General features: G+C 65.9%; 101 protein-coding genes, 2 tRNA genes and 2 pseudogenes (1 of these 105 running past the window's edge). 51 read left to right on the forward strand and 54 right to left on the reverse strand.

Annotated features, from left to right (window positions below; translation table 11 throughout):
* On the reverse strand, nt 1–2 hold a 2-nt sliver of the coding sequence (locus IFT63_RS07255; protein WP_197974234.1) for an MFS transporter. 1,192 nt of this gene lie to the left of the window's left edge; a 2-nt sliver of its 1,194-nt coding sequence is all that appears in the window; its start codon straddles the left edge of the window (only 2 of its three bases are visible, at nt 1–2); its stop codon lies beyond the left edge, outside the window.
* 162 nt (nt 3–164) lie between these two features.
* On the opposite strand from IFT63_RS07255, the gene IFT63_RS07260 reads away from it, so the two are divergent.
* Complete coding sequence (locus IFT63_RS07260) at nt 165–1,094, forward strand: LysR family transcriptional regulator (protein ID WP_042612567.1); 930 nt, start codon at nt 165–167, stop codon at nt 1,092–1,094.
* Nucleotides 1,095–1,125: 31 nt separating this feature from the next.
* Here the strand turns inward: IFT63_RS07260 and IFT63_RS07265 are convergent, their stop codons facing one another.
* Together IFT63_RS07265 and IFT63_RS07270 are read right to left on the reverse strand one after the other, a co-directional pair.
* Nucleotides 1,126–1,686, reverse strand: coding sequence for a DUF488 domain-containing protein (locus IFT63_RS07265; RefSeq protein ID WP_042612566.1), 561 nt, complete (start codon nt 1,684–1,686; stop codon nt 1,126–1,128).
* 123 nt (nt 1,687–1,809) lie between these two features.
* Nucleotides 1,810–2,238, reverse strand: a complete 429-nt coding sequence (locus IFT63_RS07270; protein ID WP_152620542.1) for a hypothetical protein — start codon at nt 2,236–2,238, stop codon at nt 1,810–1,812.
* A 395-nt stretch (nt 2,239–2,633) separates the two neighbouring features.
* Here IFT63_RS07270 and IFT63_RS07275 point away from each other — a divergent pair, with 395 nt between their 5' ends.
* Complete coding sequence (locus IFT63_RS07275; RefSeq protein ID WP_192083670.1) at nt 2,634–3,125, forward strand: hypothetical protein; 492 nt, start codon at nt 2,634–2,636, stop codon at nt 3,123–3,125.
* Between the two features lie 653 nt (nt 3,126–3,778).
* Here the strand turns inward: IFT63_RS07275 and IFT63_RS07285 are convergent.
* The 6 genes from IFT63_RS07285 to IFT63_RS07310 form a co-directional block, all read right to left on the reverse strand.
* Nucleotides 3,779–4,666: a hypothetical protein gene (locus IFT63_RS07285; protein ID WP_192084211.1), complete on the reverse strand. Its 888-nt coding sequence runs from the start codon at nt 4,664–4,666 to the stop codon at nt 3,779–3,781.
* Between the two features lie 12 nt (nt 4,667–4,678).
* On the reverse strand, nt 4,679–5,155 hold the full coding sequence (locus IFT63_RS07290; protein ID WP_192083672.1) for a hypothetical protein: 477 nt from the start codon (nt 5,153–5,155) through the stop codon (nt 4,679–4,681).
* Between the two features lie 85 nt (nt 5,156–5,240).
* Nucleotides 5,241–5,654, reverse strand: coding sequence for a hypothetical protein (locus IFT63_RS07295; RefSeq protein ID WP_192083673.1), 414 nt, complete (start codon nt 5,652–5,654; stop codon nt 5,241–5,243).
* Between the two features lie 398 nt (nt 5,655–6,052).
* Nucleotides 6,053–7,732 (reverse strand): ABC transporter ATP-binding protein/permease, encoded by a 1,680-nt coding sequence (locus IFT63_RS07300; RefSeq protein ID WP_192083674.1) that lies wholly within the window; start codon nt 7,730–7,732, stop codon nt 6,053–6,055.
* Between the two features lie 22 nt (nt 7,733–7,754).
* The gene (locus tag IFT63_RS07305) at nt 7,755–9,938 is read right to left on the reverse strand and encodes a TonB-dependent siderophore receptor (RefSeq protein ID WP_192083675.1); all 2,184 of its coding nucleotides are present in this window, start codon (nt 9,936–9,938) and stop codon (nt 7,755–7,757) included.
* A gap of 149 nt (nt 9,939–10,087) precedes the next feature.
* A complete protein-coding gene (locus tag IFT63_RS07310) occupies nt 10,088–10,453 on the reverse strand; it encodes a hypothetical protein (RefSeq protein ID WP_192083676.1) in 366 nt (121 codons plus the stop codon).
* Nucleotides 10,454–10,486: 33 nt separating this feature from the next.
* Between IFT63_RS07310 and IFT63_RS07315 the strand changes: the two genes are divergently transcribed.
* Complete coding sequence (locus IFT63_RS07315) at nt 10,487–10,984, forward strand: hypothetical protein (RefSeq protein ID WP_192083677.1); 498 nt, start codon at nt 10,487–10,489, stop codon at nt 10,982–10,984.
* Here IFT63_RS07315 and IFT63_RS07320 read toward each other — a convergent pair.
* Nucleotides 10,981–12,225, reverse strand: a complete 1,245-nt coding sequence (locus IFT63_RS07320) for an MFS transporter (RefSeq protein ID WP_192083678.1) — start codon at nt 12,223–12,225, stop codon at nt 10,981–10,983. The genes IFT63_RS07315 and IFT63_RS07320 overlap by 4 nt on opposite strands.
* A 104-nt stretch (nt 12,226–12,329) precedes the next feature.
* On the opposite strand from IFT63_RS07320, the gene IFT63_RS07325 reads away from it, so the two are divergent.
* Entirely contained in the window at nt 12,330–13,295 is a 966-nt protein-coding gene (locus tag IFT63_RS07325) for an AraC family transcriptional regulator (protein WP_042612558.1), read from the forward strand.
* A gap of 40 nt (nt 13,296–13,335) precedes the next feature.
* Here the strand turns inward: IFT63_RS07325 and cho are convergent, their stop codons facing one another.
* A complete protein-coding gene (gene cho / locus IFT63_RS07330) occupies nt 13,336–14,196 on the reverse strand; it encodes an excinuclease Cho (protein WP_192083679.1) in 861 nt (286 codons plus the stop codon).
* Nucleotides 14,197–14,314: 118 nt separating this feature from the next.
* On the reverse strand, nt 14,315–14,632 hold the full coding sequence (locus IFT63_RS07335; protein ID WP_192083680.1) for a hypothetical protein: 318 nt from the start codon (nt 14,630–14,632) through the stop codon (nt 14,315–14,317).
* 399 nt (nt 14,633–15,031) lie between these two features.
* Here IFT63_RS07335 and IFT63_RS07340 point away from each other — a divergent pair, with 399 nt between their 5' ends.
* Nucleotides 15,032–23,551, forward strand: a complete 8,520-nt coding sequence (locus IFT63_RS07340) for a glucoamylase family protein (RefSeq protein WP_342450471.1) — start codon at nt 15,032–15,034, stop codon at nt 23,549–23,551.
* A gap of 20 nt (nt 23,552–23,571) precedes the next feature.
* Entirely contained in the window at nt 23,572–23,787 is a 216-nt protein-coding gene (locus tag IFT63_RS07345) for a hypothetical protein (protein WP_192083682.1), read from the forward strand.
* A gap of 580 nt (nt 23,788–24,367) precedes the next feature.
* Here IFT63_RS07345 and IFT63_RS07350 read toward each other — a convergent pair.
* Nucleotides 24,368–24,457, reverse strand: a tRNA-Ser gene (locus IFT63_RS07350).
* A gap of 152 nt (nt 24,458–24,609) precedes the next feature.
* On the reverse strand, nt 24,610–25,617 hold the full coding sequence (locus tag IFT63_RS07355; protein ID WP_101099119.1) for a LysR substrate-binding domain-containing protein: 1,008 nt from the start codon (nt 25,615–25,617) through the stop codon (nt 24,610–24,612).
* 109 nt (nt 25,618–25,726) lie between these two features.
* On the opposite strand from IFT63_RS07355, the gene IFT63_RS07360 reads away from it, so the two are divergent.
* A complete protein-coding gene (locus IFT63_RS07360; protein WP_042612552.1) occupies nt 25,727–26,305 on the forward strand; it encodes an NAD(P)H-dependent oxidoreductase in 579 nt (192 codons plus the stop codon).
* A 309-nt stretch (nt 26,306–26,614) separates the two neighbouring features.
* On the opposite strand, the gene serS is transcribed toward IFT63_RS07360, so the two are convergent.
* The gene (gene serS / locus IFT63_RS07365; RefSeq protein WP_192083683.1) at nt 26,615–27,895 is read right to left on the reverse strand and encodes a serine--tRNA ligase; all 1,281 of its coding nucleotides are present in this window, start codon (nt 27,893–27,895) and stop codon (nt 26,615–26,617) included.
* A 115-nt stretch (nt 27,896–28,010) separates the two neighbouring features.
* On the opposite strand from serS, the gene IFT63_RS07370 reads away from it, so the two are divergent.
* Nucleotides 28,011–28,655 (forward strand): energy transducer TonB, encoded by a 645-nt coding sequence (locus IFT63_RS07370; protein ID WP_192083684.1) that lies wholly within the window; start codon nt 28,011–28,013, stop codon nt 28,653–28,655.
* A gap of 143 nt (nt 28,656–28,798) precedes the next feature.
* Nucleotides 28,799–29,368 (forward strand): energy transducer TonB, encoded by a 570-nt coding sequence (locus IFT63_RS07375; RefSeq protein WP_192083685.1) that lies wholly within the window; start codon nt 28,799–28,801, stop codon nt 29,366–29,368.
* 193 nt (nt 29,369–29,561) lie between these two features.
* On the opposite strand, the gene aroA is transcribed toward IFT63_RS07375, so the two are convergent.
* The 4 genes from aroA to IFT63_RS07395 all read right to left on the reverse strand — a co-directional run bounded on the left by aroA (nt 29,562) and on the right by IFT63_RS07395 (nt 34,322).
* The gene (aroA, locus tag IFT63_RS07380) at nt 29,562–30,875 is read right to left on the reverse strand and encodes a 3-phosphoshikimate 1-carboxyvinyltransferase (protein WP_192083686.1); all 1,314 of its coding nucleotides are present in this window, start codon (nt 30,873–30,875) and stop codon (nt 29,562–29,564) included.
* A 79-nt stretch (nt 30,876–30,954) separates the two neighbouring features.
* The gene (gene pheA, locus IFT63_RS07385) at nt 30,955–32,151 is read right to left on the reverse strand and encodes a prephenate dehydratase (protein ID WP_042612546.1); all 1,197 of its coding nucleotides are present in this window, start codon (nt 32,149–32,151) and stop codon (nt 30,955–30,957) included.
* Nucleotides 32,152–32,213: 62 nt separating this feature from the next.
* Entirely contained in the window at nt 32,214–33,299 is a 1,086-nt protein-coding gene (gene serC / locus IFT63_RS07390; protein WP_192083687.1) for a 3-phosphoserine/phosphohydroxythreonine transaminase, read from the reverse strand.
* 222 nt (nt 33,300–33,521) lie between these two features.
* A complete protein-coding gene (locus tag IFT63_RS07395; protein ID WP_192083688.1) occupies nt 33,522–34,322 on the reverse strand; it encodes an FHA domain-containing protein in 801 nt (266 codons plus the stop codon).
* A gap of 114 nt (nt 34,323–34,436) precedes the next feature.
* Here IFT63_RS07395 and IFT63_RS07400 point away from each other — a divergent pair, with 114 nt between their 5' ends.
* The 3 genes from IFT63_RS07400 (at nt 34,437) to IFT63_RS07410 (ending at nt 36,551) form a co-directional block, all read left to right on the forward strand.
* On the forward strand, nt 34,437–34,712 hold the full coding sequence (locus tag IFT63_RS07400) for a polyhydroxyalkanoic acid system family protein (RefSeq protein ID WP_042612543.1): 276 nt from the start codon (nt 34,437–34,439) through the stop codon (nt 34,710–34,712).
* Nucleotides 34,713–34,818: 106 nt separating this feature from the next.
* The gene (locus IFT63_RS07405; RefSeq protein WP_192083689.1) at nt 34,819–35,319 is read left to right on the forward strand and encodes a phasin family protein; all 501 of its coding nucleotides are present in this window, start codon (nt 34,819–34,821) and stop codon (nt 35,317–35,319) included.
* 236 nt (nt 35,320–35,555) lie between these two features.
* A complete protein-coding gene (locus tag IFT63_RS07410) occupies nt 35,556–36,551 on the forward strand; it encodes a restriction endonuclease (RefSeq protein ID WP_192083690.1) in 996 nt (331 codons plus the stop codon).
* 91 nt (nt 36,552–36,642) lie between these two features.
* Here the strand turns inward: IFT63_RS07410 and hutC are convergent, their stop codons facing one another.
* Together hutC and IFT63_RS07420 are read right to left on the reverse strand one after the other, a co-directional pair.
* Nucleotides 36,643–37,374 carry a histidine utilization repressor gene (gene hutC / locus IFT63_RS07415; RefSeq protein WP_042612540.1) on the reverse strand — a complete coding sequence of 244 codons (732 nt, stop codon included), beginning with the start codon at nt 37,372–37,374 and terminating at the stop codon, nt 36,643–36,645.
* 24 nt (nt 37,375–37,398) lie between these two features.
* Nucleotides 37,399–38,769, reverse strand: coding sequence for a formimidoylglutamate deiminase (locus IFT63_RS07420; protein WP_192083691.1), 1,371 nt, complete (start codon nt 38,767–38,769; stop codon nt 37,399–37,401).
* 67 nt (nt 38,770–38,836) lie between these two features.
* Here IFT63_RS07420 and hutI point away from each other — a divergent pair, with 67 nt between their 5' ends.
* The 6 genes from hutI to IFT63_RS07450 all read left to right on the forward strand — a co-directional run bounded on the left by hutI (nt 38,837) and on the right by IFT63_RS07450 (nt 48,528).
* Entirely contained in the window at nt 38,837–40,042 is a 1,206-nt protein-coding gene (hutI, locus tag IFT63_RS07425; RefSeq protein ID WP_192083692.1) for an imidazolonepropionase, read from the forward strand.
* A gap of 14 nt (nt 40,043–40,056) precedes the next feature.
* Nucleotides 40,057–41,610, forward strand: coding sequence for a histidine ammonia-lyase (gene hutH / locus IFT63_RS07430; protein WP_192083693.1), 1,554 nt, complete (start codon nt 40,057–40,059; stop codon nt 41,608–41,610).
* Nucleotides 41,607–42,461: an N-formylglutamate deformylase gene (gene hutG / locus IFT63_RS07435; protein WP_192083694.1), complete on the forward strand. Its 855-nt coding sequence runs from the start codon at nt 41,607–41,609 to the stop codon at nt 42,459–42,461. The genes hutH and hutG overlap by 4 nt, the downstream gene beginning before the upstream one ends.
* The gene (gene hutU, locus IFT63_RS07440; RefSeq protein WP_192083695.1) at nt 42,458–44,125 is read left to right on the forward strand and encodes a urocanate hydratase; all 1,668 of its coding nucleotides are present in this window, start codon (nt 42,458–42,460) and stop codon (nt 44,123–44,125) included. Before hutG ends, hutU begins: the two co-directional genes overlap by 4 nt.
* 306 nt (nt 44,126–44,431) lie before the next feature.
* A complete protein-coding gene (locus tag IFT63_RS07445; protein ID WP_192083696.1) occupies nt 44,432–46,546 on the forward strand; it encodes a TonB-dependent receptor in 2,115 nt (704 codons plus the stop codon).
* Between the two features lie 83 nt (nt 46,547–46,629).
* A complete protein-coding gene (locus IFT63_RS07450; protein WP_192083697.1) occupies nt 46,630–48,528 on the forward strand; it encodes an HWE histidine kinase domain-containing protein in 1,899 nt (632 codons plus the stop codon).
* 21 nt (nt 48,529–48,549) lie between these two features.
* On the opposite strand, the gene IFT63_RS07455 is transcribed toward IFT63_RS07450, so the two are convergent.
* The 3 genes from IFT63_RS07455 to IFT63_RS07465 form a co-directional block, all read right to left on the reverse strand.
* Nucleotides 48,550–48,963, reverse strand: coding sequence for a hypothetical protein (locus IFT63_RS07455; RefSeq protein WP_192083698.1), 414 nt, complete (start codon nt 48,961–48,963; stop codon nt 48,550–48,552).
* Between the two features lie 130 nt (nt 48,964–49,093).
* Nucleotides 49,094–49,534: a hypothetical protein gene (locus IFT63_RS07460; RefSeq protein ID WP_192083699.1), complete on the reverse strand. Its 441-nt coding sequence runs from the start codon at nt 49,532–49,534 to the stop codon at nt 49,094–49,096.
* Between the two features lie 23 nt (nt 49,535–49,557).
* Nucleotides 49,558–50,334 carry an SGNH/GDSL hydrolase family protein gene (locus IFT63_RS07465; protein ID WP_192083700.1) on the reverse strand — a complete coding sequence of 259 codons (777 nt, stop codon included), beginning with the start codon at nt 50,332–50,334 and terminating at the stop codon, nt 49,558–49,560.
* Nucleotides 50,335–50,541: 207 nt separating this feature from the next.
* Between IFT63_RS07465 and IFT63_RS07470 the strand changes: the two genes are divergently transcribed.
* Complete coding sequence (locus IFT63_RS07470) at nt 50,542–52,713, forward strand: hypothetical protein (RefSeq protein ID WP_192083701.1); 2,172 nt, start codon at nt 50,542–50,544, stop codon at nt 52,711–52,713.
* An 18-nt stretch (nt 52,714–52,731) separates the two neighbouring features.
* Here the strand turns inward: IFT63_RS07470 and hisIE are convergent, their stop codons facing one another.
* From hisIE to hisS, 11 genes are all read right to left on the reverse strand, one after another.
* A complete protein-coding gene (hisIE, locus tag IFT63_RS07475) occupies nt 52,732–53,352 on the reverse strand; it encodes a bifunctional phosphoribosyl-AMP cyclohydrolase/phosphoribosyl-ATP diphosphatase HisIE (RefSeq protein ID WP_042612616.1) in 621 nt (206 codons plus the stop codon).
* Complete coding sequence (gene hisF / locus IFT63_RS07480) at nt 53,342–54,118, reverse strand: imidazole glycerol phosphate synthase subunit HisF (RefSeq protein ID WP_192083702.1); 777 nt, start codon at nt 54,116–54,118, stop codon at nt 53,342–53,344. The genes hisIE and hisF overlap by 11 nt, the downstream gene beginning before the upstream one ends.
* Nucleotides 54,112–54,846, reverse strand: a complete 735-nt coding sequence (hisA, locus tag IFT63_RS07485) for a 1-(5-phosphoribosyl)-5-[(5-phosphoribosylamino)methylideneamino]imidazole-4-carboxamide isomerase (protein ID WP_192083703.1) — start codon at nt 54,844–54,846, stop codon at nt 54,112–54,114. Before hisA ends, hisF begins: the two co-directional genes overlap by 7 nt.
* Entirely contained in the window at nt 54,843–55,448 is a 606-nt protein-coding gene (gene hisH, locus IFT63_RS07490) for an imidazole glycerol phosphate synthase subunit HisH (protein WP_192083704.1), read from the reverse strand. Before hisH ends, hisA begins: the two co-directional genes overlap by 4 nt.
* Nucleotides 55,445–56,518: a bifunctional histidinol-phosphatase/imidazoleglycerol-phosphate dehydratase HisB gene (gene hisB / locus IFT63_RS07495; protein ID WP_192083705.1), complete on the reverse strand. Its 1,074-nt coding sequence runs from the start codon at nt 56,516–56,518 to the stop codon at nt 55,445–55,447. Before hisB ends, hisH begins: the two co-directional genes overlap by 4 nt.
* Nucleotides 56,515–57,609, reverse strand: coding sequence for a histidinol-phosphate transaminase (gene hisC / locus IFT63_RS07500; RefSeq protein ID WP_042612526.1), 1,095 nt, complete (start codon nt 57,607–57,609; stop codon nt 56,515–56,517). Before hisC ends, hisB begins: the two co-directional genes overlap by 4 nt.
* On the reverse strand, nt 57,606–58,901 hold the full coding sequence (gene hisD, locus IFT63_RS07505; protein WP_192083706.1) for a histidinol dehydrogenase: 1,296 nt from the start codon (nt 58,899–58,901) through the stop codon (nt 57,606–57,608). The genes hisC and hisD overlap by 4 nt, the downstream gene beginning before the upstream one ends.
* Nucleotides 58,898–59,809 (reverse strand): ATP phosphoribosyltransferase, encoded by a 912-nt coding sequence (gene hisG / locus IFT63_RS07510; protein WP_192083707.1) that lies wholly within the window; start codon nt 59,807–59,809, stop codon nt 58,898–58,900. Before hisG ends, hisD begins: the two co-directional genes overlap by 4 nt.
* A 14-nt stretch (nt 59,810–59,823) precedes the next feature.
* Nucleotides 59,824–60,150, reverse strand: coding sequence for a YerC/YecD family TrpR-related protein (locus IFT63_RS07515; RefSeq protein ID WP_192083708.1), 327 nt, complete (start codon nt 60,148–60,150; stop codon nt 59,824–59,826).
* Between the two features lie 172 nt (nt 60,151–60,322).
* Entirely contained in the window at nt 60,323–60,592 is a 270-nt protein-coding gene (locus IFT63_RS07520) for a hypothetical protein (protein WP_192083709.1), read from the reverse strand.
* A gap of 20 nt (nt 60,593–60,612) precedes the next feature.
* Entirely contained in the window at nt 60,613–62,010 is a 1,398-nt protein-coding gene (gene hisS / locus IFT63_RS07525) for a histidine--tRNA ligase (protein ID WP_192083710.1), read from the reverse strand.
* Nucleotides 62,011–62,153: 143 nt separating this feature from the next.
* Between hisS and IFT63_RS07530 the strand changes: the two genes are divergently transcribed.
* On the forward strand, nt 62,154–62,873 hold the full coding sequence (locus IFT63_RS07530; RefSeq protein WP_042612520.1) for a helix-turn-helix domain-containing protein: 720 nt from the start codon (nt 62,154–62,156) through the stop codon (nt 62,871–62,873).
* A 213-nt stretch (nt 62,874–63,086) separates the two neighbouring features.
* Here the strand turns inward: IFT63_RS07530 and thrC are convergent.
* The 9 genes and pseudogenes from thrC to IFT63_RS07575 form a co-directional block, all read right to left on the reverse strand.
* Nucleotides 63,087–64,367: pseudogene (gene thrC, locus IFT63_RS07535) on the reverse strand (threonine synthase); the annotation flags it as partial.
* A gap of 26 nt (nt 64,368–64,393) precedes the next feature.
* The gene (locus tag IFT63_RS07540; protein ID WP_192083712.1) at nt 64,394–65,308 is read right to left on the reverse strand and encodes a homoserine kinase; all 915 of its coding nucleotides are present in this window, start codon (nt 65,306–65,308) and stop codon (nt 64,394–64,396) included.
* Entirely contained in the window at nt 65,305–67,812 is a 2,508-nt protein-coding gene (thrA, locus tag IFT63_RS07545; protein ID WP_342450489.1) for a bifunctional aspartate kinase/homoserine dehydrogenase I, read from the reverse strand. Before thrA ends, IFT63_RS07540 begins: the two co-directional genes overlap by 4 nt.
* Before the next feature lie 355 nt (nt 67,813–68,167).
* The gene (locus IFT63_RS07550; protein ID WP_192083714.1) at nt 68,168–69,115 is read right to left on the reverse strand and encodes a DMT family transporter; all 948 of its coding nucleotides are present in this window, start codon (nt 69,113–69,115) and stop codon (nt 68,168–68,170) included.
* A 66-nt stretch (nt 69,116–69,181) separates the two neighbouring features.
* Nucleotides 69,182–69,880 carry an AraC family transcriptional regulator gene (locus IFT63_RS07555; RefSeq protein ID WP_192083715.1) on the reverse strand — a complete coding sequence of 233 codons (699 nt, stop codon included), beginning with the start codon at nt 69,878–69,880 and terminating at the stop codon, nt 69,182–69,184.
* A gap of 46 nt (nt 69,881–69,926) precedes the next feature.
* Nucleotides 69,927–71,039 carry a hybrid sensor histidine kinase/response regulator gene (locus IFT63_RS07560; protein ID WP_042612516.1) on the reverse strand — a complete coding sequence of 371 codons (1,113 nt, stop codon included), beginning with the start codon at nt 71,037–71,039 and terminating at the stop codon, nt 69,927–69,929.
* Entirely contained in the window at nt 71,036–71,605 is a 570-nt protein-coding gene (locus IFT63_RS07565; protein ID WP_042612515.1) for a chemotaxis protein CheB, read from the reverse strand. The genes IFT63_RS07560 and IFT63_RS07565 overlap by 4 nt, the downstream gene beginning before the upstream one ends.
* The gene (locus IFT63_RS07570; RefSeq protein WP_192083716.1) at nt 71,605–72,429 is read right to left on the reverse strand and encodes a protein-glutamate O-methyltransferase CheR; all 825 of its coding nucleotides are present in this window, start codon (nt 72,427–72,429) and stop codon (nt 71,605–71,607) included. Before IFT63_RS07570 ends, IFT63_RS07565 begins: the two co-directional genes overlap by 1 nt.
* Nucleotides 72,426–75,569 (reverse strand): response regulator, encoded by a 3,144-nt coding sequence (locus IFT63_RS07575; protein ID WP_192083717.1) that lies wholly within the window; start codon nt 75,567–75,569, stop codon nt 72,426–72,428. The genes IFT63_RS07570 and IFT63_RS07575 overlap by 4 nt, the downstream gene beginning before the upstream one ends.
* Before the next feature lie 195 nt (nt 75,570–75,764).
* Between IFT63_RS07575 and IFT63_RS07580 the strand changes: the two genes are divergently transcribed.
* Complete coding sequence (locus IFT63_RS07580; RefSeq protein WP_197974235.1) at nt 75,765–76,871, forward strand: ATP-binding protein; 1,107 nt, start codon at nt 75,765–75,767, stop codon at nt 76,869–76,871.
* Complete coding sequence (locus tag IFT63_RS07585; protein WP_042612511.1) at nt 76,864–77,220, forward strand: response regulator; 357 nt, start codon at nt 76,864–76,866, stop codon at nt 77,218–77,220. Before IFT63_RS07580 ends, IFT63_RS07585 begins: the two co-directional genes overlap by 8 nt.
* A gap of 14 nt (nt 77,221–77,234) precedes the next feature.
* Here IFT63_RS07585 and IFT63_RS07590 read toward each other — a convergent pair whose 3' ends face one another.
* Nucleotides 77,235–77,900: a MarC family protein gene (locus IFT63_RS07590; protein ID WP_192083719.1), complete on the reverse strand. Its 666-nt coding sequence runs from the start codon at nt 77,898–77,900 to the stop codon at nt 77,235–77,237.
* Nucleotides 77,901–78,191: 291 nt separating this feature from the next.
* On the opposite strand from IFT63_RS07590, the gene IFT63_RS07595 reads away from it, so the two are divergent.
* Nucleotides 78,192–79,427 carry a GAF domain-containing sensor histidine kinase gene (locus IFT63_RS07595; RefSeq protein ID WP_192083720.1) on the forward strand — a complete coding sequence of 412 codons (1,236 nt, stop codon included), beginning with the start codon at nt 78,192–78,194 and terminating at the stop codon, nt 79,425–79,427.
* Nucleotides 79,428–79,459: 32 nt separating this feature from the next.
* Here the strand turns inward: IFT63_RS07595 and IFT63_RS07600 are convergent, their stop codons facing one another.
* From IFT63_RS07600 to IFT63_RS07610, 3 genes are all read right to left on the reverse strand, one after another.
* Nucleotides 79,460–80,488 carry a TraB/GumN family protein gene (locus IFT63_RS07600; protein WP_192083721.1) on the reverse strand — a complete coding sequence of 343 codons (1,029 nt, stop codon included), beginning with the start codon at nt 80,486–80,488 and terminating at the stop codon, nt 79,460–79,462.
* Between the two features lie 187 nt (nt 80,489–80,675).
* Entirely contained in the window at nt 80,676–80,990 is a 315-nt protein-coding gene (locus tag IFT63_RS07605; protein WP_192083722.1) for a hypothetical protein, read from the reverse strand.
* Between the two features lie 414 nt (nt 80,991–81,404).
* Nucleotides 81,405–81,481, reverse strand: a tRNA-Arg gene (locus IFT63_RS07610).
* A 119-nt stretch (nt 81,482–81,600) separates the two neighbouring features.
* Between IFT63_RS07610 and IFT63_RS07615 the strand changes: the two genes are divergently transcribed.
* The 6 genes from IFT63_RS07615 to IFT63_RS07640 all read left to right on the forward strand — a co-directional run bounded on the left by IFT63_RS07615 (nt 81,601) and on the right by IFT63_RS07640 (nt 87,518).
* Nucleotides 81,601–82,233, forward strand: a complete 633-nt coding sequence (locus IFT63_RS07615) for a phosphatase PAP2 family protein (RefSeq protein ID WP_192083723.1) — start codon at nt 81,601–81,603, stop codon at nt 82,231–82,233.
* Between the two features lie 94 nt (nt 82,234–82,327).
* Nucleotides 82,328–82,654 carry a hypothetical protein gene (locus IFT63_RS07620; protein WP_192083724.1) on the forward strand — a complete coding sequence of 109 codons (327 nt, stop codon included), beginning with the start codon at nt 82,328–82,330 and terminating at the stop codon, nt 82,652–82,654.
* 82 nt (nt 82,655–82,736) lie between these two features.
* On the forward strand, nt 82,737–83,846 hold the full coding sequence (locus tag IFT63_RS07625; RefSeq protein ID WP_192083725.1) for a polysaccharide biosynthesis/export family protein: 1,110 nt from the start codon (nt 82,737–82,739) through the stop codon (nt 83,844–83,846).
* Nucleotide 83,847: 1 nt separating this feature from the next.
* A complete protein-coding gene (locus IFT63_RS07630) occupies nt 83,848–84,537 on the forward strand; it encodes a YjbF family lipoprotein (protein WP_249404357.1) in 690 nt (229 codons plus the stop codon).
* A 3-nt stretch (nt 84,538–84,540) separates the two neighbouring features.
* Nucleotides 84,541–85,308: a capsule biosynthesis GfcC family protein gene (locus IFT63_RS07635; protein WP_192083726.1), complete on the forward strand. Its 768-nt coding sequence runs from the start codon at nt 84,541–84,543 to the stop codon at nt 85,306–85,308.
* A complete protein-coding gene (locus tag IFT63_RS07640; protein WP_192083727.1) occupies nt 85,308–87,518 on the forward strand; it encodes a YjbH domain-containing protein in 2,211 nt (736 codons plus the stop codon). The genes IFT63_RS07635 and IFT63_RS07640 overlap by 1 nt, the downstream gene beginning before the upstream one ends.
* A gap of 48 nt (nt 87,519–87,566) precedes the next feature.
* Here the strand turns inward: IFT63_RS07640 and IFT63_RS07645 are convergent, their stop codons facing one another.
* Both IFT63_RS07645 and IFT63_RS07650 read right to left on the reverse strand, forming a co-directional pair.
* Nucleotides 87,567–88,001, reverse strand: coding sequence for a low molecular weight phosphotyrosine protein phosphatase (locus tag IFT63_RS07645; protein ID WP_192083728.1), 435 nt, complete (start codon nt 87,999–88,001; stop codon nt 87,567–87,569).
* 69 nt (nt 88,002–88,070) lie between these two features.
* Nucleotides 88,071–89,498: an undecaprenyl-phosphate glucose phosphotransferase gene (locus IFT63_RS07650; protein ID WP_197974236.1), complete on the reverse strand. Its 1,428-nt coding sequence runs from the start codon at nt 89,496–89,498 to the stop codon at nt 88,071–88,073.
* Between the two features lie 363 nt (nt 89,499–89,861).
* Here IFT63_RS07650 and galE point away from each other — a divergent pair, with 363 nt between their 5' ends.
* The 8 genes from galE (at nt 89,862) to IFT63_RS07690 (ending at nt 97,605) form a co-directional block, all read left to right on the forward strand.
* Nucleotides 89,862–90,863 carry a UDP-glucose 4-epimerase GalE gene (gene galE, locus IFT63_RS07655; RefSeq protein WP_192083729.1) on the forward strand — a complete coding sequence of 334 codons (1,002 nt, stop codon included), beginning with the start codon at nt 89,862–89,864 and terminating at the stop codon, nt 90,861–90,863.
* A gap of 286 nt (nt 90,864–91,149) precedes the next feature.
* Nucleotides 91,150–92,682, forward strand: a complete 1,533-nt coding sequence (locus IFT63_RS07660) for an aldehyde dehydrogenase family protein (protein ID WP_192083730.1) — start codon at nt 91,150–91,152, stop codon at nt 92,680–92,682.
* Nucleotides 92,682–93,470, forward strand: a complete 789-nt coding sequence (locus IFT63_RS07665) for an SDR family NAD(P)-dependent oxidoreductase (RefSeq protein ID WP_192083731.1) — start codon at nt 92,682–92,684, stop codon at nt 93,468–93,470. The genes IFT63_RS07660 and IFT63_RS07665 overlap by 1 nt, the downstream gene beginning before the upstream one ends.
* Before the next feature lie 46 nt (nt 93,471–93,516).
* Nucleotides 93,517–93,801 (forward strand): DUF4190 domain-containing protein, encoded by a 285-nt coding sequence (locus IFT63_RS07670; protein ID WP_042612490.1) that lies wholly within the window; start codon nt 93,517–93,519, stop codon nt 93,799–93,801.
* 7 nt (nt 93,802–93,808) lie between these two features.
* Nucleotides 93,809–94,579, forward strand: a complete 771-nt coding sequence (locus IFT63_RS07675; RefSeq protein WP_192083732.1) for a class I SAM-dependent methyltransferase — start codon at nt 93,809–93,811, stop codon at nt 94,577–94,579.
* Nucleotides 94,580–94,586: 7 nt separating this feature from the next.
* Nucleotides 94,587–95,642: a quinone-dependent dihydroorotate dehydrogenase gene (locus IFT63_RS07680; protein WP_192083733.1), complete on the forward strand. Its 1,056-nt coding sequence runs from the start codon at nt 94,587–94,589 to the stop codon at nt 95,640–95,642.
* The gene (gene murB / locus IFT63_RS07685; protein WP_192083734.1) at nt 95,642–96,685 is read left to right on the forward strand and encodes a UDP-N-acetylmuramate dehydrogenase; all 1,044 of its coding nucleotides are present in this window, start codon (nt 95,642–95,644) and stop codon (nt 96,683–96,685) included. The genes IFT63_RS07680 and murB overlap by 1 nt, the downstream gene beginning before the upstream one ends.
* Nucleotides 96,686–96,717: 32 nt before the next feature.
* A complete protein-coding gene (locus tag IFT63_RS07690) occupies nt 96,718–97,605 on the forward strand; it encodes a DMT family transporter (protein ID WP_192084186.1) in 888 nt (295 codons plus the stop codon).
* A 22-nt stretch (nt 97,606–97,627) separates the two neighbouring features.
* Here IFT63_RS07690 and IFT63_RS07695 read toward each other — a convergent pair whose 3' ends face one another.
* The gene (locus tag IFT63_RS07695) at nt 97,628–98,458 is read right to left on the reverse strand and encodes a hypothetical protein (protein ID WP_192083735.1); all 831 of its coding nucleotides are present in this window, start codon (nt 98,456–98,458) and stop codon (nt 97,628–97,630) included.
* 408 nt (nt 98,459–98,866) lie between these two features.
* Between IFT63_RS07695 and IFT63_RS07700 the strand changes: the two genes are divergently transcribed.
* From IFT63_RS07700 to IFT63_RS07730, 7 genes are all read left to right on the forward strand, one after another.
* Entirely contained in the window at nt 98,867–101,989 is a 3,123-nt protein-coding gene (locus IFT63_RS07700) for a discoidin domain-containing protein (protein WP_192084187.1), read from the forward strand.
* A 205-nt stretch (nt 101,990–102,194) separates the two neighbouring features.
* Nucleotides 102,195–103,637 (forward strand): tyrosinase family protein, encoded by a 1,443-nt coding sequence (locus IFT63_RS07705; RefSeq protein ID WP_192083736.1) that lies wholly within the window; start codon nt 102,195–102,197, stop codon nt 103,635–103,637.
* A gap of 501 nt (nt 103,638–104,138) precedes the next feature.
* Complete coding sequence (locus tag IFT63_RS07710; protein ID WP_192083737.1) at nt 104,139–104,555, forward strand: hypothetical protein; 417 nt, start codon at nt 104,139–104,141, stop codon at nt 104,553–104,555.
* Nucleotides 104,552–104,854, forward strand: coding sequence for a transcriptional regulator (locus IFT63_RS07715; RefSeq protein ID WP_192083738.1), 303 nt, complete (start codon nt 104,552–104,554; stop codon nt 104,852–104,854). Before IFT63_RS07710 ends, IFT63_RS07715 begins: the two co-directional genes overlap by 4 nt.
* A 121-nt stretch (nt 104,855–104,975) precedes the next feature.
* The gene (locus tag IFT63_RS07720) at nt 104,976–105,431 is read left to right on the forward strand and encodes an SRPBCC domain-containing protein (protein WP_192083739.1); all 456 of its coding nucleotides are present in this window, start codon (nt 104,976–104,978) and stop codon (nt 105,429–105,431) included.
* 9 nt (nt 105,432–105,440) lie between these two features.
* Nucleotides 105,441–105,755, forward strand: coding sequence for a metalloregulator ArsR/SmtB family transcription factor (locus IFT63_RS07725; protein ID WP_192083740.1), 315 nt, complete (start codon nt 105,441–105,443; stop codon nt 105,753–105,755).
* Nucleotides 105,756–105,757: 2 nt separating this feature from the next.
* The gene (locus tag IFT63_RS07730; protein WP_192083741.1) at nt 105,758–106,216 is read left to right on the forward strand and encodes an SRPBCC family protein; all 459 of its coding nucleotides are present in this window, start codon (nt 105,758–105,760) and stop codon (nt 106,214–106,216) included.
* 23 nt (nt 106,217–106,239) lie between these two features.
* Here IFT63_RS07730 and IFT63_RS07735 read toward each other — a convergent pair.
* A pseudogene (locus tag IFT63_RS07735) lies at nt 106,240–106,647 on the reverse strand (DUF932 domain-containing protein); the annotation flags it as partial.
* 711 nt (nt 106,648–107,358) lie between these two features.
* Between IFT63_RS07735 and IFT63_RS07740 the strand changes: the two are divergent.
* Entirely contained in the window at nt 107,359–108,114 is a 756-nt protein-coding gene (locus tag IFT63_RS07740; RefSeq protein ID WP_192083742.1) for a hypothetical protein, read from the forward strand.
* A gap of 85 nt (nt 108,115–108,199) precedes the next feature.
* On the opposite strand, the gene radC is transcribed toward IFT63_RS07740, so the two are convergent.
* Nucleotides 108,200–108,706: a DNA repair protein RadC gene (gene radC, locus IFT63_RS07745; protein ID WP_192083743.1), complete on the reverse strand. Its 507-nt coding sequence runs from the start codon at nt 108,704–108,706 to the stop codon at nt 108,200–108,202.
* A 383-nt stretch (nt 108,707–109,089) separates the two neighbouring features.
* On the opposite strand from radC, the gene IFT63_RS07750 reads away from it, so the two are divergent.
* The 6 genes from IFT63_RS07750 to IFT63_RS07775 all read left to right on the forward strand — a co-directional run bounded on the left by IFT63_RS07750 (nt 109,090) and on the right by IFT63_RS07775 (nt 114,173).
* Nucleotides 109,090–109,284: a type II toxin-antitoxin system RelB/DinJ family antitoxin gene (locus IFT63_RS07750; RefSeq protein WP_192083744.1), complete on the forward strand. Its 195-nt coding sequence runs from the start codon at nt 109,090–109,092 to the stop codon at nt 109,282–109,284.
* Between the two features lie 48 nt (nt 109,285–109,332).
* On the forward strand, nt 109,333–110,253 hold the full coding sequence (locus tag IFT63_RS07755; protein ID WP_192083745.1) for an ABC-three component system protein: 921 nt from the start codon (nt 109,333–109,335) through the stop codon (nt 110,251–110,253).
* Nucleotides 110,250–110,498 carry an ABC-three component system middle component 6 gene (locus IFT63_RS07760; RefSeq protein ID WP_192083746.1) on the forward strand — a complete coding sequence of 83 codons (249 nt, stop codon included), beginning with the start codon at nt 110,250–110,252 and terminating at the stop codon, nt 110,496–110,498. The genes IFT63_RS07755 and IFT63_RS07760 overlap by 4 nt, the downstream gene beginning before the upstream one ends.
* Complete coding sequence (locus IFT63_RS07765; RefSeq protein ID WP_192083747.1) at nt 110,495–112,216, forward strand: ABC-three component system protein; 1,722 nt, start codon at nt 110,495–110,497, stop codon at nt 112,214–112,216. Before IFT63_RS07760 ends, IFT63_RS07765 begins: the two co-directional genes overlap by 4 nt.
* 115 nt (nt 112,217–112,331) lie before the next feature.
* Nucleotides 112,332–113,114, forward strand: coding sequence for a hypothetical protein (locus IFT63_RS07770; RefSeq protein ID WP_197974237.1), 783 nt, complete (start codon nt 112,332–112,334; stop codon nt 113,112–113,114).
* A 33-nt stretch (nt 113,115–113,147) separates the two neighbouring features.
* Nucleotides 113,148–114,173 carry a DUF4917 family protein gene (locus IFT63_RS07775; RefSeq protein WP_192083748.1) on the forward strand — a complete coding sequence of 342 codons (1,026 nt, stop codon included), beginning with the start codon at nt 113,148–113,150 and terminating at the stop codon, nt 114,171–114,173.
* Between the two features lie 182 nt (nt 114,174–114,355).
* Here the strand turns inward: IFT63_RS07775 and IFT63_RS07780 are convergent, their stop codons facing one another.
* A complete protein-coding gene (locus tag IFT63_RS07780; RefSeq protein WP_192083749.1) occupies nt 114,356–115,312 on the reverse strand; it encodes a hypothetical protein in 957 nt (318 codons plus the stop codon).
* Nucleotides 115,313–115,343: the final 31 nt, after the last annotated feature.

Consider the following 115,343-nt stretch of genomic DNA (forward strand, 5'->3'; position numbering starts at 1 on the left):
ATCGGTGAACCCCGCCGATGTGCGGGAAAACTGGGAGACGCGTCATGCGGTTCAACTCGCTGTTATTGGCAGGCCACAACGATAGGAACCCGGCGATTAAAGAAAAAGTGGGCTACAGTTCCTCGATGTGCGGAACATCCTGTCCGCAATGAAGGGACTGGACCATGGACAGCCTGGGTGGCTTCGTCGTGTTCGTGCAGGTAGCCGAAACCCGGAGTTTCGTCTCCGCCGGGCGGCTGCTCGGCGTATCGGCCTCCGCCGTCGGCAAGAGCGTGGCGCGGCTGGAAGAAAAGCTGGGCGTGCGCCTGTTCCACCGCAGCACGCGCAGCGTCACGTTGACGTCCGAGGGCGCCCTGTTCCTGGAGCGCAGCCGCCGCATCCTGGCAGAGATCGAAGCGGCTGAAATGGAACTATCGCAGGCCACCGCCGCACCGCGGGGACGCCTGCGGGTCAGCCTGCCGCTGGTCAGCTCGCTGGTGCTGGCGGTGCTCGGCGAGTTCATGCGGGCGTATCCGGAGATCGAACTGGACCTGGATTTCACCGACCGCATGGTTGATGTGATCGAAGAAGGTTTCGACGCCGTGGTCCGCACGGGCGAACCTGCCGATTCACGGCTGTCCGCCCGTCGCTTGGGCGCCTTCCAGATGCGACTGGTCGCCTCGCCGGCGTACCTGGCGCGGCGCGGGACGCCCGCGCTGCCGGTCGATCTGCAGCAACACGCCTGCCTGCACTTCCGCTTTCCGAACAGCGGCAAGCTGGAGGCTTGGGCGCTGCGCCAGAAGCCCGGCGAACCCGAGCTGCAACTGCCAACCTCGATGATCTGCAACAACATCGAGACGCGCGTCTGTTTCGCGCTCCAGGGCCTGGGCATCGCCTACCTTCCCGACTTCGCCATCCGCGAGCCGCTGGATGATGGCCGGCTGCTGCCGGTCCTCGCTGACTACGTACAGCGCAGCGGGGTTTTCCACGTGCTGTGGCCGGCAAGCAAGCATCCCTCGCCCAAGATCCGGGCGCTGGTCGATTTCCTGTCCGCGCGGGTATTTCCTACATCGGAGGGCAAGGCTCCCGGATCCGAACGGAGGCGACGGCGGTAAGGTCGGTCATGACCCCGGGACGCGGGCGAACTCAGAACAGCGAGGCCTGCGCGGGCGGATAAATCAGGTCCTGCCCCACCGCCCGCGCCATCGGATTGAGCGGATGCGGCTTCGGTTCCGCGCCGGACACGATGTGCAGCACCTGATTGCCGCGGTGCGTCAGCAGGTCCGAGATCAGGCGCCGATGGCAACGCCACCAGGGCGCCTCCGCGCACATCAGCGCCGCCCGGTGCGTACCCGCCAGCGCGAGGACTTTCTCCAGCCCGCTGGCAAATTCGGCAGACGTCATATGGTCGGCATAGCCCTGAAACGCCGCGTTATCCCACGCGCCGTTGGGCGATGCCGGCTGCACCCTGCGACGCCCGCCCAATTCGGGAATCCATTGATAGGTCACGCCGAGGTTTGGCAGCGTGTCTGCCATCTGCTCCGAAGCAAACCAAGGGTGGCGACGTGAACCCGGGAAGCGGCGCACGTCCGCGATGCCCGATATTCCGTGCGCGGATAGTAGCTGCAGGAACGTGTCCCAAGGCCAGGTGGAATGGCCGATGGTCCAGAGCGTCAGCGAATGCGGGGCAGGCAGATTGGACGGCATGGAATCATTAGACAGGGGTGGGCATAAAAGGCGCGTGGTCAGGGCATCGGGATGTTGCGCGAACATGGAACGATGCGATTGCCAGGACACCCAGTGCGGCGGCGGTAAGTAGATTGGATTTCGTCATTCCAGATCCTCCAGCCCGACCACGGCAGGCGTCGCTTGTCTGGCCTCGCCAATGGCCATGACGATGATCGGCAAGTCCAGTTCTGCTTCGGCCTCAGCGGCCCGATCCTGATAGGCCTTCATGGTCGAAGGCGCGTTCACGAGGACAACCACACGGCCATAGGTTGTGTCGGTGTAAATCCCTCTGGCATCAGGGAACCATTTGGCCATGAACTCGCCATCCGCCAACTCCTGCATATCGCGGACGGAATAACGGTATCCAGCGTCATAGGTGACTTCGGCAGGGCCTCGCGCTGTCTGGATCACTCGGCCCTGAAGGGGCGCCTCCCCCTTCAACAGCACCACTACCTTCAGCGGTTCGCAGACAATCCGCCGGCCTGCATATCGTTCCTGGGCCGCGAGGCGAAGTGGAATCACAGCGGTCACCAGATCCCGCTCGATAGAGGACCCTGCGCATGCAGGATCATCGTGCAGCCGTCCATCCGCCCGGTCTCCAGCGGACCCGGGATACGGCCGATCCTGCGAACAGCCCACTGACAGTGCAGTGCAGAAAATCAGCAGAAGGCGCGCCGAGCAGCATGCTTGCATGGGTTGAATGCTCCTGGGTCGTCCGGGTTGACCATTCTGATGATGAGCTTAACTGCTAGCCTACCTACTTCAGGGCGGTGAAGAGCCCCCCCCCCCATTTCACCCACCTGGACGCGTACACCTATATGGAATGGAAAAGTCTCGCTTGGTCGCTCCTCCTGAGCCTGTCCACGACGGCTTGGGCACAAGTGCCTGAGGCAGACTCTGAGTTGGGCCAGGAGATGCAGACGCTGGTGAAGAACTACGTCGCAGAGCATCCTGGGATATCCATCGACGAAGCCATCAACAGGCTCGCAGTTCAGACGGAAATCCTGCAATCAATGCAGGACCTGCGCCGGGAGTTCGCGGGCAGATTGACGGAGATATCCATCCAACCAGCGCCGGATCAACACATCCTTGTTGAACTGAAAGGCTCAGCGCCTGTCGCCAATAGGCTTCTCATTACCCCCAGTGGTGGCACGCGGGTGGTCTTCGAAGAGGGCCACAAGCACACCGCGGAAGAGTTCCACGCACGCATTGATAAGCACAAGGATCTTCTTTACAGCGCCATACCGGGCATGACCGGCTTGCTCGGTCGTCCAGGTGAAGATCGCTTGATCATCTACATCGAAGGCAATGAGCGGCAAGCGGAGGAGCTACAGGCTGCGGTCGAAAGACTCGAGCGCGTGTTGGGCCTTTCGATATCCCTGCGCCCAAACATGGCCAGATCCCGGATCAGCTCATAGACGTCGCTCGCGGCCCCAAACCCAAGAAGATCCCAGCGTAGACCACTCTCGATATTCCGCTGACGGCCTGCCTCCGCTCACTCGTGACCACGAAGCATGAAGCGCGTAAGCCAGCTTTAACCCCGTCTCAGTCAGCTCCCTTGACGCCTGACCGGCCGAGAACCATTCGACCGCTCTACTCATGACATTCATCACGCAAACACGCTTCCAACCACACGCCAGCTGCAACGATTGATGCTTCAGGACCTATGCCCTGAACGACCTGATCCGGGGCAAGTTTGCCGCCATAGCGATTGCCGTTCCGGTCCTCAAATACAGCCGTGGTGAGATAGAGTCTGGATCCATCTGCAAGCTTGTATGTTGTGTTGGACGTAGAGTAGCCAGACGTGGCACCGCCGAAAGAGCGTGTAAGAGGCCGGCCACGGAAAGCCACCGCAACGGCTTCCCCGGAGCTGGCAGTTCGCCCAGAAGTCACCACCGCGACCGGCACACTTCTGAGGTCCCGCACGTCGACAATCCCTTCGAGGCTTTTGAAAGTCCAGGCACTGGAAGAGCCATCTCTATAGCGGAACCTACCCACCCCCTCCGTACCCAGCAGGGGCGATAGGCCGTCCAGCATCGGCCACATGTTTCCGCCCCTGTTCCCGCTGAGGTCAACAATCCACGCCCTGGCCCCCGCCTCCAGTCCTTTCTCGAGAGCTTCCCGGATGCTGTTCGCAAATACGCGTTCGAGCGCATCGTCCGTTCCCACGAAACATCGGCACGTGGACAACCGCGATCCCTGGTCGAAGCATGCGCCAGGTTGCGTGCTCCGCTTCCGCTTTGGATATCCTCTCCGCCTCCTGCACGCCATCTGGCGAGCTCAGGAAGCTATGGCCGTCCCCCAAATCCCGGAGAAGGGCTTTGATGGCCGAGCGCGCTTGCCAAAGCGTGGCATCCGAGGCTGGCCGGCCCGCCTCAATGCGCTCTGGGCCAAGCGCCTCGTACGCCAGAGCATGGGTCTTGATGAGGCCTACCGCCTCGGCATAGATCGCCTGAGCCTGCGCTTGCCCGGCGCTATTGGATTCAGCGGATTCCACCCTCAGCCCCTTCACCTCGAGCCGGGTTTCATTCTCGGCTACAAAGGAAACCACGACTAGATCATAAGACCTCGGCAGATCTATCTGGATCAGCGCTTCAGAGCTGGGCGCCCCACTCTCGAATCGTCGCGTTGCACGCCCGACCGTTTTCTTCCCGTCGAAAGCGCGCAACTGAACCGAGGAGGCTCCCTCTGCGGTCAGGTGCCGCGCCGACAGCTTGAGTGTCTTGGAGCCGTAGTCTTGACTCTTCAGCGCGTACATCACTCGGCACGTTGAACCGCGCTTGGCTTCGATGAGAACCGAGGCATTCTGTCCAACCAAAGGGTCGGCCTGATAGTCGAAGCGACAGTGCTGCGTTCCTTCCTCTCTGGTGCTCCAACCCAAAGGCGGAAGCCCGGCAAGATTGCAGCCTGCAACAATGCAGCAAATCAAAAATGCCAGCGCCGTGGAGACACGCCTCATGAAGACCTCCGCTCACTCGTGGCCACGCGAAACACGAAGCGGCGTCAGCCAGCGCTTCTCTGCGGAAACACGTTTCACGTGGGCCATGTACAACAACTGGTCCAGCGCATCCTCCTCCACCTCCTGGTCATGGAATGCCTTGAACCACGCCGCCACCGATTCGGTGGGCCGGCGCATCCATACCTGCTTGACGCCGGCACGGAACAGCAGCGTCCTGCAACCGGGGCCGACTTCCACGCCATCCAGATCGCGCCACATGATGCGGACCTCGCCGAACGGCGAGCGACGGGTCAGCGAATCGCCGGTGACGATGATCGTTGCACCCAGGGAGCGGAGCGCTGCAAGCGCGGAGCCCACCGCGATCGCAGCGCCAAACCAGAGCATGGCGCCCTTGGCGAAGGTGACCGCGAAAATAACTGCCACGAGGGCGGTGCCGAGGCCGACGATGACGTGCGGGGTTTCGGTGAAGGTGTAGACGGATCTGCGCATGTGCATCCTGCTCATGGGGGGTGTAGATCGGGCGTGCCTGCTTGCTGGGGGCTGGGCGCGATTGTAGCGGTACTTGGCGCGTGGCCTAAAGCACGCCGCGCAGGGCGTCACGCGCGGTCCTGACCCTGTCGCGGCCGTCGCCCAGCAAGGCATCGATCAGGCTCTCGCGGGATATCCCCTCCTCCACCGAGGTGTGTATGTCGCGGTGCGCGATATGGACGATCTCCAGCACTTCGGCAAGGGCGCGCAGCTGGCGGTCCACCAATCTGAGATCGCAGCGCCAGGCATCGGCGGCGGCCCGTGGATCCGGGTTGAAACCGTCGCTGGGCGAGCGCGGGCGCGGCGGCGTGACGGCCACCACGGGGCGGTAGGCGTGCCGCGAACCTTCGTGGGCCTGCAGGATCCCTTCCAGCTTCTGGACGAAGCGCGGGGGCAGCGTGTGGACGGATTCGCCGATGAGCGCGTACAGGCGCACGCTGGCTCTGAATTCTGCGGACAAGGGGTGACCTCGCATGGCATGGCCACCGGCGCCGTGGCGCGGGGTGGCGGACGGTGCGGGTTGGCATACCGGCGTCGTACAAAGCAGTTAACCGGCGGATCATGCGATCCCCCGCACCGTCCGCCAAAAGGATGGCACGAGGGCGCATGCTCCGCCGTACCCGAAGGCGACAACGGAGATGCTTTGCTAACGACGTTCGGGATGCCAATCCCGGCTGGCCCCACGGGTCTGCACGGACATCGTGTGCTGGTGTGGCGGGCGTGTACATGAGGAAAGTTGCGGATTTGGCGCTGCGGCTGAGGTGTTATCGGACGTTGCCGAGGCCCGGCATGCAGAGTACGAACGCTGCTGCGTAGGCAAGCAGGAGCACTGCGCCGGTGGTTGTCTGTTGGCATTATCTACGGGCACGGGACGGTCTTACCGGGCCAGCGGACGTTCCGGCCATGCCACGCGTGCAGGCTGGGCCGGTGTGCGATGCTGATGACGATACAACGCGGCAAGCGTTCGGCAAGCAAAGCGTACAGCGTCGCTTCGGCTTCCGTGTCGAGCGCAGAGGTCACCTCATCGAGGAACACCAGGTCCGGCTTTTGAACAAGCAGTCTTGCGAATGCAAGGCGCTGGCGTTCGCCCGGGGATAGGCGCGTCGACCATTCCGCAGCATTCTCGAGTTCACCAAGAAGATCCCCCAGCCCGACGGCAACAAGCGCCGCCGCAACTTCTGTTGGACCGGCTTCCTCGATACTGCCAGGATATGCGACGCACGCATGCAAGGTTCCGACGGGCAAGTAGGAGACTTGCCCAACGAAGACCACCCTGCCCTGCGGCATCCGCACCGCACCCGTGGCAACCGGCCAGAGCCCCGCCAGAGAGGAAAACAACAACGACTTCCCCGTACCCGATGCGCCATGGATCAGCAGCCGGTCACCGGGGCTCAAGTGCAGGTGGTCTACAGAGCCCAGCGCGCGACCATCGGGCAGGCTTACCTGCACCACGTCCAGTATCAGGTCGCTGCCAGCGAAGGTTCGCTGAAGACCATGGTGCACCGTCTCGCCAACGGCCCGTTCGAACTGATGCAGCCGATGGAATACCGAACGGAGGAGGGCCAGGTCCTTGTAGCGGTAGACGAACCACGACAGGGCTCCCCGGACGCGATTGAACAGGCTGTTGAGCTGCATCAGCGTCCCTATGGAGATGTCTCCTGCGAAGTAGCGCGGCCCGGTTATCAGATACGGCAACAGCATCGACGACTGGACGTACAGAGCATTCATCGCCGTGATGCGTTTGGTGTAGCGCATCACCTCGCCCCAGTTGCGCCGAATGCCGTCGAAGGAGCCTGCAAGCCCGTTGGACTCCGTCCGTTCACCGCGCCACAGCGCGACCGCCGCGGCGTTCTCACGCACCCGGACAAGCAGGTAACGAAAGTCCGCCTCGCGGCGCTGCTGCTGATAATCCACGGGCACCAAACCACGCCCTATCCATTCGATCATCATTGAGCCGATCAGTGCATACAGCACGGCAGCCCACATCATGTAGCCGGGTATCTGCACCTGCGCACCGGCCACGGCAAACGACAACGCACCGGCCAACCCCCACAGCATGGTGGCGAAAGTAAAGAAGTCGACGACGTAGTTCAGCGCTCCCACGGACAGCCGAAGCGTATCGCTGGCCATGATGCGGAGGTCTTCGGCGATGCGTTGGTCCGGGTTGTCCACGCAGCCGCTGTGCTGCATGTGCCAGTAGGCGCGGCCGCCCAGCCAGCGTGCCAGGTACGTGTTGGTCACCCAACCGCGCCAGCGCATCTGCAGTGCCTGCTCGAACCATACCCTTGCCGTGCCAGCCACGACGATGCCGGCGATGATGAAGCCCAACTCCAGCATCTGGCGCCAGAATCCGTTGAGATCGCGTTCGACCAGGGCGTCGAAAAAGTTCTTCTGCCAGTAAGTCTGGCGCACCCCGATGTAGGTCAGGAACACGTCCAGGCCCACGATCGTGCCAAGCAGCGCATAGGCGCGCCACCGATCCTCGGACACCCAATAGGGGCTGACCAGGCGCCACACGTCCCGCGGGGAAAGCTTCATGGCGCCTGGTCGTCCTTCCCGATCAGAACCGGGAACGCAGTGTCACCATCACGTTCCGGGGTTCGCCGGGCGTGTTGTAGGTGTTCAGTGCGCCAACGCGCTCGTAGTAGCGGCGATCAAACAGATTGTTCACCGCAACGGTCATCCGCAGCTCTTCCGTGAAGCGGTAACCGGCCTGCAGGCTCGCCACCGCGTAGCCCTTCTGCTCGCGCACGCCTGCGACGCCGGATCCAAGGATGCCGCTGGAAGCATGCGCCCCGCCGCCGAATGACACACCGCGCAGCAGCCCGGACTCGATGCGGTAGTTGGCGAACAGTTTCACCGTGTGGTCGGGCTCGAACAATGCAAATGGTGAGCCTTCCTGGAGTGACTGATGGCGGACATACCGAGTCATCAGACGGGTATAGCCCGCCGTCAGGTCCAGGTTGGGCAGCGGACTGCCGCTGGCCTCCACTTCCCAGCCCTTGACCTCCACCTCTCCGGCCTGCAGGAAGAAGCCGGGGTTGGCGGTGTCGGGGTAGGAACGGTTCACGTCGCGGGTACGGAACGCGGATGCTGCCACGTTCAGCGCCCCACCGCGCAGACTCGCTTTGGTGCCGATCTCCATCTGCTTGCCTACGCGTGGATCAATGGCTTCACCCGACACCTTTCGCTGTGTCTGGGGTATGAAGGTATCTGCGTAACTCGCATAGGCAGTCAGATCGTTGGTGAAATGAAGGACCAGACCCGCATAGGGCGTGAACTCACCGTCCGCATCGGCACCCGCCGCCCACGCACTCAGCGGTTGCGGAGCAACACTCCTGCTTTTGACGTCGAAGTTGCTCCAACGGCCACCGGCCACGCCTGTCAGCCGATCGGTCAACGACAAGCGAAGTTGTGCATAAAGGCCGCTTTGGCGCGTGATTGAGTTGTACCCGGAGGTCGGCGCGATCGGCAGGTTTTCTACGACGTCTGGCGTGGCTACCGGCACGTTCCTGACCGGAGTGCCTTGACCATATCGACTGGTACTCTCGTACTCTTCCACGTTCGCCCCCACCGTCGCGTGGTGTTCGCGCCCCAGCAACAGGAAGGGACCGGATGCGAACACATCCACGCCCTGCCTGACTTCATCATTGTCGCTCTGGCGGCGCGCGTAGCTGGCCACCGTACCGGTACCGGGAGCGACTCCGCTGGTGGGATAGCTGTCCTTGTAGAACCAATCCAGGCGCTGCCGGCTCGCGCGCGCCTTCAGGGCCCAGTCGTTCTGGAACGCGTGCTCCAGGTCAAGCGCGAACGACTGCTTGTCCCAGCGCTGGATCACCCAACTCGGGTAGGCATAGAACGAGCGCGGAACATCCAGAAAACGTTGATCGGTGGACGCCGGCTGTCCCATGTACGGCATGACGTCATCGGACTGTTGCGTGGCCGACAGCGATACGGTCGTGTCCGGGGTGAGGTCGAAATCCAGCGTTCCGTAGAAAAGCTGCTTGCTGGAGTCGGCCTTTCTGTAAAAGTACTCGCGGTCCTGGCTGGAAATGACCGCCCGGCTGCGCAACGTGCCGGCAGCATTCAAGGGTCCGCCAACATCGATCTCGCCTCGATGATTCGACCAGGAACCTGCAGACAGCGCCACAGCACCACCGAACACGTCCCTGCCTCGTTTCCGAACGAAGTTCGCCACCCCGCCCGGCTGGCTCGAACCCTGGAAGATACCGCCGGGGCCGCGCAGTACTTCCACCCTGTCATAGACGGCCAGATCGAACTGCTGGAACGCCGACAACGCGCCGTAGGCGGGGATGCCATCGTAAGAAGCTTCCAGGTTATAGCCACGGGAGCGGATCTGGCTGGTGGCGCCATCCCACGGTGTAACCGTGATGCCGGTGACTTCGCGCAGCGCGCTTTCCACGGTGACCAGATTCTGGTCTTCAATACGCTGGCGCGTGATGACGCTGACCGAGTTGGGCACATCCAGAATCCGCACCGGCGCCTTGCCGCCCCACGTCACCAGAGGCGATGTATACGAGCCGCTTCCTTCCGTCGTCCCCTCCCGCTTGGCTTTCACCCGGACCGTATCGAACTCGGAAACGCTGACATCGGATGGGCTGTCCGCAGCCTGTGCCTGGCAGGCGAGCGAAACGGTAAAGGCAAGCAGGGTCGTGACGAGGCAATCGGTCCGGCGGCCACCTGCGTGGCGTTCCGGGAGCAAAGGTAGGGTGCTTGGTGGCATGGGCGTTTCGCAAAGAGTGGCGTGCGGTCGACCTGTCGGAGGGGCGCCGCATGTGCCCCGTCACCCCAGCGGGCCGACGCTCGATTGTAACGTTATGACATTACACTTGGCTACGGACGGATCGCTGCTTGAAACGGAGCCGACGTCGATCAATGAGAAGAAGCCACATCCTGAGGGTCCAACGGCCCGCCCCTGCCTCTCAGCACCACGTTGTCCTGGATCCATTGAAGCTTTATCGCCACTTTGCGGCGCAGCGCACGTTCGTGGCGCAGGGCCCATAGTTCGCAGCCTTTGCGGCCGGCATCGAAGGAGGTGCAGCGGCGCATTACCAGCGGGGTATCCAGGCCATCGTCCGCATGGAGACGAGCCAACCATGCGCCGTCGATTCGCTGGTGCATGCTGGCTACGATCTCGCCGTGGAGGAAGAGCCCGGTGGGGAGCGTGTCGAGGTGGCAGCGCGGCTTCCAGCGGAAGTCGTCTGGCATTGGGGTAAGGGTCTGGTGGGCGGCGTCCATGGGGCTGGAGGATAGGTTGGGCTGGTCTCAGGGATGGAGACGGAAATCGATGCGTCGACACGTGGTTGCGGAGCGGGTGCGCCCGGCATCCTGATGGCGTCACTGGTCATACGCCGTCAACGGCGACAGTGGCATGCTGCGCATTCGTGCGGGGGACCAACGATGCGGATGACGGGTAGTTTGCTTGCAGCAAGTGCGGTAACGCTGAAAGTCGGCGTGGTGTTCTGGGTGCTGGTGGCCTGGCGAACTCCGGGCGCCGAGCCTTGGGACGCGCCCGCGTTCTGGACTGTGGTCTATCCCATCGCACTGGGCATTGCCGCAGTCCTGGGCGCCTGCTTTCCCAGGCACGCGTGGCTGTGGGGGCTGTTGCTCATGGCGCTGCAGGTGCCGGTGGTGGCCGTGGTGTCGGGCTTTGGCCCGTTGTTGCTGGCCGGACTGATATACGCGCTGGTGCTGGCGGTGCCTTCCATGGCTATCGCGGCCGCGGCCGGCGCCCTGCGGCACCGCCTGGCTCCCCTGCGAAACGGCTAGATATGAAACGTCGGACCCGCTGAGAGCGTCCGCGAACGTACCTTGACTCGCAACGCAATGAGCAGGCTGGCGAGCAGCATCACGGCCGCGGCGACGATGAGCACGGCCACGATGCCGCCCAACCCGAACACCAGGCCGCCCAGCGCCGCCCCCGCCGCGATGGAGGACTGCACAGCGGCGACGACCATCCCACCGGCACTCTCGGCCTGGTCGGGCACCGCGCGCGCGACCCAGCTCGACCAGGCAACGGGCACGCCACCGAAGGCCAAGCCCCAAAGGGCGACAAGGATCGACAGCCCGCCAACGCCCACCGGCAACAGCAGCATGCCGAGAGCGGCCACGCCAACCAAGGCAGGCATGATCACCAACGTGACTTTCAGACTGCGCTCCATGAGCCAGCCGGCCAGTAGCGTGCCGATAAAGTTCGCCACACCGAATCCGAGCAGGATCAGCGCCAGGCTGTCAGCGCTCATCTGCCCCAGGCTCTCCAACGTGGGGCGGATATAGGTAAAAAGCGAGTATTGACCGGTGTGCGCCAGGACACAGCCCAGCATCCCGACCGCGATGCCCGGCCGGCGCAGTAGCCCCACCACCGACTCCGGGACTGCCGACTTGCGCGGGGCCATTCGGGGCAACGTGAACCACTGGAATGCAAAGGTGAGGCCACCTACCGCCGTCGCCGCCCAGAAGGCGCTGCGCCAGCCCAACAACCCTCCCAGATAGCTGCCCAAAGGAACCGAGACCACCGTGCCGACCGCGATGCCGCTGAAGATGATTGAAAGCGCGCGCGGCACGCGCTGTGGCGGCACCAAGCGCATGGCGACGGCCGCTGCCATGCTCCAGAAACCGCCCAACGCGATGCCTAGCAGGACACGCATCACCAGCAGGACGCCCATGCTGGAAGACAGCGCCACCAAGGCGTTGGAGAGGATCATCAAGCCCGTGAAACCCAGCAGCACCACGCGCCTGTCGATGGAACGAGTCAACCGAGGCACCAGCAGGCCGGCGAACAGGGCGACCACGGCAGTGACCGTCACGGCCTGACCGGCCAGTGCCTCGGACACACCCAGATCCGCCGCCATCGGCGTCAACAGGCTGGCAGGCAGATATTCGGCCGAGAGCAGTCCAAAGACCCCCATAGCCAGCGAAAACACGGCCACCCAGGCCGACTGAGCCGGCTCACTATTACCCCATTCCACAGCGTCAGGCGCGCCTGCGGTATCCACTACGTCGTTACTCATCAAATATCCCAGTGCAATCGTGCAGCCGAGAGTCTAGGAAGCCCAGTCAGGATGATCTATGATTGTGCGACCTGTATTTTTGATCGAAACCCCTGACCCTCTCGGTGAGCCACGCCCTACCCCAGCCCACCGACCTGATCAGCGAGCTGCTGACCGGCATGCGGATACAGGGTGTCCACTACCGACGCATCCAGACCGGGCCAACCTTCGGGCTTGGATTTCCCCCGAAGCCAGGGCATGCCTACTTCCACTACCTGGCGGTAGGCAATGCGATTCTTCGCGGCGCGGATGGCAGCCAACACCTTCTATCCGCCGGGGATGTGGTGCTCATTCCCTGCGGCGAAGGCCACTCGCTGTTGTCTGGCGAGGACCTTCCGGTCCAGTGTCTGGAAACGATAGATGCGGCCCCACTGGGTGACGCGGTGAGCGGCATCGACACATGCCCGAGCACGCATGCCGTGCCGAGCGCTGTGCTCTTCCATGGGTGCATGGTGTTCGATCTCGGCGGCATGCAAGGGTTGAGCAAGTTGATGCCAGCTGTGATGCGGGCCGATGGCAACGCCGCTCAGTTTCCTGGGCTGTTGCCGATGGTCGATGCGATGAAGCGCGAGGTGTGCTCAGGACGTATTGGATATGCTGGAATACTCGCACGGCTGGCGGATGCAGTAGCCGCCATGATCGTGCGTGACTGGGTGGAACGTGGTTGCGAAGGCGCATCCGGATTGGTCATGGCCATGCGCGACCCTCGGCTATCGCTGTCGTTGCTTGCCCTGCACCGAAACCCTGGGCGCGCTTGGACCGTCGAAGCGCTGGCTGCAGAATCAAACATCTCACGTTCTGTATTTGCAGACCGTTTCCAGGCCGTCATTGGAACGGCGCCGCTGCGGTATGTGACTGAGCTGCGAATGCAGTTGGCGAGTCAATGGTTGAGCGACCAAAGGCTGTCGATAGAGGTGGTGGCAGAGCGTCTTGGGTACGCGTCGCAGGCGGCCTTCAGTCGCGCTTACAAGCGGGTTATGGGGCGCTCGCCTGGGGTGGCTCGGCGAGGGGAAGGTTTGGCGTCCTTGTAGATGGCGCCGCCAGCCATGATGCGTGCGCGACCTGAGAGCTTCAGGAAAGCAGATGGACAACCGCTGTGCCACGGTCCAGCGCATGCCGGAGAATCTTGTAGGAGTCACGGTCGAAGTGCTCGGCAGCTGGTTTGATACGCCGCGCTTTGGCAAGCGTCGGCGCACTGCCGTGGTAGGCCCAGTTGTCTACAACATGAAACTGGGTCATATCTTCGCCGGCTTCCTCGATCGCGATGCGGCCGCCGTAAGGCCACGCGGTGACCTCCAGATGCGCAAGCGCAGCACGCAGGCGCAGCTCATGCTCTGCGGGTGTCTCCTTTCCGCAGCAGGCGCCAAGGCATTGGCGCAGCATGGAACGGAAACACGGGCGCCCCTTGGGCAAGCGCTCCAGACCCAGCAGCGAGTAGCACAATGCCTGATCGTCGGCGACGCGCCTGAGCGATTCCAACGCTGATCGTTCGCTGGAAAACAGTCCATAGAGCATCGGAGCGCTGGCGAGCTCATACTCGGCCGAGTTGACCACTGAAACCTCGCCGCGATAAAGCCGCAGGCTGAACTGCCGAGGAAGTTTCCGCAGCAGCCGGTTGTAGAGCGGCATCTGGCGCTTGACCAGTTGCGCCTCCAGCAGCCGGGCGCCCAGGTCGCCCGCCGTTCGTACGCAGCTGATGCTTCGGCTTTGCCGCAGCAGCGCAGCTTCTTCGCGCGTGCGCAGATGATCCATCACACGGGTTCGAACATTAATGCTCTTGCCGATATAGAGAGGCAAGCCACCTTCGACACCGTGAAACGTATAAACCCCTGGCAGGCGGGGCAGCGCTGCGGCTACCTCCCGCAGGTGGTCGGGATACAGATACTCAGATGCGTGGCTTGATCGACGGGCTTGAGCGGCAGATGAAGGCATGACTTCAAGGTTACCAGCGAGATTCAGACTGCGAGCTGTATCGACGGGTGCGGAATAATGCCGTTCCTGTCCTGTGACAGCGAACGCACTGGCACCATGCGAGCCGCATCGTAGTCGGTCACACGCTCACGCTGTTGAACCAGTCGGCGTACGGTGTGTTGCTGATCATCCGCCGGTTGAGGTCGGGGGAACCGTCGGTCCACCACACGGGGCCTCGTTCGCCCAGACCGACCTTGGCGGTGTTTACTGCCTGCCGCGCAGCGGCAAGTGCCTTCTCATCTGCCGAGGCCTTGGCCGCCTTGACGGCCCGCCGTGCATCCATCAGCGCATGGACCAACTCGTCTCTGCGTTGCTCATCCAGGTCAGGATTGCTGGCTCGCCATAGTCGCCCTCGGACGATGAGGTAACGGCCGTCCGGGGTCATCAAGGTTTCCATGTGAGGGCGCCTGTGGGGTTGCTGAGCCTGCGGGTTCGAGGTTGCCACATCCGAAGCCGACGTGGTCGTCCGCTATTGATGCACCCCGCTGGAGCGGACAGAGGGTGCCTGCCGGGTAAGCCATGCACGCGTTCCGGCTACCGGCCTTCACAGCCACCACGGCACCCTCAATGCAACTATGCATATCGCGACCTGCCTCATGGGTAATCTATGCCCCACTTTCGCCGTCTTCTAGGTCGTTGGCTCCGTCTGCGTCGTCTGGTCCGTTGGCGCTGGCGTGAGCGCCAAGCCTCAGTCCCGGCCATCGAAGCCGCCGAGGTCCCACTGCGTGCCGCGCTGTACAGCGTTGAACAGATGGAGGTGTATGGCCGCGCGCTTGCGCGCCAGCATCGCGTGCGGATGCGACCCGGTGCAGAGCGCCTTCTCGGCCGCCTGCAGGCCAATGAACGTGTATTGGAAGACGCCAACACGCTGCTCAGCAACGTGGTGCGCGAACAGCGGCCGGTGACCCCGGCCGGGGAATGGCTGCTCGACAACTACTACCTGATCGAAGAACAGATCCAGACCGCGCGACGCCACCTGCCGCGTGGTTACAGCCGGCAGTTGCCTTCGCTTGCCGCTGGCCCTTCGGCCGGACTGCCGCGCGTGTATGACCTGTCGATGCAGGCCATCGCGCATGGCGATGGCCGCATCGACGCCGACACCCTGGGCCGCTTCATCACCGCCTACCAGTCGCTCGCGCCGCTAAGCCTGGGCGAACTGTGGGCCGTTCCCATCATGCTGCGGCTGGCCCTGCTGGAGAATCTGCGGCGCATGGCGGCGCGGGTGATGCGCGACGGAACCGACCGCGGCCTGGCTGCGCAGTGGGCGGACAACCTCAATCGCGCGGCCTCCGACACCCCTACCGATGTGGTCCTGGTGGTGGCCGACATGGCGCGATCCGAGCCACCTCTGACCGGCGCCTTCATCGCCGAGCTGACCCGCTCGCTGCAAGGGCGCGGCGGCGCATGGGCCACGCCCGTCGCCTGGCTGGAACAGTGGGCAGCCGCAGCGGGCCAGCGCATCGAGGAACTGGTCGCCGCCGAGGGGCAGCAGCAGGCGGCCGACCAGGTCTCCATCGGCAACAGCATCGGCAGCCTGCGCTTTCTCTCCACGATGGATTGGCGCACCTTTGTCGAAGATATGAGCGTGGTCGAACAGCGGCTGCGCGACGACCCCATGGGCGTCTATGCGCAGATGGATTTCGGCACCCGCGACGCCTATCGCCATGTCGTGGAAAAGATCGCCCGCGGTAGTCGCGTGGCGGAGGAACGCGTGGCGACCATCGCGCTGGACCTGGCGCGGGCTGCGCCGCTCGACGGGGCACGCACGCACGTGGGCTACTGGCTGGTCGGCGATGGCGTGAACGCTACCATCGACGCGGTGGCCGAGGTTGCACCGCGCCACCGCAAGGCACCGCGACTGGCGCATCGCGTACCGCTGTCGCTGTACCTGCTGCCGATCACCCTGCTCGCGGTGCTGGCCACCGGTGGCCTGCTGGCCAGCGGCAGTGGTGCGGCGCCGGCCTGGCTGGCCGCGCTGCTCGGGCTGCTGGTGTTCAGCGAGCTGGGCATCGTGCTGGTGAACTGGACCGCAACGGTGCTGGTGACGCCCAGGCCGCTCCCCAAGCTCGATTTCAGTGAAGGTATTCCGGCCGCCTGTTCTACCGTGGTCGCAGTCCCCTCGATGCTGTCCAGCATCGACGGCATCGATGTCCTCACCGAAGCGCTGGAAGTGCGCTTCCTGGCCAACCGCGATCCCCAGCTGCGCTTCGTGCTGCTGACGGACTTTCTCGATGCCGCCGATGCTACGGCGCCGCTGGACGACACCCTGCTTGCGCACGCCGTGGAGCGGATCGAGGAACTGAACACACGCTACGCTCCAGAGCGCGGTGATCGTTTTTACCTGCTGCACCGCCCCAGGCAATGGAACCCCGGCGAAGGGGTATGGATGGGACACGAGCGCAAGCGCGGCAAGCTGGCAGCGCTCAATGCCCTGCTCCGCCTGGGCAATGCGACCGCGTTCATGCAGACCGTCGGTGATGTGGCGGCCCTGATCGGCGTCCGCTACGTCATCACCCTGGATTCGGACACGCAACTTCCGCGGGATGCTGCACGCGCCTTCGTCGCCACCCTGGCGCACCCGCTCAACCGCCCGCGCTTCGATCCGGCCCTGCAACGCGTGGTGGAGGGCTACGGCATCCTGCAGCCCAGCGTCGGCACCAGTCTGGGCACGCGACGCACCTCGCGGTTTGCCAGGATGTTCGGCAGCGAGCCCGGCATCGATCCGTACTCGCGCATGGTCTCGGATGTCTACCAGGACCTGTTCGACGAAGGCTCATTCGTGGGCAAAGGCATCTATGACGTAGAGGCGTTTGAGCATGCGCTCGAGGGCCGCCTGCCCGAGAACCGCATCCTCAGCCATGATCTGCTGGAAGGCTGCTATGCGCGCGCCGGCCTGGTCAGCGATGTGCGCCTGTACGAGGACTATCCAGAGCGCTACGCCGCCGATGCCAAGCGCCGTGCGCGCTGGATACGCGGCGACTGGCAACTGTTGCCCTGGTTGATGCCGTGGACACCGCGCCCGGGGTCGGGATGGGAACGCAACCGGCTCAGCCTGCTCTCGCGCGGCAAGTTGCTGGACAACCTGCGCCGGAGCCTGGTGCCGATCGCTGCCTTGGCCTTGCTGGTGGCGGGTTGGCTGTATGCCGAACGCCCGGCTGCGTGGACGGCGTGGGTGCTGGCGCTGTGGTTCGCGCCGCCGCTGATCGGCATGCTGCGCGATGCGCTGAGCGTTCCGGACGACACCCCGCTGGAAGCGCACTACATGATGGTCGGGCGTGGCACGCTGCAGTCGTTGCTGCGCGCGGCCACCCAGGTTGCGTGTCTGCCTTACGAAGCGTTGCTGGCCGGTGGCGCGGTGCTGCGCACGCTCTGGCGCATGACCGTCACCCGCCGCCACCTGCTGCAATGGAACCCCTCCAGCGAAGTCGAGCGCCGCCTCGGCGGTGACCGCAGCGCGGAATGGCGGGTGATGGCGCCGGCATCGTTGCTGGCGGTTGCGCTGGCGGCGGTCGTGGCAAGCGTGCATCTGCAGGCACTGCCTGTCGCCCTGCCGCTGCTGTTGGCGTGGACTTTCGCCCCCGCGTTGATGGCGTGGCTCGGCCGGCCACCGGCTGCAAGCGTGGCCGAACTTTCGGTGACACAGCGTGCGTTCCTGGGCCGGCTGGGGCGGCGCACCTGGTCGTTCTTCCAGGCGTGGGTGCGCGAGCAGGATCACTGGCTGCCACCGGACAACATCCAGGAACATCCAACCCTGGTGGTGGCGCGGCGCACCTCGCCGACCAACATCGGCCTGTCCCTGCTGGCCAATCTGTCTGCGTGGGATTTCGGCTGGCTGCAGCTGGGCGCGGTCGCCGAACGTACCGCGCTCACCTTCGATACGCTGGACCAGCTGCCGCGTCACCGCGGCCACTTTCTGAACTGGTACGACACCGAAACCCTGGCACCGCTGCAGCCGCGCTACGTGTCCACTGTGGACAGCGGCAACCTGGCCGGCCACCTGCTTACCCTGCGGCAGGGTCTGCTCGCGCTGGTGGACGCGCCGGTACTGGCGCCACACACGTTCGACGGCCTGGCCGATACGCTCGGTGTGCTGGAAGAGGAACGGCAACGCCATCGCCCCGCTGACGCACTACTGGGCGAGGCGCTCAACCACCTTCGCCAGCGTCTGGCGGCAACGCGTACGGACCACCCGAGTGGGGCGGCACAGCTGCTCGCCCGGTTGCAGGAGCTGGCCGCACTGGCCGACGCCGTGCTGGCGCAGTGGCCGGCACCGCCAGCGCCTGAGGAAGGTGAGCTGCACTGGCCGGCCCTGTTCGCTGCCGAATGCCATGCCGCCCACGCGACACTCGCCGACCTGCCTGCCGATGCCGCCGTGGACGGCGAGGCACCGGTGCCCAGCCTGCGCCAGTTGGCCGCCCTGCCCGGTTCCGCCGGTGCGGACGCGCGCGCGCGCATCGAGCGGCTGCAGGCGCTGGCGCACCGCGCCGGGCAGTTCTCGCTGATGGAATACGGGTTCCTGTTCTACCGTACACGCAACCTGCTCTCGATCGGTTACAACGTCGACGACCACCGCCTCGACAACAGCTTCTACGACCTGCTGGCCTCCGAAGCGCGGCTGTGCGCCTTCGTCGCCATTGCCCAGGGGCAGCTGTCGCAGGAGAGCTGGTTCGCGCTCGGCCGGATGCTCACCGAGGTCAACGGCACGCCGACGCTGTTGTCATGGAGTGGCTCCATGTTCGAGTACCTCATGCCGCAGCTGGTGATGCCCAGCTATCCCGACACGCTGCTCGACCAGACCGCGCGGCATGCGGTGGAGGCGCAGATCGTCTACGGCCGCACCTTGAACCTGCCGTGGGGCGTGTCCGAGTCCGGCTATAACGCGGTGGATGCCCGCCTGAACTACCAGTACCGCGCGTTCGGCGTGCCCGGATTGGGTCTCAAGCGCGGCTTGGGCCAGGATCGGGTGATCGCGCCCTATGCCAGCATGATGGCGTTGATGGTGGCGCCGGAGGCGGCGTGCCAGAACCTCCAGGCACTCGAAGAGCTTGGGTTCTCCGGGCGCTTTGGCATGTACGAAGCGATCGACTACACCCCCGCCCGGGTGCCGCCGGGGCAGGATCACGTTCTGTTGCGTTCGTTCATGGCCCACCACCAGGGCATGGGCCTGCTGTCGCTGGATTACCTGCTGCGTGACCAGCCGATGCAGCGCCGTTTCGTTGCCGATACCGAGTTCCAGGCCACCTTGCTGCTGCTGCAGGAACGCATCCCGCGCATCGGCCTGTTCCATCCGCATGAAGTCGAAGCCCTGGGCGAGCACTCCGCCATGGCCGAGCACGAGACCTCCCTGCGCGTCCTGCGCGACCCGGGTGGCCCGCGCCCGGAAGTGCAGCTGCTCTCCAACGGGCGCTACCACGGCATGCTGACCCATGCCGGCGGCGGTTACAGCCGCCACGGCGACCTGTCGCTCACCCGCTGGCGCGAAGACGGCACCACCGATGCCTGGGGGTCGTTCTGTTACCTGCGCGACGTGGACAGCGGCGAGTTCTGGTCGGCCGCCTACCAGCCCACCTGCGTGCCGGTGGACAATTATGAAGCGATCTTCTCAGACGCCAAGGCAGAGTTCCGCGGTGCGCGCCGTGGCTGCGAGAGCCATCTGCAGGTCGCCATCTCCGCCGAGGACGACATCGAGCTGCGGCGCCTGCGCCTGACCAACCGCGGGCGCCGCCAGCGCACGGTGGAGATCACCACCTATGCCGAAGTGGTGTTGGCGCCCGCCGCATCCGACGACGCGCACCCGGCCTTCAGCAATCTCTTCGTGCAGAGCGAGATCCTGGCCGCCAAGCAGGCCGTACTGTGCACGCGCCGGCCCCGTTCGCACGACGAGGTGCCACCGTGGATGTTCCATCTGGTCGCGGTGCATGACGCTGCGGTGGTGGCGATCTCCTATGAAACCGACCGTGCGCGCTTCCTCGGGCGTGGCAACACGCCGCGGACGCCGCAGGCGCTGACCACCGATGCCGAGCTCTCCGGAACGGACGGTTCGGTGCTCGACCCGATCGTGGCGATCCGCGTCCGCGTGGTACTTCAGCCCGAGCAGACCGTGCAGCTGGACATGGTGTTCGGCATCGGCGCCGACCGCCCCGGTTGCGAGGCCTTGGTAGACAAATACCGTGATCGCCGGCTGGCCGACCGTGTCTTCGACCTGGCCTGGACGCACAGCCAGGTGGTGCGCCGCCAGATCAACGCCAGCCAGGCCGAGGCCTCGCTGTACGAGCGCCTGGCCAGCCACGTGCTGTATGCCAATCCGCTGCTGCGCGTAGGCGACGCCGTCCTGCAGCAGAACCAGCGAGGGCAATCCGGGCTGTGGGGCCATGCCATCTCGGGCGATTTGCCGATCGTCCTGCTCAAGGTCACCGATGCGGAGAACGTGGAACTGGTAAGGCAACTGGTGCAGGCGCACGCGTATTGGCGCCAGAAGGGACTCAACACCGATCTGGTGATCTGGAACGACAGCAAGGCCGGCTATCGGCAGGAACTGCAGGACCAGATCCTGGGGATGGTGGCCGCCAGTTCAGAGACGGGCCTGCTCGATCGCCCCGGCGGCATTTTCGTGCGGCCGGTGCAGAACATGAGTCATGAGGACCGCATTCTGCTGCAGGCGGTGGCACGGGCGGTGATCAGCGACGAGGACGGCACGCTGGCCGCGCAGGTGGGGCGCCAGCCGCTGCCTGTCCGCCGCATTCCAGCCTTGGTGCCGCAGGCGGAGCAGCAGGAGCTGGCACTGGCGATGGACGCGACGCCCAGGCTCCCCGTCGTCGCCGATGCGGGCCCCGAACCCGGGCTGCCCCCGGGCGTCGAGCACGACGAAGAGGTGGACGACCCGTGGCCTTTCCTTCCGTACCGCGGCGTCGGCCGGTTCGACAACGGCACCGGCAGTTTCACCGAGGACGGCCGCGAATACGTCGTGGTGCTGCGCGAAGGTGCCCCGACCCCGGCACCGTGGGCGAACGTGATCGCGAACGCCCGCCTGGGCACGGTCGTCAGCGAGAGCGCACCGGGCTACACATGGTTCGAAAATGCACACGAATTCCGCTTGACGCCCTGGCTCAACGATCCGGTGTCCGACACGGGCGGCGAAGCCTTCTACGTGCGCGACGAGGACAGCGGCCGAGTCTGGTCGCCGATGCCGCTGCCATGCCGGGGCACCGGTGCGTACCGTGCCCGCCACGGCTTCGGCTACACGGTGTACGAGCATATCGAAGACGGCATCGCCAGCGAGTTGTGGATCTTCGTCGATGTCACCGCGCCGCTGAAGTTCTCGGTCCTGCGGTTGCACAACCTCTCGGGCCGGCCACGGCGGCTGTCGGCCATCGGCTATGTTGAGTGGGTCATGGGTGACCTGCGCCCGAAGTCGCGCATGCACGTGGTTACCGAACGCGACCCGCAGACCGGGGCGCTGCTGGCGCGCAACAGTTACAGCACCGAGTTCGGCGGCCGGATGGCCTTCTTCGACACCGATGCCGAGGGCCGTGGCTGGACCTGTGACCGCCTGGAGTTCATCGGCCGCAACGGTGGACTGCACGCACCTGCGGCGTTGCGTCGCGAGCGTCTGGATGCACGGGCCGGCGCCGGCCTGGATCCCTGTGCGGCGATCCAGGTGCCGCTGGAGCTGGCGCCGGGCGAGCGCAGTGAAACCACGTTCCGCCTTGGCGCGGGGCGCGACCGCGAGGAAACGCTGGCGTTGGCACGCAGCCGCCAGGGCAATCAGGAAGCCATCGATGCGCTGGACGCCGTGCGCATCCACTGGCGCAACGTACTGGCCACGGTGCAGGTACGCACGCCGGATCCCGCGTTCGACGCACTGGCCAATGGCTGGCTGGTCTACCAGACCCTGGGTTGCCGCTACCTGGCACGCAGTGGCTACTACCAGTCCGGCGGCGCGTTCGGCTTCCGTGACCAGCTGCAGGACGCGCTCGCTTTGGTACACGCGCGCCCGGACCTGACCCGCGAACACCTGCTGCTCTGCGCGGCACACCAGTTCACCGAAGGCGATGTGATGCACTGGTGGCACCCGCCGCAGGGTCGCGGCGTGCGCACCCGCTGCTCGGACGATTACCTGTGGCTGCCCCAGGGCGCATGCCGCTACCTGGAGGTCACCGGCGACGCCAGCGTGCTGGATGAGGTGGTCGGCTTCATCGAGGGGCGCGCGGTGACAGCCGAAGAGGAAGGCTATTACGACATGCCTACCCTTTCGGCACAGCGCGACACACTGTATGCGCACTGCGTCGTCGCGCTGGAGCGCGGGTGCCGGTTGCTCGGCGAACGTGGGCTTCCGTTGATGGGCAGCGGCGACTGGAACGATGGCATGAACCGCGTCGGCGACCAGCAGCGCGGTGAAAGCGTGTGGCTCGGCTTCTTCCTGCATGACACGCTTCGCCGCTTCATCGGGCTGGCCAACGCCCGTGGCGATGCCTCCCGTGCGCAATGGTGCGAAGAACAGGCCGAACGCCTGCGCCACAACCTGGAACAGCATGCCTGGGACGGCGCGTGGTATCGCCGCGCCTGGTTCGACAACGGCGCCCCGTTGGGCTCGTCACAGAACCAGGAATGCCGCATCGATTCGATCTCCCAGAGCTGGTCGGTGCTGTCGGGCGTGGCCGCGCCCGAGCGTGCCCGCCAGGCCCTGGATTCGCTGTACACGCATCTGGTGCGAAAGGACGCCAAGCTGATCCAGCTGCTCGACCCGCCCTTCGACCAGACTACCGAGGACCCCGGCTACATTCGGGGTTACGTACCGGGCGTTCGCGAGAATGGCGGCCAGTACACCCACGCGGCAGTGTGGGCGGCGATGGCATTCGCACAGCAGGGCGATGCGGTGCGCGCGTGGGAGCTGGCCGGCATGATCAACCCCCTGAACCACGCGCTGGACGCCGCGGCGGTCCAGACCTACCGCGTTGAACCCTATGTGCTGGCGGCCGATGTGTACGCCGTGTCGCCGCATGTCGGACGAGGCGGTTGGACGTGGTACACCGGGTCGGCCGGGTGGATGTATCGCCTGCTGATAGAGTCCCTGCTCGGCATCCGTCGCGACGGCGATCGTCTTTCGCTTGAACCTTGCCTGCCCGATCACTGGCCGTCATTCGAATTGAGTTACCGCTTCGGGCGCAGCCTGTATGAGTTCGTGGTGACCCGTACTGCGCAGGGTGCGCCTACGCTGCATGTGGATGGCGTTTTGCAGCCGGACCTCACCGTCCGGCTCCGCGGCGACGGACATTGCTACCACGTCACGCTCGACCTGGGTTCATCCTCGGGATGAGCCTGCGGCCAGAAGTGCAGGTGCAGCTTGATGCGCTGGCGAAAATGCTGCCTCACTGGGTGGCGCGGGTGCGCCATCCGGCGCAGTTCTGGCCCCAGTTTGAGGTGCTGGCGGAAGAGATCCTGGAGCAGTGCGGGCAGGCGGAGAAGGAGCAGGTGCGGGCGTTGATCCAGACCATGCTCAAGGGGCATGGGCTGGAGCTGGGGCCGGGGTTCAAGGGTGATTACAGCGTATGAAGAAAGCCCCTTTCGGGGCTTCATGAACTTTGGATTTCCTGGGTGGGAGTGTCGAGTGTATCCATGCACCCAACCCTTCCGAGCTGCGCTTTAGGGCCGGCCATTCGGCTATCCGGATTCGCTCTAAGCGAATTTGTCCAACCCACGCAGCTTCTGCCACCTCACTCTCTCCGCCAGATACGCAAAACGCCCCTTTCGGGGCGTCTGATCTTCGGATTTCCCGAGTGGGATTGTGAGGTGCATCCATGCACCTCACCCTCGTCCGCAAGCGGCCGAGGGCCAGCCATTCGGCTGTCCGGATTCGCTCCAGGCGAATCCGTCGAACCCGCGTGGCTTCTGCCAGCCCACTCCCTCCGCCAGATACGTAAAACGCCCCTTTCGGGGCGTCTGATCTTCGGATTTCCCGAGTGGGATTGTGAGGTGCATCCATGCACCTCACCCTCGTCCGCAAGCGGCCGAGGGCCAGCCAGTCGGCTGTCCGGATTCGCTCCAGGCGAATCCGTCGAACCCGCGCGGCTTCTGCCAGCCCACTCTCTCCGCCAGATACGCAAAAAGCCCCTTTCGGGGCGTCTTGTGTATCTGGCGGAGAGAGTGGGATTCGAACCCACGGAAGGTTTGACCCTTCGCCGGTTTTCAAGACCGGTGCCTTAAACCGCTCGGCCATCTCTCCGATGTGCTGCAGTCCCGGAGGCTGTCCGGGGAGGCGTATTCTCGCATGCGTCGGGGGCGTTTGCCCATGGTTGGGCGCGTCCCAGTAGCGCGGGCGGTGAGGGTTTACGCCGAGCATGGCTCGGCGCTACCAGAGCTTGCCGGCGTGTTGCGTCAGCCGGCGTCTACGGCCAGCGCGCCCAGGGCCGTGGCCTTGATCTTCTCCTTGGCCCGTTCGCAGGCGCCACCGCAATCCAGGCGCGAGGCCTCCAGCTGCGGCGGCAGGTGCTCGGCCAGGAAGTCGATGAACACGCGCACGGCCGGCAGCAGGCCGCGGCGCGAGGCGAACACGGCATGGCAGATGCCCTGCGGCAGCGACCAGTCCGGCAGCACCACTTCCAGTTCGCCCTTGCGTACGGCATCGGCGCAGACGGTTTCCGGCAGCATGGTGATGCCGAAACCGTCCTTGACCATGCTCTGCAGCAGCGGGAAATCAAAGCCGGCCACGCGCGGCTGCAGGTCCACGCGGCGTACCGCGCCTTCCGGGCCGTGCAGCTCCCAGCGCTGGCGGGCTTCGTCTTCGCTGATGCTCAGGGTGACATGGTTGGTCAGTTCGTCCGGGTCCTTGGGGCGGCCGGCGCGGTCCAGGTATTTCGGGCTGGCCACCAGCAGTTCCTGCACCTGGCCGAAGCTGCGCATCACCAGGCTGCCATCATCATCCAGCCGCGAACGCACGCGCAGGGCGACGTCGTAGCCTTCGTTGATGATGTCCACACGGCGGTTGCTGATGTTCAACTGCAGCCGCACCTTGGGGTACTGCTCCAGGAACTTCGGCAGCAGTTTGGGCAGCTGCATCTGCGCCAGCGATACCGGCACGCTGGCACGCACCAGGCCGCGTGGCTCGGCGCTCAGGCGGTCTACCACTTCGCGCGCGGCCTGGGCTTCGGCCAGCATGGTCTGCGCGTGTCGGTGTACGCTGGTTCCCACGTCGGTAACTGCGAAACGGCGCGTGGAGCGCTGCAGCAGGCGGACGCCCAGATCCGTCTCCAGCTGGCTGATGCGGCGGCTCAGGCGGGACTTGGGGATGCCCAGCGCGCGTTCGGCTGCGGCAAAACCACCATGGTCCACGACCATGGCGAAGTAGTAGAGATCGTTGAGGTCTTGCATGCTGCAGTTCCATATCTAGAACAATACGTGGCATTCAACCATCTTTATCCCAGATTGGCAACAACCTATCGTTTGCTCCGTCGGCAGCACGGCTGCCCACCCCCACAAACATCAGGTGACTGCCATGAAGCTTCTTCACATCGACGCCAGCGCGCTCGGCGACAACTCGGTCTCCCGCCAGCTGTCGGCGGCCGTGGTCGCCCGTTTCAAGGATTCGGTCGAATCCCTCGACGTGTCCTACCGTGATCTGGATGCCAATCCGATCCCCCACCTGCGCGGCAGTTCGCTGGCCGGCGCGGACGCGGCCGAGGTGGCGGACGCTGAAAACGTCATGGCGCAGTTCCTGGCGGCGGATGTCGTGGTCATCGGTGCGCCGATGTACAACTTCAGCATTCCGTCCACGCTGAAGGCTTGGATCGACCGCGTGGCCGTGGCTGGCAAGACCTTCAAGTACACCGAAGCGGGCCCGGTGGGCTTGGCCGGTGGCAAGCGGGTGATCATCGCCAGCAGCCGCGGCGGCATCTATGTCGATTCGCCGGCGGACTTCCAGGAGCCCTACCTGCGCCAGATGTTCGCTTTCATGGGCATCACCGAGGTGGAATTCGTGCGTGCCGAGGGCATCGCGTATTCGCCGAAGCACCGCGAAGAAGCGATTGCGGCCGCGCTGGCGAGCCTGCCGGAAGCGGAATTCGCCGAGGCCTGAGGAAAGCGTTCAAGACGGTTGCTGGCGGGCTCGTCGTCGGCCGGTAGCCGTGGGCTGGAAGATCCCCTCCCCCGTTCCAGCCCGACCCGGCGGCCCTGCTTTTGCGGGGCCGTTCTTTTTTGTGCACGCGATGGGGTCGTGGCGATGGGGTCAGACTCCTTTTCGCAGAAAAGGACTCTGACCCCGTACAAAGCAGCAGGAGCGCAAGCGTGACGACTGACAGTCGTCACCCACCAGAGCAGCTGCTGACGGCCGGCGGCCGTCACTACCAAGGCGGGAGCTGACGGCCGGCCGCCGTCACTACCGCTCTCAGCCGATGGTTTCCATGCCACCCATGTACGGGCGCAGGACGTCCGGGACGGTAATGCTGCCGTCTTCGTTCTGGTAGTTCTCCATCACCGCGATCATCGCGCGGCCCACCGCTACGCCGGAGCCGTTGAGGGTGTGCAGCAGCTCGGGCTTACCCGTGGTGGGGTTGCGCCAGCGGGCCTGCATGCGGCGGGCCTGGAAGTCACCGGTGTTGGAGCACGAGCTGATCTCGCGATAGGTCTCCTGCGAGGGCAGCCACACTTCCAGGTCGTAGGTCTTCACTGCGGAGAACCCCATGTCGCCGGTGCACAGCAGCACCTTGCGGTACGGCAGGCCCAGCTTTTCCAGCACCACTTCGGCGCAGCGGGTCATGCGCTGGTGCTCGGCATCGCTGTCTTCCGGGCGGCAGGCGGTGACCAGCTCCACTTTCTCGAACTGGTGCTGGCGGATCATGCCGCGCACGTCGCGGCCGCCGCTGCCCGCTTCGGAACGGAAGCACAGCGAGTGGGCGGTCATGCGCAGCGGCAGGCGCTCGGCGTCAACGATTTCATCGCGCACGATATTGGTCAGCGAGATTTCCGAGGTCGAAATCAGGTAACGCTTCTGATCACCCAGGTGGGTGATGAACATGTCCTCTTCGAACTTCGGCAGCTGGCCGGTGCCATACAGGCTGTCGGCGTTGACGATCACCGGCACGTTGGTTTCCTGGTATTCGTGCTCGCCGCTGTGCAGGTCGAGCATGAACTGGGCCAGGGCGCGGTGCAGGCGCGCGATCGGGCCGCGCAGCACGGTGAAGCGCGAACCGGACAGCTTGGCCGCGGTTTCGCCGTCCAGCCATTTGTTGCGGGCGCCCAGCTCCACGTGGTCCAGCACCTTGAAATCGAACTGGCGCGGGGTGCCCCAGCGCGACTGTTCCACGTTTTCACTTTCGTCAGCGCCGGCCGGCACGTCGTCGGCCGGCAGGTTCGGGATTATCATCGCGACCGCGTCGATCTTCTCGCGCAGTTCGTCCAGGGTGACTTCCGATGCCTTCAGTTCGTCGGCGAACGCAGCCACTTCGGCCATGATTGCAGCCACGTCTTCGCCCTTGGCCTTGGCCTGGCCGATGGCCTTGGAGCGGCTGTTGCGCAGGCTCTGCAGTTCCTGGGTGCGCACCTGGATGCGCTTGCGGTCTGCTTCCAGCGACTCCAGCGCGGACACGTCCAGCTCGAAGCCGCGACTGGTGCGCAGGCGTTCGGCGAGGTCGGCGGGCTGGTTGCGGAGCAGGGCTGGATCGAGCATGGCGGCGGTCGGTGGTTGTGGTTCAGGAACCGGATTATCGCCTGTTATGCGGATTTCTGCCGGACGGTTCATCGCGGCTGTGCCAGAATCGCCCGGTCCCGTATTGGTTTGCGTCATGCCTGCTACCCGCACCTCATCCGGCAAGTCCATCACCCTGCAGATTCCCCGCAACGCCTTGAAGATCGCCGGCATCGCGTTCGCGGTCGGGCTGCTGCTTTTCGTGGTGGTGTGGTTGAGCAGCCGCGACAAGGGCTTCTTCCAGGCCGAACCGGCCGCTAAGACACCGCAGGAAGTGGCCGAGGTCGAGCCGCTACCCGAGCCGCTGGCCGCCGCGGCCGGTTCCAGCGACATGCCCGACGCGCGCCCTGCCCCGCCGCCGGAAGAAACCCCGACCTTGGTGGAAACCGCGCCGGCACCCGCGCCGATGGCCGAAGGTATGCCGGCCCCAGGTACCGCAACGACCACCGCCGGTCCGGTGGCCAACGACCGCCCAATGCCGATCGCCGGTCAGTCGCCGCCGCCGAGCTACCCGCCTGCCGCACTGCGCCGTGGCGAGTCCGGTTCGGTGGTGCTGCGCGTGGAAGTGGATGCCACCGGCCGCCCGTATGGGGTGGCGCTGGTGCAGCGCAGCGGGTCGCGCGACCTGGACCGTGCGGCCACCGAAGCCGTGCGCCGCTGGAAGTTCACCCCGGCGATGAGCAATGGCCAGGCCGTGCCGGGCACCATCGAGGTTCCGTTCGATTTCACGCCTGGCCGTTGATCACGCACGCGCTGCGTCGCTGAACGGTCCCCGCACCCGAACCTGAACTCCGTGCTTTGCATTGACGTGACGCTTACACCCGCGCCTGCGTTAGAGGCAAGACTTTGGGCGTCGTCGGAAACGACAAGTGCAGGAGATCAAACATGAGTGCGACCCATGCTCCGGAAATGCCGGCCTCGCCGCGCCACCAGGCCGATGCCGACCTTGCCCACGAACGCCGCCGCCCGTCTCCGTTGTTGTGGATGGCGCTGATCGTGGCGATGTTCGCCGCCGCGCTGGTGTGGCTGCGTACGTCCAACACCGAAGTCGCCCCGGCGCCGATTGGCGAGCGGATGCTGCCGGCCACCGGCACACCGGTTGCCAATGCGCCGGCCACCACGCCACGCGCTACCCCGGCCCCGACCCAGCAGCGTGCAGCCCCGGCCGTGCGTAACCGTGAGGCGCGTCCGCTGACCAGCAATGCCAAGCCGTCGTATCCGCCGAGCGCACTGCGCAATGGCGTGCAGGGCAGCGTGGTGGCCAGCCTGAAGGTGGCCCCGAGTGGCAGCGTGACCGAGGCGAGCATCGTCTCGCGTACCGGCCAGCGCGACCGCGAGCTGGATCGTGCGGTGCTGACCACCGTGCGTGACTGGAAGTTCGAGCCGGCGATGCAGAATGGCCGTGCGATTGCCAGCGTGGTCAACGTGCCGGTGGATTTCCGTACCGGGCGTTGAGTGCAGTGAGGGTGTGAAATAAAGATGCCGGCCTGATTGGGCCGGCATTTTTTGTGCGCGTCCGGAGAACCGACACCTGGTAGCGCCGAGCCATGCTCGGCGAGCGCAGCGGTGATGGAGCGACAGCGTGACGACCAACAGTCGTCACCCACCAGAGCAAGGGCATGACGGCCAGCGGCCGTCACTACCTGGTCTACGCGGCGCTCAGGCCGAAGCCTGCGCCACCAGCGAGGCTGTCAAAGCCGGGGAACGAGGTCGCTACGTTCGCCACGTCATTGATCCGTACTTCGCCATCGGTCAGCTGGCCAGCAATGGCAAAGGCCATCGCGATGCGGTGGTCGCCGTGGCTTTCAATCGTGCCGCTGCCCAGTACGGCGCCGCCGTGGATGGTGGCGCCGTCTTCGGTTTCGTCCACCTGCACGCCCAGCGTGCGCAGGCCGGTGGCCATCGCGGCCAGGCGGTCGGATTCCTTGACCCGCAGTTCGGCCGCACCGGTCACTACGGTCTGGCCTTCGGCCGCAGCGGCCGCCACGAACAACGCCGGGAACTCGTCGATCATGTCCGGCACCAGCGCCTCGGGAATCCGTGCGCCCTTCAACGGGGCATGACGCACCAGCAGGTCGGCCACCGGTTCACCGCCCTGCTCGGCCGGGTTCTCTTCGGTGATGTCCGCGCCCATCAGCCGCAGTGCGTGCAGCAGGCCGGTGCGTCGCGGATTCAGGCCGACCTGCTGCAGGCGCAGTTCGGAACCGGGAATGATGCTGGCCGCCACCAGGAAGAACGCGGCCGAGGAGAAGTCCGCCGGCACCACGATATCGGTGGCACGCAGGCGCTGGCCGCCGCGCAGGCGGGCCTTGCCGGGTGAGTAGTCGATCTCCACGCCGAACGCGGCGAGCATGCGTTCGGTGTAGTCGCGGGTGGGATGTGGTTCGACCACGGAGGTCTCGCCATCGGCGTACAGCCCGGCAAGCAGCACCGCGGACTTGACCTGCGCGCTGGCCACCGGCGAGGCGAACGCGATGCCCTTCAGTGGCTGGCCACCGTGCACGTGCAGCGGCGGGGTGCCGTCGGCCTGGGTATCGATGCGTGCGCCCATCTGGGCCAACGGGCCAGTGACCCGGCGCATCGGGCGGCGTGACAGCGACTCATCACCGATCAGCACGCTGTCGAACGCCTGCCCGGCCAGCACACCGGCAATCAGGCGCATGCCGGTACCGGCGTTGCCGCAGTCCAGTTCGCCCTTCGGGGCCTGCAGGCCATCGATGCCCACGCCGTGCACCACGCGCCGCGACGGCGACGGGGTTTCCATGCGCGCGCCCATCTGGCTGAAGATGCGCGCGGTGGCACGGGTGTCCTCGCCTTCCAGGAAGCCATCGATGGTGGAGGTGCCATCGGCCAGCGCGGCGAACATCACCGCGCGATGGGAAACCGATTTGTCGCCCGGGATGACCAGGCTGCCCTGCAGGGGCCGGCCCTTGCGGGCGATCCAGTGTTGCGCGTTGCTCATCGTCTGTTGCTTCCGTCAGCGCCGCAGTGCGGCGAGGAATCTGGGCGCGGGGACGCGTAGGCGCCCCCGCGGAACTCACTCAGGGCACGGCTACCGGATAGGAGCCGAGCACCTTGATCTGTGCCGCATGCCCTTCCAGTTCGGCCAGCGCGGCCTGCATCGGCGCGTCGTCGATGTGGCCGGACAGGTCGATGAAGAAGCCGTATTCCCACTTGCCGTGGTGCGAGGGCCGCGATTCGATGCGGTTCATGCTGATGCCATGGCGGGCGAACGGGCTGAGCACATCAAACAGCGCGCCGGGCTTGTCATGGATCAGCACCAGCACCGAGGTGCGGTCGTGCCCGGAACTGGGGAACAGGCTACGGCCGATCACCAGGAAGCGCGTGGTGTTGTCGGCATCGTTCTGGATGGGTTTGGTGACCACCTTTTTCAGGTTGTACACGTGGCCGGCGTTCTCACCGCCGATCGCCGCCGCGTCGTCGGCGTTGCGGGCACGCCGCGCGCCTTCGGCATTGCTGGACACCGGGATCTTCTCGGCATTGGGCAGGTTGGCACGCAGCCAGGCGGAGGTCTGCATGAACGACTGCGGATGCGCGTAGATGCGCTCGATGTCTTCCAGGTGGCCGCTGCGCGACATGATGTACTGCTGCACGCGCAGTTCGGCTTCGCCGCAGATCTTCAGGTTGGAGGTCAGGAACATGTCCAGGGTGATCTGGATGGTGCCCTGCCCCGAGTTTTCCACCGGCACCACGCCGAAATCGGCGTTGCCCGCTTCCACTTCCTGGAACACTTCTTCGATGCTGGCCATCGGCAGGCCCAGTGCGGAACGGCCGAAATGCTTGAGCACTGCCTGCTGGCTGAAGGTGCCTTCCGGGCCGAGGTAACCGATCTTCAGCGGCTCCTGCTGGGCCAGGCAGGCGGACATGATTTCGCGGTAGACATGTACCAACAGCTCATCGCTGAGCGGGCCTTCGTTGCGATCCACCACCATCCGCAGCACCTGCGCTTCGCGTTCGGGACGGTAGTAGTCCACGGCCGCGGCCAGCTTGCCCTTGGCCTTGCCGACCTGATGGGCGAAGCGCGCGCGCTCGGCGATCAGCGACTGGATGTCACGGTCGATCTGGTCGATCTTGCCGCGCACATCGGCCAGTACCGGCGGTGCGCTGGTAGCGGTTTCCAGCTTGGCCGGCTTGCTGGCCTTGGCCTTCGGCTTGGCGGTCTTCGGCGTTGCAGCCAGGGCCTTGGGGCTGGCCGGCTTGGCAGGTTTGCGTGCCATCGGTGTTCCTTGGTGCAGGGCGCGCGGTCAACGCGCGCCGGGGGTAGACACAGTGAAGCGACTCAACCGTGACGCTGCTGGAAATCAGCCATGAAGGCAACGAGCGCTTCGGCGCCCGCTACCGGAATGGCGTTGTACAGCGAGGCACGGATGCCGCCTACCGCCTTGTGGCCCTTCAGCGCGAGCAGTCCGGCGGCCTTGGCATCGGCGACGAATCGCGCGTCCAGCTCGGTGCTGGGCAGGAAGAACGGGATGTTCATCCGCGAGCGCGCCGAGACGGCCACTTCGTTGCGGTAGAAGCCACCGGAGGCGTCGATGGCGGCATACACCAGCGCGGCCTTGGCGGCATTGCGGCGGGCGAATTCCACCACCCCGCCTTCGGCCAGCATCCACTTGAACACCAGCCCGGCCAGGTACCAGTTCCAGGTGGGCGGGGTGTTGAGCATGGAATCGCGGGCAGCGTGCGAGGCATAGTTGAAGATGTCCGCACGCGGCTGGCCGGTGCGTTCGAGCAGGTCGCGGCGGATGATCACCACGGCGATGCCGACCGGGCCGAGGTTCTTCTGTGCACCGGCGTAGATGACGCCGAAGCGGCTGATATCCAGCGGCTCGCTGGCGATGGACGAACTGAAATCGGCCACCAGCGGGACATCGCCGGTATCGGGAATGTCACGGAACTCCACGCCATGGATGGTTTCATTGGCGGTGATGTGCACGTAGGCGGCATCCGGCGACAGCTGCCACTCGGCGCGCGCGGGGATGTCACGGAAGGCGTTGGCTTCGCTGCTGGCGGCGATGTGTGCGCTGACATACGGCGAGGCCTGCTTGACCGCGGTCTTTCCCCAGTGGCCGGTGAGCACGTAGTCCGCGCGCTGGCCGGGGCGGGCGAAGTTCATCGGAATCAGCGCCTGCTGGGTGGTGGCACCACCAGGCAGGAACAGCACCGCATAGTCGTCGGGCACGCTGAGCAGCTGGCGCAGGTCGGCCTCGGCTGCGGCCGCGACGGCCATGAATTCCGGACCGCGATGGCTCATTTCCACGATGGAGGCCCCGGCGCCATGCCAGTCCAGCATCTCTTCCTGCGCCTGGCGCAGGACCACTTCCGGCAACGCTGCAGGGCCGGCACTGAAGTTGTACGCGCGGGTCATGTCACACCTGTGGGGCAAGACCCCTAGTATGCCGCAGCGCATCAGGCTTTAGGCCGCGCCGTTCAAGGGAAATTTGGTTGCATTGGTATCCATCGGGGCACGATCTGGCAGCGCCGAGCGATGCTCGGCGAGCGCAGCGGTGAGGGAGCAACGCCGTGACGACCAACGGTCGTCACCCACCAAGGCAGGATCTGACAGCCAGCGGCCGTCACTACCAGCAGGTCAGCGGGCGCCGAACCACAGCAGCAGGCTCAATACGCCGGCCAGCAGCAAGGCGCTGACCAGCAGCCAGGGCCAGCGACGCACGCGCCGCGGGGCCTGCGGCTCGGCCGCTTCTTCCAGGTCGTTGAAGACGAATTCTTCGGTCGGCAGCGGGCGCTGGCGTGGGTCGTCGGGCAGTTCCAGCACGAAGCGGTGCTGGCCGTCGAATACCACCTGGTCGCCGCCCTGCAGCCAGCAGTGACGCACGGCCACGCCGTTGACCCGGCTGCCTTCGCCGGTCCCGAGGTCGCGCAGCAGGATCCGCTCGCCATGGCTTTCAATGCGTGCGTGCTGTTCAGCGAAGGCCGGCTCGTTGATTTCGATGTCCGCTTCACTGCTTCGGCCCACCAGCAACGGTCCGTGCAACGGATAGCCGCGGCCGTGGTGTGGCCCGCCCACGCCGCGCAGCAGGCGCGGTTCGTCGGACTGCACCGCCGCCTGTGGCGAGGGCGGCAGCATCGGCGTATCCACTTCGCCCTGGATCAGCAGTTCCACGCCTTCCACGTACACCGCATCACCGGCGCGCAGCAGCGCCATGCGCTTCACCGGGCGTCCGTTGACATGCACGCCGCGCACGCCGGCGGCCACCTGCAGCCACAGGCCGCGCTGGTCCAGGCTGAGCTGGGCCAGCAGCAGGCTGCCCTGGCTGGCTTCGACCAGGCGGATGCTGCCGTTGGCCTGGCGCACGATCTTCTGCACGCCCGGCACCAGCGGCTGGTCGGGTTGCGAGGGTTGGCTGTAGTGCACGAGCAGTTTAGGCATGCGGCGCAGACTAGCAGTTGGCTGGCAATCGCAGAAGAACCCTCGCTTGGCGTTTGCGCGCCTGATGCGCACAATGCTCGCCCTGTCATCGCTCCACCCCGCAAAGGAACCCGCATGTCCAGCATCGATATCGTCCACGCCCATGCCCTGGCCGCACCGGCCGCGCGCCAGGCGATCGAGGAAGTGGCCGCAAAGCTGGCCGATCGTTTCGGCCTGCAGTCCACCTGGCGCGGCGACGTGCTGGATTTCTCCGGCAGTGGCGTGGACGGGGCCATCGAACTGCAGCCCACTGCGGTTCGCGTAACCGCCAAACTCGGCTTCCTGTTGTCGGCGATGAAGGGCATGGTGGAAAGCGAAATCCAGCGCGTGCTGAAGGAAAAGCTCGGCTGATCCCACCGCCGGCTGAACTGCTGGCCGGCGCTCCCGGCGGCCATCACACCGCCCCCGCATTTGCAGCGCTAGTCTGGTCCCTGCATCCGCCCATGCAGGAGACCCCATGAACCAGTATGACGAGCACGACCCCCGCAACGACGGTCAGGACAAGGCGTCCTTCCAGGACCAGGCCGAGCGCGTTTCGCGCAAGCTCAGCGACTCGGCGCAGCAGGTGTGGCTGGCCGGCCTGGGTGCGCTGGGCCGCGCGCAGGCCGAAGGCAGCCGCTTCTTCGATAGCCTGGTGAAGGAAGGCGAGGCCTTTGAGAGCCGCCGCCGCGAGAAGAGCACCGAAGACGGCCCGGGCTGGCGGGACAATGTGGAAGAACAGCTGGGGCAAGCGCGTGAAAAGGCCGCCGGCACGTGGGACAAGGTGGAAAAAGCCTTTGAAGACCGCGTGCACGGGGTGCTGAAGCGCCTGCACGTGCCCAATGCCGAGGACGTGTCCACGCTCAATGCGCGCATTGATGCGCTGACCACGCGGTTGAATCGGCTGGAAAGCCGGCAAGCCAGCGCGGCAAGCGGGGAACCGACCCCGGGCAGCCACCAGTCGCCCACCGGTAGCTGATCCTGCCGGAACACTGTGTTACCCGCCGCTTTGTTGCAATGCAACAGGCGGTGGGTGACACTGCATCCAACCCGTCATTGCCCCGTTTGTCCCTCCCCTCACGGATTCGGTAATGGCGGGTTTTTCGTGCCTGCGATTTGAGATGCAGCACCCAGTTGTAGGGGGCGCCCTGACGCGATCAGCACTGCGCCCCAGTACACTGTCCGCCCCTTCCTGCGTTGTGCGTTGCTGCCTGCATGTTCTCCTGGATACTGGCCCTGCTGTTGGCCGTCACCTGTTTCGTCCTCGCCACCGGCTACTTGTGGCTGGTCAAACGGCGTCGCAAGGAAATGCAGCTGGGGCTGCAGGCCCTTGCCGGCATGCACTGGCGCAACTTCTCCGAACTGGTCAAGCGCGCCCTGCACGAACGGCGCGGGCTGACCGAGATGAGCCGGCACGAGGATGACACCCGTGAGCCGCGCAGCGACTTCCTGATGGCCGATGCCAGCGGCCACTTCCTGGTGACCTGCAAGCATGGACTGGCCTACCGCATCGGCACCGCGGCGATCAACGAACTGGGCGCGGCGGCGCGGCTGGCAGGTGCCCGCGGCGGCATCCTGATCACCGAAGGCCTGGTGGATGGCGATGGCCAGGCCATTGCGGAGAAGCAGGCCGTGGAAGTGCTGGATGGCCGCCGGCTTTGGCCGCTGCTGTCACCCTACCTGCCCGGTGACATCGAATCCGGCGTCAAGAATGCCGCCCGCCATGAGGCGATCCGGCGCATCGTGATCGCGGCATTTGCCTCCAGCACGCTGGGCCTGCTGGTGGGCATGGGCTACCAGACCGTCCACGTGGCCACGCCAGACCCGGCGCCCGCCCCGGCCGTGACCAGGGCCGCGCCTGCAGCGCCTGCCGTTGCCGAAACCACGCCTGCAGTTGCCGCCGCCGATCCGGCGCCGCGCGCCACGCAGGCAACCGTGGCCGGTCCGGACCTCAACCCGGATACCCAAACACTGGATCGCTACCAGCAGGAGATCTCCCGCGCGCTGAGCAAGCTGCCCGGCGTGCACAGCGGCATCTGGCAGACCCGGCAGACGCTGGCGGTGAACCGCACCGGCGAACTGGAGCAGGTGTGGCCGATGATCTGCGACCAGGTGACCCGCTACCCCGCGCTGAGCAACGTGCGCATCCAGCTCAATGCCCGCCCCGGCGTGGACGAACCCGTCCGCTGGCGCCAGTGCAGCACCCTCTAACCCGGTAGTGACGGCCGCTGGCCGTCAACCAGGCTGACGGATGGGTGGGTGACGACCAACGGTCGTCATCCACCGAAGCCTGGCCAACCCATCAGCGATTATTCCCAGGCGCGAACCGCGCCACCAGATCCCACGCATCGCCCAGGAATATCTGCCGTACCCGGGTGATCGCCTGATCCCCGCGCCACGTATGCCGCTCGATCACCAGGCACGCCGTGCCTGCTTTGACATCCAGCAGCCTGGCACTCGCTGCATCGGCTCCCCACGCACTGATGCGGTGCTGGGCACGCGTCCACGACACGTTCTGCAACAGCCAGCTGCCGGGCGCGGTGACTTCGAAATCCACCTCCAGCACCTCCGGCACGCCGGCCGGGCTGATCAGCCGGTGTTCCAGCGCCAGGGGTCGATCATCGGCCAGGTGCAGGCAGTCCATCGCCAGCAGCCTCGCCTCACCGGCCAGTTCCTGCTCGCCGGCATCGCCGTCGCGCGCGGTGCGCAGTTCGCGGCGCAGCAGCCGGTACGCGTACTGGTGGCCCATCGCGGTGACCTGCATGGCGATGTCCGGGATCGCCAGCGCCACCTGTTCCAGGTGCGGTGACTGCCGCGCCACGAACGAGCCGGCACGCCGCCGGCGTTCGATCATCCCGCTTTCAGCCAGTGCGGTCAGCACTTTGTTCACCGTCATCCGCGAGCAGTCGTACTGCTCCATCAGCTCGTGTTCGTAAGGGATGCGGAATCCCGGCGCCCATTCGCCACTGAGGATGCGGCCTTCCAGTTCGCTGCGGATGCGCTGGTTGAGCGTGGCGGACTTGCTGGCCTTCACTGTGGTCTCGATCTGGAAAGAGGATCAGCCCAGCACGCCGCGCAGGGCCTGGGCAAAACGGGCGGTGATGGCGTCGCGCTGCAGGTGGCGGCCGTTGGCCACGCACTGGCGACCGCGGCGCCATACCGAACGCAGCGCGCCATTACGTGCGGCGAACACCCAGCTGTCAAGCAAGGCATCCCCCTCGCGGGCGATCATCGCCGGGTGGTCGGCGTCCAGTTCCAGCAGGTCGGCACTGGCGCCGGGCCGCAATCCGGCCATCACGCCCAGGGCCTGCGCACCACCTTCCTGCGCACCGTCGAACAGGTAACGGCCGCTGCTGCGCTGCGCATCCGGGGCGATGACATTGCGCCCGCGCAGGCTCAGGCGCTGGCCGTATTCCAGCAGGCGCAGCTCTTCGGCCGCATCGATCAGCACGTTGGAATCCGAACCGACGCCGAAGCGGCCACCCTCGCGGGCGAAGGCCTGCATCGGGAACAGGCCATCGCCCAGGTTCGCTTCGGTGATCGGGCACAGGCCGGCCACGGCCCGGCTGGCGATGATGCGCGCGCGTTCGTCATCGTCGATATGAGTGGCGTGCACCAGGCACCAGCGCGCGTCCACTGCCACGTTTTCATACAGCCAGCGCACCGGGCGCAGGCCGCTCCAGGCCACGCAGGCGTCTACCTCGCGCAGCTGTTCGGCGATGTGGATGTGCACGGGTCCATCGTTCAGCGGCAGCAGCGCGGACAACTCCTCACCCGTCACCGCGCGCAGGCTGTGCGGGGCGATGCCGAGCACCGCATCGGGCAGCGGCCGCAGGGCCGTGCGTGCACCGTCCAGCAGCTGCGCGAAGCCGTCCACGTCGTGGATCAGCCGGCGCTGGGCCGGATTGGGCGCGGCGCCACCAAAATCGGCATGCGCGTAGAACACCGGCAACAGGGTCAGGCCGATACCGGTCTGCGCGGCGGCGGCGGCGATGCGCGCGGACATCTCGGCGCGATCAGCATACGGCCGGCCGTCGGCATCGTGGTGCAGGTAATGGAACTCACCGACCCGGGTGAAGCCGGATTCGAGCATTTCCATATAGGCCTGGGCGGCGATCGCTTCGACCGCATCGGGCACCAGCTTGGCCAGGAAGCGGTACATCAGCTCGCGCCAGCTCCAGAAACTATCGCCGTCCCCCCCGCCGATTTCGGTCAGCCCGGCCATGCCGCGCTGGAAGGCGTGACTGTGCAGGTTGGGCACGCCCGGCACCAGGACCGGCACGCGCTGGTCGCCTGCCTGGGCCGCAACACCGGTGTGCACCTCCACGATGCAGCCATCCACCACGGTCAGCCGGACATCGCGCTCCCAGCCGTGTGGCAGCAGTGCGCGGGCAGCGTGGAAGGCAGGGGGAGACAACGGATCCGTCATGGCTGGACAACCGGAAAGGGACGCCTATATTGTATAGACATATAAGCTCATCCGTGTAGCCCCGCCCATGCACTGCGACATCCTCTGGACCAACGTACACCTGATGACCCTGCAGGGCGACGGCTTGGCCGTGATCGCCGATGCCGAACTGGCCTGCCTGGATGGGCGCATCGTGCATGTCGGCGCGGCCGGCAGTGGCGCTCACCTGCAGCCGGCCACGCGCGTCGACGGCGAAGGCCGCTGGATCTCGCCCGGCCTGATCGACTGCCATACCCACCTGGTCTACGCCGGCAATCGTGCCAACGAATTCGAGCAGCGCCTGCAGGGTGTCAGCTATGCCGACATCGCCCGCGCCGGCGGCGGCATCGTCTCCACGGTGCGCGCCACCCGCGCGGCCAGCCACGAAGAACTGGCACGCCAGAGCCGCCCTCGCCTGCTGGCAATGCGCGCCGAAGGCATCACCACGCTGGAGATCAAATCCGGTTACGGGCTGACCCTGGACGATGAGCGCAAGCAGCTGCAGGTCGCACGCCAGCTGGGCGTGGAGGGCAATGTGCACGTGGTGCCGACCTTCCTGGGCGCGCATGCGGTGCCGCCGGGACGGCAGGCGCAGGAGTACATCGATGAAGTCTGCAACCTGATGATTCCCGCCATCGCCGCCGAAGGGCTGGCCGAGGCGGTCGATATCTTCTGCGAGAACATCGCGTTTTCCACCGCGCAGGCGGCGCAGGTCTTCGACGCGGCACGCGCGCACGGGCTGGCGGTGAAGATCCATGCAGAGCAGCTGAGCAACCAGCACGGTGCTGAACTGGCCGCGCGCCACGGGGCGCTGTCGGCCGACCATATCGAGCACCTGGACGCGGCCGGCATCGCGGCGATGGCCGCGGCCGGCACAGTCGCCGTGCTGCTGCCCGGCGCGTTCTACTTCACCCGCGACACCACCCTGCCGCCGATCGCGGCGCTGCGTGCGGCCGGCGTGCCGCTGGCGCTGGCCACCGACAGCAACCCCGGTACCTCGCCGCTGACCAGTCCGCTGCTGGCGATGAACATGGGCGCCACGCTGTTCCGGCTGACCGTGGACGAATGCATCGCCGGCTTCACCCGCAACGCCGCGCGCGCGCTCGGCCGCGCCGGCCGCATCGGCCAGCTGGCGGTGGGCATGGACGCCGACCTGGCGATCTGGGACATCGACGCCCCGGCCGACCTGGTCTACCGCATCGGCTTCAACCCGCTGCACGCGCGCGTGGTGCGCGGGCAGCTCGACCCCCTCTGATGGAGCACGCTTCAATGCAGCATGAAACACGCAACCCCCTGGTGCTTCGCCCCGCCCACGTGCCGCTGGCGCAGTGGCGGCAGGTCTACCGCGGAGCGCGCATCGCGCTGGATACCGCGGCCCTGCCGGCCGTGCGCGCCAGTGCTGCCACCGTGGACGCGATCGTCGCCAAGGGGGCGCCGGTGTATGGCATCAATACCGGCTTCGGCAAGCTGGCCAGCGTACGCATCGAACCGGAAGACCTGGCCACGTTGCAGCGGAACATCGTGCTGTCACATGCCGCCGGCGTGGGCGAGCCGATGCCGTTGCCGGTGGTGCGGCTGATGATGGCGCTGAAGCTGGTCAGCCTGGCGCAAGGGGCATCGGGTGTGCGCGTAGAGACGCTGCAGCTGCTGGAAGCACTGCTGCAGCACGACGTGGTGCCGGTGATTCCGGCGCAGGGTTCGGTCGGTGCTTCCGGCGATCTGGCGCCGCTGTCCCACCTGGCCAGCGTGATGATCGGCGTCGGCGAAGCCTTCGTTGGCGGTGAACGCCTGAGTGCCGCCGATGCGCTGGCGCGTGTCGGCCTGCAGCCGCTGCAGTTGGGTGCGAAGGAAGGCCTGGCGCTGCTCAACGGCACCCAGTTCTCCACCGCCTACGCGCTGGCCGGCCTGTTCGAGATCGAGGTCGTGTTCCAGGCCGCCCTGGTCACCGGTGCACTGTCGGTGGAAGCGGCCAAGGGCTCGGATACCCCGTTCGACCCGCGCATCCACAGCATCCGTGGCCAGCGCGGGCAGATCCTCACCGCCGCCGCGCTGCGCGCATTGATGCAGGGCTCGGCGATCCGCGAATCGCACCGTGACAACGACGTGCGCGTGCAGGATCCGTACTGCCTGCGTTGCCAGCCGCAGGTGATGGGCGCAGCGCTGGACATCATCCGCCAGGCCGCCACCACGCTGGAAATCGAGGCCAACGGCGTGTCCGACAATCCGCTGGTGTTCACCGATACCGGCGAAGCGCTGAGCGGTGGCAACTTCCACGCCGAGCCGGTGGCCTTCGCCGCGGACATGTTGGCGATGGCGATCTGCGAGATCGGCTCGATCAGCGAACGCCGCACCGCGATGCTGGTGGACCCGGCGCTTTCCGGCCTGCCGGCCTTCCTGACCCCGCGTCCCGGCTTGAACTCCGGCTTCATGATTCCGCAGGTCACCGCCGCCGCGCTGGTGTCTGAAAACAAGCAGCGCGCCTACCCGGCCAGCGTGGATTCAATCCCCACTTCGGCCAACCAGGAAGACCACGTGTCGATGGCCGCGCACGGCGCGCGCCGCCTGCTGCAGATGGCCGAGAATGCCGCCAACGTGGTCGGCATCGAGCTGCTGGCCGCCGCGCAGGGCTGCGATTTCCACGCCCCGCTGCAGTCCAGTGGCCCGCTGGAAGCGGTCCGCGTGCTGCTGCGCGCGCAGGTGCCGACGCTGGAAGAAGACCGTTACTTCCATCCGGACATGGTGGCCGCCACCGACCTGGTGCGCAGTGGCGCGCTGGCCGCCGGGCTGGCCGACGTGCTGCCCAACGTGGAGCCGGTGGCATGAGCACGCAGCCGCCGTGGCTGGAGGTGCATGAAGGCGATGCGCCGCTGCTGATCAGTTTCCCGCATACCGGCACCGGGTTGCCCGACGACCTGGCCGGGCGTTTCGTATCGCCTTGGCTGGCCCAGCGCGATGCGGACTGGTGGGTGCATGAGCTGTACGCGTTCGCGCGCGGGCTCGGCGCAACCACGGTGCGCTCGTCCATTTCGCGGTCAGTGATCGACCTCAACCGCGACCCCAGCGGGGTATCGCTGTACCCCGGCCAGAACACCACCGGCCTGTGCCCGCTGACCACCTTCGACAACCAGCCGCTGTACCAGCCCGGGCAGGAACCGGACGAAGCGGAGATCGTGCGTCGCCGTGAGATGTATTTCGCGCCCTACCACGACGCGCTGGCATCACAGATCGCCCGCCTGCGCGCGCGCCACGGCACCGTGGTGGTGTATGACGCGCATTCGATCCGCTCGCGCATCCCGCACCTGTTCGACGGCGAGCTGCCGCAGTTCAACCTGGGCACCGCCGGCCCGACCGGCGAAGTCGATACGTCCTGCGACAATGCGCTGTCCGACGTGGTGGAGAACCTTTGCCGCCTGAGCGGGATGCCACACGTGCGCAACGGCCGCTTCAAGGGCGGCTGGATCACCCGCCATTACAGCGACATCCCCGGCGGCGTGCACAGCCTGCAGATGGAACTGGCCTGCCGCGGCTACATGGCCGAACCGTCCGCCGAGGCGCTGGATGCGCACAGCTGGCCCACGCCGCTGGATGACGACCACGCCACGCCGCTGCGCCACACGCTGGCGCAGGTACTCACCGCCTGCCTTGATTTCGCATCCAACCGGAGCGCCGCATGACCCGTAACGACCCGTCCCGCACCATCATCGCGCCGACCGGCACCACGCTGACCGCCAAGAGTTGGCTGACCGAAGCGCCGTTGCGGATGCTGATGAACAACCTGCACCCGGACGTGGCCGAACGGCCGCAGGAACTGGTGGTCTACGGCGGCATCGGCCGCGCCGCGCGGGACTGGGAAAGCTTCGACGGCATCGTCGATGCACTGACCCGGCTGGAGGACGACCAGACCCTGCTGGTGCAGTCGGGCAAGCCGGTTGGCGTGTTCCGCACCCATGCCGATGCGCCGCGCGTGCTGATCGCCAATTCCAACCTGGTGCCGCGCTGGGCCAACTGGGACCACTTCAACGAGCTGGATAAAAAGGGCCTGGCGATGTACGGCCAGATGACCGCCGGCAGCTGGATCTACATCGGTGCGCAGGGCATCGTGCAGGGCACCTTTGAAACCTTCGTGGAGATGGGCCGCCAGCACTACGACGGCAGCCTGGCCGGCAAGTGGCTGTTCACCGGCGGCCTGGGTGGCATGGGCGGCGCACAGCCGCTGGCCGCGGTGATGGCCGGTGCCTCGTGCTTGGCGGTGGAATGCCGCAAAACCAGCATCGAAATGCGCCTGCGCACCGGCTACCTGGACACCTGGACCGACGACCTGGATGAGGCGCTGCGCCTGATCGAAGAGTCCTGCACGGCGAAGAAGCCGCTGTCAGTCGGCCTGCTCGGCAATGTCGCCGACGTGCTGGACGAACTGCTGGTGCGCGGGATCAAGCCGGACCTGCTGACCGACCAGACCTCCGCGCACGACCCGGTCAACGGCTACCTGCCGCAGGGCTGGACGGTGGAAGAGTGGGACGAAAAGCGCGTGTCCGCACCGAAGACAGTGGAAAAAGCCGCGCGCGAATCGATGGCCAACCACATCCGCGCGATGCTGGCCTTCCATGCCCTAGGCGTGCCGACCGTGGACTACGGCAACAACCTGCGCCAGATGGCGCTGGAAGAAGGCGTTGAAGATGCGTTCGACTTCCCTGGCTTCGTGCCGGCTTACATCCGTCCGTTGTTCTGCCGCGGCATCGGGCCGTTCCGCTGGGCCGCGCTGAGCGGTGATCCGGAAGACATCGCCAAGACCGATGCCAAGGTCAAGGAACTGATTCCGGACAACCCGCACCTGCATCGCTGGCTGGACATGGCAGCCGAGAAGATCAAGTTCCAGGGCCTGCCGGCGCGTATCTGCTGGGTGGGGCTGGGCGATCGTGACCGGCTCGGCCTGGCGTTCAACGAGATGGTGGCCAACGGTGAACTGAAGGCGCCGGTGGTGATCGGGCGCGATCACCTTGATTCGGGCAGCGTGGCATCGCCGAACCGCGAAACCGAAGCGATGGCCGACGGCTCCGATGCGGTGTCGGACTGGCCGCTGCTCAACGCGCTGTTGAACACCGCCAGCGGCGCCACGTGGGTGTCGCTGCATCATGGCGGCGGCGTGGGCATGGGCTTCTCGCAGCATGCCGGCATGGTGATCGTCTGCGACGGCACGGAAGCGGCCGCCAAGCGCATCGCCCGGGTGCTGTGGAACGACCCGGCCACGGGCGTGATGCGGCATGCCGATGCGGGCTATGAGATCGCCATCGACTGTGCGAAGGAAAAGGGCCTGGACCTGCCCGGCATCCTGCGCTGACCCAGTGTGTAGGTGACGACCTTGGTCGTCACGCTGCTGCCCTTGCCGCTGCGCTCGCCGAGCACGGCTCGGCGCTACCTGCTCCCCGGTAGTGACGGCCGTTGGCCGTCCGCTCTTCGCCCTGGTGGGTGACGACCGTTGGTCGTCACGCTTCTGCCCTTGCCGCTGCGCTCCCAACACCACCCGACCTCATGTCTCGATGAGGCTCGACAACGCCGGAACACCCTGTTAACTTTCGCCGCCTCAAAGCGGTTTACAGGGTGCATGCCCAGCCGCGACCCCACTCCGCTGCTGGCTCTACTGCTCATGACCTCTGCTGCCCCACGTACCTGCGCGCTCACCGTCGCCGTGCTGACCGCCCTCGCTGCCCTCCCCGCGCGCGCTGAAACGGCTGTCCAACCCACCACCCTGGACCGCGTCGAGGTCACCGCCGCCGGGAACACCCACGATGTCCGCAAGATGCTGGCGCGTGTGCCCGGCGCCAGCAACGTGATCGACCTGGCCAAGGTCGCGCAGGGCCGCGTCGGCAACACCGCCGATGTGCTGGCCTACCAGCCGGGCATCAGTGCGCAGTCCCCGGGCAACGAAGGCACCAAGGTGTCCATCCGCGGGTCGGGCATCAACCGCGGCCCGGGCGCGCATGCCTCCGGCATCGCGGTGTCGCTGGATGGCCTGCCGCTGACCGCCGCCGGCGGCACGCCGTACGAGCTGCTGGAGCCGCTGTGGCTGTCGCGCGTGGAGGTGCTTCGCGGTGCCAACGGTTTCGAACGCGGCGCACTGGCCCTGGGCGGTGCGATCAACTACGTCAGCCGCAGCGGTCGCGATGCACCGGGCCTTGAACTGCACTATGAAGCCGGCAGCCGCGGCTACCAGAAACGCAGCCTGGGCTACGGCGGCGTGCACGACACCCTGGACTATTACTTCGCCTACACCGAAACCGAATTCGACGGCTACCAGGACCATGCAAGCGGCGACGGCAAGGGCGCGATGGCGAACATCGGCTGGCAGATCAACCCGGACCTGCAGACGCGCTTCTACCTGCGTTACCGCGAAACCAACCACGAAACACCCGGACGACTGACCCGCGCGCAGATCCGCAACGACCCGCGCGCGGCCAACCCGGCCAACGTGGCGATCGACGCGAAGCGGCCGCAACCGGGCAGCACCTGGATCGGCAACATGACCACGCTGCAGTTGGATGAAGACGCCTCGCTGCAGGCCGGGCTGGTGTACCACAAATACCCGATGGACTTGAACGAGAGCCTGTACCGGCAGCAATTGGACTATGCCAACCTCAATGCCACACTGGATTACCGCCGCCGGCACACCCTGTTCGGCCATGACAGCGTGACCACGCTCGGCGTGCGCGTCACCCATGACCTGGATGCCGACGTGCGCGAGACGCTGCGCTCCGCCAGCAACGGGTATGCGGTGGGCACCCACACGCGTGACTTCTCCCACCACGGCACCGACAGCACGCTGCACCTGAGCAACGAACTGCAGCTGAGCGATGCACTGCGCCTGCAGACCGGGCTGGCGCTGGTGCAGACCCGCCGCGCGGTGGAAGTGACCTGGCCGCGTACCGATCAGCGCTTGAACGAGCGCGACTGGGACTACGCGCCGCGTCTGGGCTTCACCTGGCAGGCCTCGCCGGCCACGCAGTGGTTCGGCAATCTCAGCCGCTCGGTGGAACCGGCCCATCCCTGGTCGATGATCTGGGGCTCCAACCAGTACTTCGCCGCCGGCAACGGCGCGTCCAGCGGCCGCCAGCGCGCGCCGGTGAAGCTGGACAACCAGACCGCCACCACGCTGGAGCTCGGCGCACGCGGCGAGGGCCGCATCGGCCGCTGGGAGCTCACCGGCTACTACGCGCACGTCAACCACGAACTGCTGAGCGTGGAAGTCGTGCCGGTGCCGAACCTGTTCATCGCCGAAAACAATGCCAGCCCCACCGTGCACCGTGGCATCGAGGCCGGACTGGACAGCACGCTGTGGCAGGCAGGAACCGGACGCCTCTCGCTGCGCCAGGCGTATACCTTCAGTGACTTCCGCTACCGCCACGACGACCGCTTCGGTGACAACCGCCTGCCCGGCCTGCCGATGCACTTCTACCAGGCTGAACTGCGCTATGACCATGCCTCGGGCCTGTATGCCGCAGTGAACACCGAGTACGCCTCCAAGGTGTTCGTCGACTATGCCAACAGCTACCGCGCCGACAGCCACCTCATCTTCGGCAGCCGCGTGGGCTTTGACGCGCCCAGTGGGCGCTGGCAGGGCTGGTTGGAGCTGCGCAACCTGGGCGACCGCCACTACGCCGCCACGGTGACGCCGGGCTATGACGATGGCGGCCGTGATGTAGCGCGCTCCACGCCGGGCGAAGGTTTCGGCGTGTACGCAGGGCTGCGCCTTCGCTTTGACTGAACCTGACTGGAGCCTTGCCACCTTCACGGCACGTTGGCGGCAAGCTTGGCAAAAAAGGCGATCCCTGAACGTCCGCGCCTGCCATGCCCCCTGTCCTGACCGACGCGCTCGCCATCGACGCCATCCTCGACGACACCCGCGTGGGCGTGTGGCAGTTCGACATCGCAACGCGCCAGCTGAGCGGCTCGGACATGGCCAGCGCACAATTGGCCGGTATCGGTACGCACGCATTGCGCAGTGCGTGGCGGCGGATCCTGCGGCAGGAACGGGACCAGCCGGTCTTTGAAATCGAGCTGCCCTGGACCGATGGCATCAGCCGCCGCTGGCTGATGCTGCGCGGCCGGCATGATCGCGCGCTGGGGCAGGTGCGCGGCATGTGCGTAGACATGACCCGCCGGGTGCGTGCCGAACAACTGGTCCGCGAGCAGGCAATGCTGCTGGATACCCTCGCCCGGGGTACGCCGCCGCGCGAGTGCCTGCGCGTACTCACCGAGGCCATCGAACGGCTGAAGCCCGGCCTGCGCAGTGCTTTCTTCGTCACGCCCGGCGACCGGCAGCGGCCCGGTTATGGCAGCAGTTGCAACGTGCACCCGGCGATCACCGCGCTGCTGGAACATCCCGGCGCGGCGCCGAAGTCGACGGATCTGGAACTACCGGGTGGCTGCGACGTCGCCACCGATACGCCGTGGCGCAGGAACTGGCAGGCTGCGTGCGGCCAGCACGACATGCCCGCCTGCAGGCCCATCGCGGTCCCTCGGCAAGCCCACCCCGAACGTGCATGGCTGCTGCTGTTCCTTTCCACGCCGCGCGCGCTTACCGGATGGGAACAGGAAGTGGCCAGCTTCGCCACCCGCATCGCCGCGCTGGTGCTGGACCGCGAAGACCAGCAGATCGCCCTGCAGCAGGCCGCCGATGCGGTTGGCAACGCGCTGCATGACACCGAGCGCGAGCGGCGCAGGCTGAAAGCCTTCCTGGACAGCTCGCCCGATCTGGCCTATGTATTCAACCTGGAACACCGTTTCACCTACGCCAACCGCGCACTGTTGCGCATGTGGGGCAAGACCGAAGAGGAGGCGCTGGGCCGCAACTGCCTGGAGCTGGGCTATCCGGACTGGCACGCGGCCATGCACAGCCGCGAGATCGAGCAGGTGATCGCCACGCGTCGTCCGATCCGCGGCGATGTGCCCTTCGAAGGTCCGTTGGGACGGCGGATGTACGACTACATCTTCGTGCCGCAGTTGGGGCTGGATGGCGAGGTCGAGGCGATCATCGGCACCACGCGCGATGTCACCGAACGCAGCGAACACGAAGAGGAACGTGCGCGCAACGAGTCGCTGCTACGGATGCTGGTGGACGAACTGCAGCACCGCACGCGCAACATCATGTCGGTGGTGCGCGCGATGGCCAGCCGCACGCTGGCCACCAGCCGTGACATGGCCGATTTCGCCACCCGTTTCGATGCCCGCCTGGATGCACTGGCACGCGCGCAGAGCCTGCTGTCGCGGCTGGGTGAACTGGATCGCGTGCAGTTCGACGCACTGCTGCGTGCCGAACTTTCCGCGCATGTGGATCCGGCCATGCATGGCACCCAGATCGTGCTGGAAGGACCGGCCGAAGTGGCGCTGCGTTCGGGCACGGTGCAGCCGCTGGCGATGGCCCTGCATGAGCTGGCCACCAACGCGGTGAAGTACGGGGCGCTGCGCCAGCAGGGCGGCCGCCTGCACGTGCGCTGGAACCTGGTGGATGCGGAAGCATCCGAAGCGGCCAGCCCGCGGCTGCGCGTGGACTGGCAGGAGCATGGCGTGCGCGACCTGCCCGCCGATCCATCGAGCATTCGAGGTGGCGGCGCCGGCCGCGAGCTGATCGAACGCGCCCTGCCCTACCAGATCGGCGCGAAGGTGGATTACGGTTTCGCCGAAGACGGACTGCGCTGTTCGATCCTGCTGGCGGTATCGGAGCAGGCGGTCGCGCTGGCGTCGTGACGGGGCTACCGGGCGGCGTCGCTATGGGGCGTCCACCGGAAGCTCAGGGTCAGCGCGGGAAGGTGCGGCCGGCGACCGCTGGGCCCGCCGCCAACCGAGCAGGTGCCATACGCACAGGTAAGACGCGAACAGTACCCCGGGGGCGACGAACAGAGCGAAAATCCAGCCGTGCGGCAGCATCCAGCAGGTGGCCAACAGCGTGCCGATCAGCGGCCATCGCCAGTGCAGCGGACGATTCTCCAGCCAGCGCAGGTTCAACACTCCCAGCATCGGCCACGCAGCCAGGCTGGCCAGAACGGCACACAGCAACCAGACGCTTTGCCACGATGGCGGCCACGCCAGATCGGCCAGTTGCATGCCGAACAACGCCGTCCCCAACGTGCCGTGCACGAACATGCCCGGGACGCAACTCAGCCAGACCAGCAGCGACACCACGCCGCGCCCGGTCATGGCATGTTTCCCCACGCGATGGGCGCGATCGGGCCGCCATCGGCGGGCCGTTCCTTGCGGAGCACGATTGTCATCGCGCACACGGTAGCGGGCTTGTCAGGGCGCCTCAAGGCACTCAGCGCAGGAAGCCGACGATGGCAAAGCCCAGCCCCACCAGACCAGCGACCAGCAGCGGATAGGTGGCCCAGACCGGCGTGCCCTGGCCATGGCTGAAGGCGACGAATGCCGCCCGCACACTACGCCCGCTGAGCCATGGCACCACCATCAGCGCCAGCAACGGCAGCAGCGAGGCCAAGCCGAGGGCCAGCAACAACGGCCGCGGATCATTCCGCGCAAAGCCGCCCAGCGGATACAGCGCCACCCCGAACAGCAATCCGGCGAAGAACAGCGTATTGGCAATGCGTATTTCCGTGCGATGGCGACGCGACAACGCACCGCGCGACCAGCCTTTGTAATGGCGGGGCAGCCGCCGCGTCCACCAGGCCACCAGCATGCTGGCCAGCGCACCGCCCACCACCCCGCTTTCCACCGCGCCCCACGCCTGCATCCCCACCATGCCAGCCCCCTGTATGGAATCGCTCAGTGCGCCAATGCCGCCGCCACTGCGGCTTCGGCCAAGGGGGCCATCTTTGCATAGCCCGCCGGCGTCGGATGCACGCCATCTTCGGCCAGCGCTGTGTCCAGTCCGCCGTCCGCATTACCCAGCGCTGCGTGGTAATCCAGGTATACCAGCCGTTGTTGCTCCGCGTAGCGCTTAAGCGCGGCATTCAGCGCGCGCACGCTGGCGGCCGGCTGCAGGCCGGGACGCCAGGGATAGGCGCTGACCGGCAGCACCGACGACAGCACCACCTTGATGCCGTGCGCCTGCGCCAGCTCAACCATTGAATGCAGGTTGTCTTCGATCATCGTCTGGCTGGCCGGGCCGGTGTTGCCGGCGATGTCATTGGTGCCGGCCAGGATCACCACCACCGCAGGATGCAGCGCGATGACATCCTGCCGGAAGCGCAGCAGCATCTGCGCGGTGGTCTGCCCGGAGATGCCGCGGTTGAGGTAGCCCTTGCCCGGGAAGAAGCGCTCACTGCCGGTCGGGCCCCAGCCTTCGGTGATCGAATCACCGTAGAACACAACGCGCGCTTCGCCCTTGCGGGGCGCCGGCAATGTGGCGTTCTGTTCGCGGTAGTAAGCCAGCTGCGGCCAGTCCGACAGGCGCTGCTGCAGCGAGCGAACCTGCTGCGGCTGCAGCGATTCCGGCGCGGCGGTGAACAGCGGATCGGTCGCGGCGGGCTGCGCGTGGACCGTACCCAGCAGCGACGCAGCGGCAAAAAGGATCGACAGAGGGTGCGACAGCTTGATCATCGGGCATCACGGAAAACACGGTACGGCGAAGGTACCACCCGCCCCATTACCAATTACATGGTTGACACGCCGCCGCGCCGGAGCGTCGAACACTGCCCGGCGCGGGCGTATTACCGCCGCCGCTGCGCCCTGCGACCGCCGCGCCTTCACGCCACGGCGCGCCGCCACTGCCGATAGTGGCGGGATTCTTTCCAACTGCGCCCCGCCATGTCCCTGATTCCCGAGCGCCTGCAGCGTTTGCGGCGCTGGCCGCGCCCGGTGCGCATCCTGTTGGCCGTGCTGCTGGCGCTTTATCTGCTGTACCTGATCGCTGGTAATGTGTTTCTCAACACGCCGTTGTTCGACATGGTGACCAACCGCAAGCCGGAGAAATTCCAGCTGCGCAACGGGCCGGCGCTGACCCTGGTACCGGGCCATGCGGTGCTGTGGAACGTGCACGTGCGCGGCCAGGCCAATCGCACGGTCTACGTCTTCAGCGCCGAACGGGCCAGTGCCTTCATCTCGCTGCCGGCGCTGGTACGCCGTGAGATCCACATCCCGCGCGTGGATGCGGTCGGCGTACGCGCGGTGGTTGAGCGCGTGGAAAAAGCGATTCCGCCGCCGCCGCGCGGCAACCGTGGCTGGACGGTGCGGATGGATGCGATCCACAGCGACAGCATCCGCAGCGGCCAGTTCGGCAAGCTGCTGATCTCCGGCAAGGCCAGCGCCACGGTGGGCTTCCTGAAGCAGATGAAGGGGGGCCCGTCCGAACTGTTCGATTCGAACGCCACCTTCGACGATGCGCGGATCAGCTGGGATGGCACCACCCTGCTGGACCAGGCGCATATCGAAGCGCGGGCCAGCTTCCCACGCCACTACCGCGACGACGCGCCGGGGCTGCGCAAGCTCGGCATCCTGACCGCTGAGGTGGCCATCGACGGCCGCAGCCAGGCGGTACGCATCGACACCGCCGGTGCGCGTGCCACGGTGGGCACAGTGCCCTCCACGGCCCGCCTGCAGGGCCAGCTGGCGATGGACCATGGCACGTTGCGGCCCGGCGGACATGTAGTGTGGCGCCTGCCGGTGCACGCCGGCGAACATGCCAAGGACCGTGGACTGCTCGCGCTGCAGCTGGACGTGGCCGATGACATCCGGCTGCAGGCGCGCCTGCCCCGCGATGAGGCCAGCGGCAGCGAACTGGATGCCGACCTGCACATCGCCGGGCGCGAGATCCCCTTCCACGCGATGTCCGGGCTGCTGCCGCGCACGTCCGGGCAGCTCAAGGCGGCGTGGACGTTTGATTCGCTGAACTGGATCTCCGACCTGATCGTGCGCAAGCCATGGTTCCGGCTGGATGGCGGCGGCCTGTTGCGGGCCGACGTGAAGCTGGCCGATGGGCAGCTGGCACCGGGCAGCACCGCGGAGATTCCCAACGTGGCCGCCATCGCCGAGGTGGCAGGGGTACGGATGCAGGGCGATGCGCGGGCGCAGGGCCGGATTGTCGAAGGTCGCACCCCGCAGGTGCATATGCAGGTGGACGTGGACCAGTTCCGCGCCGCGCCGTCCGATGCGCCGTCGCAGGTGCTGTTCGATGGGCGCGCGCTGGTGTTGGAACTCAGCGGCGATGCGCGCCTGCAGGAACTGAAGGAAGGCGTGCGTGCGCGGCTGCGCTTCAACAACGCGCAGGTGCCCGACCTGACGCGCTACAACCGCTACCTGGGCAACGAACAAGTGAAGCTGCTGGGCGGCACCGGGCTGATCAGCGGGGACGTGGAGCTGGACGCCACCGGCCGCATCGGCACCGGCCGGGCCGATCTGAGCGGCCAGAATGCGCGCATGCAGGTGGCAGGCGTGGCGATGCGTGGCAATGCGCTGCTGAAAGCCCGCGTTCGGCGCGCCGATTTCAGCCAGAAACAATTCGACCTGGGCGGCACCACGGTACGCCTGCAGGAGGTGCGCGTAGCCGATTCCAAGGATGCCGGCTGGTGGGGCGAGGTGGCAGTGCGCAGTGGGCACCTGGCCGCCGCGGCGCCGCTGAGCGCCGATGCGGTGGCCGACATCACCCTGCGCGATGCCGGTCCGCTGCTGGATGCCTTCGGTGAGCGCAGCAGCTACCCGCGCTGGGTGCTGGGGCTGGTCGATTCCGGGCAGGTGCAGGCCAGCGGCCAACTGCGGCTTCGCCATGGCCAGTGGGTGGTGGATGACCTGCAGGCAGAAAACGCGCGGCTTTCGCTGCGCGGCCGGCTGGACCTGGGCAAGGCCGGCAAGCGCGGCGACCTGTACCTGCGCTGGGGCGTGCTGGGTGCCGCAGTGGAGCTGGACGGCAAACAGCGGCAGTGGCACCTGGCCGGTGCACGCGAGTGGTACGAACAGCGCCCACGCTACCTGCCCGCCAAGTAAACCGCTTCACCGCCCGGTTCAGCGGTGGCGTGATTCCAGCAGCGTGCGCACGTCCTGCAGGCCCAGCCCGCGCGCGCGCAGCAGCACCAGCAGGTGGAACACCAGGTCGGAGGCTTCGCCCAGCAGGTCGTCGTCGCCCTGCACCACCGCGGCCAGCGCAGTCTCCACGCCTTCCTCGCCGACCTTCTGCGCGATACGGCGGATGCCACCGTCGAACAGCGAGGTGGTGTAACTGCCGGCCGGGCGCTGCGCCTCGCGCGTGGCCACCAGCTGGTCGAGCTGGCCGATGAAATCCTTCGGCGCCTGCGGGAAGCAGCTCTCCGCCCCGGTGTGGCAGGTCGGCCCGGCCGGGCGTGCCCGCACCAGCAACGTATCGGCATCGCAATCCACCGCGATCGACTGCACCGCCAGCACGTTGCCGGACTGCTCGCCCTTGGTCCACAGGCGCTGCTTGCTGCGGCTGAAGAAGGTCATGTGTCCGGTCTGCAACGTGACCTGCAGCGACTCCGCACTGACATAGCCCAGCATCAGCACCTGCAGGCTGTCGGCATCCTGCAGCACCGCCGGCAACAGGCCATCGCCCTTGCTCCAGTCCAGGCGTTCCAGCGCCGGCAGTCCCGGCAAGACTTCAATAGACATCACGTACCTCGATCTGGTGCTCGCGCAGATAGCGCTTCAGTTCTGGAATGGCGATGGCGCCGCTGTGGAACACGCTGGCAGCCAGGGCACCATCGACATCGGCCTGGTCGAAGACCTTGGCGAAGTGATCGGGGGTGCCCGCCCCGCCGGAAGCGATCAGCGGCACGTGGCAGGCCGCACGCGCATGGCGCAGCTGCTCTACGTCGTAGCCGCGGCGCACGCCATCGCTGTCCATGCAGTTCAGTACGATCTCACCCGCGCCGCGTTGCTGCACTTCGCGCACCCAGTCCAGCGTACGCACGGCGACGGCCTGGGTCTTGGACGGGTCACCGGTGAAGCGGCGCACGCGCCACTGGCCATCGGCTTCGCGCACCGAGTCGATGCCCACCACGACGCACTGCACGCCGAACGCTTCGGCCAGTTCGGTGATCAGCTCCGGGCGGCCCAGCGCGGGCGAGTTGATCGAAATCTTGTCGGCCCCGGCATGCAGCACGCGCCGCGCGGTTTCCACGTCACTGATGCCACCGGCCACGCAGAACGGGATGTCGATCAGCCGCGCGATGCGCTCGATCCATCCCACGTCCACGCTGCGGCCATCCGGGCTGGCGCCGATGTCATAGAACACCAGCTCATCGGCCCCCTGGTCGCGGTAGCGCAGCGCCAGTTCGGCGATATCGCCCATGTCCACGTGGTCGCGGAAGCGCACGCCCTTGACCACGCGGCCATCGCGTACGTCCAGGCAGGGAATGATGCGGCGGCTCAACATGCCAGTGCCTCGGCCAGGTCCATCCGCTGCTCCAGCAGCGCCTTGCCAAGCACTGCGCCGCTGCAGCCGGCAGCGCGCGAGGCAGCCACGTCGGCCACGTCGCGGATGCCGCCGGAGGCCTGGATCGCCACGCCCGGCAGCAGCCCGGCCAGATGGCGGTACAGACCGAGGTTGGGGCCGGCCAGCATGCCGTCGCGGGCAATATCAGTGCACAACAGGTGGCGCATGCCGGCCGCGGCGTAGCGCTGGGCCAGGACATCCAGGGTGACGCCGGCGTTCTCGGTCCAGCCGTGGATCGGCAACTGCCACTGGCCGTCGTCATCCTGGCGCGCGTCCAGTGCGATGGTGATGCGCTCCGGCCCGAACTCGGCCAGCCAGCCGATCACCGCCTCCGGCTCGCGCACGGCCAGCGATCCGACCACGACCCGGCTGGCACCGGCCTGCAGGATGCGCTCGACGTCCGCGCAACCGCGCACGCCGCCGCCGGTCTGCACGTGCAGGCCCGCCTGCTGGCGGATCTGCGCCAGCAGCGGCGCCAGCGTATAGCCGCCGGCACGGGCGGCATCCAGGTCGACCAGGTGCATCCACTGTGCGCCCTGCCCGGCGAAGGCCTGCGCGCGCGGCAGCGGATCGTCGCCGTAGCGGGTTTCCTGGGCATAGTCGCCCTGGCGCAGGCGCACCACGCGGCCTTCGCGGATATCAAGGGCGGGATAGACGATGAAACTCATTCGGCGGTGTCCTGCAGGAAGTTGCGCAACAGCAAGGCGCCGGTGTCACCGGAGCGTTCGGGGTGGTACTGCGCACCGAAGTAGCGGCCATGTTCGACCACCGCACTGAACAGCCCGCCATGGTCGCAGGCGGCCACGGTGTGCGCGTTCAACGGGGCGGCGTAGCTATGCACGAAATAGGCGCTGGCGCGTTCGGGGATATCGCGCAGCAGCGGCGACCCGCGCAGCGGCAACAGGCGGTTCCAGCCCATGTGCGGCACGCGGATGCCGGTGGCCGGTACGAGCTTGCGCACGGTGCCGGGAATCAGCCCCAGCGTCTGCACGCCACCGCCTTCTTCGGATCGCTCGAACAGCAGCTGCATGCCCAGGCAGATACCGAGCAGCGGTACTTCCAGCTGGCGCAGCGGCTCGAACAGGCCCTGCGCATGCAGGCGCTGCATGGCCGGCACCGCCGCACCGACGCCGGGCAGGATCACCCGCCGCGCGTCGCGCAGTCCGTCGGCATCGCGCACCAGCCGGACCTGCGCGCCCAGCCGCTCCAGCGCGTAGCGCACCGAACCGAGGTTGGCACCGCCGGCATCGATCAAGGCAACTTCGGTCACAGCGCCCCCTTGGTGCTGGGCAGCTCGGTGCCCTGCCGCGCCACGGCAGTGCGCAGCGCGCGGGCCAGCGCCTTGAAGCAGGCTTCCACCTTGTGGTGGTCGTTGTCACCGCGCACCTGCAGGTTCAGGTTCAGCCCGGCCGCGTCGCACAGCGAGCGGAAGAAGTGCGGCACCAGCTCAGTGGGCAGGTCGCCGACGCGCTCGCGCTTGAATTCGCCATCGAACACGAAGTACGGACGTCCGCTGAAATCCAGCGCGGCGCTGGCCAGCGTCTCATCCATCGGCAGGGTGAAGCCGTAGCGGCCGATGCCGCGCTTGTCACCCAGCGCTTCACGCAGCGCCTGGCCCAGCGCCAGCCCGGTGTCTTCGATGGTGTGGTGTTCGTCGATGTGCAGGTCACCCTCGGCCTGGATGCGCACGGAGATGCCACCGTGCTTGCCGATCTGCTCCAGCATGTGGTCGAAGAACGGCAGGCCGGTGTGGATCCGTGGTTCGGCCTGGGCATCAAGGTCCAGTTCGACACGGATGCGGGTTTCCTTGGTGTTGCGCTGTACCACCGCGGTGCGCGGCGCATCGGCCAGCGCGTGGGCGATGGCCGGCCAGTCCCAGTCACCGCCGAACTCTTCGGTACGCAGCTGGAAGCCGCGGATGTTGAGGTTCTGCGCGAACTGGATGTCGGTCAGGCGGTCGCCCACCATCGCCGAACGCGCCCAGTCGATGCTGCGGTCCTGCAGGTAGGCGGTCATCAGCCCGATACCCGGCTTGCGCGTGGGCAGGTTCTCGTGCGGCCAGCTGGCGTCGATCAGCACGTCACGGAACACGATGCCCTGGCTTTCGAACACATGCATCATCAGCGCGTGCGGTGCATCGAAGATCGCCTGCGGGTAGCTCTCGCTGCCCAGGCCGTCCTGGTTGCTGACGATGACGAACTGCCAGCCCGCGTCACGCAGCTTGATCAGCGCGGGAATGACATCGCGCACGAAGCGCAGTTTTTCATACGCGTCGATCTGGTGGTCGGCGGGCTCTTCGATCAGGGTGCCGTCGCGGTCGATGAACAGGATGGGGGTCATGCAGCGGCCCTCCAGGCCGAGAGCGCGGCAAGCACGCGTTGGTTTTCTTCGGTGCTGCCGATGCTGATGCGCAGCGCATCGCCGAGCTGCGGCGCGGCGCGCTGGTCACGCACCACCACGCCTGCGGCCAGCAGCGCGTCGAACGCACCCTGCGCGTCGTCGAAGCGGACCAGCAGGTAGTTGCCGGCCGAAGGATACACCTGGCGCACGCCGGCCACGGCCGTCAGGGCGTTGGACAGTCGCGCACGCTCCTGCACCACCTCGTCGATGCGGGCGCGGGTGGCGGCCAGCGCGGCCGGCTGCAGTGCCGCCAGTGCCAGTTCGGCACACGGCTGCGGCACCGGATACGGCGCCTGGCAACGGCGCAGCGCGGCGATGATTTCCGGCGCGGCGATCAGGCTTCCCACGCGCGCGGCGGCCAGCGCGTGCGCCTTGGACAGCGTGCGCAGCACGGCAAGATTGGGATGTTCGGCCAACAACGTTGTTGCCGAGCACTGGCTGCTGTATTCGATGTAGGCCTCATCCACCACTACGATGGCCCGGCCCTGCAGCGCCTGCGCGGTGCGGATGATGTCCGCGCTGCTGATCTCACTGCCTGCCGGGTTGGATGGCGAACACAGGAACACCAGCCGCGCACCCTGCCCGCATGCGGCGGCGATCACCGCATCGCTGTCGACCTGCAGGCCGGCGGGGCCCTCCACCAGCGGGACCTCCAGCAGCGGTGCGCCCTGCAGCCGCGCGCAGACCGCGTACATGCCGAACACCGGCGGCGTGGCCAGCACCGCATCCACGCCAGGGCGGCAGAAAGCGCGCACCAGCAGATCGATGGCTTCATCGCTGCCGCGCCCGACCAGCACCTGTTGCGGCGTCACGCCGTACAACCCGGCCAGGGCCTGCAGCAACGCCGGCGGCTGCGGATCCGGATAGCGCCGGCTGCTGCCAGTGGCATCGGCCGGATTGGCCCATGCCGATTCATTGGCGTTCAGCCACACATCCCCCTGCAGCGCCGTGCTGCGCGCCGAGCTGTAGCCGGCGAAGGACTGCAGGTCCGGTCGCAGCAGCGCCAGCACGTCCTGCACGCTCGCGCTCATGCCACCACCTCCATGCGCAGCGCAACCGCACGTTCGTGCGCGTCCAGGCCTTCGGCGCTGGCCAGGATGCGCGCACATCCGCCGATGGCGGCGATGCCCTCGGCGCTGGCGCTCTGCACGCTTATGGTGTTCTGGAAGCTGGCCACGCTGACCCCGCTCCAGGCCCGCGCCGCGCCGGCGGTGGGCAGCACGTGGTTGGTGCCGCTGCAGTAGTCACCGAGCGCTTCGGGGGTGTAATCGCCGAGGAACACCGAACCGGCCGCCTGCACCTGGCCCAGCCAGGCGCGCGGTTCGCGCAGCGCCAGGATCAGGTGTTCCGGTGCATAGCGGTTGCTGATATCGAAGGCGTCCTGCAGGCGCTCCACCTGGATCAGCCGGGACGCGCCCAGTGCCTGGCGTGCGATGGTTTCGCGCGGCAACAGCGCCACCTGGCGCTCCACTTCGGCTTCCACCGCCTGCAACATCGCGGCATCGTCGGTCAGCATCAGCACCTGCGAATCCGGGCCGTGTTCGGCCTGGGACAGCAGATCGGCGGCAACGAAGGCGGGGTTGGCGCCGGCATCGGCGATCACCAGCACCTCAGACGGACCGGCCGGCATGTCGATGGCCACCATGCCGTCCTGCGCCACTTGCTGTTTGGCTTCGGTCACGAAGGAGTTGCCCGGGCCGAACAGCTTGTCGCAGGCCGGTACGCTGGCCGTGCCATAGGCCATCGCGGCAATGGCCTGCGCGCCGCCCAGCTTGAACACGCGCTGCACGCCGGTCAGGCGCGCGGCCACCAGGACAGCGGGGTCGGCACTGCCATCGGCGCGCGGCGGCGTGCACAGCACCACCTGCGGGCAGCCAGCCAACGCCGCTGGCACGCCCAGCATCAGTGCGGTGGACGGCAGCGGCGCGCTGCCCGCCGGCACATATAGACCGACCCGGCCAATCGGCCGGATCATCCGCTCGCAGTGCACGCCCGGCGCGGTTTCCACCGCATAGCCCTGGCTCATGCCGGCTTCGTGGAAACGCCGGATGCGCGCGGCGGCTTCTTCCATCGCCGCGCGCAGCTCGGCGGCCACGGCCTGCTCGGCTGCGTCGAACTCGGCGGCGGTCACTTCGATGTCATCCAGCTGCACCCGATCAAAGCGGGCGGTGATCCCACGCAGGGCCTCATCGCCGTCGGCACGTACCTGCGCGATCAACGCGGCTACCGCTTCGCGGGTCTGCGCGGCGACGGCCTGCACGGGGCGCTGCAAGGCCTCGGCGCGGGCCAGTTCATTGAGTTCCGACCAGTTCAGACGGTTCATGCCAGCGACCGCTCCACGCTCAATACCATCAGGCCCTGGGCGCCTGCGCGCTCCAGGTCTTCCAACCGCTGCCAGGTCAAAGCGCCGTGGCACATGGTCTGCAGACGCAGGTGCCCGCCGTCGTCGGGAAGCTGCACCAGCGGGTCGGCATCGGGCAGCAGGCGGGTCAGTTCGGACACGCGGTCCAGCGCGGCGCGGAACATCAGCAGCTTGCTGTCGCGCACCTTGACCACGCCATCCAGCCGCCGCAGCAGCATCGCCATCAGGCCGGCGCGGGCGTCGTCGGGGGTTCTTACCGGGCCGGCCAGCACCGCTTCGCTTTCCAGCAGCGTTTCCACCGGCTTGAGCTGGTTGGCGGCCAGCGTGGCGCCGCTGGATACCAGATCGCAGATCAGGTCGGCGGTGCCCAGACGCGGCGCGATTTCCACCGAGCCGGACAGCTCCACTACCTGCGCATCCACGCCGCGCGCGGCCAGCCAGTCGGCCAGGATCGCCGGGTAGCTGGTGGCGATGCGCTTGCCGGCCAGCTGCTCAACGCCGGTCCATTGCCATTCCTCGGGCACCGCCAGCATCAACCGGCACTGCCCGAAATTCAGGCCACGCAGCGCCTGGTAGGCGTCCGGCAGGCCGATCCGGCGGCGGGCAGCACCCTGCTCGTCCAGCTCGTTGCGGCCTACGATGCCGAAGTCGCAGACACCATCGGCGATCAGCCCCGGGATGTCGTCGTCGCGGACCAGCAGCAGGTCCACCGGCAGCGATTCGCCGTAGCAGAACAGCTTGTCGCGGCTCTGCCGCCAGCTCAGTCCGCAGGCCGTGAGCAGGCTGCGCGCCGGCTCGGCCAGCCGCCCGTTCTTCTGAATGGCGATCCGCAGGCGGTCACGGGCCGGGGCGTTCTGGGTTGCACTCATGGGGGGAGGCTCTCTTACTTGGATTCGGGAAACGAAGGCGTGGCAATGACAGCAATGGCGGCGGCATAGCCGCCGTGGCCATGCTCCAGCGAACGCGCCACGCGCCCGGTGGTGGTAACGCTGACGCCGGTCAGTTCATGGATTTCGCGATACGGCACGCCCTGCTGCAGCAGCGGCACCACCTTCCAGCGGTCCGACAGCGCCTCCAGCTCGGCCGGCGTGCACAGGTCGCGCAGGAACGCGGTGACCTGTTCGGCGCTGGACAGCGCGGCGAGGGCCGCAGCCAGGCAGGCCAGATCGGCCTGGGCGTCTTTTTCTCGGGGAGCAGGGCGTAGTTTCATCGTATCAATGTAATAGCGTGCTATTACATTAGCGCAAACCGTGGTGCAGGGTCAAACCGGGCTGCTGCTGGGGCCGGTTGATTCGGGGACGGAAACGAAAAACGCCCGCTGAGCGGGCGTTTGTATTGGTATCGGGTGGTCAAGTGCGTACCGACGAACGGTCGTTACCTATCTAACGGCACCTTACCTCGGCGCGGAGGGCGCCGCTGCGCAGGCATTCGCCGAACAGGCTGCCCTGGCGGCTCGGGACGGACTGGATGGCCTCCAGCTCCCCTGCCCCGTCCGGGCACTTCTGCGCGGCCAACCCGCGCAGGTCACGCTGCAGCTGCTCCCGGTCGAACACGTGGCAGCGGTCGGCCGTCAGCTGGTACTGGCCCGGCCCGATGCGCTGGCCATGCAGCGCAGGATCGGTCCGGCACGCGGTCAGCAGGAGCAGCAACATTGCCGCCGCCCCCAACCGCCTCACGGCATGACCTTGGCCTGCTCCAGTTCCACCTGCAGGGTGCTGGCCAGGTCCTCGCGGGAGACCTCGAACTGCTGCTCCCGCAACAGGTCCTTCACCGCCACCACGCCACGGGCCAGCTCATCCTCGCCCGCCAGCACAACGAAGCGGATCCCGGCCTTGGCCGCGTACTGGAACTGCTTGCCGATCTTCTTCGGCTCCATCTGGACTTCGGCGTTGATGCCACCGGCGCGCAGGCGGCGGGCGATGTCCAGCGACTGCGGCAGGCTGGCCTCGTCCATCAGCGCGACCAGCGCGTGCACGCTGCTGTCTTCGATCCCGGCGATCAGGCCGGCTTCGCGCAGCTGCCAGAACAGACGGGTCAGGCCGATGGAAATGCCCACGCCCGGCAGCTTGGACTTGCTGTAGTGGCTGGCCAGGTCTTCGTAACGGCCACCGGAGCAGATCGAACCGATCTGCGGGTGGTCGGTCAGCGTGGTTTCGTACACGGTGCCGGTGTAGTAATCCAGGCCGCGCGCGATGGAGAAATTCAGGCAGTACGCGGTTTCCGGCACGCCCAGCGCCTTGACCAGCTGCAACACTTCGCGCAGCTCGGCCACGCCCACCCTCAGCGTCTCGCTGGCGGCCGGATCAGCCAACAGCGCATCCAGCTGCGCCAACGCGTCGGCATGGCTGCTGGAGCGGACCGCGACGAAGGCCAGGATCCGCTCAACCTGCTCGGCCGGGATCCCAAAGCCTTCGCCCACCAGCGTTTCGCGCACGTAGTCGGGGCCGCGCTTGTCCAGCTTGTCCACTTCGCGCAGCACCGCCAGCTGGCGCTCGCCTTCGGCCACGCCGAGGGTTTCGAAGAAACCACGCAGCAGCTTGCGGTTGTTCAGCTGGACGGCGAAATCACCGATGCGCAGTTCCGAGAACACCGCGTGGATCACCGCCAGTACTTCGGCGTCGTAACGAATGCTCAGCGCATCCTTGCCGATCACATCGATATCGCACTGGTAGAACTCACGGAAGCGGCCGCGCTGGGCGCGCTCGCCACGGTAGACGCGCTGCATCTGGTAACGACGGAACGGGAAGGTCAGCTCGTGCTCGTGTTCGGCCACGTAACGCGCCAGCGGCACGGTCAGGTCGAAGCGCAGCGCCAGTTCCGGCAGGGAGGTATCACCGGCCTGCGCGGCATTGGCCAACGCACCGGTGGACTGCACGAAATACACCTGGCGCTCGGTCTCGCCGCCGGATTTGGTCAGCAGCACATCGGACAGCTCGAACACCGGGGTTTCCACCGGCAGGAACCCGAACCGCTCGTAGTTGCGGCGGATGACGTCCAGCATGCGCTGGAACGCAATCTGCTCGCGCGGCAGCAGTTCCATGATGCCGGGCGGGGTACGGGGCTTGATCACGTGGGGCTCCTGCGAAAAACGGGGGGGGAAGGACAAGGGCGGTTATTGTAGCGGTTGCGCCGCCTGCCGCGCCCGCGCCAGGCCAACGGGGGCGCATGGCGTATCATGAGCACTTCCCTTGCTGCGCGCCTCGTCCCCACGCCATGTCGCGTCCTGATCCCGCCCCCGCCGGCTGTACCACGCTGGACTGCACCCACTGTTCGGTGCGCCACCTTGCCGTGTGTTCGGCGCTGTCGCCCGAAGAAGGGCAGGCACTGGAAGCGGTGACCGTGTCCCAACAGGTCGCCATGGGCGCGACCCTGGCGCGCAGTGGTGAGCCGCGCCAGCATGTCTACACCTTGACCCACGGCGCATTGCGGCTGGTGCGCACGCTGTCCGATGGCCGCCGCCAGATCACCGGCTTCGTGCTGCCCGGCGATTACCTGGGCTTGAGCAGCAGCGACCATCATCGCCACGACGTGGAAGCCATCGCCGACAGCCGGGTCTGCCGGGTATCGGTGGCGCACATGCGCGAGCTGCGCAGCCGCTACCCGCACCTGGAACGCAAGCTGCTGCAGCGTGCCTGCCAGGCGCTGGATGACGCGCAGGATGCCGCATTGTCGCTGGCCCGCCTGCAACCCACCGAAAAAGTGGCCGACTTCCTGCTGCGCCTGGCCGAGCGCGAAGCGCGGCTGGGCGGTGACCCCCTGCGGGTTACCCTGCCGATGGGCCGCGGTGACATTGCCGACCATCTCGGGCTGACCATGGAAACGGTCAGCCGCACCTTCACCCGCTTGCGCCAGCAGGCGTTGATCGCCCTGCCCCACCTGAACGTGGTGGAGCTGCTGGACGAACCGGCGCTGCGGACGCTGGCAACCGGGTAAGGGGCTCCACGCGGGCGGCAGCTGGGGTGCAGCCGGACACCGGCCGCGCTGCGCGCTCGCCGACCATGGGTCGGCGCTACCGCACTCCGGCGCCATGTGGTGGTCTGGGCGCTGGCCGACCGTGGGTCGGCGCTACCGTGCACCGGCACCATGTTCTGGTAGCGCCGAGCCATGCTCGGCGGCTTCTCGTTCCGGCATCGGGAAGCCGGCCTGCAGCACCGTACGGAATGCTGCATAGTCGGCTGCCAGCGGCTCGGCATGTGCTGGCCTGCGCAGCAGCGCGCCCAGCGTCGGCGGCACGGGCAGCGCCTCGCCGATCAACGGCTCCACCACTGATTCGAACTTGGCCGGGTGTGCGGTGGCCACCACCGCCCAGTCCCCCTTGGCTCCCTTGGCGCGCAGCGCGTTGAGCACCGTGACCGCAGTGGCGGTATGCGGGCAGAACACTTCGCCACTACCGGCATGCGCGCTGGCGATGGTCGCGCGGATCGCCACGTCATCCACCGCCTCCGCGGTGAAGGCCTGGCGCAACGCCGCGTCATCGCCGTTGAACAGCCAGCGCAGCCGTTCGAAGTTGCTCGGCGTGCCCACATCCATGGCGTTGGCGGTGGTGGCCACGCTGTGGGCGGGTTGGTAGTCAGCGCCGGCGAAGTAGCGCGGCAGCACGTCGTTGGCATTGGTTGCCAGCGCGATGCTCCCGATCGGCAGGCCGATGCCCCGGGCCAGGATCGCGGCCATCGCGTTGCCCAGGTTGCCGGTCGGGATCACCAGGTTCAGCGCTGCCCTGCCCGCCTGCTGGTGCTGGAGTGCGGCGTGGGCGTAGTAACTCATCTGCGGCAGCAACCGGCCCAGGCTGATGCTGTTGGCCGAGCTGAGCGGAACCATAGCCTGCAGCTCGCCATCGCCGAGTGCCTGCTTGACCAGCGCCTGGCAGTCATCGAACGAACCGGCAACGCGGAAGGCCTGGATGTTGTCGCCGAAGCAGCCCAGCTGGTGCGCCTGGCGCGGCGACACCCGGCCATCGGGATACAGCACCACCACGCGCAGACCCGGCTGGCCGTGGAAGGCCGCCGCCACCGCCGCACCGGTATCACCGGAGGTGGCTACCACGATCGTCAGCGGCTTCGACTCGCCATTGCGCAAGCGTGCCAGAGTGGCGGCGAGGAAGCGCGCACCGACATCCTTGAACGCGGCGGTCGGTCCATGAAACAGCTCCAACACGTGGTCACCGCGACGCGGCAAGGCACGCAGCGGTACCGGGAAATCAAAGGCTTCGGCGCAGATCGCCGGCAGCGCGTCGGCCAGCGGATCGCCTTCGAAGAACGGTGCCAGCACCTGCGCGGCGGTCTGCGCCAGGCTCGGCGTGGCGATCCATTCGCGCGGCGCGGGCAGCTGTTCGGGCACGTACAGGCCGCCATCCGGAGCCAGCCCGGCGGCGATCGCCGCACTCAACGAAACGGCCGGGGACTGGCCGCGGGTAGAGACAAAGCGCATCGCACGATCCTGTAAGGAAGAAGAGTTCACAGCAGCACCGCCGCCGGCGCCGCCAGCGAAGACACCCAGGCCTGGCTGTCGAAGCCGGCCGCAGAGAAGGCCGCCTGCACCGGCGCTGCAGCGGCTTCGGCACTGGCCTGGTCTTCGAACCAGGCGAACACACTGGGGCCGGCGCCGGAGATGCTGGCACCCATTGCCCCGGCCGCCAGCGCGGCATCACGCGCGACATCAAAGCCGATGATCAACGGCGCGCGGCGCGGCTCTATCAGCACGTCGCGCAGGCCCGCGCGCACCAGCGCGGCGTCGCCCTGGTGGCAGCCGGCCAGTACCAGCGCCAGGTTGGCGCTCTGCGCCACGAAATCGCCCAACGCATAGCTGCCCTGCAGCGCGGCGCGCGCGCGGCGCGTTTCCAGCACCGCGTCCGGGTGCACCAGCAGGCTGTGCCACTGCGCCGGCACCGGGATCGGCACCAGCCGGTCGGCGGTGCTCAGCACCAGCCCACCCAGCAGCATCGGTCCCAGGTTGTCGCCGTGGCGGCCGCCGCTGGCCACCAGTTCGCCTTCCAACGCGAAGCGATACAGCGCGTGCCGGTCCAGCGGACTGTCCAACAGTGCATTGGCGGCTACCAGCGCGGCCACGCACGAGGCCGCCGAGCCCCCCATGCCGGACCCCAGCGGAATGCCCTTGTCGATCTCCACGGCGAAGCCGAACGGCAGGTCCAGCCCTTGTTGCAACGCCAGCAGCGATGCACCGGCCGTGTTCAACGCAGCCTCCCGTGGCAACGGCACGTCGGCCCCGCGGATGGCCTCGATGCACACCTCGCGCTCGGCGATGCGGCGCACCGTCACCGTGTCACCGATACCGGCGATGGCATGGCCAAGGATGTCGAAGCCTACCCCGACATTGCCCACCGAGGCCGGTGCGAAGGCACGTGCGATCACAGGCGCGCTCCCTCGCCCGCGGCCACCCGCAGCAGATCGGCGAACACGCCGGCCGCGGTGACTTCCGGACCCGCGCCCGGCCCTTGCACCACCAGCGGGTTGTCGCAGTAGCGCCGGGTGCGGAACTGCACCACGTTGTCGGTCAGTTTGAGGTTGGCAAAGGCATGGTCCACCGGCACTTCGACCAGCCCGACCGATGCGCCCTGCGCTGACAACGCGGCGACGTAACGCAGCACGGCGCCGCTTTCGCGCGCCTGCTGCAGGCGTTGAAGCAGCGCCTCATCGTTATCGCCCAGGCGCTGCATGAAGTCGTCCACGCTGCCGGCACGCAGCGCCTCGGGCACCAGGCTTTCCACCTGCACCTGTTCCAGGCTCAGCTCGCGCCCGGCTTCGCGCGCCAGGATCACCAGCTTGCGGGCCACGTCGATGCCGGACAGGTCATCGCGCGGGTCCGGTTCGGTATAGCCCATGCCACGTGCCTGCTCTACCAATGCGGAGAACGGCTGGCTGCCGTCGAAGCGGTTGAACAGCCACGCCAGGGTGCCGGAGAAGATGCCTTCGATGGACAGCACTTCATCGCCGGTATCGACCAGGTCGCGCAGCGTGGTGATCACCGGCAGGCCGGCGCCGACGGTGGCCTCGTAACGGAAGCGCGCCCCGCTGGCCGCCGCCGCAGCGCGGATCGACTGGTAACGCGCCAGCGGCCCGGAGCCGGCCTGTTTGTTCGGCGTCACCACATGGATGCCGGCCGCCAGCCAGCCTTCGTAGCGCCCGGCAACCTCGGCACTGCCGCTGCAGTCGATGACCACCGCATGCGGCAGGTGCGCTGACAACAGGTGCGCGGTGAAGGCATCCAGGTCACTGGCCGACGCTGCATCGGCGAGGGCGGCGCGCCAAGGCCCCTGCAACGCGCGCGGGGCCAGGTGCATGCCGCGCCGGGACGCCACCGCGCGTAGGCGCAGGTCGATGTTGGCCTTGCCCAGCAGCTGCGGCTGCGCGGCCTGCAGCTGGTCCAGCAGCGCCGCGCCGACATTGCCCGGCCCGATCACCCCGACCGCGAAGGTCTGCGGTGACAGCCAGAATCCAGCATGCGCCGCGCGCAGCGCGCGCGTGGCATCACCGCTGTCCACGGCCACTGAAATATTGCGCTCGCTCGAGCCCTGCGCGATGGCCAGGATGTTCACCTGCGCCCTGCCCAGCGATTCGAACAGGCGCGCGGCCACGCCGGGCTGGCCGGCCATGCCGTCACCCACCGCCGCCAGTACGCTGACCCCGCCGCGCAACTGCACGCGCTGGACCTGGCCGACCGCCAGCTCATGCGCGAAGGCCTGCAGCAACGCGTCACGACCGCGTTCGGATTCGTTGCCGCGGACCACGCAGCAGATGGAATGTTCGGAAGACCCCTGCGAGATCATCACCACCGACACATGCGCCTGGCGCAGCGCGGAGAACACCCGCTCGGCCGTGCCCGGCACGCCGATCAGGCCGGTGCCTTCCAGGTTCAGCACGGCCAGTTCCGCGCTCAGGGTCAGGCCCTTGATCGGTCCACGCACCGAGCGCTCCGCACTGATGCGGGTACCGGGATGCTCGGGTTGGAAGGTATTGCGGATCAGGATCGGCAGGCCGCGCAGGATGGCCGGGGACATGGTCTGTGGGTGCACCACCTTGGCCCCGAAATAGGCCAGCTCGCAGGCCTCGTCATAGCTCAGCGCCTCGAGCTGCACCGCTTCGGGCACCAGCCGCGGATCAGCCGACAGCACACCATCGACGTCGGTCCAGATCTGCAGCTCGTCGGCATTGAACAGCGCTGCGAAGATAGCCCCGGAGTAATCACTGCCGTTGCGGCCGAGGGTGGTGATGCGATCGTGGCGGTCGCGTGCGATGAAGCCGGTGGCCACGACGCGCTGCTGCACGTTCGCCTGTCGCCACACGTGCAGGCGCTGTGCGCTGGTTTCCCAATCGACGTTGACGCCCAGCTCGCCGTGCTCGACCACCAGCACCTCGCGTGCATCCAACACTGCGCACGGCTCGCCGCTGGCCAGGAAATGCTGGCCCAGCAGGTGCGCCGAACAGACTTCACCCAAGCCCTGCACGCGATCAAGCACTTCCTCGGGCAGGCCGCCGATCACCGCCAGCGCGGCCAGCAGTTCGGCGAGTTCATCGAAACGGGCATCGAGCCATTCCACGCTGGCGCCGGCGTGTTCGCCGAGCAGCGACGCCGCCGCGCCGCGATGGCGGGCGCGCAGGTCATGCCAGTGTTCGCGCCACTGCGCATCGCCGGCCGCGGCCAACCGCGCCAGCGCGATCAGCGCATCGGTCACGCCCTTCATCGCCGACACCACGGTGACCTGCAGCGCTTCCGGACGCGCCTGCAGCAGTCGCGCGACGTGGCGGTAGCAGTCGGCATCGGCGACGGAGGTGCCGCCGAACTTGTGCACCACCACGCGCGGTTGCGCGGCGGAACGTGGCGGAGCGGAATCGGCGGACGGTGCAGCAGCGGCAATGGACATGGTGACCTCGGTGGGAGGCCCCGCATCGCGCCAGTGGAAGGTTTCCCCGCCACCTGGTTCGGTGCGGGGCCGTGGTTTTCGTGAGTTACGCGAAGACGACGGACCGCACCCTGCGGGTGGTGGTAATGGTGGTAATGGTGGTGGTGCCGGCCGTGGAGCTCGCGCGCAGGCCTGCCGCGGAAGCGGCGAGGAGCGAGGCGAAGGTGGCGGAGGCAAGGACCATGACGCTAGAAAACACCGCCGGGCAAGCCGCTGTCAAGTGCTGCAGTGCAAAAGATCACGCACCTTTATCAGCCGCCAACGCCGGCGAAAAAGGTTGCATCGGAGACGAAGCAGGCCGCTCTAGGGTTCAACCCGCATGTTCAGCAATCGCCGGTGGTGCACGGTGTGCGTGCGCGCACCACAACACGCCCGCCACCAGGCAGCCGATGGCAACGGTTTCCAGCACGGTCGGCCAGCGGCGTTGCCAAACGAAGCCATATAGCAGCGCGAAAAGGGTCTCGAACACGATCATCTGTCCGGTCAGGGTCAGCGGCAGCAGGCGGCTGGCGCGGTTCCAGCAGGCGTTGCCGAGCAGCGAGGCGACTACCGCTACGCCCGCGCTGACCGCCCAGAACAGGCTCCACTGGCCGGGCGCGTGCACCGCCCCGTTGAACACGAACGCCGACGGCACCAGCAGCAGCGCCAGCGCACCGGTGACCACGCCGGTCAGCAGCGACCAATCGTGGGCGGACAGATCGGGACGGCGCGCCAGCCATCGGCTGTTGCCCACCGAATACGCCGCCCATGAAAGCAGCGCGCCAAAGGCGCACACAAGACCAAGCACGCGCTGCCGCCACGGCGTCTGCACATGTTCGGACACCAGCGCTTCATAGCCCACCAGTGCCACGCCAAGCAGGCACAGCAGCAGCGCGGGCGCCAGCTGGCGCAGCTGCACCGCGCCCTCTTCGCGCACCGCCACCAAGGTCACCACCACCGGAATGAGCCCGACGATCAGCGAAGCAGCGGCACCGCCAGCCCACTGCACCGCCGTGGCCAAAAGCAGGAAATACACCAGGTTGCCGGCCAGGCTCAGCCACACCAGTCCGCGCGACTCGGCCATGCCGAGCTGCGGTGCCAGCCGCTTCCAGCGCGGCGCCAGCAGCAACAGCGCGACCAGCCCGTAGATGAGGTAGCGCCCGGCCGACAGTTGCAGGGCATCAAACGCCAGCAGCACCGCAGGCGCCAGGAACACCACACCCCACAGCGCACCGGCCATCACGCCGTTGCCGATCCCCACGCCCATCGAACGATTCATCGCACACACCTGCAGCTGACAGGCGCGAAGTCTAGTGCGCTCCGGCGACGCGCGTCTTGACCCGGCCTACGATGGCTGGCTTCGCCACATCGCCGGGGTCCGCCCGGTCTCGCGGCGCAGTGCACGGGTCAGCGCGCTCTGCTCAGAGTAACCGGCCAGCTGGGCGACCGTGCTGATCGGCAGTTGGGTGCTGCGCAGTAGATGACGGGCCCAGCGCAACCGCAGCGCACTCAGCCAGGCCTGCGGCGGCAGCCCCAGTTCGCGCAGGAAGCGGGCGTGCAGATGACTGGTACTGAGCCCTGCCAACTGCGCCATGCGCTCCACCGGCCAAGCTTCGGCGGGGGCGGCCTGCATGCGCGCGCACAGGGCCTGCAGGCGTGCACCGCTGCCATCGGGCGCGAACGCCTGCAGCAGCAGCGGCAGCAAGTCCTCGCCGCGGCTCCCGGCCGGCAGCGCCTGCAACGATGCGCGCAGTGCCTGTGGCAGCGACAACCAGCGCTGCCCGCGCAGGTGTTCCAGGGTGGGGCCATCGAACCAGGACGCGTCGCAGTCGATGATCAGGTGCTGGTTGACGCCCCGCCCGACCTGGTCATGGGATTCGCCGGGTGCCACGAAGACGCCCTGCAGGGCATCCAGCCGCGCACCGTGTCCGTCCAGTTCGAACTGCAGTTCGCCATGCAGCGGCAACACCCACTGCGCGTAATCGTGGCGATCGCCACCGCAGGCGTCGCCATAACTGCGGACATGGAAGCGCGGCGCGTTCATACCAGCAGTCTGCCGCCGCCATCGCGGCCGCGCAATGCCGGCCGGGTCAGGCCCGGCGCGGCAAATGGGCTTCGAACACCACGTCCTGCGCTTCATTGCGTGCCTGCAGCTTTCCGCCGTGTGCGCGTACGAACTGGTCGGCGATGAACAGCCCCAGGCCCAGCCCCTTGCTGGCATGGAAGCTGGCCTTGAAGGGCTCGAACAGACGCGGCAGCAGGCTTTCACCGATCTGCCCGCGGTTGCGCACGCGCAGCACCACCTGGGCGGGGTCCTCGCCATCCACATGCACCTGGATGGGCGCCTGCCCGCCGTGCAGCAATGCGTTGCCGATCAGGTTGGAGGCCACCTGGGCCAGCCGGTCCGGGTCGCCCTGCATGCGCGCATCACCCAGCGCGACCACTTCGATCGCAGCAGTGGCATTGCCCTGCTCCACTTCCTGCACCACCGCATCGATCACGGTGGCCGCATTGCACGGGGTGCGCTCCAGGCGCAGCCCGCCGGAGCGGATGCGCGAGAAATCGAGCAGCTGGTCGACCATGCGCGCCATCCGCAGCGTGCTGGCTTCCAGGTGGTGCAGGGTCTGCTGCGCGCTGGCATCGGCCGGAATGTCCAGCGACAGTTTGTCTGCACACAGCAGGATCGCCGACAGCGGCGTGCGCAGGTCGTGCGTCAGCACCGCCATCATGGTTTCGTTGAGCGTCAGCGCGCGCTCCAGCGCTTCGTTGCGCGACTTCAACAGGCGCTTCTGCTGGTAGAGCTCGATGAACACGCCGAGCTTGCCGAGGATGATCTGCGGCTCGATCGGCTTGTGCAGGAAGTCCACCGCACCGCTTTCATAGCCCTTGAAGGCGCGCACCGGATCCTGCGGCGAAGCGGTCAGGAAGATGATCGGCACGTCGCGGCTGCGCGCCGAACCGCGCATCAGTTCGGCCAGCGCGAAGCCATCCATCTCCGGCATCTGCACATCCAGCAGGGCCAGCGCCACTTCGTGTTCAAGCAGCAGTTCCAGCGCCTCGTTGCCGGAGCCCGCGCAGAGGATGCGCAGGCCATCACGGCGCAACAGCGCTTCCATCGCCACCAGGTTCTGCGGCACGTCATCGACGATCAGTATGTTGACCGGCGCCGCGTCTTCCACAGGCGCAGGAGCAAGCAGGTTCATTTCAATTCCTTCAGGCATTCGCATAGTTCATCCAGCGTGAGCACCGCATCGGCACCCGCACGCTGCAGGGCCGAGGCAGGCATCATCGGCGCCTCGGCATCTTCGGGACATTGCAGCCAGGCTTGGCCACCGGCCTGGCGCACGGCAGCCACGCCTTCGCTGCCATCGCTGCTGGCCCCGGTCAGCAGGATCGCCAGTACATCAGCGCCAAACACCGCCGCGGCCGATTCGAACAACGGGTCGATGGCCGGGCGTGAGAACAGCACGGCCTCATCCAGAGACAGCGCGATGGAGCCCTCGTCTTCGACCAGCATGTGGTAGTCCGGCGGCGCGAAGGTCACCGTGCCCACCTCCAGCGGCTGCTTGTCCTCGGCCTCGCGCACCCGCAGCGCCGAGCCCGGATCGAGCAGTTCGGCGATGCGGCTGGGCCGGTCACGCGGTATGTGCAGCACTACCAGCGCCGGGCACGGCAGCGCCGCCGGCAACGCACCCAGCACGCGCTGCAGCGCCGAAACGCCGCCTGCCGAGGCACCGATCACCAACAGGCGCGGGACCGGACCGTCCATCAGGCCGCCTTCCGGTACAGGCGCTGTTCGCGCGCAGCGGCTTCAAAGGCATTGCCGTGCTCGCCGAACTGCAGCGATTCCTTGCTGCCCAGGCCCAGGAATCCACGATGGACCAGGGCTTCGCGGAACAGGCCGACGGCGCGGTCCTGCAGCGGCCGGTTGAAGTAGATCAGCACGTTGCGGCAGGACACCAGGTGCACTTCGGAGAACACGGTATCGGTGGCCAGACTGTGGTCGGCGAATACCACGTTGCGACGCAGCCGACGATCGAACACCGCCCCGTCGTAGCCGGTGGTGTAGTAGTCCGACAGCGACCCCTGGCCGCCCGCCTGCAGGTAGTTGCGGCTGAACTGGGCGATGCGGTCGATGCCGTAGGTGCCCGATTCGGCCGCTGCCAGCGCGGCCGGATTGATGTCGGTGGCGTAGATGATGCTCCGGTCCAGCAGCCCCTCTTCCTGCAGCAGGATCGCCAACGACCAGACTTCCTCGCCGGTGCTGCAGCCGGCCACCCACAGCTTGATCGACGGATAGGTCTTCAGCACCGGCACGGCGTGCTCGCGCAGCGCCAGGAAGTAGGACGGGTCACGGAACATCTCCGACACCTGCACGGTGAAGAACTGCATGGCCTGGGTGAACAGTTCGGGCTCGTGCAGCAACCGGTGCTGCAGGTCCGACAGGCGTGCGCAGTCGTAACGCTGCATCGCCTGGTGCATCCGACGCCGTAGCGAAGACACCGCATAATTGCGGAAATCGTAGTGGTAGCGCTGGTAGATCGCCTCCACCAGGACCTTCAGCTCCAGGTCGAACAGCTCCTGCTCGTTCATTGCCGCGAACACCATACCCGGCACAGCGACACCAGCTTGTCGACATCGATGGGCTTGGCGATGTAATCGTTGGCGCCGGCCTGCAGGCAACGCTCGCGGTCGTCGGGCATGGCCTTGGCGGTCAGCGCGATGATCGGCAGGTCCTTGTGCTGGCGCTGGCTGCGGATCTCACGCATCGCGGTCAGGCCGTCCATCTCCGGCATCATGATGTCCATCAACACCAGGTCCACTTCCATGCTGGCCAGGCGATCGACGGCTTCGCGACCGTTGCGGGCGATTTCGAGTTTCACCCCCAGCGGCTCGAGCACGCTGGACAGGGCGAAGATGTTGCGCACATCGTCTTCGGCCAGCAGCACGGTGCGCCCATCCAGCACCGAATCGCGGCGCCGCGCTTCGCGCAGCAGGCGCTGCTGGTCGCTGGGCAGGTTGGCTTCCACGCTGTGCAGGAACAGGGTGACTTCATCGAGCAGGCGCTCGGGCGACCGTGCGCCCTTGATGATGATGCTCTTGGAATAGCGGCGCAGGCGCTGTTCTTCTTCGCGGCCCAGCGCGCGGCCGGTATAGACGATCACCGGCGGGAAGCTGACGTCCTCGCTGCCGGCCATGAACTCCAGCAGGTCGTAACCGCTGCCATCGGGCAGCGCCAGGTCGGTCACCATGCAGTCGAAGGTCGCGCTGCTGAGCTGTTGCACCGCCTCGGCGAGGGTGCCCACGGCAGTGATTTCCAGCTGTTCCCGGCCCAGCAGCAGTTCCAGGTTGCCGCGCAGTTCGGTGTCATCTTCGACGATCAGCAGGCGGCGCACGTCGCGCTGGCTGGTTTTTTCCAGGTGCTGGATCGCCTCGACCAATCGCTCACGGGTGGCCGGCTTGATCACGTAACCGATGGCGCCCAGCTCCATCGCCAGCTGGCTGCGCTCCATGCCCGATACCACGTGCACGGGGATGTGGCGGGTCAGCGGATCACGCTTCAGGCGTTCGAGCACGCTCAGGCCGGACACATCGGGCAGGCCGATGTCCAGCAGCACGCCGCTGGGGCGCAGCTCGCGCGCCAGCGACAAGGCTTCCTCAGCGGTGGTGGCCACCACGCAGTCGAAATCGAGTTCGCGTGCCAGCGCGACCAGCGCTTCGGCGAACGCGGCATCATCTTCCACTGCCAGGATCAGGCGCTCGCTGCGCTGGGCGCTGGCGCCATGGGCCACGGCCGTCTTCCAGGCGCCCAACGATGGCGCAACCGCTTCGCTGCGCACCGCCGGCGAGCCGGCATTGGACCCTGCGCGAGCCGGGGACGGTGACGCTGCCGAGGCGACCACCGGCTGCGGCGCATGCGCGCTGCCCAGCGTGGCCGGCGCGTCGGGCTGTTCCGGCGCCCCGCTCAATGGAAGTTCCACGCTGAAGGTGCTGCCGCGGCCCGGCTCGCTGTCCACGCGGATGTCACCGCCCATCCGGGTGGCCAGGTCGCGCGAAATCGACAGCCCCAGGCCGGTGCCACCGTAGCGGCGGCGGGTGCTGCCATCTGCCTGGCGGAAGGCCTCGAAGATGGCGTCCAGCTGTTCGGCGGCAATGCCGATGCCGCTGTCGCGCACCACGAAACGCACGCGATCGCGCCCGGCGGCCTGCACCTGCAGACTGACCGTGCCGTGTTCGGTGAACTTCACTGCGTTGGCCAGCAGGTTCTTCAGGATCTGCTGCAGGCGCTGACTGTCGGCGGTGAACTGGCTGGGCGCACCGGCGTCGGCGACGATCTCCAGCGCCAGGCCTTTCTCCCGCGCCAGCGGCTCGAAGGTCTCGCGCAGGCGCTGCAGGGCGCCTTCGACGACGACGATCTCATCGGCCAGTTCCACGTGACCGGCCTCGATGCGGGCCAGGTCCAGGATGTCGTTGATCAGTGCCAGCAGGTCGTTGTTAGACGACAGGATGGCCTGCGCGTACTTGACCTGCTCGTCGCTGAGCGTGCCATCGCGATTGTCCGACAGCAGCTTGGCCAGGATCAGCGAGCTGTTGAGCGGGGTGCGCAGCTCGTGCGACATGTTGGCCAGGAACTCGGACTTGTAGCGCGAAGCAGCAGACAGCTCATTGGAATTGCGCACCAGCTGCGCCTGGGCCACCAGCAGGGCCTGCTTCTGGCCTTCCAGCTCATGCGTGCGCTCTTCCAGCTGCACGTTGGTCTGCTCCATCTCGGCCTGCTGCTGCTCCAGATTGGTCTGCGAATGCAGCAGGCTGCGGCTCTGTTCTTCCAGCTCTTCGTTGGCCACCCGTAGCTCTTCCTGCTGGGCCTGCAGCTCTTCGCTCTGGCGCTGGGATTCTTCCAGCAGTTCGGCCAGCCGCGCGCGCAACACCGCCGCGCGCAGCGCGATGCCGATGGTGTCGGCGCAGCGCTGCAGCAGCTCACGGTCCAGCTGCGGCGCACGGCCCGCGCGGATGCGGCCCAGTTCCACCACGCCCACGATCTGGTCATCGCTGAAGATCGGCGCCAGCACGCGTTCGCGCAACGGGGTGCTGCCCAGGCTGCTGCTGATCTGCAGCACGCTGCCTTCGCCTTCCTGCAGGTGGCGCACCTTGCCTTCGCGGATCACCTCGCCCAGCTGCCCTTCGTTCAGGCCCAGCGACTGCGGGACGGTGGCCGGCAGGGCAACGCCGCCGGTCAGCAACAGCTGATGGTTCTCGATGCGGTACATCACCGCGGTCTGCGCTTTCAGCTGCTCGGCCAGGGTGGTCATCGCCGCCTCGGCGATTTTTTCCGGCCCCAGGTCGCCGCGCAGGCTCATCGCCACGACGTTTTCGCTCTCCTGCAGCCACAGCGCCTCGGCCGCTTCGCGGCGCGCCTGGATTGCGCGGTTGACGATCAATCCGATCATCAGGAAGGCGAATCCGCCAATGCTGCGGTTGACGTATGAGAAAGCTGAATTGGTACTCGCCGGCGCGATGTTGTAGCCGACCGCCAGGAACACACAGGCAGCCACGGCGACCACCAGCGGCAGCCCGGCGTGGCGCTGGAACACCGTCACGCCAATCGCCAGGAAGTACGCCAGCCAGACCGCATACCCAAGTGGGACAACCAGTTCAAGCGCAGCGGTTGCCGCTAGCAGGGCGGCGGACAGGCCCCATATCCAGGGGTCACGCGTACTTGAAGCTGACGTCATGGGTGGAGATCCCGACACAAAGAAGTGCGATGTTAACTGAATGCCCGTCGTTTCCGGCACGACTTTCGGCACGTGACCGCGTACACAATTCCTTCACACTGTCGCTTCTAGCGTCACCGGCCTCAGGGGTTTCAGCGCAGTCCCGTGGTAAACGCCGTCTCCAAGCTCACCGCTCAGACAGATACGTCCAGACAGTTGACGCTCCTTATCGAGAGCGTCACTGACCATGCCCTGTACCTGATGGATCCGGACGGCGTGGTGTGCACCTGGAATCCCGGCGCGCAGCGGATCAAGGGCTACAGCGCCGAGGAAGTGATCGGCACCCATTTCAGCCGTTTCCACTGCCCCGCCGACCGCGATGCCGGCGAGCCCGAGCGCTCGCTGTCCATCGCTGCCAGCGAAGGCCGCTACGCAGGTGAGGGCTGGCGGGTGCGCAGTGACGGGAGCCGTTTCCGCGCCAGCGTAGTCATCGAACCGGTGTATGAAGGCGAGCACCTCGTCGGCTTCGTCAAGGTGACCCGCGATATCACCGAAAGCTACCAGGCGCAGGTGCTGCTGCGTGATGCGCAGCGGGCGCTCGCCAGCACCCAGCAGTTCGAAAAAGTGAGCCAGCTCAGCCGCGGGCTGGCGCACGAGTTCAACAACCTGCTGACCACCATCCACAATGCGCTGGACCTGATCGCGCTGCGCTGCGCTTCGGATGAAACCACCGAACGCCTGATCAGCAATGCGCAGGCCGCGGCCGACCGTGGCGCGCTGCTGACCCGGCAGCTGCTTGCCTTCGGTGCCGGCCAGACGCTGGTGCGCGAACGGGTCACCACCGCGAACTGGCTGCAGCCGGCGATGGCGGCGCTCCAGCAGCGCTGCCTGGCTCATCATTCGCTCAGCCTGCAGCTGCGCAGCGACCTGCCGGACGTGCTGCTGGATCCCGGGCAACTGGAGGCGGCGCTGTCCAACCTGGTCGGCAACGCCTGCGATGCCATGCCGGAGGGCGGTCGTATCTGTATCATCGGGGACATCGAGCGTCGCCTGGATCCCCAGGCCGACACGCCCACGTACCGGAATTTCGTCGCCATCCGCGTTCAGGATGAGGGCCACGGCATGGCGCCAGACGTCGCCGCCCGGGCCAGCGAGCCATTTTTCACGACCAAGGACATCGGCAAGGGCAGCGGTCTGGGCCTGAGCCAGGTGTTCGGTTTCATCACCCAATGCGGCGGTTTCGTCGATGTGTCCAGCACCGAAGGTGGTGGCACGACGGTCAGCCTGCTGCTGCCTGCCCTGGAGGTTCCTGCCAATGACTGATTCCATCCGCGTACTCATGGTCGAAGACCAGGAAGACCTGCGCGACATGATCGGCCTGGCCCTGCAGGACATGGGCATCAACGTCGATACCACCGCCGATGGCCACGAAGCGCTGGCAATGATGGCTGGCGAGCATCAATACGATGTGGTGTTCAGCGATGTCAGCATGCCCAACGGGATGTCCGGGATCGAGCTCAGCGAACACGTCGCCCGTACCCAGCCGGGCGCGCGGATGATCCTGTCCTCCGGCTATGCGCGTTCGCAGCTGCCACCGTTGCCGGGGCATGTGGAGTTCCTGCCCAAGCCGTATCGGCTGCGGCAGCTGGTGGAGCTGCTGACCGCACGTTGAGCGGCCGCTTGCTTTCAATGGGCTGCGCTCAGGTCCAGCCAGCCCGACCACACCAGCTGGATGCCGATGCACAACAGCACGAAGGCAACCAGTTGCTGCATCACCACCGCGCCTGAGGGGCCCAGGCGGGTGACCACCACGATCGAGTTGCGCAGGATCAGGTAGATCACCACTGCCACCATCAGCGCCCCGCCGACCGCGACGATCGCGCCGGAAAGAAAATGCAGCGGATTCATCGATTCGCCGTGCGCGCCCAAGGTGATGCAGGCGGAAATCACACCCGGGCCGGTGGTCAGCGGGAACGTCAGCGGATAGAAACTGCGTTGCATCAACTGATTGTCGGCAATGCCAGCCGCCTCGGTCTCCTGCACCGTCGGTGAGGTATCCGGGCGCGGCGCCAGCATGCGCCAGGCACTGGCCGCCACCAGCAGGCCGCCACCGAAACGCACGACCGCCAGCGAAATGCCGAAGATGGTCAGCACGTAGGTGCCGACCAGCATCGAACCGATGATCACCCACGCCACGTTCATCCCGATCTGGCGCGCCAGCACGCGCGCCAGGGCGTGCTTGTTGCCAACGGTGGAGACGAATATCGAGGCGATGCTCAGCGGATTGATGATCGGCAGAAGGGTTACCGGGACCAGCGCCATTTCTTTCAACAGCGCGATCATGTATTCCATGGCAAAACTCCATGCCAACGGGGCGTCAGCTGTTGCGGCGCAAGCGTGCAGCCTTGGACGCACCCAGCCCATCAGACGCGACTGATTCTCCAGTCGGCAGAACGTGACTCCACTATCCATTTCCGGCTTGCCGCTGATCGTTGTTGCGTTCGGGATCTGGAGCGCTACGTAAACCCGGCCAAGCGCATGAACGGTTAAGGATTCAGGGCGACGCCAGAGAACGGGATACGAATGGCAATGTCACAATCGACCCATCGCGACCGACGTTCGGCCCAGTGTTCCTGAAACGGCATGCCCCGCCCTATGCATGACAGATCCACCAAGGAAGGTCCCCTGCCCTCGTTCCACTCCTGCCTGGAACTTGCCTGTGCCGTAAGCGGCATGCGTGTGGCGCTGATCGGCGAGGTCGGTGAGCAGCAATGGCGCGCCGTGCACGCACTGGACCGCGCTGGGCTCGGCATCTCCGCCGGCCTTCGGCTGGATCTGATCAACACCTTCTGCCGCGACGTGACCGCGACCGGGGAAGCGATCTGGTTCGGCGATTGCCGCCAGGACCAGAAGCGCTGCGACAGTCCAATCCCGGCCCTGCATGGCTTCCGCAGCTACATCTCGGTGCCGGTGGTACTGGCCGATGGGCGGGTGTTCGGCACGCTGTGCACGCTGGATCCCGAGCCCCGCGTGATCACCGATGAAATCGTGCACGCCATGCGTGCGCTGGGGGCGGTGGTGGCCGAGCAGATCGGCGCGGCCGAAGCGCACGACTCCGGTGACCAGCACGACGGCGACAAGCGGGATCGGAACGCGTCGCCCGAAAGCCGCCTGCAAGCCTCCGAAGTACTCAACAGCGCGCTGCGCCAGGAAGGAAAGGAGCGCGAGGAGTTCATCGCCGTGCTGGCCCATGACCTGCGCAATCCGCTGCAGGCGATCCGGGTCACCTCAGACCTGCTGTCCTTGTCGGCCACCAGCGAGGCGCAGCAGAGCCTGCTGCGGCACCTGGACGACAGCGCGGACCGGATGGCGGAACTGATCGATGTGACGCTGGATTTCGCACGCGGCCGGCTGGGCTCGGGCATCGCCCTGCGTGTGCGGCCCTGGCGTGATCTGTCTGCGCTGCTGGCCAACGCCGCCGAGCAGGCACTGGCCCCCTACCCCGGTTGTCCGTTGATCGTTGAACTGGCGCTGCCCGAGGTGGTGACCTGCGATGCGGACCGCCTCTCGCAACTGGTCAGCAACCTGCTGATCAACGCGGCCATCCACGGTCGCAAGGGCCGTCCGATCGTACTGCGCGGCCACGCCGACGACACCGCGCTGGTGCTGGAAGTGCGCAACGAAGGGGTGATTGCCGAGGCGTCGATGAAGACCCTGTTCGAGCCCTTCCACCGCACCGGCGACCAGCGGCTGGATTCCGGCCTGGGCCTGGGGCTTTACATCGCTTCGCAGATCGCCGTTTCGCATGGTGGCGCACTGACAGTGCAGTCCGGCGAGGCTATCGGCACGACATTCACCCTGCGCATGCCGCTGCGCTGAGCACTACGCGCGTCAGTGCCAGCGCCAGCAGGTCACTCCGGCGGCGGCTCGATCTCGTAGCCACGGGCGCGCAACGCACCCAGGTAATCCTCCGGGCCCAGCAGCAGGCTGACCGGTACCGTGGAGAACGTGCTGGCATGCTGGGCCAGCGCCTTGTCGGCCAGGCCCACCCACTGCGTGCGCGCCTGCTGCGGCAAGTCGTTCCAACCGCGGCTGCGCGCGAAAGCCGAATCCTGCACCACGTCCCGGCAGGTGCGCGCCATGGACATCACGGCCAGCCGGCGCAGGGCCCGGATATCCCCCGATGCCCATGCGTTGGCACGCTCGCGCAGCACCGGGGCCTGGAATTCCACGGTATCCAATGTGCGTTCGAAGCAGGCACGGTCGTCCACCTCGGTACCCTGCAATTCCTTCAGGGCGCCCCGCGCATCGGCAATGGGAAGCTTCACCCGCGCCTCTTCCGGCTGCAGCTTGTTGGCCTTGTAGGCACGTTCAAGGGCTTCGGTCACCTGCCCGCTGTCGCGCAGGCCCTGGCGCTTGAGGAAGGCCATGTACAACTCGCCCGAAGCGATCATCGGGCGCTTCTTCTCCACCCCGCCATCGCGGCCAAGATAGGTGGCCTTCAGGCCCAGCCAGCGCGCGTAGGTTTCCGGCGCCACGATCTGCTGCAGGGTGCGCCCCTGCGGATCCTTGGCGGTTTTCATCGCCAGCGGTAGCAGGGTAAGGCCGCGCAGCAGGCCGAGCTTGACGTCCGGTGTCCAGCCAGGCGGACCGAGCACGTGGTCGGAGGTGGCAATGACCTGCTGCACCTGGTCCGAACGCCAGGTCACGCCGGCCGGCAACGGCGCCACCGTACCCAGCAGCCACAACACGTGACCCTGCGCGTTGCTCACCTTCCACAGCCCCGGGCCGGGCTGCTCGCCGGTGACCCGGACGGCCGCCATGTCGACCACCGGTCCTTGTGCCGTCACGGCCTGCGCGGCGGCGGCGAGAGGTGCCAGCAGCAGCGCGGCAAGGGTGATGCCGCAGCTGATCCCTTGCCGGTTACGTCGGTGCTGCATGGCCAATCCCCTGAGTGATCGCGCACTGTATCCAGTGCTTCTTCCTGCTGTGTAAAACGTTCGTTGGCGCGGGATGGCGCTGGAGCCGCGGGCGGCCGGGCGCTACGGGAGGGCATTCGCCTGCATATCGGGCTGCGGGCCCCGCGCCCCGTCAGTCGGCCACTTCCAATCGGCCACTTCCCGTCGGCTACTTCCTGCGGTCAAACCGCAAAAGGGCCTTGAAGCCTTGTCCAGTGCGCTCAGTCGGCCTTGTAGGCGCAGCGGCATCATCGACCGCGCCGCCGGGGCAATGCGGCGTACACCCTTCTACTCCGTTGCAATCGGGGCAAACGTTGTCCATGCAGGGTTCTTCGGCCACCCCTCGGAACAGGGCGGCAACAGCCAGCATCGCTGCTCTCACCGTTCTGACGATGACGGCCGTGAAAGTCAACAAGGCAGCGAACAGCAAACTGAAGACAGCCAGCGCGATGCCGAAGGACAGGATGCCGCCGATGATGCTCATGCCCTGACCGTATCACTGCGATACGCCCGCATCTGGCGTGGGTCCGTTCCCGTTATTCCACCAACCCCGATAGTTCGCACACCCAGTGTCGGCTGTCGGGACGGGGGAATGACGGCAACGTCGGCCATCGCGTCGCCTACGCAGGCGGGGATGCTGCATTCTGGCTGCCCATGAAAGCCAGGCAACGAAGGCCGAGGTTGATCAGGTCAACGGAATCCGCCCCTTCGATATCGGAATCGATATCGGAAACGGTCAGTGCAGGGGCGGAGATGCGGAGCAGAAACGTGCGGGTTGCGACAACATCAGAATGCGTGCCGCCGGCGACCATGAGTCTCTGTGCCAACTGTGCCAGAGGCGATCCGAAACAATGAGAAACGTGGCATTCACGACCACCCCGGCGCAACACTTTGATTCTGGTGACCCCGGCCCGATTCGAACGGGCGACCTTCCCCTTAGGAGGGGGACGCTCTATCCAGCTGAGCTACGGGGCCAGATCGAGGGTGTGAAGGATACAGCCTGAGCGCACGCAGGACTACTACGTAAGGGCTACGGTCAGCTGGGCGGTGCAACTGCGCCGTATTCTGTCCCACCCCACCCGGTGCCTCCCTGCATGCCGTCCACGTGGCACCTCCTTTCAATCCTGGGCGACAGCCGTTTACTCGTACCGGCGGCGCTGGTCCTGATTGTCATGGGCTGGCATCGCGCCAGCCGCTGGCACCTTCGATGGACGGTCACGCTCTGCGTGATCGGCGCCATGGTATTGGCCTCCAAGCTGGCCTTCCTCGGTTGGGGCATCGGCTCCGCGCGCCTGGACTTCACCGGCATCAGCGGCCACGCGGCCGTGTCTGCTTCCATCTGGCCCGTGCTGCTCGCGCTGTGCATGCCAAGGCGTGGCGCGTACTGGGTCGCAGTGGCCGGCTTGCTGCTGGCAGCGGCCATTGCTTACTCGCGCTTGCCGCTGAACGCGCATTCCTGGTCGGAAGTGGCGAGCGGATGGCTGCTGGGCGCGATCGGCTCGGCATGGACCTTGCGGCGACTTGACGCAACCGCCCCCGCATCGCCCAGATGGGTTGCCGCCGCGCTCATCGCAGGCGCGTTCATGCCGGCCGCCTTTCCTCAGGCGACCACGCACGAGGCCGTAGTGCATCTGGCCACCGCACTGTCAGGCGCGAAGAAGGCCTACGTACGAAGCGCGTTGCATGAGAAGTCCGTCACATTGCAACGTAAAATGCTGACGCCATAGGCCTTTCATGTCGTGATTACCTTGACAGCCATCCCGCATGCCCTGACCATAGGGGTGTTCAAATCCCCCCAGACGGAGTAGGAGACCCCGTTTTATGAAGAAGATCTTTGCAGTACTGGCCCTCGTCGGCCTGTCTTCCCCCGTCCTGGCTCAGGATGCACAGGTTGAGCAGTCCTCGACCACCACCAGCGCGGAAGTTGCAGGCGCAGAAGCCGGCGGCTACTCGACGGTCGCCATTGCCAGCACCGTGGTGGCAGCGATTGCAACGGGTGCAGTCCTCTACAGCATCGGCGGCGACAGCTCCAGCGGTGAGAATGACGCAGGCGGCGGCGGTGGCGGTGGTGGCGGCGACGGCGGTGGTGGCACCGGCGGCACGGGTGGCACCGGCGGCACTGGCGGTACCGGTGGCACTGGCGGCTGATCTGCAGCCCGCTTGAATCCCAGCCCTCGCCGGGCAATGCTTGGCGAGGGTTTTTTTTGCCTGCTGGAAACCACATAGATCCATGAAAACCAAGCTCTCCTGCTTTGCTGTCGCCCTCCTTGCGTCCGCTACTCTCTCCGGCTGCCTGCTGGCCCCCGGGCAGCACCTGCGGCAGAGCGATGTATCGCGCTCGCAGCGCAGCGACGACGGCCGCCTGGAAATGGTCACGATCACGCCGAAGCTGATCGCCATGGACCGCGCAACGCAGGCCGAGCAGGTACTGCCGGCCGATCTGTTCGACTACCAGCCGCAGGACTATCGCGTCGGGGTGGGTGACGTTCTGTATGTCACCGTTTGGGATCACCCGGAATTGACGGTGCCGGCGGGCTCGCAGCAGCAGGGCAATCTTGCCGGGCGCCTGGTGCAGAGTGATGGGTCGTTCTTCTATCCCTACATCGGCAAGGTGGTTGCCCGCGACAGGACGCCCGTGCAATTGCGCGAGGAAATCACCCAGCGCCTGGCCAAGTACATCGAGTCACCGCAGGTTGACGTGTCGGTGCTCAACTACGGCAGCCAGCGCATCTGGGTTACCGGTGCCGCTGAACGCTCCACGCCGATCTCACTGGGCACCTCCCCGCTGACACTTGCCGATGCGATCAGCCAAGGCGGCCTCAATCCCACCCAGGCCGACCTGTCCGGTGTGCGTCTCAGCCGCGCAGGGGTCACCTATACGATCAATCTGGAAACACTGGCCAACCAATACGGCGGCCGCCAGCTGTACCTGAAGGACGGCGACTCGATCTTCGTGCCTTACCTGGACCGCAAGGAGATCTTCGTTGTTGGCGAAGTGAACCTTCCGGGTGCGTACAGCTTCCGCACCGGCGACGTGTCGCTCAACCAGGCCTTGGGCCGGGCACGTGGCTTGACCCAGGCCACTGCCAACGGCAACGCCGTGTACGTGATCCGTGGTTCGCATGACCTGATCGCCGAACCGTCGATGGTCTACCAGCTCGAGGCACGTTCGCCGACCGCCTTCGCCGTGGGCAGCCAGTTCATGCTGCAGCCGGGCGACGTCGTGTTCATCGGTGCAGCCGGCGTGACCCGTTGGAACCGCTTCGTCAACCAGCTGCTGCCGTTCACCAGCATCCTGTACACGGCCGCGCGGACGGAAAACGAAGTCGGAAGCAACTGACATGATGGCCCGTAAGGCCTCGCAGCGCGCTGCCTCCCGCAGCTGGCGCGCCATCCGACCGCTTGTCGCCGGATCTGCGCTGGTACTCGCGCTGGCCGCCTGTACATCGGCCAGCCGCTCCACCAGCGATTCGTTCCGGCTGCTTTTCAACCGTGATGTTGAAGCCACACCCGCGCAGGTCGCCGCCAACCGCTATCCGCAGATCCAGCTGCGCGCCCCGGACATGAGCGCGGTCATGGTGCTCGGCTATGTCGATGATGGGCAGCAGGTCTGGTACGCAGGAAGGGAAGCGGTATTCCAGCTGGATCGCGATGGCCTGGTCACAGGAACGTCGGGTAACGGAAGGCGGATAAGCAACCGCATCGTCGGCGATTCGCCGTTCCACGACCTCGCGAAGGTCACCACGCCGGTGAAGGTGCAGCGCCAGTACGATGCCACCCCCGCCTATGCGGTGTCGGTGCCGGTCACCGGAACGCTCACCCGCCACGGCACGGACAAAGTGGAAATCCTCGGCAGGCAGATGCAACTGGTGCGTTTCGAAGAACAGCTGCAAGGCGGGGGCATTGGTGCCACCAACCTGTACTGGGCGGATGCAACGACCGGTTTCATCTGGAAGAGCCGCCAGCACCTCGCGCCCGGCTACGCGGTGGAACTCACCCAGCTCAAACCCTACCGCACGGCGCAGGACTGAATGATGATGTTTCGCAGTGCGGCGACGCTGATACTCCTGGCCTGCTCTTCTTCGCTGTGGGCCGCATTACCGGACTCCGGTGTGTCCGAAGTCAGCGTGCAGGGCGCGGTCGAGGTGCCCGGTGCCGTCCAGGTGCAGGCGGGTGGGCGCATCTCCGATGTGCTTAACGCAGTGCGCCCCAGCACCGCGGCCTACCTGCTCGGCAGCAGCCTGCAGCGCGAACAGGAAAGGCAGGACCAGCTGCGCCAGCGCGCCGGCCTGCTGCATACGCTGAGTCAGTTGCCGCAGCATGAAAACCTTGATGTACGGGCAGCAGGCGAACTACTGCAGGTGTGGCTGGAAGCACATCCGGCAACCGGCCGCGTGCGGTTGGTGCTGGATCGCCGCCTGATGCAGGTGCAGCCGCACAACAATCCCGTCGCCGGGCAGGGGGACAGCATCATCATCCCGCTGCGCCCGCAGACCGTGCACGTCGTCGGCGCCGTGATCCAGCCCTGCACGCTGCCCCACCAGCCGATGCAGGACGCAAAGGCCTATCTGGCGCACTGCCCTGTTTCCGATGCCGCAGATCCGGACACGCTGTACGTGGTGCAGCCGGACGGGCTGGTGCAGGCCTTGGGCATCGCGGCGTGGAACCGTGCCGATGCGCAGCCAGTGGCCGCCGGCGGCACGATCTACGTGCCGGTACGCGAGTCGGCGATGAAGCACATCGACACCTCCTTCAACGAAGACTTTGCTTCGTTCATCGCCACGCAACCTGTCGATCCTTGATGACCGTTTCCGCAAAACCCCTGCCCGCCCGTGGCCCCGCCACCCTCGCCGTGAGCCTGCTGGCGATGTGCCTGTCCACCGCGCTTCACGCGCAGCAGGCACCACCGGTCACCGCAAGCGAATGGGGCGGCAGCGGGTTGCTGCAGACCCCCACCGCGCGCATGAACACCGCGGGCGACATTGCCTTCACCGCGTCGCACAACTCCCCCTACAGCCGCTACAACGTCACGTTGCAGCCGTTCAGCTGGCTCGAAGGAACGTTCCGCTACATCAACGTGTCCAATATCCGTTATGGTCCGAACATTGCCGGCGACCAGAACTACAAGGACAAGTCGATCGATTTCAAGCTGCGTCTGTGGCAGGAATCGCGCTGGATGCCCGACGTATCGTTCGGCGTGCGCGACATCGGCGGCACCGGCTTCTTCTCCAGTGAATACCTCGTGGCCAGCAAGAACTTCGGCCCCGTCGACGCCTCGCTGGGCCTGGCGACCGGCTACCTGGGCAACCGTGGCGACTTCTCCAACCCGCTGGGCATCATCGATGACCGGTTCAAGGACCGTCGTCCGATCGCCACCAGCGCCATTGCCCAGGCCGGCAAGTTCGGCGTCAGCAACATGTTCCGCGGCCCGGTTGGCATCTTTGGTGGTCTTACCTACCAGACGCCCTGGGACGCCTTGCTGGTGAAAGTGGAATACGACGGCAACGACTACAAGCGGGAACCGCGCAACAACAACCTGACCCAGCGCACGCCGATCAATGTCGGCCTCGTCTACGTTCCCAACCGCAATGTGGAACTGACGGCGGCGTGGGAGCGCGGCGACGCGGCGATGTTCTCGCTTACGCTGCGCGGCAATCCCGGGGGCGCCTCCCCGGCGCCCAAGCCGTTTGATCCACCGCCGATCAAGCCGAGCGCAGCTGCCGCGCAGCGCGCCGAGGCCGCTCAGCAGGCCCCTGCCCTCGCGTTGGGCGCCGACAGGCCTGAAACCGGCGCTTCCGGTGGGGTGGAGCCCGACTGGGCCACCGTTTCATCGCAGCTCCGCGACAACGCCGGCTTCCGCGTGGACCAGATTTCCCGCCGAGGCGGCGAACTGTTCGTCGACGGCTACCAGGTGCGCTACTTCAGCCCGGCCAAGGGCCTCGGTCGGGCAGGCCGGACCCTGTCCAGTACGACGGGCGACGATTACGATTGGTACACCCTGCGCACCACCCGACTGGGTATGCCGATCGTGGACATGTCGGTCAAGCGTGATGCGCTGCTGGGCAACCTGGACGGCACGGTCGAGGACGATGTCCTGCGGCGCAGTACCGATCTGCAGGCACCTGCCGAAGTGGACCGCGAGGTGCTCTACCGCGCCCCGCACAGCCCGTACGGCGGCGGCTTCAGCCTGGGTTACCGGCAGAATCTCGGCGGCCCGGACGGCTTCATCCTGTACCAGGTCGCGGCCAACTACTCGGGCAGCTTCTTCTTCCGCCCCGACATGTGGCTGACCGGGACGGTGAGCGCGGACCTGTTGAACAACTACGACAAGTTCAAGTACAACGCGCCCAGCCGGCTGCCGCGCGTGCGTACCGACCTGCGTCGCTACATGGTCGACAATGACGTGACCCTGCCCAACCTGCAGCTCAACGTCGCCCACCGCTTTGGACGCGACGTTTACGGCATGGCGTACGCCGGCTACCTGGAATGGATGTATGCCGGCGTCGGCGGTGAGCTGCTGTACCGCCCGATGGACCAGCCCTGGGCTGTCGGGGTGAACATCAACCGCGTGCAGCAGCGCGACTTCGACCAGCACTGGGGCCTGCGCGATTACCGCATGACCACCGGCCATGCAATGCTGTACTACGCCTTTGATGCACGCGAACGCATCGTCGGCTCGATGTCGGTCGGCCGCTACCTGGCCGGCGACTATGGCGCCACGGTGAACATCGCGCGCGTGTTCGACAACGGCGTGACCATGGGCGCGTATGCGACCAAGACCGATGTGTCGGCCGCGGACTTCGGCGAAGGCAGCTTCGACAAGGGGCTCTACTTCAGCATCCCGTTCGACCACGTCCTGCCCCGCTCCACCCGCGCGCGTGCGGCGATCAACTGGAATCCGCTGATCCGCGACGGTGGCGCGATGCTGTCACGCAAATACTCGCTGTATAACGTGACCGGCGAGCGCGACGAGCGTTTCTTCTATGACAACCTGAAGTCGATCACCGACTGACCGGCGACGTGCCGACCAGGGTCGGCACTGCCGCGGCACACCCCCGCGCTACAGGTACTTGACCCAGCTCTGCACCCCTTCGGCCATCAGCTTGTACACATGCTCGAAGGCTGCGCGCTGCTGGCGATATGGATCGGGAATTTCACGGTCCTGCTGCCACTTGCCCAGCAGGAAGGTCTTTCCCGAGGCTTCCGGTGCGATCTCGGTGATGCGGCGGACGTGCTTGCGCTCCATCGTCAATACCAGATCGGCCTGCCCGAGGATGCTGCCACTGATCTGCCGGCCTCGATGGCTGCTGCCATCCAACCCGTGCTCGAGCAGCAATGCCTGTGCGGTTGGGTCGACGCCATGGTCGACCAGCGCCCCCAAGCCTGCAGAAGACACCTCGATCCCCTTGCCGGCCACCAGTCCGCGCAGCATGACCTCCGCCGAAGGGCTGCGGCAGATGTTTCCCACGCACACGAAAAGAATATTCTTGAACACAACCGGTTCCTGTCGCCATCAACGCACAGGGTAGCGCAGCGACCGGCCAGGATGCATCAGCAAGCTGGCCTAGTAAGCCGACTTCTGCCCCAAAACCTTGAACGCCGTCAACGCGATGATGCGCACGTCCAGCGTAGGACTCCATCGACGGATGTAGTCGATGTCGTACTGCACGCGCTTCTTCATCGAGCGCAGTTCTGGCGTTTCGCCGCGCAGCCCATGCACCTGGGCCCAGCCGGTAATGCCCGGTTTGACGTAATGACGGTGCATGTAACGCCCGATCAGCTTTTCATAATGGTTGTTGTGCTGGATGGCGTGGGGGCGCGGCCCAACCACCGACATGCTTCCGCCGAGCACGTTGAAGAACTGCGGTAGCTCGTCCAGGCTGCTGCGGCGCAGGAAGGAACCGAAGCGGGTAATGCGCGGATCGTGACGGGTCGCCTGCGTGATGGTATCCGGGGTTTCGGCATGCACGCGCATGGAGCGGAATTTCAGCATCCAGAATTCCTTTCCGCCGAGCCCATGCCGGCGCTGGCGGAACAGGACCGGGCCCGGCGAACTCAGCTTCACGCCGGCCGCCAGCACGGCGAAGACCGGGGCCAGCAACACCACCGCGATTCCAGCCACCAGCAGGTCCTCGATCCGCTTCACCAACCTGAAATGCTGGTCCGGCAAACCCTGCCGCACACCGATCATCGGCACGTTGCCGACCAGATGGACACCCGGGTTGAGCGTGCCGTAGCCACTGATGTCCGGAATGATGCGGACCGGCACCGGAAAGCGCTCGATCTTCTTCAGCATGTCCTTGATCTGCGGGCCGCTGCCCATCTGCAGCGACACCCATACCTGGTCAAACTCGCCGCGATGCAGGTCCATGTACTGCGGCAGGTCTTCAATCCCCCCCAGCAAGCGCGGAACGTCGGCGCGGCGGCGGGTTGGAATATCGCCGGGGCTGGAGAAGTAACCAATGACTTCCTTGCCCATTTCCGGTTTGCCCCGCAGCAGTCGATGCAGCTTCAGCGACGGCGCGCGCAGGCCTACGAGTAGTACGCGCTCGCGATCCAGTCCGCGTGCCCGCAGGCGATGCAACTGCACCCGCAGTCCGACGCGCGTGGTGGTCATCGCCGCCAGCCCCATCGCGTACCAGCCGACCAACCACGTTGTGGGCACCGAGTCGGTCATGTCCACCAGCACGGCATACATGGAGAAAAGACCGAAGACCGCGGTCCAGGCCAGCAGCAGGAACCATAGGTCGGCCAGCAGGCCGCGGGCACGCCACTGGCGATACATCGGCGCCACGGAGAAACACACCATCGTGCTCAGCAGGACCGCGCCGAAGACCACGCGCTGTGAAGTGGAAGGTGCCGCGAAACCGAAGCGGACAAGGTGGGAGACCACCGCTGCCCCCGGAATGACCAGTAGATCAGCGAGCCGGAGAACCAGCTCCAGTGCAGCGCGCGCCTCGACCCGGCGCGGCTGCGGATGCGCTGGCGCCAAACCCTCTACGGATCCATGTAGCACGTCGGTCTTTCCTTCTTCGGCGTCTGCCCGCACAACTTACTCCAGCGCACCGGCCTCCCCTGCCAGCACAGTTACGTTTGATGATCGCTTTGGGCGTCAATAAGTGACGTAAATGTACCAGACTTGGCGTGTACCAGATCGCAGCAGATTGGTGAACTGAGTCACATCTATCATCGAAACGACCATCTTGGCGCCAGATAATTGACACGCATCACTACAAGGTGACGCGGCACGTCACGTGCCGCCTGTTGAATCGCGTCGTTCGCGAACCGCGCCCTGCTAGCATGGGCGGCTCGCACGTGGAGGCCCTGGCGTGGCCCGCAACTTCGATAGGCAACCATGAAAAACGTCCTGATCTGCGGCGGCGCAGGCTACATCGGCAGCCATATGGCCCACTGGCTCAGCGACCACGGCCACAATCTGACCGTGCTCGACAATCTCTCGACCGGCCATGCCCAAGCCGTACGTTGGGGCGAGTTCATCCACGCAGATCTGCTCGACCCCGGCGCACTGGATCAGGCATTGAGGGGACGCCGCTTCGATGCGGTCATCCATTTCTGCGCACGTTCGCTGGTCGGCGAGTCGGTCCGACAGCCCAACGCTTACTACCGCAACAATGTCACCGGCACCATCAACCTGCTTGAGGCGATGCAGCGGCATGACGTCCAACGCATCGTGTTTTCTTCCACCGCAGCTATTTTCGGCAACCCGGTGAGCGAGGTGATCGACGAAGATCACCCCAAGGCCCCCATCAACCCATACGGCGCCAGCAAGCTGATGGCCGAGCGGATTCTTGCCGATGCTGCCACCGCCTACGGCCTGCGCTCGGTGTCGCTGCGCTACTTCAACGCCGCCGGCGCCCTGCCCGATCAGGGCATCGGCGAAGCGCACCTGTGCGAGACCCACCTGATACCGAATGTGCTGAAGGCCGCGCTGGGCGATGGGCCGGCGCTGAGAGTATTCGGCGACGATTACCCGACACCGGATGGCACCTGTGTGCGGGATTACGTGCATGTGCAGGACCTTGCCCAGGCGCATGCGCTGGCCCTCGGGTTCATGGAAGCCAATGACGGGGCGCATGCCTTCAACCTGGGCAATGGCCGAGGCTTCTCTGTGCGGGACGTCATCGCGACTGCGGCCGAGGTGTCCGGCAAGCCGGTGCCGTTCGAGGTGGCGCCGCGCCGGGACGGCGACCCGGCCAGCCTGGTGGCATCCAGCGAGAAGGCGCGGGCGCAACTGGGCTGGGCACCGCGCTGGACCGAGCTGGAGCCGATCATTGAAAGCGCGTGGCGCTGGCACCGCGATCAGCCGGACTGGTCGAAGCAAGGCCGCACCACGTAGCGCCGAGCCACGCTCGGCGAGCGCAGCGGCGGAGGGACCGCCAACGGCAACAGCGTGACGACCAACGGTCGTCACCCACCGGGCCCGGGCCCCACCAGCCCCCCGCCCCCACCAGTCCTGCGCCCCGACGGCCCCCGCCGAGCATGGCTCGGCGCTACCGTGACCCCCACCCCCACCGCAGCGCACCATGCCCTCGCCGGGCCCTCTGCTACCATCTCCGGCTCAGTGCGCCGCTGCCCGCAGGGCCCGCGGCCACCCCAATACAACGCGAAAAGAGGGAGTCTGCATGTCTGCCAAGCTGCTCAAGGCCTTGGGCCTGGATGCGATCAACGCCGGTACCTACCTGGGCAACGGCGAGTGGTCCACCGCCACCGGCGGCGAGCTGATCACCCCGGTCAACCCGACCACCGGTGAAGCCATCGCCCAGGTCCGCGCCACCACCGCCGACGAATACGAAACCGTGATCGCGCGGGCGCAGGAAGCTTTCAAGATCTGGCGCACCACCCCGGCCCCGCGCCGTGGCGAAGCAGTGCGCCTGTGCGGCGAAGCCCTGCGCGCCAACAAGGACGCGCTGGGTTCGCTGGTCGCCCTGGAAATGGGCAAGAGCAAGCCGGAAGGCGACGGCGAAGTGCAGGAAATGATCGACATCGCCGACTTCGCCGTGGGCCAGAGCCGCATGCTGTACGGCTACACCATGCATTCAGAGCGCCCGGGCCACCGGATGTACGAGCAGTACCAGCCGCTGGGCCTGGTCGGCATCATCAGCGCGTTCAACTTCCCGGTCGCGGTGTGGGCGTGGAATGCGTTCCTGGCCACCGTGTGCGGCGACATCTGCCTGTGGAAGCCGTCCAACAAGACCCCGCTGACCGCGATCGCCTCCATGCGCATCTGCAATGAAGCGCTGCGCGAAGCCGGCTTCCCGGACCTGTTCTTCCTGATCAATGATGCCGGCACCGCACTGTCGGAAAAGATGGTGGCCGACAAGCGCGTGCCGCTGATCAGCTTCACCGGTTCGACCCAGGTCGGCCGCACCGTCGCTGAGAAGGTCGCCCACCGCCTGGGCCGCTGCCTGCTGGAACTGGGCGGCAACAACGCGATCATCCTGGACGAGACCGCCGACCTGAAGCTGGCGATCCCGGGCATCGTGTTCGGTGCGGTCGGCACCGCCGGCCAGCGCTGCACCACCACCCGCCGGCTGATCGTGCACGAATCCATCCATGACGACGTGCTGGCCACGCTGGTCAAGGCGTACAAGCAGGTAGAAGGCAAGATCGGCGATCCGACCGACCCGGCCAACCTGATGGGCCCGCTCAACAGCGACGGCGCCGTGCAGCAGTTCCTGGCCTCCATCGAAAAGGCCAAGGCCAGCGGCGGCACCGTGCAGACCGGCGGTACCCGCATCGACCGCGCCGGCAACTTCGTGCTGCCGGCCATCGTGACCGGCCTGAACAACAGCGACGAAGTCGTCCAGCACGAAACCTTCGCCCCGATCCTGTACGTGATGAAGTACAGCACGCTGGACGAAGCCATCGACATGCAGAACGGCGTGCCGCAGGGCCTGTCCTCGTCGATCTTCACCACCAACCTGAAGGTGGCCGAGCGCTTCCTGTCCGCAGCCGGTTCGGACTGCGGCATCGCCAACGTCAACATCGGCACGTCCGGTGCGGAGATCGGTGGCGCTTTCGGTGGCGAGAAGGACACCGGCGGTGGTCGCGAATCCGGTTCGGATGCCTGGAAGGTCTACATGCGCCGCCAGACCAACACCATCAACTATTCGGATTCGCTGCCGCTGGCCCAGGGCATCAAGTTCGACCTGTGATGGCAGAGACCGCGCCCCTGCGCGGCGGCCGGCCGGCGATCGATTTCACCGGCCGCCGGGTATTGATTGCCGGTGGCAGCAAGGGCATCGGACGCTGCATCGCGCTGGCCTTCGCCGGCGCAGGCGCATCGGTGTCGGTCTGCGCGCGCGGCCAGCGGGGCCTGGATGACCTGGCACGCGATGCCCTGGACCAGGGCACGCCGTTGCACACCCACGCCGCCGATCTCTCCAATCTGGAGCAGATCGGTGGGTGGCTGCAGCACGCCGCCGAAGCCCTCGGCGGCATCGACGTATTGGTCAACAACGCGACCGGCTATGGCATGGCCGACGACGAAGACGGCTGGGCCGCCAGCCTGCAAGTCGACCTGATGGCAGCGGTGCGGGCCTCGCGGCTGGCCCTGCCCTGGCTGCGCGCATCCACCGATGCCTGCATCCTCAACCTCTCATCCATCGCCGCCCAGCAACCGCGTCCCGGCGCTGCGCCGTACGCGGCGGCCAAGGCCGCGCTGTCTCATTACACGACCAGCCAGGCGCTCGCGCTGGCGCCGCACCGGATCCGGGTCAACGCCATCGCGCCGGGCTCGATCGAATTCGAAGATGGCCTGTGGGATCGACGCCGCGTAGACGATCCGGACCTGTACCACGGCACTCTGGCGAAGATTCCGTTCGGCCGCTTCGGCCGGCCCGAAGAGATCGCCCATGCTGCCCTGTTCCTGTGCTCGCCGCTGGCCGGTTGGATTACCGGTCACGTGCTCAATGTCGATGGTGGGCAGGTATTGATGGGCTAATGGAGGCACAACCTCTATCATGACCGGGTCTTTAGGGAGGACCCGCATGAGCGTGCCTAACCGTCATACCAGTGGACTGGCCGTCGCCAGCCTGGTCCTGGGGATCTGCAGCTGGACCGTGCTGCCCTTCATCGCCAGCCTCGGGGCGATCATCACCGGGCATATGGCCCGTGCCGAAATCCGTCGCCGCCCGCATGAGCTGGATGGCGACGGATTGGCCATAGGCGGCCTGATCCTGGGCTGGCTGATGGTGCTGGGTGCGGTGCTGGCCATCGGCGCCTTCCTCGCCTTCTTCGGCGGCCTGGCCTGGCTGGCCCACGTTTCGTCATGAGGTGGGCATGAGCACTCCGGAATCCGCCTCGCGCTTCTCCAACCGGGTCGAAGACTACGTGCGCTTCCGCCCCGGTTACCCGCCCGCCCTGCTGCGGTGGCTGCACGACGAACAGGGCGTGCCGCGCGAGGCGCTGGTGGCCGACATCGGTGCCGGCACCGGCATTTCCAGCCAGATGCTGCTGGCCGCTGGCCATCCGCTGATCGCGGTTGAACCCAACGCGGCCATGCGCGCGGCGGCCGAACAGTGGCTGGGCACGGAATACCCCCGCTTCCGCGCCGCCGACGGCACCGCCGAGGCGACCGGCCTGGCCGATGCCAGCATCGGCTTGGTCAGTGCCGCGCAGGCCTTCCACTGGTTCGATACGGAAGCCGTGCGCCGCGAGTGGAAACGCATCCTGGCCCCGGGCGGGCGCGTGCTGGTGTTCTGGAACTCGCGGCTGCTGGATGCCTCCCCGTTCCTGCGCGGCTACGAGCAGCTGCTGCTGGAATTCGGCACCGACTACAGCGCCGTGGCCGAGCGTTACCAGACCGACGAACAGATGCGCGAGTGGTTCGCCGGCGGCCTGCAGGCCATCGGCTATTTCCCCAACGTGCAGATGCTGGACTTCGATGCCCTGAAGGGCCGCCTGCTGTCCTCTTCATACGCCCCCACCGCCGGCCAGCCGAAGCATGACGCCATGCTGGCGGCGCTGCGCACGCTGTTCGACCAGCATGCCGTCAACGGCAACGTCGCTTTTGAATACCAAACCCGTGCCTTCCTCGGCACGCTGGACTGATCTGCCCATGTACTCGCTTGCACGCCCCTTCCTGTTCTCCCTCGATGCCGAACGCGCCCACGGCCTGGGCCTGGCCGCACTGGATACGGCCTATCGCTTCGGCACCACGCCGCTGGTGGCGCCGCGCATCGCGCCGTTGCCCACGCCAGCATTCGGCTTGACCTTCCCCAACCCGGTCGGCCTGGCCGCGGGACTGGACAAGAACGGCGCGCATATCGATGCCCTGTTCGCACTGGGCTTCGGCTCGGTGGAGATCGGCACCATCACCCCGCGCCCGCAGGCGGGCAATCCGAAGCCGCGCCTGTTCCGGCTGCCGGACCACGGCGCCATCATCAACCGAATGGGCTTCAACAATGCCGGGGTCGATGCGCTGGTGCGCAATGTCGAAGCAGCGCGTGACCGCCGTGGCCTGCTCGGCATCAACATCGGCAAGAACAAAGACACCCCCAACGAGCAGGCGCTGGACGATTACCTCGCCTGCCTGGACAAGGTGTACCCGCTGGCAGACTACATCACCGTCAACATCTCTTCGCCCAATACCGCCGGCCTGCGCGAACTGCAGGAAGAAAACGCACTGCGCCAGCTGATCGCCGGCCTGCGCGAGCGCCAGGAACAACTGGCCAGCATGCACGGCAAGCGCGTGCCGATGCTGGTCAAGGTGGCGCCGGACCTCAACGAACGCGATATCGATGCCGCAGCGCGCGTGCTCGCCGAGCTGCAGGTGGACGGGGTGATCGCCACCAACACCACCATCGATCGCAGCGCCATTGCAGGCGACGCGCTGGCCAACGAAGCCGGCGGTCTGTCCGGCGCACCGCTGCTGGACCAGTCCACGCTGGTGCTGCGCCGTCTGCGCGCGCGGCTGCCGGAAAGCATGCCGCTGGTCGGCGTGGGCGGCATCAGCTCCGGTGCCGACGCAGTGGCCAAGATGGCCGCTGGTGCCGCACTGGTGCAGCTTTACAGCGGCCTGGTGTTCCGTGGCCCGTCGCTGGTGTCCGACTGCGTGGAGGCGATCCGTCGCCGCCGCGAAGCGCCCAGTCGCGGCGCGGTGGGAGGCCTGTGATGGCGAACACCGGCTGGACCCTCACCGAAAACGCCTCACTGCTGGCGCTCAACACCTTCCACGTGCAGGCGCAGGCCGCGCAGCTGCTGGAAATCCAGGACTCCGCCAACCTGCCCGATGCCCTGGCCTTGCCGGCCGTGGCCGAAGGCCCGTTGCTGGTGCTGGGCAGCGGCAGCAACGTGCTGCTGGCCGGCGACGTAGAGGGCACCGTGCTGGTGTTTGCCAACCAGGGGATCGACATCCTGGAACACCGTGCCGACTACACCGTGGTGCACGCCGCGGCCGGGGTGAACTGGCACAAGCTGGTGCTGTGGTCACTGCAGCACGGCCTGTCCGGACTGGAAAACCTAGCGCTCATTCCCGGCACCGTGGGGGCATCGCCGATACAGAACATCGGTGCCTACGGCGTGCAGGTCGGTGAGTTCATCCAGGCCGTCGAAGCCTGGGATCGCCAGGTCGGCGAATGGGTGCGGCTGGACAATGAACAGTGCGCCTTCGGCTACCGCGACAGCGTGTTCAAACAGCAGCCGGACCGTTACCTGATCACGGCCGTGGAGCTGCGCCTGCCGTTGCTGCACGAACTGCGCATGGACTACGCCGGCATCGCCGAAGAACTGCAGGCGCAGGGTGTTGAAACGCCAAGCGCGGTGGACGTGGCCAACGCGGTGATCGCGATACGCAGCCGCAAGCTGCCTGATCCGGAGGTACTGGGCAATGCAGGCAGCTTCTTCAAGAATCCGATCCTCGGCGTAGACCAGGTCGAGGTACTGCTGCAGTCCTTCCCGGAGCTGCCGGTGTATCCGGCAGAGCGCGAGGACCAGCGCAAGGTATCGGCCGCCTGGATGATCGAACACTGTGGCTGGAAAGGCTTTCGCGACGGCGATGCCGGTGTGGCACCCAGCCACGCGCTGGTGCTGGTGAACCACGGCAGCGCCAGCGGCGCCGAGCTTCTGGCACTGGCCAGGCGCATCTCCGCCTCCGTGCTGGAAACCTTCGCGGTAGCGATTGAACCGGAACCGCGGCTGATCGGCGCGCAGTGGTGACCCCCACCCTGTCAAATACCGGCGCGCCGCCGATGCGCGCGGCTTGGTTGATGCTGGGAAGTACGCTGTCATTCGGCTTCATGGCCCTTGCCATCCGCTACGCCACCGCCTACGTGCCGACCCAGGAAGTGGCCTTCTTCCGCAATGCGTTCGGCCTGGTGGCACTGCTGCCGATGCTGCTGCGCCCGGGCCGTGCCCCGCTGAAAACCCAGCAGTTGCCGCGCTATTTCCTGCGCAGCGCGATCGGCCTGGCCTCGATGCTGTGCGCCTTCTGGGCGCTGGGCCATCTGCCGATGGCGCAGGCCGTCTCCCTGTCCTACTCAACACCGCTGTTCGTCACCATCGCGGCGGTGCTGTGGCTGGGTGAGACGGTGCGCGTGCGGCGCTGGGCCGCGGTGATCATCGGCTTCATCGGCGTGCTGGTGATCGTGCGGCCGGGCACCGGCAGCTTCAGCGCCGGCAGCCTGGTGGCGGTGGCCGCGGCCGTGCTGAGCTCGGTGGTCGCCATCCAGATCAAGCAGCTCACCCGCGTGGACAGCGCCGATACGGTGGTGTTCTACACCTATGTGTTCTGGGTGCCGCTGTCGCTGATACCGGCACTGTTCGTCTGGCAGTGGCCCACCGGCATCGCGTGGGTGTGGCTGGCCTTGACCGGCGTCATGGGCACGCTGGGGCAATTGCTGTGGACCCGCGCGTTGCGACTTGGAGAAGTCTCCGCCCTGACCCCGATCAGCTTCATGCAGTTGCCGCTGGTCAGCGTGATGGCCTGGCTGCTGTTCGGCGAAGCCCTGGATCGCTGGACGGTCATCGGTGCGCTGATCATCCTCGGTTCCAACGCCTACATCGCGCACCGGGAAGCCGTACTGGCGCGGCGCGCAAAAAGCGAGGCCGCCAGCGCGGCAGCCAAACCGGGCGAATAGGCCCCCGCCGCGAGCGATGGGATCAACCTGCGCCGGCCTGCCATAACGTATCCTCCTGCAGCAGCCGGGCCCGCTCGGATTCCAACAGGCCATTCAGGCGCCGCAGCGCGTCGCGGCGTACCGCAACCGGGTGCACCGCCGCCTGCGGCCCCAGCAGCAGCTGCTGGGTCTCCACGAGGTGCCGCAGCACGCGCTGGTGGCGGTAGGCCTCGTTGCATATCCGCGATGCGGCACCGCCCGCAGGGGCTTGACCCGATACTGACGCATGCCGGGCAAGCGCATCGTGCAGCGCTTCGGCACGCGCGTGCATGGTGGCGATGTGCTGGCGGTTGCTCAGCCACATGTCGACGAACGCCTGTCCCGGGATATCCGTTGCCGTCGGCAGGCCGGCCGGCTGCGCGAGCCAGCTGCCTACCCGTTCCAGCGCGCGTCCGTCGGCGCACTCCCACGCGTGCGGTCTGCAGGAGTGGGCCGGTTCAACCCGATCCGGTTGCGGTGGCGTTGCACCGCCCGGCCCGTCCTGCGCGGCATGCACTTCCCTCAACATCCAATGCCGACCCCAGCCGGTCGCGCCCGGCGGCCATGCGTGGCCAGCCTGACGGCGCGCGGGCGCTGCCTCCAGCCGCCACTGTCGACCTGCGACATCGACGACGTCGAACCTCGCCGTCACGTCTTCACTCCCGCTGGACTGTCGCCGTACGCTCGCTGCGACGACGCCGAACGCGCGGGCCAACATCTCCGTTGCGTGGACGATCGGCACCTGGTTCATGAGGAATCCGCCATAGGACTGGTCTGAATCCGCACTATCCCAGAAGCGGGAAAACGGGATGTAGAAACAGCCCTCGGGCGACATCGTGGGTCGCTCCCGACCCGATGGACCGGCTCACCGACGAGCCATTTACGACATACACGGCTCAGGATCGTCGAGAGGTGCGGGCTATGGCCTGACTTCAACCGCACGCTGCACGACCGAGCCCGCGCAGAATGCGGTGTCGGCGGCAGCCGGGCTACCAGAAATCGCTTGCACGCACGCGTGGACATCCGGCGCAATCTGGCGCGTTCAGCCAGCGGTCCGCGCGATCGCCCGCGAGCGTTCTCTCAGCAGCCGTTCCCGCAGACCGCCTGCCACTCCCGGCCCCTTGCCTGATCCGCCCTGGGCCGGGACCGCGGCGTACCGCAGCGCGTCGTGTAAGCGCTTCCACTGCCTGTTAGCGTCTGCCCATCCCGTGGGGTTTCCTATGCGTCGAGGAGTGAAAACATGATGCTGCATGCCAGTGACAGGAAGACGATCCGAGCGGTGACGGCGGGCGTGGCACGCCTCCTGTTGCTGCCCATCCTTGCCTGGGCCGGGATCTGCAGCGCGCAGGAACTGGCGCCGCGCAGCCAATGGCAGGCCAGCAGCTCCTCGCAGCAGGTGGCGACGATGGCGATCGGCCACCTGATCGACAACGATCCGAAGACCGTCACTGGCGGCGCCTTCAGCCCAGGACACTGGTTCCAGATCGATGTGGGCCGGCCGGCACTGCTTGGCGGCGTCCGTATCACCTGGGATGTCTCCAATCCGGAGGGCTATATCCTGCAGACCTCGCTGGATGGCAAGCAGTGGGACCTGGCCTACACGATGGGCGACTCGCTGGGCGGCATCGAAACCCTGTTTTTCGCCCCGCGCCGGGCCCGCTACCTGCGCGTGGCGAGCCCTGAGCGCACCTCGGACTGGGGCGTGTCGATTCTTGAAATGGAGCCGCTGGATACCCGCGACAGCGCGCGCGTGGCGGGGCTGGGGGCCGCGTCGTCCGCCGCACTCTGGCAGGGCGGCAGCGCGGTGACGATTCCGAGCGACGACGCCCACGGCAAGCATGTGCTGGCCATCGGTCTGCCCCGCCCATTGGCCACCGCCGGCCTGGTGGTGGACTGGGCCGACAGCGCGCACGGCGCTGCGCAGCTGGAGGTGCAGGACGCAGACGGCAAGTGGACCTTGGTGGCACGCGACCCGCAGGCGGGCAGCCGACAGCAGAGCTGGCTGGCTGGCAACGCCGCGGTGGATGCGCACAGCCTGCGACTGCGGGTGGAGGGCAGCGCGCCGTCGGTCCAGCGTATCCGCCTGCTCGGACCGGCTGCGGTGATGACCCCGATGAAGCGTTACCAGGTCGCCGCCAGCGGCGCCCAGCGTGCGCTGGCCCCGGCCTCGCTGCTGCTGCAGCAGACCTACTGGACCGCGGTGGGTGTGCACGCAGGCGTGCAGAAATCAATCTTCGACGAGTACGGCAACATCGAGGCTTTCAAGGGGGCTCCGCTGGTGCAACCAATCTGGCGCGCTGACGGCGGCGACGCCACGGGGGCCACGGGGCAACCGGTACGCCACGCACTGCGCGATGGCTGGAAGCCGATGCCCTCGGCGTCCTGGCTGCCGCAGCCGGGACTGGAACTGCACAGCGAAGCGTTTGCCATTGAACTCGGCGGGCAGCCGGTGACGCTGGTGCGTCATCGCCTGCACAACACCGGCACCACCGCGATCAACGGCACGCTGACACTTGCCGTGCGCCCGATGCAGATGAACCCGCCGTGGCAGAGCGGCGGCCTGTCGCCCATACGCGAGATCGCCGTGGAAGGACGGACAGTGAGCGTGAATGGCCGCCGCCTGCTGCAATCGCTCACCGCAGTGGACGAAGCCGGCGCGGCACCGTTCGGCGCGGATGGGAGCAGCGAAATCAGTGCGGCCATTGCCGGCGGCCAGCTGCCCCACGCGCAGAGCGCGCAGGATGCCGACGGCCTTGCCGCAGCTGCCCTCGCCTACCGCGTTGCGTTGCAGCCCGGCGCATCCCGCTCCGTCGTGGTCGCCTTCCCGCTGGGCACCGCGCCAGCGGCCGCCGATGGCAGCCTGCCGCAGGCGCCGCCGCTGCCGTTCGCCGATGCCTCCAAGGAGCCCGACGCACGCTTCGATGGACTGGCCGCACGCGCATCCGCTGACTGGCAGGCGCGGCTCGGCCAGGTCGGCCTGCGGCTGCCGGACAATTCGCTGGTGGACATGCTGCGCGCGCAGGCCGCCTACATGCTGATCAACCAGACCGGCCCGGCGATGCAGCCCGGCCCGCGCAACTACAACCGCTCGTTCATCCGCGATGGCATGGCCACCTCGGCGGTGTTGCTGCGCATGGGCGAAGCCTCGGTGGCACGCGATTACCTGGCCTGGTACAGCTCGCATGGCGTGCATGCCAACGGCCTGGTCTCGCCGATCCTCAACAACGACGGCAGCGTCAACACCGGCTTCGGCTCGGATATCGAATACGACAGCCAGGGCCAGTACATCAGCCTGGTCGCCGACGTGGCACGACTGGATGGCGGCCCCGAATCAGTGCGTGCCTACCTGCCCAAGGTAAAGGCCGCGATGCGTTTCCTGCAGGAACTGCGCGAGCGCACGCTGGTGCCGGGCTACATGGCCGGCCACCCTGCGCCGGAGCGTTTTGCCGGCATCCTGGCTCCGTCGATCAGCCACGAAGGCTATCCCGCGCCCACCCACAGCTACTGGGATGACTACTGGGGCATCAAGGGCTGGCACGACGGTGCGTGGCTGGCCGAGTCACTGGGTGAGCCGGAAACCGCCGCCTGGGCGCGCGAACAGGGCCGCCTGCTGCATGACGCGGTGGCCGCCTCGATCCGCGCCACGATGGCGTGGAAAGGCATCGACTTCATTCCGTCTTCGGCCGACCTGGGCGATGGTGATCCGACCGGTGTTTCGATCGCGCTGGACTCCACCGGCGCGCAGGACGTGCTGCCCGATGCCGCGCTGCGTACGACCTTCGCGCGATACCTGGAGGATGTGCGCAAACGCGCGCAGCCCGGCGCGCTGTATGCCTACACGCCGTACGAAATCCGCAACGTGCTGAGCTATGTGCACCTCGGCCAGCCCGAGGCGGCCAACGAACTGCTGATCGGCCTGCTGCACGACCGACGTCCGCTGGAATGGCAGGTATTGGCCGAAGTGGTGCACTCGCGGTTGCGCTTTCCGCGCTATCTGGGCGACATGCCGCACACGTGGATCGGTGCGGAATATGGCCGCACCCTGTTCGGGATGCTGATGCGCGAGGACGACGATGCGCTGTCGCTGCTGCCCGGCACCCCGGCGTCGTGGCTTGCCGGTGATGGCCTGTCGGTGGAACGCCTGCCCACTGCCCATGGCACGTTGAAGCTGGACGCGCGGCAGCGCGACGGCGTGCTGGTGGTGACGCTGGGCGAAGGGCTGCATGCAGGAAGCGCCGTGCGGGTGTGGTGGCCCAGCCGCACGCGGCCGCGCGAGGTACACGTGGACGGACGCCGCGTGGATGCATTCGATGCCGATGGCGTGTTGCTGCCACGCGCGTTCAAGCACCTGGAAGCGCGCTGGTAGACCACTGGCCGTGGAGCCACCGACGTTAACGAGCCTGCGGCTTGTCGCCGCCGGGCAGCGATTGCAGCTGCGCGCTGCCTCCATGCGCGGCTGTGCATGGTCCGACGCAAATCCCGGCTTGATGCCACCGGTGCCGTAATCTTGAATCGACCTTGCAGGGCCATCACGGCCCTTCCAAGGAGATAACGTGCTCAACCGAAGATCGATGATGGTGGGAACCGCTTCCGCGCTGGCCCTGGCAAGCGGACTGGCAGGCTCGAAAGGTGCCTCGGCACAGCAGCCCCTCAGGGTGCGCCGCAATATCGCAAACATGTCCCTGGACGATCCTGATCTTGTTGCGCTCAGGTCGTTTGTCGACGAGATGCGCGGCCGCAACCAGTCCAATGCGATCAGCTGGATCAAGTTCGCGGACATTCATGGCGGCTCATACAACTTCAACCACTGCCAGCACGGCAACTGGTACTTCCTGCCCTGGCACCGGGCGTATCTGGACATGTACGAGAAAGCCGTCATCGAGATGACCGGACACACGCGGTTCGCCATGCCCTACTGGGACTGGTCGACCCAGCGGGCGTACCCGCCTGCATTTACCGACCCGCTCTACAAGGGCAAGCCCAACGCCCTCTTTTCGCCCCTTGCTGGCGATGATATGCGCCAGGTGAGGAAGCCGGTTCCCAACCTGCCGGCCGCCGAAACAGGGCAGGAAAAACTACGCGGCCTGCTCAACGCCACCATCCTGGAGAACTTCGGCGGGGGCCGCCCGTTCGATGAAAGCGTCAGCCCACCGCGGGTCCAGAACAACGTAACGCCTGTATGGCTGGGCCGGCGCGGCGCCATTTCAGAGCTGGAATCGGGTCCGCACAATTACGTCCACGATGAGGTGAACGGCTACATGGGTTTCCCCGCCGCCGCGCGTGACCCGCTGTTCTTCCTGCATCATGCCAACGTGGACCGGATCTGGGAGAACTGGATCCTGCAGGGGCATGTCAACACCACCGACCCGCTCTGGCTGGACATGGTGTTTCCCAATCATTTCCTGCGCCTGGATGGCCAGCGCTATAGCGTCCGGGTTGACAAGGTGCTGCGCCCTGCGGACCTGGGCTACAAGTACGATGACAGCCGGGTTGCTGCCCGCGCCACGCGCAGCCAGGCGCAGGCCAATGCGGATGAGACCCGCTTCAAGGCCCTGTTCAATCCCGCCGCGACCACCGCCATCCCCCGGGCACGTACCGGGAACATCGGCGCTGCGACACCGTCCGCGCCGTTGAGCACTGCGCTCAGCGTCCCTTCGGCGTCAGGTCCCAGCGGCAATCGTGTCTTCGCCGTCCTGCGAGGCACCGAGGTCGGCAGCAACCTGCAGTCCGTGCGCGTCTTCATCAACCTGCCAACTGCCGGGCCGCGCACGCCGACCACCGACCCGCACTACGTCACCTCGATCAACTTCTTCGGCAACAAGGCCCACCAGGGCATGGACAATCACGGGCATTGCTATTCCGTCGAGTTGACCAGCGCATTGAGGAAACTTGGACAGAATGGTCTGCCAAGGCCAGGATCACTGACGCTGCAACTGGTGCCTATGCAGAGGACGGGTAGCCCCGCCACCGACCTCGCCTTCGTGCCCGAAATGATCGACTTGGGCGTGGTGTAGCCACTGCCTGGCGAAAGCGTGACGACCTGCTCTGGTAGTGACGACCGCTGGTCGTCACGAGCCCCCAGCCGCGGTGGGTAAGGACCCGCCGTGGTGGGTGACGACGCGCCCTGGTGGGTGACGACGCGCCCTGGTGGGTGACGACCGTTGGTCGTCACGCTTCTCCGCCCACCCACCGGCCATCCACACCGACGGACCTTCGCCACTTCGCAACTATTCTCATGGACGCCTCCCCCACCCCATCGCAAGCTGGCCGTGCTGAAGCCGAAGAGCGACAGCCGGGATTGGCATCCTGTTTGATTAGTTGAGCGTATTGGCTCTGTTTTGCCCATTGGGCACGGCGGAGAATGCACAGCATTGCCCATCGGTTTCATGGTGGGCGATGCGTGGGGATCCCAATCCGCCGGCGTTTTTTGCTCAGCTAGTCACCGGTATGCCAACCCGCATCGCCCGCCACCTCGCGCCCGCGCAGGTGGCCACACGCCATGCGAAGGACGACCGATGGATACCGACTATCCCCTCAGCGCCAAGCGCCTGTACGCCCTCATCGGCGAGAAGATCAGTGAGTTCCCGCCCTACTTCATCGAACGGCTGGAACAGAAGCTCGAAGAGTCCGAGCAGTCCCGGACGCGCAGCGCGGAGGTGGTGCACCTGCGCCTGGTACCCCCTGTCAGGAAAGACGCGCCACTGCGCTCACTTGGCGACGGCGTAGAACCGTACCCGCAGCGGGATGCGACCTCGCACCTCCGCATACTGCAGGCAGTGGCGGTGGTGCTGGAGATCCTGCACGCGGTACACGCGACCCGCCCCGAGGACCATCCCGAGGCCAGAACCACCGACGATACGGTGGAGGGCCTGATCATCTGTGGACGCGAAATGATCAGATCAGTGACGGCTGGAATGGAGTCCACCCAGTGATCGGCGCAGAGCTTGGAGGGCCGATGCTGAACGGCCCGCAGGCGCGTGCCGCCCGGCTTGCCGCGTTTCTCGATGACCTGCTGGGGATGGAGGCGTGCGATGAAGCCAGCATTTCCCGCGCGCTGCTGCTTGTCGCGGAGCAGGATGGAATGGACGAGGTGGCGAAGGCGTGCGGCGTGGGCCCGGCGACACTGCGGCGGCAGTTGAACGGTGCTTTTCCGCTTTACCTGGTCACCCTGTTCCAGGTGACACAGGCGCTTGGCCTGCAACTGCGGGTGGAAGCGATACACGAAACCTGACGGTAGTGCCGGCCGCTGGCCGGCAAACCTGGGCCAACCCTGGCCCAGTTGACATGCAGGCATTTACCTGCCTATTGTGTCCGCACGGACGGCCCCTGCCGCCCATCGCGGAGGCGTTGTCATGGTGGATATCGCACACAGGGTCGGCATCAGGGCCCCCTCGGCCCAGGTTTACCAGGCCCTTGCCACGCCGGAAGGCATTGCAGCCTGGTGGGCAGAAGGCAGCGCCGGTGACCGCCACGTGGGCGGCACGGTCACCGCCCGCTTCACTACCGATGGCACGGAAATCGGCGCCATGCAGATGAAGCTGCTGCAGCTGCAGCCCAATGACCTGGTGCTGTGGGAGTTCATCGACGGCCCCGCGGAATGGATCGGCACCACCGCGCGCTTCGCCCTGCACCAGGAAGGCGACTATTGCATCGTGCTGTTCAGCCACGAAGGCTGGAAGGAACGCGTGGAGTTCATGCACCACTGCAGCACCAAGTGGGCCGTCTTCCTGATGAGCCTGAAGGCCCTGCTGGAAACCGGACACGGCCAGCCGAGCCCGCACGACGTCAAGATCGACAACTGGAACTGAAGATCGCCGATGGATGTAGACAGCGTATTCAAGGCCCTGGCCGACCCCACACGCAGGACGCTGCTGGACCTGCTGTGCGGGCGCAACGGGCAAACGCTGGGGCAGCTCTGCGAGCACCTGCAGATGGCCCGGCAATCGGTGACCCAGCACCTGGGCCTGCTGGAAGAAGCCAACCTGATCAGCACGGTCAGGCGCGGCCGCGAGAAACTGCACTTCATCAATCCGGTGCCGCTGCACGATGTCTATACGCGCTGGGTAAGCAAGTTCGAGCAGCAGCGCCTGAGCCTGCTGCATGACCTCAAACAGGAACTGGAAGGAGAATGACGATGACCGCAGAATCCACCCGTTTCATCCACGTGATCTACATCGCGACCACGCCGCAGAAAGTTTTCGAGGCCATCACCCGGCCAGAGATTGCCCGCGCTTACTGGGGTCATGAAAACGTATCGGACTGGGCGACCGGTTCGCGCTGGCAGCATGTGCGCGCCAACGAAGAGCGCAAGGTGGAACTGGTCGGCGAGGTGGTGGAAAGCACCCCGCCCTCGCGGCTGGTGATCACCTGGGCGGCCGCCTCGCAGGCAGATGACCCCAAGGCCTACAGCCGGGTGACGTTCGAGATCGTGCCGTACGAGGACATGGTCAAGCTGACGGTGACGCATGAGGATCTGCAAGCGGGCAGCGGGATGGATACCGGCATCCGCCAGGGCTGGCCGATCGTGTTGTCGAGCCTGAAATCGTTGCTGGAAACCGGCAAAGGGCTGGATGTGTTCGCCAAGCCGAGCTAAGCAGGCGCTGTGCAGCGGCGGGCATCCGCCACGGTGTCGCCGCAGACAAGGCCATTGCTGCAGACGAAGCGGAACATTCCCGCCAACATCTGATAGCTGCTCGTCCCGTCATGGGAATTCAGGAGGACGATTTCATTGGCTTCCGCGCCGTTGATCTGGCTAGCGTGGCGCAGGCGCAGCATGTGTTTCGTGTGCTCGCGCTTGCCTTCATCGCGCACACGGGTCTGCGTCACCATGAAAGGCTGAAAGCCCTCCTTGCGCAGTTCCGTCAGCACGGCGGCGGTGGGGATGTAGCGATAACGCTGGGAACGGCTCTCATGCGGAGCGTCCGCGAAGATGGTCGGGGCCACACGGCGGATCTGGTCTTCGGACAGCGGGGCATCGCTGCGCAGCGAGGGCGAACGGGAAGCGAAACGGAATGCGAGTTGCATGGCACTCTCCTGACAAAGTTGCTGTTGAAGAAACCGCACACCGGATTCCTAGATTCGAAGCCCAGCCTTTCGGCTGTTCGGTGCGGTCGGCACGAGGAACCCGGTTGGCCTCGTTGCCACCGTCTTTCCTGAGTTCATCGCCCGCGACGGTCAGGAGCGCGCGGACGGGGGCCGTCAAGGAGGCAAGCGCAGGGGGTGGGTGCGGCCCGCAGGCGCAGCCGAGGACACGGCCCTGCGCGCCTTGACGGCACACGGCCACGGGCTACAGTCGCGGACAAGGTGATGAGCGAGGGAAGACGGCTGGACAGGCAACGGCCTTCCCTTTGCGCCGATCGCACGCAAGCGAAGCGCGCAGGCCCGGATCAGGCATCCGGGCCGAAGGCGTCAGCCGAGCGGAGCAAGGGAACGATGGAAGCCCGAATGGGGCGAGACTCGCGTCGCGAGGCTCGATGCGCAGCACGACAGCGCGCCCGGCCGTACCTCCCTGGCCGGGGACGCTCGAATCGAAGCGTCAGTAGTCCAGTTCGCCTACGATCACGTAAAGTCGAAGATGACAGGCGTGCAACAGTGAAAGCTCGAGCATCCAAGACGCATAAATAGATGATGCAGTGACTGATTCACTCGAGGGGGATATGCATGGTTCCAAGGTTCAATACGGACATCGTTGGCAAGATCGTTCAAGCGGATTGCCGAGGCGCCTCCCAGGAAGAAATGAGGGATCTCTACATTCAACGAAATATCTTCGAAGTGGATCCGGACGCTCCCGTGTATCGAATCATGGAACTCCAATACTTCCGCGAGGATTTAAGTGAGAAATGCCTTACCTACACCAAGATCGACAAATCAAACTGGGGCGATACATCTGAGAATCCGCTGCTCGACCGGGAATTCAAGGATGACGTCACTGGTGGGACGCTAACACTCGAAGTGGTCGCCACGATCTACGGCTCCTGCTGGTCGGCCACGGCCCATGACTCACTATCAGATTGGGCTATTTTTTCTCGCCGCAATCCTTCCGTTCGCGTGCAATCGACACCAAGGAAGTTGCTGGACGCCGCGATGAGCAGGGACAACAAGTTCTACATGCTGCAACACGTCATCGGCCAAATGCAGTACGCCACGGATGCCGAGATAGAGACCTATTTCTCCGATGCGAACTGGGGTAAGCATCTCGACAGCCTGGGGCAAGGGATTGCGGCGTCCTTCCTGCGTCTAAACGATAACCTTGCGAACGAAGATGAAGTCAGGCTCCTCTACGACCACTCGAACGAAGCTTGGCCCAGGACCAATGTTCGGCTTGTGGATCGTTTCGCTAAGGCACCATTCGATTGGCGTGCTGCGGTCGATGGCGTGGTAGTTGGCCCCTTTGTACCCGATGGGGGAGAGGCAATAATCCGCAGCGAATTGCAGGGCATCGGGATCAACTGCCCGGTATCAAGCAGTCCGACCAGAGCCAGCGTCGGCTAAGGTCAAAGACGAAAAGCCCTGCTGGGCTGGCGCGAAGGCATCGGCATCGGGCGCAGCAAAAAAAGGGGGCCGAAGCCCCCGGGGGTCAGAGCAGGCCACATTCGGCGAATGAGGTCGTGATCGCCCCGCCAACGACGACGTGATCCAGTGTGCGCACATCCACCAAGGACAGCGCCTCCTTGAGGCGCTGAGTCAGATGCCTGTCGGCCTGGCTCGGCTCGGGACTCCCACTCGGATGGTTATGTGAGAAGACCACCGCTGCCGCGTTGAGCCGCAGGGCTTCCTTCACGATCTCGCGCGGGTACACCGAGGCTTGGTCGATCGTGCCGCGGAACAGTTCCACGTACTCGATCAGCCGATGCTGGCAGTCGAGGAACAGCGCCGCGAAGACCTCGTGCTCGAAGCTGGCCAGCTTGGTGCGCAGGAAGTCCTTGACCTCTGCCGGTGAAGTGAACAGCGTCCCACGCGGATTCTTCTGGTCGATGACCAAACGGGCCGCCGCCAAGATCTGGTCCGCCGACGCCAGCAGGTAGCGCCCCTGTGCGTCACGCACCAGCAGCGAGGATTCGAGAGACAGAGAAAGTTGCAACATGATCGTGCTCAGGTTGCTCAGGCGAAATTGCCTGCAACCGGCCCCAGCACGGCGCAGCGCAAGCCGTCACAGGGTCGAAGACGGCCACGGCCGCCAGCGCCAACGGCGCGCAGCCCTTGACGGCGAGAACGCCGTGATACGGTGAAGGGAACAGCAAGACGCCCTCCCCCTCCCAATGCAGGCAGGACCGGGCAAGCGGAGCGCGCAGGCCCGCCGGGGACGGAGGCGTCAGGGATCAAAGCCGGAGGCCGCGACTCGACCAGAGGCGCGGGGCACCCGCCCGCGAGCCCGACGGCGGTACGCCGGGACGGCCACCACAAGCCGCAATGACAGTGCAGCCCAAATGGAGCACAATGTAGCTACAACAAGGCTTGAGGCATGTAATGGCAAGCAGCAGTGATGTCGTTCGCGCCCGGATTGACGGGCATATCAAAGAAGAAGCCACGAACGTGTTGGCAGGCATGGGCTTGTCCGTGTCGGACGCCATCCGGGTACTGCACACGCGCATTGCAGCCGATAAGGCACTTCCTTTCGATATCAATCGCGTGCAGGCCCCACCCGATACCAAGAAGCCATGAGCTTCTGCCTAGAGAACTCCAAGAACATTAAGGCCAGGGCCTGACCGCATGGATCGCATACAGCAGCTCAACTACGAAAAGGATTTCCGCATTGCCTTCTTGGAATCCAAAGGGGATGGGTTTCAACGTCTGTTCGAGAAGCTGATGTCGAAGGCACATCCCAGCGACTTCATGGCTTGCCGCCCCTGGGGCAACGTTGGGGATCGGAAGAACGACGGATACCTACCTTCCGCGCGCATTCTGTTCCAAAGCTACGCGCCGAATGAAATGAGCGCCACCGACGCCGTCAAGAAGATCAACGAGGACTTCGAGGGGGCCAAAGAGCATTGGGAAAAATATTTCGATGAGTGGACTTTCGTCCACAACGCACCCGATGGGCGCCTGGGCCCCCACATCATCGAAGCTCTGGCCAAACTCCAGCAAGACAATCCGAAGATCAGAACCGGGCACTGCGGGTACGAGGAAATGCTGGCGAAGTTCCGTCAGTTGACCCTTCAGGATCTTGAATCCTGGTTTGGCCCCTCGCTGACGATGGAAGCGAACGTCAATCTGGGCTTCAGCGACTTGGCCGCTGTGCTCACCCATATCAGCATCGCGTCTGTACCTACGACGAGCGAGGTGCAGGACGTATCGCGAGGAAAGATCGAGGCAAACCTTCTGTCTCAGGCTGTCGCCGACTTCCTGAAGATCGGCATGCAGAAGTCGCCGCTCGTCGCGCAGTTCTTCAATAGCTGGAAGAACCCTACGTACGGCGAACAAATCGCGCAGGCGTTCAAGAGTGAATACGTGAAGCTGCGGGACGGAGTTCCACCGCTTCATCCTGATGAGATCTTCGGCCGCCTAGAAGCATGGGCCGGGGGCACAGCAAATACCACGCCTGCACATAAGGCGGCAGTGTTGGCCGTGATGGCATACCTGTTCGACAAGTGCGAGATTTTTGAAGATGCTCAAGCGATGGGGGCGGCATGATCCTGCCTTCCAAACATCTGCCGCAGGATCGTGCGTTACTGACCGTCGGTGCGCATGTTTTGACTTTCCTCGCACGCCCCAAGACCGTCTCCGCGCTTTGGGAGGAATTGAACAGACATGACGCGGGCCTGGCCACAACGCCTCGACGAATTTCCTATGACTGGTTCTTGCTTGCCCTCGACCTCCTGTACGCCCTTGGAACCATCGAACTCGAAAACGGCCTTGTGGCACGGAGGACAGCGTGATTCATCACATTTTCAGCACGCTGCCTAGCTTCAAGAACCTTGGAGAGCTGAAGTCCGGCTTGAATGTGCTGCTCGCTCAAAAAACCGAGGGGGCGACTACCAAGCAGACACGCAATCGCGCTGGCAAAACCAGTTTCATTGAACTGGTGCATTTTCTGCTCGGTGCCGATGCCGGTCCCGACTCGATTTTCCGCACATCGGAACTGGCCGAGCACACCTTCGGCATGGACTTCGATCTGAAGTCGGAACGAACGGTGGTCGAGCGCAGCGGCAGTTCCAAAGCCAAAATCTTCGTGACAGCACCGCCTGCCGCGAAGGTCAAGTTCTCGGCCACCGAGTGGTGTACGTTCCTCGGCGAACAAATGTTCGGTCTGAGCAGCCTTGAAGCCGCGGGAAGCAAGCCGCCTTCGTTCCGGTCGCTGTTTGCCTACTTTGTGCGCCGACAGGCGAGCGGCGCCTTCATGACGCCGGAAAAGCAGGCTACGATGCAAGGGACCGGCGACATGCAGATGGCACTGATGTTCCTGCTTGGATTGGACTGGCAGATTGCCAGGGATTGGCAAGCTGTCCGTGATCGGGAAAAGACCCTCGAAGAGTTGAGGAAGGCGGCCGGGAACGGCGCATTCGGTTCAATCATCGGCAAGGCCGCCGACTTGCGCACGGAGCTGACTATCCAGGAAGCCCGTCTCAAGAAGCTTCACGCGGAAGTTGAGACTTTTCAGGTCTTGCCGGAGTACCGGCAACTGGAAGTCGAGACCGCTAGTTTGACCCGCCAGCTCAACGAGTTGGCCAACGCCAATACCATCGACTTCTCGGCCATTCGCGATCTGGAAAGCGCGCTCGCCTCCGAGATTCCACCAGACCATGAAGACCTCCAGGCGGTCTATCAAGAGGCAGGCGTTGTGCTGCCTGGCTTGGTCAGGCGCCGCTACGAGGACGTGAAGAGTTTTCACGAATCGGTAGTGCGCAATCGCAAGGACTATCTGTCCAGCGAACTCGAAGCGGCCAAGCTACGTATCGAGCTGCGCGATAGTAAGAAGGCGCAGCTTGACCAGCGGCGCGTTGAAATCCTTGGCATTCTCAAGAGCCATGGCGCACTCGAACAGTTCCTCAAGCTGCAAGGCGAACTGGGGCGGCTGGAGTCCGAAGTGGAATCAGTGCGGCAACGCTTCGAAGCCGCAGAGCAGCTCGAAGGCACCAAGAACGAGTTGGAAATCGAGCGCAACCGCCTCACGATCCGCCTACGGCGCGACTTCACCGAGCAGAAGGATCGACTGGCGGAGGCCATCGTCGCCTTCGAGGAAACCTCGCAACGCTTGTATGAATCGGCCGGCAGCATGACGGTCGATGAAACCTCCAACGGACCAATATTCAAGTTTCCGATGCAAGGTGAACGCAGCAAGGGCATCAAGAACATGCAGATTTTCTGCTTCGACATGATGCTGATGCGCTTGTGCGCCCGGCGGCGGATGGGGCCAGGATTCCTGATCCACGACAGCCACCTGTTCGATGGCGTTGACGGGCGCCAAGTTATCAGTGCGTTGCGTCTTGGCTCGGAGATCGCGCAGGAGCTAGGTTTTCAATACATCGTGACGATGAATGAGGACGACGCCTTCAAGGAAACTATTGAAGGATTCGATCTCAACGACCATGTGCTTCCCACACGTTTGACCGATGCCACGGAGGATGGTGGACTGTTTGGCATTAGATTTGGATAAATACCGAACTGATGGCAATTGAGTTCCGGGTGTGCGCTTGTATACCGGGAGCACCGAAAGCAACTGCGGAAGTAAGGCCGCGACACTATCTCTAAGTCTGTGAAAGATTAGAAGCATGATCGGACAAAGAACCCGCTACTCGTTCGCCCAATTCCTGGAGCTGCAGGAGCCGATGATTTCAATCGTGCTTCTGAGCAAATACGGCGTGCAGCATCTATCGCTGTCGCACGGACAACTGTTGTACGGCCTACTGAACACACTGCGCGATCTTGATGACCGCACACTCATGCTGGCGCTGGCTGAGGTCGTTGCAACTGCGGGCGATCTGCGGGCCAGGGTCAATCCGAAGTATCGGTTCGACGAGCGCCAGCATGATCTGGCGCAATGCCTCCTGCTGGACGGCTACATCATCCAGGACAAGAAGCTGATCCAGACAGATCCGTCGATCTCTGATGCTGCCCCCTTGGAGGATGACCTGATCACTGCGCTACAGAGCTCTGGTGCTCCTCGTGCGCAGGAGGTCATCGCCAAGATCAACGATTCGGCTGGCGCGTTCCGGGCAACTCCGCCCGACTACAACGCATCGCTTGTGAACGCCCGCGTGGCGCTGGAAACTTTAGCCGGCGACATCGCCGCCCATGTTGCCTCGCAGCGGCAGACAGCCGCCGCTTACAACCCATCGAAGTGGGGCGAGGTGCTTGCGTTCCTGCGCAGCAGCGGCGAGATCACCATTGAGGAGGAAAAAGGCCTAGCCGGTGTCTTCGGTTTTCTCAGTCCTGGCGCTCACCGCCCCGTGGGAATCCCTGAAGATCAGATGACGCGGCTTGGCCGTTCGTTCACGCTCAATATGTGCTGGTTCCTGCTCAAGAACCAACTCGCGCGAAGTTCACAGCCTTGAACCTCCCTACTTGAATGCGCGAGGACCAACAGCATGCCGTTTGAGATCAGGCCTTGGGAAGCGATTGCGAAACACTACGGATGCACAATTCTGCTCGGCAACGGCGCCAGCATTTCCGTCAGCCCGAGCTTCTCCTATCGCTCGCTGCTCCAACATGCCACCGATCGGAACCTGCTCTCCGAAGATTCGCAGCGGTTATTCGACTTCTTTCAGACGAACGACTTCGAGCTGGTTCTTCGGATCGTCTGGCAGGCATCAAACGTCAATCGTTCGCTACGAATAGCAGACGAGCGGACCCAGGCCGCCTACGTCGGCCTTAGAGACTGCCTAATCCAAACAGTTCGCGACATTCACCCGGAGCACGGTGCGGTAAGCGCCCACCTGCCGAGCATCTATCAATTCCTGAAGCGGTTCAGAACCGTCATCTCGCTCAACTACGACCTGGTGGTGTATTGGGCTATGACCTACGGGTTGGATATCGACGATCAGCATGCGTTCAAGGATTGCTTTGTGGGCGGCGGCGCCTTCGACGATGACTGGCAGCGATTCAGGAAGCCGATCCGAGGAGATCGTTCAACCTCGCTGGTGTTCTATGCGCATGGCAGCTTGGTGTTGTGCCGAAACTTGATTGAACAAGAGCGCAAGATCCACAACCTTCAGGAGGGGCTGCTGGAGGCGGTTTTGCAGCGCTGGCAAAACGGAGAGGTCGTGCCCTTGTTCGTGAGCGAGGGAACGTGGCCGCAGAAAGTTGCTTCCATCCAGAACAGCTACTACCTCTCCACCGTCTACAGAGAGGTTCTGAAATCGCAGCGGGACACGCTGGTGGTCTACGGCTGGGGCTTCGCCGAGCAAGATGTTCACCTCCTGAAACGCATGAAAGACACGGGAATCAATCGTGTGGCGGTATCAGTATTCCGAGGGGATCAGGCCTACTGCAATCGGGTCTTCCAGACGATCCACGATGAATTGGGAGCGCATGTCGAAGTGGATTTCTTCGACAGCGAGAGCCACGGCTGTTGGATTCACCCGGCCCACCAAGTAATACATCCTGTCGTGTAGCCCAAGGACGACAGTTCTCGGTGCCATCATGCAAACGTGCACGGCATCCCGAAGCTGACATGACCGCTATGTCGCCCAGCATGCGTAGGCCATCGCAAGAGAAGGTTGCCTCCACCACGTTAATCCCTCTCGTGCTGATGCTCTCCACAGCGCGGGACCTTAGATTCAGAAAGCGCTCGCCCTCATTTGTGTAGTTCCAGCGCCTGAACCTGTCTGGTATCGACAGGAGACAGGACATAGCCAATCTTGGGCTTGCCAAGGATGGCCACCAACAGACGGCATACGAGCGCCTGCATTTGAAGCATGACCGTTCCTGTATCTAGGCCTGGAGTGTTGCCGCCGTAGATCGCGAATCCCAGCGGCTCGCCGAAGAAAAGCGCTTCGTGGATCGCATCGTTTCGAACCGTTGCCAGATCTGCAGCGCCCATGGCGCTGTCAGCCCAGGAGGGCACAGGCAGGCCCAAGGTCGTGCAGATCCATTCGATGCGACGTGCGTGCGGAACCGAAGGCGTCTTGACCTGCTTACAAGCCACGAGTTTGAAGCAAGCATCGAGGGCCATGTACAGGTACTGGAACCGCTCAAAAGGAAGACACTGTGGAAACTGCGCCAGGAACAGGGCGTGGATGACGGCGGAGACCCGCTTAGATACGCGGGGATCGGCAGCTTCTGCGGCAAGGTAGTCCAGCGCGAGCTGAACTGCATCCGATAAATTGCAACCCACCAGAATAAAGTCGACCAGCTTGCCCGGCTTAACCGGTGTTGCGTCGAGAAATCCGGCTTCGGTCGTCGTCAAGCGCATACCCGTGAAAAACGACAGGCACCAGACGACGAACTCGAGATCGTCGGGGTTCTGATTGCCATGCAACGTCAGCTGATGGGTCTTGGGAAGCCCGAAGACGCGGGCGCGATAGGGCATCTCGTAGACCTGGGCGGTCATGAAATCCTTTGTCCTTTGTGCGCCCGGATAAATCCAGTCCTTCACAACATACGGATCACCTCCGACGAGACTTATCGCGTTCTGAAAGTCCGGATGCGTTTGCAACGTGAACTGCGTAGTCGAGATATCGACTCTCTCGGGGTAATAGCCGAACAACGTTGAAATGCCGGACCCTGCTGTCGACTGACTGTTTTCCGTCATGCTTCGAGAACTCCTTGGGGCAAGCGAGACT

The organism is Stenotrophomonas sp. CFBP 13724 (assembly GCF_014841975.1).
Lineage (GTDB): Bacteria > Pseudomonadota > Gammaproteobacteria > Xanthomonadales > Xanthomonadaceae > Stenotrophomonas > Stenotrophomonas lacuserhaii.

Coding starts and splice junctions, on each gene's coding strand:
- IFT63_RS07260 (WP_042612567.1), top strand. CDS start 165: ATGGACAGCCTGGGTGGCTTCGTCGTGTTCGTGCAGGTAGCCGAAACC.
- IFT63_RS07265 (WP_042612566.1), bottom strand. CDS start 1,686: ATGCCGTCCAATCTGCCTGCCCCGCATTCGCTGACGCTCTGGACCATC.
- IFT63_RS07285 (WP_192084211.1), bottom strand. CDS start 4,666: ATGAGGCGTGTCTCCACGGCGCTGGCATTTTTGATTTGCTGCATTGTT.
- IFT63_RS07290 (WP_192083672.1), bottom strand. CDS start 5,155: ATGCGCAGATCCGTCTACACCTTCACCGAAACCCCGCACGTCATCGTC.
- IFT63_RS07300 (WP_192083674.1), bottom strand. CDS start 7,732: ATGAAGCTTTCCCCGCGGGACGTGTGGCGCCTGGTCAGCCCCTATTGG.
- IFT63_RS07305 (WP_192083675.1), bottom strand. CDS start 9,938: ATGCCACCAAGCACCCTACCTTTGCTCCCGGAACGCCACGCAGGTGGC.
- IFT63_RS07310 (WP_192083676.1), bottom strand. CDS start 10,453: ATGGACGCCGCCCACCAGACCCTTACCCCAATGCCAGACGACTTCCGC.
- IFT63_RS07315 (WP_192083677.1), top strand. CDS start 10,487: ATGGAGACGGAAATCGATGCGTCGACACGTGGTTGCGGAGCGGGTGCG.
- IFT63_RS07320 (WP_192083678.1), bottom strand. CDS start 12,225: ATGAGTAACGACGTAGTGGATACCGCAGGCGCGCCTGACGCTGTGGAA.
- cho (WP_192083679.1), bottom strand. CDS start 14,196: ATGCCTTCATCTGCCGCTCAAGCCCGTCGATCAAGCCACGCATCTGAG.
- IFT63_RS07335 (WP_192083680.1), bottom strand. CDS start 14,632: ATGGAAACCTTGATGACCCCGGACGGCCGTTACCTCATCGTCCGAGGG.
- IFT63_RS07340 (WP_342450471.1), top strand. CDS start 15,032: ATGCGACCCGGTGCAGAGCGCCTTCTCGGCCGCCTGCAGGCCAATGAA.
- IFT63_RS07360 (WP_042612552.1), top strand. CDS start 25,727: ATGAAGCTTCTTCACATCGACGCCAGCGCGCTCGGCGACAACTCGGTC.
- serS (WP_192083683.1), bottom strand. CDS start 27,895: ATGCTCGATCCAGCCCTGCTCCGCAACCAGCCCGCCGACCTCGCCGAA.
- IFT63_RS07370 (WP_192083684.1), top strand. CDS start 28,011: ATGCCTGCTACCCGCACCTCATCCGGCAAGTCCATCACCCTGCAGATT.
- IFT63_RS07375 (WP_192083685.1), top strand. CDS start 28,799: ATGAGTGCGACCCATGCTCCGGAAATGCCGGCCTCGCCGCGCCACCAG.
- aroA (WP_192083686.1), bottom strand. CDS start 30,875: ATGAGCAACGCGCAACACTGGATCGCCCGCAAGGGCCGGCCCCTGCAG.
- pheA (WP_042612546.1), bottom strand. CDS start 32,151: ATGGCACGCAAACCTGCCAAGCCGGCCAGCCCCAAGGCCCTGGCTGCA.
- serC (WP_192083687.1), bottom strand. CDS start 33,299: ATGACCCGCGCGTACAACTTCAGTGCCGGCCCTGCAGCGTTGCCGGAA.
- IFT63_RS07395 (WP_192083688.1), bottom strand. CDS start 34,322: ATGCCTAAACTGCTCGTGCACTACAGCCAACCCTCGCAACCCGACCAG.
- IFT63_RS07400 (WP_042612543.1), top strand. CDS start 34,437: ATGTCCAGCATCGATATCGTCCACGCCCATGCCCTGGCCGCACCGGCC.
- IFT63_RS07405 (WP_192083689.1), top strand. CDS start 34,819: ATGAACCAGTATGACGAGCACGACCCCCGCAACGACGGTCAGGACAAG.
- IFT63_RS07410 (WP_192083690.1), top strand. CDS start 35,556: ATGTTCTCCTGGATACTGGCCCTGCTGTTGGCCGTCACCTGTTTCGTC.
- IFT63_RS07420 (WP_192083691.1), bottom strand. CDS start 38,769: ATGACGGATCCGTTGTCTCCCCCTGCCTTCCACGCTGCCCGCGCACTG.
- hutI (WP_192083692.1), top strand. CDS start 38,837: ATGCACTGCGACATCCTCTGGACCAACGTACACCTGATGACCCTGCAG.
- hutH (WP_192083693.1), top strand. CDS start 40,057: ATGCAGCATGAAACACGCAACCCCCTGGTGCTTCGCCCCGCCCACGTG.
- hutG (WP_192083694.1), top strand. CDS start 41,607: ATGAGCACGCAGCCGCCGTGGCTGGAGGTGCATGAAGGCGATGCGCCG.
- hutU (WP_192083695.1), top strand. CDS start 42,458: ATGACCCGTAACGACCCGTCCCGCACCATCATCGCGCCGACCGGCACC.
- IFT63_RS07445 (WP_192083696.1), top strand. CDS start 44,432: ATGACCTCTGCTGCCCCACGTACCTGCGCGCTCACCGTCGCCGTGCTG.
- IFT63_RS07450 (WP_192083697.1), top strand. CDS start 46,630: ATGCCCCCTGTCCTGACCGACGCGCTCGCCATCGACGCCATCCTCGAC.
- IFT63_RS07460 (WP_192083699.1), bottom strand. CDS start 49,534: ATGGTGGGGATGCAGGCGTGGGGCGCGGTGGAAAGCGGGGTGGTGGGC.
- IFT63_RS07465 (WP_192083700.1), bottom strand. CDS start 50,334: ATGATCAAGCTGTCGCACCCTCTGTCGATCCTTTTTGCCGCTGCGTCG.
- IFT63_RS07470 (WP_192083701.1), top strand. CDS start 50,542: ATGTCCCTGATTCCCGAGCGCCTGCAGCGTTTGCGGCGCTGGCCGCGC.
- hisIE (WP_042612616.1), bottom strand. CDS start 53,352: ATGTCTATTGAAGTCTTGCCGGGACTGCCGGCGCTGGAACGCCTGGAC.
- hisF (WP_192083702.1), bottom strand. CDS start 54,118: ATGTTGAGCCGCCGCATCATTCCCTGCCTGGACGTACGCGATGGCCGC.
- hisA (WP_192083703.1), bottom strand. CDS start 54,846: ATGAGTTTCATCGTCTATCCCGCCCTTGATATCCGCGAAGGCCGCGTG.
- hisB (WP_192083705.1), bottom strand. CDS start 56,518: ATGACCCCCATCCTGTTCATCGACCGCGACGGCACCCTGATCGAAGAG.
- hisC (WP_042612526.1), bottom strand. CDS start 57,609: ATGAGCGCGAGCGTGCAGGACGTGCTGGCGCTGCTGCGACCGGACCTG.
- hisD (WP_192083706.1), bottom strand. CDS start 58,901: ATGAACCGTCTGAACTGGTCGGAACTCAATGAACTGGCCCGCGCCGAG.
- hisG (WP_192083707.1), bottom strand. CDS start 59,809: ATGAGTGCAACCCAGAACGCCCCGGCCCGTGACCGCCTGCGGATCGCC.
- IFT63_RS07515 (WP_192083708.1), bottom strand. CDS start 60,150: ATGAAACTACGCCCTGCTCCCCGAGAAAAAGACGCCCAGGCCGATCTG.
- IFT63_RS07520 (WP_192083709.1), bottom strand. CDS start 60,592: ATGTTGCTGCTCCTGCTGACCGCGTGCCGGACCGATCCTGCGCTGCAT.
- IFT63_RS07530 (WP_042612520.1), top strand. CDS start 62,154: ATGTCGCGTCCTGATCCCGCCCCCGCCGGCTGTACCACGCTGGACTGC.
- IFT63_RS07550 (WP_192083714.1), bottom strand. CDS start 69,115: ATGAATCGTTCGATGGGCGTGGGGATCGGCAACGGCGTGATGGCCGGT.
- IFT63_RS07555 (WP_192083715.1), bottom strand. CDS start 69,880: ATGAACGCGCCGCGCTTCCATGTCCGCAGTTATGGCGACGCCTGCGGT.
- IFT63_RS07560 (WP_042612516.1), bottom strand. CDS start 71,039: ATGAACCTGCTTGCTCCTGCGCCTGTGGAAGACGCGGCGCCGGTCAAC.
- IFT63_RS07565 (WP_042612515.1), bottom strand. CDS start 71,605: ATGGACGGTCCGGTCCCGCGCCTGTTGGTGATCGGTGCCTCGGCAGGC.
- IFT63_RS07570 (WP_192083716.1), bottom strand. CDS start 72,429: ATGAACGAGCAGGAGCTGTTCGACCTGGAGCTGAAGGTCCTGGTGGAG.
- IFT63_RS07575 (WP_192083717.1), bottom strand. CDS start 75,569: ATGACGTCAGCTTCAAGTACGCGTGACCCCTGGATATGGGGCCTGTCC.
- IFT63_RS07585 (WP_042612511.1), top strand. CDS start 76,864: ATGACTGATTCCATCCGCGTACTCATGGTCGAAGACCAGGAAGACCTG.
- IFT63_RS07590 (WP_192083719.1), bottom strand. CDS start 77,900: ATGGAATACATGATCGCGCTGTTGAAAGAAATGGCGCTGGTCCCGGTA.
- IFT63_RS07595 (WP_192083720.1), top strand. CDS start 78,192: ATGCCCCGCCCTATGCATGACAGATCCACCAAGGAAGGTCCCCTGCCC.
- IFT63_RS07600 (WP_192083721.1), bottom strand. CDS start 80,488: ATGCAGCACCGACGTAACCGGCAAGGGATCAGCTGCGGCATCACCCTT.
- IFT63_RS07605 (WP_192083722.1), bottom strand. CDS start 80,990: ATGAGCATCATCGGCGGCATCCTGTCCTTCGGCATCGCGCTGGCTGTC.
- IFT63_RS07615 (WP_192083723.1), top strand. CDS start 81,601: ATGCCGTCCACGTGGCACCTCCTTTCAATCCTGGGCGACAGCCGTTTA.
- IFT63_RS07620 (WP_192083724.1), top strand. CDS start 82,328: ATGAAGAAGATCTTTGCAGTACTGGCCCTCGTCGGCCTGTCTTCCCCC.
- IFT63_RS07625 (WP_192083725.1), top strand. CDS start 82,737: ATGAAAACCAAGCTCTCCTGCTTTGCTGTCGCCCTCCTTGCGTCCGCT.
- IFT63_RS07630 (WP_249404357.1), top strand. CDS start 83,848: ATGATGGCCCGTAAGGCCTCGCAGCGCGCTGCCTCCCGCAGCTGGCGC.
- IFT63_RS07635 (WP_192083726.1), top strand. CDS start 84,541: ATGATGTTTCGCAGTGCGGCGACGCTGATACTCCTGGCCTGCTCTTCT.
- IFT63_RS07640 (WP_192083727.1), top strand. CDS start 85,308: ATGACCGTTTCCGCAAAACCCCTGCCCGCCCGTGGCCCCGCCACCCTC.
- galE (WP_192083729.1), top strand. CDS start 89,862: ATGAAAAACGTCCTGATCTGCGGCGGCGCAGGCTACATCGGCAGCCAT.
- IFT63_RS07660 (WP_192083730.1), top strand. CDS start 91,150: ATGTCTGCCAAGCTGCTCAAGGCCTTGGGCCTGGATGCGATCAACGCC.
- IFT63_RS07665 (WP_192083731.1), top strand. CDS start 92,682: ATGGCAGAGACCGCGCCCCTGCGCGGCGGCCGGCCGGCGATCGATTTC.
- IFT63_RS07670 (WP_042612490.1), top strand. CDS start 93,517: ATGAGCGTGCCTAACCGTCATACCAGTGGACTGGCCGTCGCCAGCCTG.
- IFT63_RS07675 (WP_192083732.1), top strand. CDS start 93,809: ATGAGCACTCCGGAATCCGCCTCGCGCTTCTCCAACCGGGTCGAAGAC.
- IFT63_RS07680 (WP_192083733.1), top strand. CDS start 94,587: ATGTACTCGCTTGCACGCCCCTTCCTGTTCTCCCTCGATGCCGAACGC.
- murB (WP_192083734.1), top strand. CDS start 95,642: ATGGCGAACACCGGCTGGACCCTCACCGAAAACGCCTCACTGCTGGCG.
- IFT63_RS07690 (WP_192084186.1), top strand. CDS start 96,718: ATGCGCGCGGCTTGGTTGATGCTGGGAAGTACGCTGTCATTCGGCTTC.
- IFT63_RS07695 (WP_192083735.1), bottom strand. CDS start 98,458: ATGTCGCCCGAGGGCTGTTTCTACATCCCGTTTTCCCGCTTCTGGGAT.
- IFT63_RS07700 (WP_192084187.1), top strand. CDS start 98,867: ATGCTGCATGCCAGTGACAGGAAGACGATCCGAGCGGTGACGGCGGGC.
- IFT63_RS07705 (WP_192083736.1), top strand. CDS start 102,195: ATGATGGTGGGAACCGCTTCCGCGCTGGCCCTGGCAAGCGGACTGGCA.
- IFT63_RS07710 (WP_192083737.1), top strand. CDS start 104,139: ATGGATACCGACTATCCCCTCAGCGCCAAGCGCCTGTACGCCCTCATC.
- IFT63_RS07720 (WP_192083739.1), top strand. CDS start 104,976: ATGGTGGATATCGCACACAGGGTCGGCATCAGGGCCCCCTCGGCCCAG.
- IFT63_RS07725 (WP_192083740.1), top strand. CDS start 105,441: ATGGATGTAGACAGCGTATTCAAGGCCCTGGCCGACCCCACACGCAGG.
- IFT63_RS07730 (WP_192083741.1), top strand. CDS start 105,758: ATGACCGCAGAATCCACCCGTTTCATCCACGTGATCTACATCGCGACC.
- IFT63_RS07740 (WP_192083742.1), top strand. CDS start 107,359: ATGAGGGATCTCTACATTCAACGAAATATCTTCGAAGTGGATCCGGAC.
- radC (WP_192083743.1), bottom strand. CDS start 108,706: ATGTTGCAACTTTCTCTGTCTCTCGAATCCTCGCTGCTGGTGCGTGAC.
- IFT63_RS07750 (WP_192083744.1), top strand. CDS start 109,090: ATGGCAAGCAGCAGTGATGTCGTTCGCGCCCGGATTGACGGGCATATC.
- IFT63_RS07755 (WP_192083745.1), top strand. CDS start 109,333: ATGGATCGCATACAGCAGCTCAACTACGAAAAGGATTTCCGCATTGCC.
- IFT63_RS07760 (WP_192083746.1), top strand. CDS start 110,250: ATGATCCTGCCTTCCAAACATCTGCCGCAGGATCGTGCGTTACTGACC.
- IFT63_RS07770 (WP_197974237.1), top strand. CDS start 112,332: ATGATCGGACAAAGAACCCGCTACTCGTTCGCCCAATTCCTGGAGCTG.
- IFT63_RS07775 (WP_192083748.1), top strand. CDS start 113,148: ATGCCGTTTGAGATCAGGCCTTGGGAAGCGATTGCGAAACACTACGGA.
- IFT63_RS07780 (WP_192083749.1), bottom strand. CDS start 115,312: ATGACGGAAAACAGTCAGTCGACAGCAGGGTCCGGCATTTCAACGTTG.